Genomic DNA, 112,189 nt, shown 5'->3' with positions numbered 1-112,189 from the left:
GCATCTGGGTTACCTGGAGTTGGGTCAGGCGCCGCGGCGCCAGCGGTGATAACGGGTCAGCAGCGCCAGCAGGGTGGCGGGCTGACGGGCCCGTCGCCACTCGCCCGCCAGATACTTGTTCCCCTCCATCAGGGTGGGGTAGGCGTGAATGGTGGCGAGGATCTTGCCAAGCCCCAGACGGTGGCGCATGGCGAGCACGAACTCGGCGATCCGCTCGCCGGCGTGAGTGCCCACTATGGTGGCACCCAGGATCTGATCCTTGCCGGGCACGGTGAGCACCTCGATAAAGCCCTGACGCTCGCCGTCGGCGATGGCTCTGTCCAGCTCGGCCAGCTCGAAGCGGGTCAGCTCGAAGGGGATGCCCTGCGCCCTGGCCTCTTTCTGATTGAGGCCGACCCGGGCTATTTCTGGGGTAGTGTAGATGGCGGCCGGCATGACCCGATAGTCGGCCCGAAAGCGCTTGAACGGGCTGAACAGGGCGTTGATTGCGGCGTACCAGCCCTGATGGGCGGCGGCATGGGTGAGCTGGTAAGGGCCCGCTACGTCCCCCACCGCCAGAATGCTGGGGTAGTTGGTAGCGAGGAAGCCATCGACCGCCACCGTGCTGCGTGGCGTCAGCTCCACTCCCAGCGCTTCGAGCCCGAAGCCGCTGACGTTGGCGACCCGGCCCAGCGCCAGCAGCAGCTGATCCCCTTCCACCACCTGCATTTCTTCGCCTCGGCGCAGTTGCAGCCGGATGGAGAGCTCCCCCTCGGCCGCAGGCAGATAGTCGGCTCGTTCGGCGCGCCAACCGGTGAGCACCCGCACGCCATCGCGGGCCAGCTGCTCTGCCAGCAGCTCGGCCACTTCCCGCTCTTCGCGGGGCAGCAGCTGATCCGAGATCTCCACCAAGGTAACGGGAATGCCGAGCAGGGCAAAACTCTGGGCCAGCTCGCAGCCGATGGGGCCGCCGCCCAGCACCAGCAGCTGGCGCGGCGCAGTGCGCAGTTGCCAGAGGGTGTCGGAGGTGAGGTAAGGCACCTGCTCAAGGCCCGGCAGCGTGGGCACCAGCGGCCGGGCGCCGGTGGCGAGCACGATATGACGGCTGGCAAGGCGTTGGCCGTTCACCTCCACCTCCCAGGGGGAGACCAGCCGCGCCTCCCCTTCGATGCACTCCACTCCGAGTCCTTCATAGCGCTCTACCGAATCGTGGGGTTCGACCTCCTTGATGACGCGGGCGACCCGCTCCATCACGGCGGCGAAATCGGCGCTGGTTTGGCTTGGGCCAAAGCCCAGCTCACTGGCCCGGCGCTGCTCGGCGGCAAAGCGGGCGCTTCGGATCAGCGCCTTGGAGGGGACGCAGCCGCTGTTGAGGCAATCGCCGCCCATCTTGTGCTTCTCGATGAGCGCCACCTTGGCTTTCACCGCCGCGGCGATATAGCTGGTCACCAGGCCACCGGCCCCGGCGCCAATCACCAGCAGGTTGTAGTCATAGCGTGTCGGCTTGCGGTAGGGGGCGTGCAGCCGATGCAGGGCGAGGCGCCGCTGCAGGCCCTTGAGCAGCACCGGCATCAGCCCGAGCAGGGTCAGCGCCACCATCAGGCCGGGGGAGAGGATATTGCCGGTGCTGGTGAGGTTGGCGAGCTCGCTGCCCGCCAGCACGTAGACGAAGGTGCCGGGCAGCATGCCAAGCTGGCTCACCCAGTAGTAGGTGCTGACTCTGATAGGGGTTAGCCCCATCAGCAGGTTGACCAGAAAGAAGGGGAAGATGGGGATGAGGCGCAGGCTCAGCAGATAAAGCGCCCCTTCCTTTTTCATGCCGGCCTGCAAGCTGGCCAGCTTGTCGCCAAAGCGCCGCTCGACCCAGTCGCGCAGCAGAAAGCGGGCGCTGAGAAAGGCCAGGGTCGCGCCAATGTTGCTGGCAAAGGAGACCAGCAGCAGCCCCCAGACAACGCCGAACACGGCGCTGCCGGCCAGGGTGAGCAGGCTGGCGCCGGGCAGGGAGAGGGCGGTGCTCACCACATAGACGGCGACAAACAGCAGGGCGGCGCTGACGAAATGGCGGTCGACCAGGGCGGCCAGCTCGGCCTGACGTGCCTGCAGCTGGGGCAGGCTCAGGTAGTGACCAAGGTCGAAGGCGAAAAAGGCGCCGATGAGGCAGCCCATCACCAGCACCAGCAGCAGGCGGGAGCCGCTCATCAGGCGTCCTTGTTATCCGGTTGGGCCGGACGCACTGGCTGCACCGGCAGCTGGCAGAAGCCCTGCGGCGCGATATCGAGGGCGGCGTTGAACTTGGCCGACATGTTCTGGAAGGCGATGAGGCCGGTGAGCTCCACCATGGCGTCGTCGTCGAACCAGGGCTTGAGGCGGGCGGCCTGCTCATCGCTGACTCCATCGAGCCCGGTCATCGCCTCTGTGTAGTCGAGCACGGCCCGCTCCCGCTCGTCGAACAGCGGGCTTTCACGCCAGTTGGCGAGCGCCTCTACCTTCTCGCTGGAGCCTGCGCGCTTTATGAGGGTCATGGCGTTGATGTCGACGCAAAAGCGGCACCAGTTGAGCTGGGAGACCCGCACCGTCACCAGAGAGCGCAGCACGGGGTCGATGGGGGAGCGCTTGCGGTTGATGACGCCATAGAGGGTGGCGACGGCGGCAAACAGGCGCGGCGAGCGGCCCCAGCACTTGCCCGGAATGAGCACCTGGCCGTAGTTGCGTTTTTGCAGCCAGAAAAAGGGGCGGATGAACCAGGCATATTCCCGATCGGGCTTGACCTCGACGCGCATGGATGACCTTCTTATTGCTTCAAATTGGGTTTGTAGGCCTGACCCAGCCGCTCGTTGAGGCGGATCAGAAACTCCTCTATGCGGGCCCGGTTGGTGCCCAGGTCGCTCTGCCCCTGACGGGAGGCGGAGCGCATGTCGATGCGGGTCTCCTTGGGCCCGGCAAAGACCCGCAGCGCCACGTCATCCTGAAAACCGAACCAGCCGGTGGTGACCACCGCCTCGAGTCCTTCCTGGCTTGGCCGCACCTGCCAGCCGAGCTGCTCCATCAGGGCGTGGGCCTCGGTGATCACCTCGACCGGGGAGGCGCTGGTAAAGAGAGGACCGGGTTTCCCCTCAACTGCTTTCAAGGGGGCCGGATTAATCGGCAGATCCTGCGCCGTTCTGAGTTCGCTGGCCCAGCGCAACTGGGGCGGGTTGTTGGGGTCCGTGCTCACATCGTTGACCAGCGGGGTGCGCAGCGCCTGCACCACAAAGGCCAGGGGCAACAGCAGGGGGACGGCGCCCCAACCGTTGGCGCAGCGGCTGCGAGACCAGGGCAGGCGAACCAGCAAGGCGAGGGAGACGAGGGCCCCGAGCAGGCAGATGGCAAACCCCAGCCACCAGGGCCAGAGGTGAACACGGCTGCCGAGGGCGCCGGCGAGCGGCAGCAACCAGGCCAGAAGCGGCCACCACAAATATCTGGGCATAACGGGGATCCACTGGTTATGATGGACAAGTGCCCAGAAGGATAAACTTAATTGACTGATAACGTTAGTAAATTTATCTCAATCCTGCTGCTTTTCCCAAGCGTTCCGCTGTGGGCGGACAGTGCTGTGCTGGCGGCGGGGGACATGTGGCGCGCCGAAGCCGTCTACGAGACCCTGCCCGGGGTCAGCCGGGTGGAGCCGGGCTACGTCAGTCAGCTGGCGGCGACGGGGTCGAGCTGGCGGGAAGTGCCGCCGCGGCGCCAGGCGGTGCGCATCGACTATGACCCGGTCAAGGTGGGGTATGGCGATCTGCTCAACGTGTTTTGGCAGCTGGTGGATGGGCGCGATGGCGACGGCCAGTATTGCAACCGTGGCCTGGCATTTGCGCCGGCCCTGCTGCCAAAGGATGACTATCAGTGGCGCTTGGCCCAGGTGAGCCTGACGCGCTGGCAGGCGCTGCACGGGCGGCCGAGCCGGGTTGCGCTCTGGCCGCAGAGCCGGTTCACCCCGGCGCCGGAGATGGAGGACTGGGCGGCGCGCCATCCCTGGCGTTTTGGCTTCTATGCCCGCCGCTGCGGCGGCTGGCCGGTGGAGTTGAACCCAGAACCCTGAACCGGGCCCTGAACTCAGTTGCGGTAGAGCACCTTGATAAGGTGAAAGCCGAACTTGGTGCGCACCGGGCCGAGCACGGTCAGCAGCTCGCCCTTGAACACGGCATCGTCAAACGCCTTGACCATGTCACCCTTCGAAAACTCCCCCAGATCGCCGAAGCGCTTGCTGGAGGCGCAGGTGGAGAAGCGCTTGGCCATCTGGCCGAAGTCGGCTCCCTTGGCAATCTTCTCCTTGATCTCCAGACACTCTTTCTCGGTCTTGACCAGGATGTGCTGGGCACAGGCTTTTCTCATCGGGACGCTCCTCGGCGGTGGGCAAATCGGGGGCGCAAAGAGTACTCCAATTCCTGCCGCGCGTCAGCCGTCATGGCAAATTCAGCTGCGGGCACGGGCAGCAAGCCGGGTTCTGGGCCGTGCCTGCCAGAGGATCTCCAGCCCGAGCAGGGCATGCAGGCTCCAGATGGCCAGCGGATTGAGCCAGTTGCCCCCCAGTTGCAGGGTCGCCAGGGCGCTGCCCGCCAGCAGCAAGGTGATGCCCGGCAGGCGCCAGTGGGCCGGCAGCGGTGCCAGCATGGCCATGCCCAGCAGGATGGCGAGCCCGAACGGCAGGTTCAGCGCGGTGAAGGCCAGCGCCTGCTGGCCGTTCATGCCGGTCAGCAGGGCCAGCAGGGCGCTGCAACAGGCGAGAAAAGTGATGAATTCGAGTCGGTCGGCGATGTAGTCCGCCATCTGTTCGCTGCGTGCGTGCATGCGGTGTCTCCTCTGGTGGGATGCGAGCCTTGGTGCAATGACCCCAGTGTGGGCGAGAAGTGAGCAGGGGGGCAGCGGGATAAATCGATTGGGTTGAACGAGGCTTTGATTGGGCGATGGCAACTGTTTGATCCTGCAAGATAAAATGCACTACCTCTACGGGAGTGGGGCAAGGCGGGCGGCCCAGTGGCAAGGAGGATGCAGCTGGCGGGCCCGGTGAGAGAGGGAATTGCCGCTATCTTGACCAGTTGCCGACAGTTGATGTCGCGCCCATCGGCCAACAAGGGGTGGCGCGATACCGGGCCGGATGGGCCGCTAGGGGCCATCTGGCATGGCCGTGTTGGTCATGGATTGCCCTTTTTGGCCCGCAGTGGCATAAGTCTGCGGGGGAAAGTGTGAAAAATGCGCGGCCTGCGCGGGCAAAGGCTTCAATAATATGGCGAAATTCGGTGTCACCCCGCTCTGATGTCGGGCCGGGGATATGCTAGGATGAGGCGCGTTTGCGATCGAGTGAGCCTCATATTCGTTCTGAATATCGCATTATTTTAATCATGTTCTTCGGGGAAATTGACGTTTGACAGGATGCAATCCGCCCCTGCCTGCAGGGATCTCACCGCCCGCACGGGCCTTTCGTCGTGGGCTTCGCGCGCTGGGACTGAGCCTCTGTCTGCTGCTGTTCGTCACGCCCGCCATGGCGGCCAAACTCACCTATCAGATCAAGGGACTGAAGGGGGAGAACAAGGACAACGTCGAGGCCTACCTCAACGCCCTGCCGGTCTATCAGGAGCGCCAGTACCGTCCGGCCCGCGCCAAGATCACCGAGAGCGTGCAAAAGGCGCTGCAGGTTTATGGCTACTATCAGCCCAAGATCACCCTGAGCCGCGACAAGAAGGCGCCCGCCAAAGTGATCATCGAGGTGGAGCCGGGCAAGCCGGTCATCATCTCCCGTCTCGACATCCTGCTGGAAGGGGATGCCAGCAGCGATGAGCTCTACAGCGAGCTGTTGGACAAGCTGCCCCTGAAAGAGGGGGATCCCCTCAACCACGGCAAATACGAATCCATCAAGGCGGATCTGGGCAGCCTGGGGCTGGCCCGCGGCTACTTCGACGCCAAGATCAGCAAGAGCCAGGTCAAGGTGTTCCCGGATCAGGGCTCCGCCGAGATCTACATCCTGTTTCGCTCCGGTCCGCGCTACCACTTCGGCGAGATCCACTACGATGCCACACCGGAGGCGCTGCGCCTCATCCGCCCGCTCATCAACATCAAGAGCGGCGACCCCTATCTGGCGATCCGGCTGGCGGAGATGTCGCAGGATGTCTCCTCTACCAAGCTGTTCAAGCAGGTAGACATCAAGCCCCTCATCAGCCAGGCCGAGGGCAACCGGGTGCCGGTGCAGGTGACCCTCTCCAACCGGGTCGATCACGAGATTGAAACGGGTATCGGCTATGCCACCGACGTGGGGCCGCGCATGAGCGCCACCTGGGAGAAGCCCTGGGTCAACCGCTACGGTCACCGGCTCAACGCCACCGCCAAGGTCTCCCAGCCCGAGGCCGAGCTCAGCTTCGACTACCAGATCCCGGTGGGCAACCCGCTGCGGGACTACTACTCGCTGCAGGCCGGTTATCAATACAAGGACAACAACGATACCCGCTCCGACCTGACTACCCTCAGCGTGCACCGCTGGAAGCGGCGGCCGGAGAGCTGGGACCGGGACGTGTTCATCCGGCTGGAGAACGAGATCTATACCCAGGGCGCCGACGAGGGCAACAGCTTGCTGCTGATCCCCGGCGTCTCCTGGTCGCGGTTGCGGGTGCGCGGCGGTCTGGTGCCCGACTGGGGCGATCGCCAGCAGCTCACCCTGGAGTTTTCCGATCCCTACTGGGGCTCCGACATCAGCTTCGTGCGGGTGTGGGGGCGCAGCAAGTGGCTGCGTACCCTGGGGGAGGATCACCGCTTCCTGCTGCGGGCCGAACAGGGGGCCATCATAGGGGACAGCTTCTCGCTGGTGCCGCCTTCGCTGCGCTTCTTTACCGGTGGTGACCAGACGGTGCGCGGCTACGGCTACGAGACCATCTCACCGCGCGGCAGTGACGGCAAGTTGCTGGGGGGCCGCTACGTGAGCGTCGCCAGTGCTGAATACAACTACCGTTTCAGCGACAAGTGGCTGGGGGCCCTGTTCGTCGACAGCGGTACCGCCACGGTCGACTACAGCGAGGCCTGGAAGATAGGCACCGGGATCGGCGTGCGCTGGGTGACCCCCATCGGTCAGGTCAGGCTCGATCTGGCGGTGGGCATTTCCGAGGAGGAGAAGCCGCTGCGACTCCACTTCGCGCTGGGGCCTGAACTATGATCCGGCCGTGCTCCATTCCTCTTCTCTTCTCTTCTGTTCTCCTGACCGGCCGCTGCGGCTGCATCTTTCGCGGGGGTCTGCGCTGTGATCTGGGTAAAACGCATCTTTCTATGGCCGCTGTGGCTGCGTCTTTCGCGGGGGTCTGCACTGTGATCTGGGAAAAACGTATTTTTCTCTGGCCGCTGCGGCTGCGTCTTTCGCGGGGGTCTGCACTGTGATTTGGGTAAAACGTATTTTTCTCTGGCTGATGGGACTCATCTTCCTGCTGCTCATCGGTGTCAGCCTGCTGGGCTTCACCCATCAGGGCAACAAGTGGCTGTGGCAGCAGGCCAGGGCCGCCCTGCCTTCCCTCAAGGGGGAACTGGTGGCGGGCCAGCTCGGCTATGGCTGGACCCTGGAAGGGGTCGGCTGGCAGGACGAGCTGGTGGACGTCACGGTGGATCGCGCCGTGCTGGACTGGAATCTGGGCAAGCTGCTGCAGGGCAAGCTCTGGATCAAATCCCTTAACGTCACCCACCCGGTGGTCAAGGTGGCCGACTCCGAACCGACCCCGGAAGAACCGTCAGAGCCCTTCGTCTGGCACCCGCTGCCCCTGAAGATTCAGGTCGACAGCCTCCAGGTGGCGGATCTCGATGTGACGGTGCTCGGGGTGGGGGTGAGCCTCAAGTCCCTCGACATCGGCGCCACCCTCAGCCGCAAGGGGCTGATCGTGCAGGGGCCCGTGCTGGACGGCCTCAAGGTGACCCTGGCCGAGACGCAGGCCACCGAGGCTGCCAAACCGGCTGCCGCCAAGGCAAGCTCTCAAGACAAGGCTGCGGCCAAGTCGCCTGTCACCGCCAAGGCGAAACCGGCGGATGAGAGCAAGGCGCAGCAGGCAACCAAGGCAGCCCCCATCGCGCTGCCCGCCATCCGGCTGCCGTTCCCCATCCAGCTGGAGGGATTGCAGGTCACGGCGTTTCGCTATAAACAAGGTGAATTGATTGAAGGGCTCGACAAGCTGCTGCTGTCGGCCAGTGCCGAGGGGAGCGACATCGCGCTGCGCGAGCTCTCCCTGCGCCACGCCATGGCGGATCTGGCGCTCAAGGGCAAGATCCAGCTCAAAGACGATTACCCGCTCGCCCTGACTCTGGATGCCAAGGCCCGCAAGGGGCTGCTGGATGGCGAACTGCAGGGGCAACAGGCCAGCCTGACCCTCGGCGGTTCGGTGGGCAAGCTGGCATTGGCGCTGCAGGCCAAGGGACCGGTGGCCGCCAGCCTCAAGGGGTCCTTGGCGGCCCTCGACCCCGACTTGCCCTTTGATGCGGGGTTGGAGTGGAAGAGCCTGGGGTGGCCGCTGCACAAGCCTGCCAAAGATGAGCCCAGCTACCGGCTGGACAAGGGCAGTTTGAGTGCCAAGGGCAAGCTCTCCGGCTACCAGTTTGCCTTGAATACCGCCGGCAAGGGCACGGACGTGCCCCCCTTCAAGCTGGCGCTGACGGGCAAGGGGGATCTGACGCAGCTGAACCAGATCAACCTGCTGCTCAACGCCCTCAAGGGGGAGCTCAAGCTGGACGGCAAGCTCGCCTGGGACAAGGGGGTGCGCTGGCAGGGCACTACGGAATTCAAAGGGATCAACCCGGCCGAGCTGGTGCCCGAGCTCAAGGGGGCGCTGGCAGGCAAGATTGCCAGCCGTTTCGAGCTCGATGAGGGGGGCCACTGGCAACTGCAACTGCCCGAGCTGAAGGTGGACGGCAAGCTCAACCAGTATCCGCTGGCCATCAAGGGCAGCGCGAGCGGCAACGACAAGCTGGAGTGGACCATCCCGGCGCTGGCGCTGCAAAGCGGCCCCAACCAGCTGCAGGCCAAGGGCAGCCTGAGCCAGCAGGCGTGGAAACTGGATGCGGATCTCAATGCCCCCAACCTGGCCGGGCTCTACCCCGGGCTCAAGGGCGACATCAAGGGGCAGGTGCGCCTGACCGGCAATCAGCAAGCGCCGCGGGTCACCACAGATCTGGCTGCCAGCCGCCTCTATTATGCCGGCACCGATCTGAAGGGGATCGCCATCAAGGGCAATGCCCTGGTCGGTGACAAGCCGGCAGGGGAAGTGGCCCTGACGGTGGCCAGTCTGGTGCAGGGGGCGACCAGCCTCAGCCAGCTGGCACTCAACCTGAGCGGCGATCTCAACCAGCACGCCCTGTCGCTCACCATGAAGGGCGATCCGGTGGCGGGCAACCTCAAGCTGAGCGGCGGTCTGCGCGGGGATCGTTGGCGCGGCGCCCTCAGCGAGCTCAAGTTGAAGACGCCGCTGCGGCGCTGGGAGCTGAGCGCGCCCTGGGCCCTCGATCTCGACCTGCCGCGTCAACGGCTGACCATGGGGGATCTCTGCCTCGGCTCCCAGGGGGCCAGCCTCTGCGTCAAGGGCAGCCAGGTGTCGGCCCAGCAGGGCAGCCTGGAGTTTGCCCTCAACCAGTTTGACCTCAAGCGCCTGCGGCCCTGGCTGCCGGACAACTTCCGCTGGCAGGCGGTGCTCTCCGCCGACGGGCGGGCCAGCTGGCGCGGCAATCAGCCGACCCTGCACGCCACCGTGCGCACCACGCCGGGCATCTTTGTGGCCGACGAGCTCAAGACCGACTATCAGCGTCTCGAGCTCGGGGTGGACTTCGAGCGCCAGCAGGCGGCGATCCGGCTCGACTTTGCCTCCGAGCAGATCGGCAACATCGACACCAAGCTCTATATCCGGGATCCGTCAGGTCGTGGCAATCTCTCCGGCCAGCTCAAGTTTGACGACCTCAAGCTGACCACCTTCGCCCCGCTCATCCCCGAGGTACGCTCCCTGCAGGGGGTCATCTCGGCCGATGCCCGCTTCGACGGTACCCTGGCCTCGCCGCTGCTGTTTGGCCAGCTCAACCTGCTGGATGGGGAAGTGCAGACCCACTCCGACATGGTGACCCTCTCCAAGCTGGTGACCCGCCTCAAGATTGAAGGCAACCGGGCCGAGCTGGACGGCACCATGCTGGTGGGCAAGGGGCCGCTGGCGCTGGGGGGCTGGCTGAGCTGGGCACAGCTGCCGGTCACTGGCAGCCTCACCATCCAGGGCAAGGAGCTGGAAGCCCAGTATCCGGGCATGGGCCGGGTGCGGGTCTCTCCGGACATCGCCATCTCGCTGGGGGAGGAGACCCGGATCACCGGCCAGGTCGACATCCCCTGGGCGCGGATCCTGGTCAAGAGCCTGCCCGAGAGTGCGGTGGCGGTGTCGGACGACGTGACCGTGGTCTACGACGATCTGCCGCCGGTGCCCAAGGCGGCGCCGCTGCCGATGGCGATCAAGCTGGCCATCCGGCTGGGTGACGACGTGCGGCTGGAGGCGATGGGGCTCAAGACCAAGGTGGGGGGCGGCATCAACATCCGCCAGGATCCCTCGCGGCCGCTGGCGGGCAATGGCCAGCTGGTGCTCAACGATGGGCGTTTCAAGGCCTATGGCCAGAACCTCATCATCAAGGATGGCCGCATCCTCTTCTCCGGCCCCCTCGATCAGCCGTTCCTCAACATTGAGGCGTATCGGGATCCCGATACCATAGAGGACAAGGTGAAGGTGGGGGTGCGGGTGACCGGACCGGCCAGCAAGCCCAAGATCACCGTCTATTCGGAGCCGCAGCTGGCCCAGTCCGAGCAGCTCTCCTATCTGCTGCGCGGCAAGGGGCTGCAGACCAGCGGCGAGGATGGCGGTTTCAACGGCCTGCTGGTGGCGGGCGCGGTCAGCCAGGCCAACGGCGTGGTCTCCAGTCTGGGGGAATCCCTCGGCATGAGCGACGTGGCCCTCGACACCGCGGGCAGTGGCGACAACACCCAGGTGACCCTGTCGGCCTACCTGCTGCCGGGGCTGCAGTTCCAGTACGGGGTCGGGGTGTTCAGCCCCATCGCTGAGTTCAAGCTGCGCTACGAGCTGATGCCCAGGCTCTACCTGCAGGCCATGAGCGGGGTGGCCCAGGCGGTGGATATCTTCTATCGCTTTACCCTGTAGCGGGCAGGAAGAGACAAAAACGGGAGGCACAAGCCTCCCGTTTTTATGGGCGGCATTGATGCGGCTGACGCTGATGTTGATGTTGATGAACAGAGAGGGGATGCTGAAAAGCGAAAACCCGGCGCGAGGCCGGGTTTTCTTGAATGATGGTGGAGGGAGAAGGATTCGAACCTTCGAAGGCAGAGCCGTCAGATTTACAGTCTGATCCCTTTGGCCGCTCGGGAACCCCTCCACGGGGTATTGCCAATTTTGTTCACGACGGGCGCCGTGACTGCACTTGAAATGGTGGAGGGAGAAGGATTCGAACCTTCGAAGGCAGAGCCGTCAGATTTACAGTCTGATCCCTTTGGCCACTCGGGAACCCCTCCACAAGTGCGAGGCGCATACTAACAGATCTGCCGGGGTTGTGAACCCCTTGGCGGGATTTTTCCTGCTTAAAGGATCGTATTTGCGGCCGATAAAGGATGAAACCACCGTTTCCAAGAGTTATCTCATGCTACCCAGCGCCATTCGTGAGCAGTGGCTGGTGGACGAGGCCCAGCTGGGGCAACGTCTCAACCAGGATCTCCAGCACGGAGACAGGGCTGACTTTCGCCTGCATCTGGCCCTGCTGACCGATGCGGTGGAAGAGCAGCCCTGGTTCGATCCCAGGCAGCCAGCAAAGGGTGAAAGCCGGGTCTGGCGCAGCCGCTTTGAGCTGCCGCCAGCCACGCCCTTGCAGGGCAGTGCAAACGATGAAGAGGCCGCTCTGCTCAACGAGCGGCTGCAACAGGGGGGCTCCATGGTGGATGTGCGGCTCTGGTTGGCGCTGCGGTCACCGCCGCTGCTCGGCACCCCGCCGGCGCTGGAGCCCGCCGTCTATGACAACCTCTCGCCACTTGGACGGGAGCGCTGGCAGGGCAAGCTGGCGGATCAGCCCAGACGTGACGATCCCCTGTTGATGCTGCCGATCCTCGATACGCTCAAGGTGGGGGTGGATGCCAGGCTGCACTGGCTCAGTGGTTGCTGAAGGAGACAAACGCCGGTATTCGGGCAGCAAAAAGGCGGGGAGATCCCGCCTTTGTCGTTGTTGACTGTGCCGTGGCGCCGTTTAGGCGTCGGCTTCATCCTCTTGCGGCACTTCCTTGCCAGCCGCTGCGGCGCGACGGGCGATGGGTTTCTCGGTGTGGCGGTTGAGCTGGCGTTCCAGCTTTTGCCCCAGTTCGGTGATGGCGGCGTACAAGTCCTCATGTTCTGCCTGGGCAAACAGCTTGCCGTTGGGGATGCCAGCAGTGGCTTCAACGATGAACATCAGACGCTCTTTGGAGACAATCACATGGGGTGTGATAAGAGGCACCTGAAGACGCTCGAGCTTGTCAAAACGGGATTCAATGCGCTCGCGGATAGCCGGGGTGATGTCGATGATTTTGCTGGTAATTTCGATTTTCATATTGGCCCCCTTCGGGTCGTCTTGCTTGTGTCTTCACCTTCAGATTACTCATGGCTGAACATTAAAATGTGATCTGCGTCACGAACTGTGGCCTTGCTTCCGAGGGGAGGAATAAATTGTGATCTTTTCCCGTTCTGCACCAAAAAGCGCTTGAGCTCCACGAAACTGGCAGGCAGTATGGAGAAACTTGGATCGTTTCTGTCCCTTCGTGGCAGCGCCGCATGTCGACCTCATGTCCGGTTTTCACCGCTTAGTCTCGCATCTTTTGCACTTTCTCCCCGCACCGCCCTTGCCGACGTGCGCGCTGTGAATGTGGGCGCTGCCAAGTCGTCAAGGGCTTGAACGTGGTTGTTGTGGTGTTGGAGTAGTACATGAAACAGCAGGCCACTCAGATGATGTGGTTTTATGATCGGCAACACGCCCAGTGGAGTCTGTCCGATCATGCCTCCTACCAGCTCTGGCAAGGAGAGGGGCCTCACCCCTGGTTCGGGCAATTGGCGGCAGATGACGAGGCCGGCTTTGCCGACTTTCTCGCCAGACTTTACCACTCACTGCAACCGGCCCAGTTCATCGGTCACCTCTGCGAGGAGGGCGGCGAGGTGCGCCACGTGCTCTGGAGCGGCCAGTACGTGCCGGCCCAGCAGATGTGCTGCGGCTGGATTGCGCCGCTCGACACCACCCGCAGCACCCAGCTGCCTGCCGATCTCTCCCAGCAACTGCCGCTGCTGCAAGACCCCTTGTTGACCCAGCTGGCGCAGGCGCTCTCTGCCCGGACCGGGCTTGATTTCTTCAATACCCTGGTCAACCAGCTCGCCCACATCCTGGTGGCGGACGCGGTCTGGCTGGCGGAGCGCACCGGCAGTGGACGGCTCAAGGTGCTGGCCTGCCACGGCATCGACCTCAAGGAGTACGAACTCGACGGCATGCCCTGCCAGCAGGTCTATCTGGCGGGGGAGGCCTGCGTCATTCCGCTGGCGAACGAGCTGCCCTCCTGTGCCGGTTTCAAGGCGGGGCAGGGCTACTACGGCCTGCCGCTGTGTGATCGCAACGGCCAGATCCTGGGTCACCTGGCGCTGCTTTTCTCCGATCAGAGCGCGATCCCCAATCTGGGGTCGGTGCTGACCACCTTCTCCATGCGGATGGTGGCGGAGCTGGAGCGGCTGCAGAGCGATGCCCAGCTGCGCCTGTCTGCCGTGGCGTTTGAAACCCATGAAGGGATCATCATCACCGACCCCGATTTCAAGATTTTGCGGGTCAACCACGCCTTCAGCCAGATCACCGGCTTTGACAGCCAGCGGGTGATCGGCCTGCATCTTGGCAACGATCTCTGGTGCGGGCTGGGGGGGCTTGGCTACGAGCTCGGCACCCTGAGCCGCTGGCAGGGGGAGACCCAACGGCTGCATGCGGACGGCTACCCCTATCCGCAGTGGGAAATAGTCACTCCGGTGCAGGATGACAAGGGGGAGATCAGCCACTTCGTCATCTGTTTCGAGGATATCTCCGAGCGCAAGGAGGCCGAGCGCCGCATCCAGGATCTCGCCTACTATGACGAGCTGACCGGCCTGCCCAATCGCCGCCAGCTGCACGAAACCCTGGCCCACGCCTTTGGCGAGGCGAGTCGCGATTATCTGATCGGCGCCCTGCTGTTCATCGATCTGGATCACTTCAAGACCATCAACGACTCCCTCGGCCACGCCACCGGCGACTGGTTGCTCAAGGAGGTCGCCAGTCGGCTCAAGCGGCTGGTACGGCAGGGGGATTGTCTGGCGCGGCTCGGCGGTGACGAGTTCGTGTTGCTGCTGCCCTCGCTCTCGGCGAGCCCCCCGCAGGCGGAGATGCAGGCCGACCTTATCGCCGAGCGACTCATCAGCGAGATTGCGGCCCCCTACAACCATGCGGGTCAGGTGCTGCACATCGGCGCTAGCGTCGGCATCACCCTCTTCCCCGGCCGGGAGCAGGGGGTGGACGATCTGCTCAAGCAGGCGGACACCGCCATGTATCAGGCCAAGTCGGCCGGTCGCAAGACCCGGCGCTTCTTCGATGCCTCCATGCAGTTGCAGGCGGATCGCCGGCTGCTTATCCACAACGAGCTGCGAAGCGCCCTTAACCAGCAGGAGCTGACCCTCTACTACCAGCCCCAGCACATGGTGGAGGGGGGCGACATCATCGGCGTCGAGGCGCTGATCCGCTGGCAGCCGCCCGGCCGGGCCCTGGTGTCGCCCGCCGAGTTCATTCCCATCGCCGAGGAGACGGACCTTATCGTCGACATCGGTAACTGGGTATTGTACGAGGCCTGCGCCCAGTACGTGCGCTGGGAGGAGAACGGCATTCACATCCCTCAGCTGTCGGTCAACGTCAGTGCCAAGCAGTTTCACGCCACCGACTTCGTCGACCGGATCCACGACGTGCTGGCCTCCACCGGCATGGATCCCGCCAGCCTGAATCTGGAGATCACCGAATCCGTGGTGCTGGGTCATGCGGAAGACACCATCAGCAAGATGAGCGAGCTCAAGGCGCTCGGCATCAGCTTTGCCATCGATGACTTCGGTGCCGGTTACTCATCGCTGAGCTACCTCAAGCGGCTGCCGGCGGACGAGCTCAAGATCGACCGCTCCTTCATCCAGGACATCCCGCGCGATGGCGACAACATGGCCATCGTCGAGGCGGTGATCGCCATGGCGCGCCACATGGGCTTCAACGTGACGGCGGAAGGGGTGGAGTCGCGTCAGCAGCTGGAGTTTCTGCAGGCCCAGGGCTGCCACTTCTACCAGGGCTACCTGGCCTCCAAGCCGCTGCCGGTGCCCTATCTGGAGCGCTACGTGCAGCGCCTTGCCCGCAGCGAAAGCCCGCTGGCCGGGGGTAAAAATAGTCTCGCCGGCGAGCTGTAGCCCCTCGGGTTAACGGGTAGAATGAGGGAATATGACACCACCGCCAACGGGCGGTGGCATTGCCTCTCAATGGAGACGTCTCTCGTGAAAGCCGTGCAGGGAATCATTTTATCGGCGCTGTGCGTGCCGGGGCTGCTGACGCAGGTTGCGGCGCAGACTCTGGAACAATCTCTCTATCGCCAGGCTTATGACGCGGTGCGGGCCGACGATCAGGCCCGTTTTCAGCAAATTCGTGCCCGTTTGACCCATTATCCGCTGTTGCCCTATCTCGATTACTACCAGCTGGCCTTTCGGCCCGGGGCGGCGGAGTATGACGACGTGACCCGCTTCATCCGCGAGCACGGCGACACCCCCCAATCCAACCGGCTGGAGCGCAGCTACCTTACCTATCTGGCCCAGAGCCAGCAATGGTCCCAGTTCCTGCGCTTCTATCCGGCCAAGCCGAACTCCACCGATCTGCTCTGCATGCACTATCAGGCGCGCTACTACACCGGTCAGCAGAGCCAGGCACTGCAGGAGGCGGGCAAGCTCTGGCTGAGCGGCCAGTCCCGCCCCGATGCCTGCGATCCCCTGTTCCAGCTCTGGCAACAGGCCGGCTTGCGCACCCAGGAGAAGACCTGGACCCGCATGACCTTGGCCTTCGAGGCGGAGAACCCGAACCTCATCCGCCACCTCGGCGCCCAGCTCGGCAGCGGCATGAAGGCGTACGGGGATCAGATGATTACCCTGTTCGAGCAGCCCGCCAAGGCGATGAACACGGCCTATTTCACTACCGCCGCGCCCTCCAAAAAGTTGCTGCTGCTGGGCTTGGCCCGCTATGCCAACCAGCAGCCGGAAGCGGTGCTGGGGCAGCTCGGCTATCTGCGCTCGCGTTTTGCGCTGAGTGCGGCCGAACTCAAACCGGTGGAGCGGGCGGTAGCCAGACGGCTGCTGCTGGATCGCTCAACCGCCCAGCGCAACTGGCTGGATGCTACCGTGGTGCGCCAGGCCGACCCGGATCTGCTGGAGCTGCGGGCCCGGCTCGCCATCTGGGAGCAGGACTGGAAAGGGCTCTCCGGCTGGGTCAAGCGGATGCCCATGGCCCTGCAGAAGGAGGATCGCTGGCGCTACTGGCTGGCGCGCTCGCTGGAGGTGCAGGGCCAGCAGAAACCGGCGCGGGATCTCTATCTGGAGACCGCCAATCTGCGTGGCTTCTACGGCTTCATGGCGGCGCAGCGCAGCGGCGTGCCCTATCGGATGAAGAATCAGAGCGTGGCGAAGAAGGTGCCGGACTGGCGCACCGCCAGCAGCCGCTGGCCCTTCCTGCTGCGGGTGCGCGAGTTGCTCGACATGAACGAGATCACGGCGGCGCGGGCGGAGTGGATCCACAACATGGATCGCAATCCGGTGGCCCAGCGCCTCGAGTTCGGCCACATCGCCCTCAACCAGGGCTGGCATGAACTGGCCATTCTGGCCAGCATCCGGGCCGAGGCCTGGGATGCCCTCGATTTACGCTTCCCGCTGCCGCTCAAGCACACCTTCTCCCAGATGGCGCAGGAGCGGACCATGAACACCAGCCTGCTCTACGCCATTTCCCGGCAGGAGAGCGCGCTCTACCCGCTGGCACAGTCGCCGGTCGGGGCGAGGGGATTGATGCAGCTGATGCCGACCACCGCCAAGGAGACGGCCAGCAAGCTGGGAGTGCCCTATCGCAACGAGCAGCAGCTGTTTGATCCCGCCATGAACATCCGCCTTGGCAGCGCCTATCTCAAGCGGCTGCTGGATGTGTACGACGGCAACCGGATCCTGGCGGCGGCGGCCTACAACGCCGGCCCCGGCCGGGTCAAACGCTGGCGCGATCAGAGTGCGGACAAGCCGATGGATGTCTGGGTCGAGAGCATCCCCTACAAGGAGACGCGCAACTATGTGCAGAACGTGCTGTCGTTCGATCTCATCTATCAGCACAAGCTGCAGCAGCCGCTGCGCTTCATGTCCGATCGCGAGCTGAGTCACGCTTATTGAGACGGCTGCCGCCCTGGCGGCAGCCGGATTCCCATTCCCTCCCCAAAATGGTTATTATCCCATAAGGTTTTGTTACAAAAGGAAACCTGCCAGGTGATCGGGCGCCATCTCTTGGTCTGGCAGGTTCGTTATAATCGCCCGTTCAACACAGACAGGCTCCCCCAACAAAGGAATTGATAGTGGCAACGATTAAAGACGTTTCCCGGTTGGCTAATGTGTCCATTTCAACTGTGTCGCGAGTCATCAACAACACGGCGCAGGTGGCACCAGAAAAGCGTGAGGCCGTCATGGCGGCCATGAAGGAACTCAATTTTCGTCCCAACAGCTTTGCCCAGGCGCTGGTCAGCAAGCGCTCCAACTGCATCGGTGTGCTGGTGGGGGATCTGTGTGGTGGCCCCTTCTTCGCCCAGATGATGCGCGGCATCGAGAGCGTGGTGGACAAGGCGGACAAGTTCACCATCGTCATGTCCGGCAACCACGACGAGGTGCGCGAGCGCCACGCCATCCAGGCGCTGCTGCAGCGCCAGTGCGATGCGCTGATCCTGCACAGCAAGGCGCTGCCCGACGAGGAGCTGAGCGAGCTGGTGGCGGGCAGCACCCCGGTGGTCTTCATCAATCGCCAGGTGCCGGGCGCCGAAGATCGCTGCGTCTGGCTGGACAACCAGGCCGGCATCACCACCGCCTGCCAGCACCTGCTGGATGCGGGCCATCGCAAGATTGCCTTCGTCACCTCGGACGATGAAGAGTTCGTCGATGGCCAGCAGCGGATGGCGGGGTATCATCACGCCCTGCAGCGGGCCGGCATCGCGCTTGATCCTGCCCTCATCGGCCGCGCCTTCGCCGACGAGAACGGCGGTTACGTGGCGATGGGCGAGCTGCTGGATCGGGGGGTTGAGTTTACCGCCGTGCTCGGTTTCAACGACGCCATGGTGGCGGGGGCCATCTCCTGTCTGCTGGAGCGGGGATACAAGATCCCGCAGCAGATCTCGGTGGTGGGTTTCGATGACATTCCCTATGCCCGCTACATCTATCCCAAGCTCACCACGGTGCGCTACCCCATCGAGGAGATGGGCGGCCGGGCTGCCGAGCTGGCGCTGAGCCTGCTGGATCACAAACCGGCCGAGGGGCTGGAGCTCAAGTTCGAGGCCGAGCTGGTCAGACGGGAATCCGTCGCCTGAGTGGCCGACATTGGCCCTGAATGGGCCAATGTCGCTCCCCTGTTTTGCGGAAAAATTGAAAGCGTTTTCAGAAATCCTTTTCAACTGTGATCCGCTTCAAAGCTTTTTGGACTGCCTGCCACTAGCATAGGCCCCACGAATTAGGAGCCTGCGCTCCCGATTTTCCCGCTGTGGGAGGTAACTGGTTAATCCAGCTATTTCCTTCGTTACTTTCGACGGTCATCATGGATGGCCGTTTTTTTTTGCCAGGATTTTGTCATGACAACAGAGAGTGAATACCAGACGGGGATCGTGGGCGCTGGCTGGCTGGGGTTGCCGCTGGCCCGGGCGCTGCAGGCCGAGGGCCGCGAGGTGGCGGTGACGGTCAGCTCGGCCCAGAAAGCCGCACAGCTGACGGCAGGGGGGTTGCAGGCCTGGCCACTGCAACTGGGCACCGGGCTGACCGCCCTGCCGTTTCGCTGCAGTGAGCTGGTTATCTGCGTGCCGCCGAGCAAGGTCGAGGATTACCCGGCCGCCATCGGGCGGGTGGCCGAACTGGCGCAGACCGCCGGCGTGCAGCGGCTGCTGTTCGTGAGTGCCACTTCGGTCTGGGCGCCGGGGCAGGGGGAGGATGAACACCCCATGCCTGCCCACGAGCGCGGGATGCGGATGCTGGCCGCCGAGCAGGCGGCGATGGGGGCCGGTATTCCCTGTGCCATGGTGCTGCGCCCGGCCGGGCTGTACGGGCCACAGCGCCATCCCGGTCGCTTCCTGGCGGGCAAGACCCTGGAAGGGGGCGGTCAGGCGGTGAACCTGGTGCATCTGGATGACGTGGTAGCCGCCTGTCAGCTGTTGCTGGCACAGGGAAAGGATGGGGATGCCTACAACCTGAGTGCGCCGGTGCACCCGCGCCGGGAGCAGTTCTACCCCTTTGCCGCACGTCAGCTGGGCCTGCCAGTCCCGGTCTTTATCGAGCCGGCGGGCCGGTTTGTCCCCGTCGAGGGGCTGCTCATCTGCGAGCAGCTCGGTTTTGTCTATCGCTGGCCCGACCCGGCGCACTGGTTTGCCGAGCTGGCGGCCCGGGGTCACTGAGTATCCCGCCCGGTGCTATAGAGCGGGGAGCGAGGTGGGGTACAGGTGGCTCCAATGGTGTGGTGCGGCGGGCAATTGAGGTTTGCCAAGGGGGGGCTCGCCCCCTATCATGCCGCCATCCATACAGAGAGAGCGGTAAAGATGGTAGATACAAGACGTCACCCCGATGGGGAACTGTTGCTGAGAACCCTGGCAATGCCAGCCGATACCAACCCCAATGGCGATATCTTCGGGGGCTGGATCATGTCCCAGATGGATATAGGTGGGGGCATCATGGCCAAGGAGCTGGCAAAAGGACGTATTTGTACCGTATCCGTCGAGGGCATGACCTTTCACAGCCCGGTCAAGGTGGGCGACGTGGTGTGCTGTTACGGGCGCTGCCTGAAGATCGGTCGCAGCTCCATGCGGCTGAAGCTGGAGGTGTGGGTCAAGCCGGTGCTGCGTGAAAACGAGGCCCAGCGCTACTGCGTGACCGAAGGGATCTTCACCTATGTCGCCATCGACGAACAGGGAAAATCCCGTCCGGTACCGGTCTGATCTGGCTCAGATAAGCCGGGCGTTGATGATGGATATTTCCTGCTCAAACCCGGTTTTTTGCCGTATCATGCGTTCCAGCATCTCTTCCGAGCCGACGCACTGCTGGGTGTCGAACAGGCAGAGATCGCACTGGGGATCCCGTCTGATCTGATAGACGGTGGAAAGCTCCACTTGATGACAATTTCCTTGTTGATCATAAAATGTCACGCGGTACTGGTGCTGTCTCGCCATCGTTGAATTCCTTCTGGAGGAGCCGGGCCGGACACGAGCTATCAGCCTAGTCGGCAGCGATGACATTTGTGATGGTCAGGACACAATGCAGAGGCAGGTGGTTGTTAGCCAATGAAAAATAGTTATCGCATTCTGGGTACGTCGCTGCTGACGTTGGGACTGGTCGGCTGTTTCGAGGTGCCGGATCAGGATCACCTGGTCACGGCGCAGGGCATCATTCCCGGCGCCAACTGCCAGAAGCCGCCGCTGGTGGCACTGGCCTCCACCGCCTTGCCACGCGAGTTCGGCATTACCGTCTGGAATCTCTACAAGGGTCAGCGTAAAAACTGGCGCGAGGGGCTGGACGAGTATGCCAAATCCCAGGATCTGGTACTGCTGCAGGAGTCGGCGACCCGCCCCGACATGCTGGAATGGCTGAAGGCCGGTGATTTCCAGTGGCAGCAATTGCAAGCCTTTACCCAGGGCGGTGTCTCCTTCGGCGTGATGACGGTCGCCAAGACGCCACAGGCGTTCGTGTGCGGTGTGCGCTCCCCCGAGCCGCTGCTGCGCATCCCCAAATCCGGTCTGGTCAGCCTCTACCCCTTGCAGGGGGATCCTGACGGCGTGCTGGTGGTGAACCTGCATGCGGTGAATTTCGAGCTGGGGATGGCGACCTTTCGCGAGCAGCTCAACGATCTGACCGCCCTCATCCATCGCCATCAGGGCCCGGTCATTCTGGCCGGGGATTTCAACACCTGGAGCGACAAGCGCGAATTCTGGCTGAACAAGCTGGTGGGCGAACTGGGGCTGCAGGAGGCGATCCCGGTGCCGGATCTGCGCCGGACCGCCTTCGGCCGACCGCTCGATCACCTCTACTACCGCAACCTGGACCTGGTGGAAGTGAGCAGCCCGGCGACCGATGCCTCGGATCACAACCCCATCATGGCCCGTTTTGCGGCTCAGGCCATCACTCCCTGAATCCGTACAGGCCACCAGGGTGGCCTGTGCCAGATAAAAAAATACCCCGCTTTTGGCGGGGTATTTTTTTATGCAGTGATGAACGATCAGCTGTTGTTCTTCACGAACAGGGTCAGCTCCTGACCCGGCTTGAGGTAATCGCTCTTGCCCAGCTGGTTCCAGCGCATCACATCCATCACGGCAACCTGAAAACGGGCGGCGATGGAGGAGAGGGAATCACCGCGGCGTACCTGATAGACCATGGACTTGTTGCTGCTCTTGCCCTGCTTGGGCCAGACCACCAGCTTCATGCCAGGCTTCAAGGCCGACTTGGCATTGAGACCATTCCACTTGGCCAGCTCGTCATGGGTGACCCCGTGCGCCTGGCTGATGCTCCACAGATTGTCACCGGCACGCACCTTGTACTGGATCTTGCCGGCACTGCGGCTGGCGAGCTGCTGTGGCTTGCTCTGGGCACTCTGACTGACCGCCGGCTTGCTGCCGCTGGTCGGGATCATCAGGGTCTGGCCACGGCGCAGGTGGTTGCCACTCAGGTTGTTGGCCAGCTTGAGCTGCTGCACGCTCACCCCGTGATTCTGGGCGATGCGGGAGAGGGTGTCGCCGCTGGTGACCTGATAGGAGCGGGTGCGGATGCGCTCGCTCTGGGGCAGATCGGCCAGGGCCAGCTCCAGGGTATCGGCATACTCGACCGGTACCAGCAGGCGATAGGGCCCCTTGGGTGAGGTCGACCAGCGCGTCAGGGCCGGATTGACCTCTTTCAGCTGAGCCGGACGCAGGCCTGCCAGCTGGGCTGCCACGTTCAGATCGATCTGGCCGCCGGTGTTGACCACCCGCAGCTGAGGCTTGTTGGCCAGTACCGGCAGGGTGACATTGTACTTGTCCGCATTGCGGATCATGTCGGCCATGGCCAGGATCTTGGGCACATACATCCGGGTTTCGCGGGGCAGATCGAGTGACCAGTAGTCGGTTGGTCGGCCTGCCTTCTGATTGCGGGTGATGGCGTTGCGCACCCGTCCTTCACCGGCATTGTAAGCCGCCAGCGTCTGCAGCCAGTCGCCGTCGAAGAAACGGTTCAGGTACTCCAGATAATCCAGCGCGGCATTGGTGGAGGCCAGTACATCGCGGCGGCCGTCGTACCAGTTGTCGTGGCGCAGGCCGAAGTTCTTGCCGGTCGCAGGAACGAACTGCCACAGACCCACCGCATTGCTGCGGGAACGGGCGTGGGGATCGAACATGCTCTCGATCATGGGGATGGTAATAAGCTCCATTGGCAGCTCACGCCGTTCGATTTCCTCTACCATCAGATACAGGTAGGGCTCAGCCCGGCTGGCAATGGTCGCCAGATGCTTATCATTGCGCAACAACCAATCACGCTGCTGGCGGACACGGTCGTTCTCCTGCGGATCAAACTGCATATCATCGCTGATACGCACCCACAGGTTATCGGTGTCATCCAGTTCGTCGATCTGTTCGTCTCCGAACAGGAAGCGCGCCGAATGTTTTTTATACGCTTTTTTGTTGACTTGGGGGGACTTGATCGGCTCGATTGCCGTTAGCGCCCGGTCATCCTGATGGCTCAGGTTTTGGCAGCCGCTGAGAAACAGCGCCGCCAATAAGGCCGTTCGTACCTTCATCTCGCTCAGGTCATCTTTAGGAAAAACAGCTCGCATCATAAGGGGCAATGGCCCCCTGATCAAGGTTTGTTCAAAAAACGTCCTTCCAGGATCGCAGCACGGTGAAGGTATCCTCTGGATTTTCCAAGCATTTTAAGGCGTGTTTCTCAGCAGAAAATTTCACGGAATCCTGTTCGCATCGCAGAAAAACGTTGAACTCCCGCTCATCCCCCAGCCGTGAGGGCAGACTCGGCAGACCCTGCTGGCGCAGCTTGCTGATCAGTCCAATCCGCTGCTGGATCGCCTGGTTGTCCGGCTCGACCGCGTAGGCGAAACGCAGGTTGGAGAGGGTGTACTCATGGGCACAATAAATGAGGGTATCGTCGGGCAGGGTGGCGAGTCGCTGCAATGAGGCGTGCATCTGGGCCGGGGTACCTTCGAACAGGCGGCCGCAACCGGCACTGAAGAGGGTATCGCCACAAAACAGCATGCCATGGCCGTAATAGGCGATGTGGCCATGGGTATGGCCGGGCACATGGATCACCTCGAGACTCAGCCCATGCCAGTTGATCTGATCCCCGTCATCGAGCCACTGGCCGTGATGAGCAGGCATAGGGTCAAGTTTGGGGCCATAGAGTCTGGCGTGGGGAAAGTGGCCGAGCAGGGCGGTGACGCCTCCCACATGATCGTGGTGGTGATGGGTCAGCAGGATCGCGTCGAGCTGCAGCTCCAGTGCAGCCAGTCGCTCCAGCACGGGTTCGGCATCGCCCGGGTCGACGACCAGGCAGTGATTTTCGTGTCGGATCAACCAGATGTAGTTGTCGTTAAAGGCAGGAACTGTGATCACTGGATACATGAGTCTGCTTCTCTTTATGGAGGGTATCTTATATAACTGGATGGCGTTCGAACCCCAAGTTGAGCCCTATTATGCAGGTGGCACGTACCGAACAACAAATCGAGATCCCGACCAGCTGGTCGGCACTGCCCATGGGGGACTGGGTAGCGGCCGAGATCCAGGAACGGCTCGACAGCTGGTGTCCACATCTGTTTGGTTATCATCTGCTTAAAGTCGGGGCACTGAGCGCCGAACTCTCCTGCGGCTGCTCTTCCATTCGCCACCAGATAGGGGTCGCCCCCAGCGGCAGATTGCTGGATCTCAAGGGCGACCCACTGGCCTTGCCGGTGCGCACCGGCAGCGTGGATGCCTGCCTGCTGGCCCACTGTCTCGACTTTTCACCCGACCCGCATCAGGTGCTGCGCGAGGCGGAGCGGGTGCTGACCGACGATGGATGGCTTATCGTCAGCGGCTACAATCCGCTCAGCCTGGTCGGTATCGGCCACTGCCTGCCTTTCCTGCGTCAACATCTGCCCTGGTCGGCCCGCATGTTCACTCCGGCGCGGGTCACCGACTGGCTGCAGCTGCTCGGGTGTGAAGTGATGTTTGACGAGCGCTTTGGCTACTCGTTCATGGGCAAGCAGAGCCGAATAGGCTGGTGGCGGGAGAGTGTGGGGCGGGATTATTGCAGGCCGTTTGCGTCCGTTTACGTGATAGCGGCGCGCAAGCGGCGCTTTCCGTTGACGCCGGTACGCCGCCGCTGGCGCTTGCCCGAGTCGATTGCGACGCCGGGCATGGCGCGTCAGGGTTGGTAGCCGGTATCCTCGGCCAGCTGTTTGCCGCTGGCGGCCTCGCGGGCCAGCTCGTCACAGCGTTCGTTTTCCGGGTGACCGGAGTGCCCCTTGACCCAGAGCCATTCGATCTGATGGCGCGCCACTTCCGCATCCAATGCCTGCCAGAGATCGACGTTCTTGACCGGCTGGCGGCTGGCTGTCACCCATCCTTTCTTCTTCCAGCCGATGATCCACTGGGTGATCCCCTGGCGCACATACTGGCTGTCGGTGGTGAGTCTGACCTGGCAGGGCTCGTTCAGGGTGCGCAGCCCCATGATGGCGGCCATCAGCTCCATCCGGTTGTTGGTGGTGAGGCGAAAACCGGCGGCGAGCTCCTTGCGGTGCTTGCCATAGACCATGACGGCACCATAGCCGCCAGGGCCCGGGTTGCCGAGACAGGAACCATCCGTATACAAATCGATCTTTTTTAGCATGAGTCTTGGGGTAAACTAGCGGGTAAAGCCGAAGTTTGACATAGATTGGATCATGAACACACCCCAACTGAATCGCCAGATCATTCTGGATACTGAAACCACAGGTATGAACACCGCCGGTGGCCCCGTCTATCTGGGACACCGCATCATCGAGATCGGCTGTGTGGAGGTGATCAACCGCAAGCTGACCGGTAACCACTTCCATGTCTACATCAAGCCGGATCGGCTGGTGGACCCCGAGGCCATCCAGGTTCACGGCATCACCGACGAGTTCCTGCGTGACAAGCCGTCGTTCAGCCAGATCGCCGACGAGTTCATCGAGTTCATCCGCGGTGCCGAGCTGATTGCCCACAACGCGCCGTTTGACGTGAGCTTCATGGACTATGAGTTCGGCAAGCTCGGCCTCAATTTCAAGACTGCCGACATCTGCGGTATCACGGATACTCTGGCGATGGCGCGGGACCTGTTCCCCGGCAAGCGCAACAACCTCGACGTGCTGTGCGATCGCTACGGCATCGACAACTCGCACCGTACCCTGCACGGGGCTTTGCTCGATGCGGAGATCCTGGCGGACGTCTACCTGCTGATGACGGGTGGCCAGACCAAGTTGAATCTGGCTACCGAGAGCAGTGAGAATGAGAGCAACCAGGACACCAGCATCCGCCGGCTGGAGAGCAATCGCCCACCGCTCAAGGTGATCCGTGCCAGCGCCGAGATTGAGGCGGTGCACGAGGCGCGGCTGGATCTGGTGCAGAAAAAGGGAGGAGCCTGCCTGTGGCGGCAATGAGCAAGCTATGGGGCGGCCTGCTGTTATTGGCCTCGCTGACGGCCTCGGCCAACGAGGTGTTTGCCCCCTCCGACATTCCCCTGCTCGACAATCGCTTTCGCATTGATTACGGGGTGAAAGAGATCACCTTCATCGTGACGCGCAAGCCGGGCACCCCGTCGGTGATCCTGGTGCGTCCGGACGGCAGCAAGCTCTATGTGGGCAAGGTGACGCCCCCCGATGTGGGCTGGCTGGCGCTCAAGGATCAGGATCTCATCACCATCCGTGATCCCATGCCAGGCCCCTGGCAGGCCATCGGCGAGGTGGACCCGGACAACCGGGTGCGCCTGCTGTCGAACATCAGGCTGGAAACCGATCAACTGCCGACCCAGCTCTATCAGGGGGAAAGGGTCAAGCTCAAGTCCTGGCTGCTGATCGACGATGCACCGCCCAAGGCGGGCTATTACCTCACCGACCTTGGCATGACGGTGCGATTGCAGCGTTTCAACGACGCCAAGCAGGAGGATGAGCCCATCGTTAACGAAGTGCTCGGCCACTATCGTGACGATGGCAAGGGGCTCGACGAGGTGCCGGGTGACGGCATCATGACCGCCGAGGCGGTGCTGGATGTGGCTGCGGGAAAATACCGGGCCATGTATAGCACGGGCAATCAGGTGTTCTCCCGCGCTCGCTATCAGGACGTGCTGATCTACCCGTTGCCGGTCAACTATACCCTGGCGCCTCCCTCGCAGGAGTTTGGCGCCAAGCTCTCCTTCCTGATCGATGCCGATGAGCTGGATCCGGCCTCCGTGGTAATTGAAGGTAAGGCGACCAACACGGTGGGAGCCAGCATGGCGTTCAATGCGGTGGCGACCGAACCCCGGGTGGAAGTGGATCTCTCCGCCATCAAGGAGGTCGGCCAGTATGAGGTGAACGCCACCCTGTTTGGCACGACCCGGCTGGGCCGCGAGATCCAGGTCACGCTGCCGGTGAAATCGTTCAATATCTTCCCGGTGCTTGCGGCTGAGCCATCGGCGGCCTCTGCGGCTTCTGAAACCTCGGCGGCAGTGCCCAACCAGGTGAAATTCGAGGAAAAACAGAGCAGCGGCTGGCTGATCTGGCTGTTGGGTGGAGTCGGCATCCTGCTGGTCTTGCTGGGCGGCATCGGTTTCATCTTGCTGCAAAAGCGGCGGGCACTGAAAAAAGCGATGGCGGCGCAGAAGGCCGAGAGCGAAAGCGCCAAGCCGGAAGCCAAACTGGATCTGAACCTGCCCGAACAATAACCGGGCAACCGCATGAAAAAGCCGCCCATCACGGCGGCTTTGTTATTCATGGGCAGACGGGTTAGCTACAACCTTTCAGCATCAATGTTCCCCGACGTAGATGTCCTTGTGTTGATCGCGGATCTCGAGGAATTTGTCGAGGTTGGCCAGCATCAATTCTACCAACTGGGGATCGAAGTGCTGACCTTTCTCTTCCTGGATCAGCGCCAGTACCTTGTCCAGCGGCCAGGCCTTCTTGTAGCAGCGATCCGAGCCGAGCGCATCAAACACATCGGCCAGCGCCACCACCCGCCCTTCCAACGGAATGGCATCACCCTTGAGGCCACGGGGATAGCCGCTGCCATTCCACTTTTCATGGTGGTTGCCGGCGATGGTCGCGCCAATCTGGAACAGCGCCAGATCGCTGCCGGAGAGCATGTCTTGTCCCAGCTGGGCGTGGGTCTTCATGATCTCCCACTCCTCGGGGGTCAGCTTGCCCGGTTTGTGGAGGATGGCATCCGGGATGCCCACCTTGCCGATGTCGTGCAGCGGGGAGGCGCGTTTGATGAGCTCGCTCTGCTCCTCGCTCATGCCAAGCAGCTGGCAGAACAGTTCGGTGTAGAGGGCGACCCGTTTCACGTGCAGGCCGGACTCCTTGGAGCGGGTCTCCACCAGCTCGCCGATCCGATAGATGATCTCGCGCTGGTTGTCGGCGATGACCTCGTTGAGCCGGATGTTCTCCAGCGCCACTATGATGTTTTCGGTAAACAGGCTGAGCAGCCCCATGTCCATCTGGCTGAGCTGACGAGTGGTCTCGATATGAAACAGCAGGTGATGACGGGGGTTCTGGCAGTAGAGCACCATCTGGTTGCCATCATAGACGTTGGCACGATTGGCCATGGCCTGGCGCAGAATAGAGGGGGCATCCGCCAGTCGCAGTGACGGGTGGCCCGGCAGCAGGGGCTCCAGAATTTGATCCCGCACTTCGTAGGCGAACTGCTTCACGTCGTAGATTTGCGACTCTTCCAGGCTGAGCAGGGCCCCGAGCTGTTCCTGAGCGCCTTCGACAAACTGGCGCAGCGCCCGTTTCTCGAAGATCCCCTTGGAGGCCTCAATGACTTTTTCCAGTCCCTGGCGATTGCTCTCCAGCGTGCGAATATCGCGATATGAACGCAGGCTGGCCCGCAGCAGGGTGCGCAGCTTCTGGGAGGTGAGCTCGGTCTTGTCCTTGTAGTCGTTGATGTCGTAGTTGGTGACCACGTCATCTTCCGGGGCCTGACCGGGTTGGCCGGTGCGCAGTACGATGCGCACCATCTTGTTTTGCAGATCCTCGCGCACGAATTTGACCACATCGAGGCCGGCGTGATCGACCTCCATGACCACGTCCAGCAGCAGCAGTGCTACGTCCGGGGTCTTGGCGAGCAACTCCCTGGCCTGGGCGGCTGAATAAGCATGCAAAAATTCAATGGGTCTATTATCGAATTCAAACTTGCTCAGGGTGATCTTGGTGATGCGATGAACCTCGGGTTCATCGTCCACAATCATCACCTTCCATCCAGCCTGCTGGTCATCGAGAAGGGGCAGATCGTCATCGTCAATAATCAGGATTTGGTCATCCATCATGCAATCCTGTTTGGGATCCTGTGCTTACATTAACTGCTTCACTAAGGATAGGAAACTTATTGAGAAATAAAATTTGATCTGTGAAATCTCTTTGTCGTCATCCTGTTCCGGCCCCCTAAAAAACGCCTCCACATGGGAGGCGTTTGACTATCTATGTGTCTGTCAGGCGGCTCTGTGATAGGCCGATGGCTCGAACAGCGCTTTGTTGGCCACCAGGTCGATGGGATCAAAATCATCGACGTTGATGGTGCGCAGGCGGCTCTCTTCGGCGCGGCGCAGCAGGTCCGCTTCGGTCTGGTTGAGAACTCCCTGCGCTAGGCCGATCTCTGCCACCTTGTCCAGTTGCATAAACGGACGCTTGATGCCGTCAGCCTTGCATACTTTCTCAAACAGCGGCTCGGCAGAGAGCACGTCGTCCAGCGCCTGCTCCAGCAGGCCGAAGGGGTTGCCCTCTTCGCGGGTGAGATACTGCCCCTGGGCCAGACGGCTGCGGGCTTCACTCGGAGTTTGCAGCAGGCGGGCGACCTGGCTGTCCAGCTTGTCGCTCGGGCGCTTCAGGTCGCGACCCAGCGGCAGCACGATGACGCGCAGAGCCAAGCCAATCCAGCGATTCGGGAAGTTGCGCAGCAATTCGTCGATAGCTTCCTGCGCCTTGAACAGGGCATCTTGCAGTGCCCAGTGCAGCAGCGGCAGGTCGGCGTGCTGACGACCCTCATCCTGATAGCGCTTGAGGGCACTGGAGGCCAGATAGAGCTGGCTCAGCACGTCGCCAAGACGGGCGGAGACCCGCTCCTTGCGCTTGAGCTCGCCCCCCAGGGTGCCCATCGCCATGTCTGACAGGAAGGCCAGGTTGGCAGAGAGGCGGGAGAGCTGCTGGTAGTAGCCCTTGGTCTGATCCTTGAACGGCGCGGCGGCGAAGCGGGCTCCGGTTAACCCTAAGCAGAAGCTGCGCACCAGATTGCTGATGGCAAAGCCGACGTGGCTGAACATCGCCTTGTCGAAGTCCTTGAGGGCCTGTTCCTGATCCGGGTGGCTGGCGGCCAGCATCTCCGGCAGCACGTACGGGTGGCAGCGGATGGCGCCCTGACCGTAGATGATCATGCTGCGGGTCAGGATGTTGGCCCCTTCTACCGTGACGGCGATGGGGGCACCCTGATAGCCGCGGGCCAGATAGTTGTTGGGGCCCATGCAGATGGCCTTGCCACCGTGGATGTCCATAGCATCGATGATGCACTTCTGGGCGCGGTCGGTGAGGTGATATTTGACGATGGCAGAGATGACCGAGGGTTTCTCGCCCAGGTCGATGCCGGTCACGGTCAGGTTGGCGGCGGCCCCCATGATGTAGGCGTTGCCACCGAGACGGGCCAGCGGCTCTTCAATCCCTTCCATCTTGCCGATAGGCAGCTTGAACTGGCGACGGATACGGCTGTAGGCGCCGGTCGCCAAGGCCAGCATCTTGACGCCGCCGGTGCTGTTGGAGGGCAGAGTGATGCCGCGTCCGACCGACAGACACTCCACCAGCATGCGCCAGCCCTGGCCAGCCATGGCCGGGCCGCCGATGATGAAGTCGAGCGGGACGAACACGTCCTTGCCGCGGGTCGGGCCGTTCTGGAACGGCACGTTGAGCGGGAAGTGGCGGCGGCCGATGTCGACTCCCTTGATGTGGGTCGGAATGAGGGCGCAGGTGATGCCAAGCTCTTCTTCGTCACCCAGCAGGTGATCCGGGTCGCGCAGTTTGAAGGCCAGACCCAGCACGGTCGCGATGGGGGCGAGGGTGATGTAACGCTTGTTCCAGGTGAGGCGCATGCCGAGCACCTCTTCTCCTTCCCATTCACCCTTGGCAATGATGCCGAAGTCGGGGATGGAGCCGGCGTCTGAACCCGCTTCGGGACTGGTCAGGGCGAAGCAGGGGATCTCTTTGCCGACCGCCAGACGGGGCAGGTAGTAATTCTTCTGCTCGTCGGTGCCATAGTGTTGCAGCAGCTCACCCGGGCCCAGCGAGTTGGGCACGCCAACGGTGGAGGCGAGCACGGCGCTGGCGCCGCACAGCTTTTGCAGCACGCAGGATTGGGCATAGGCGGAGAATTCCAGCCCGCCATATTTCTTCTTGATGATCATGGCGAAGAACTTGTGGTCCTTCAGGTATTGCCACACTTCGGGAGAGAGGTCGGCTCGCTCGTGGGTCACTTCCCAGTCGTTGACCATGCGGCACACTTCTTCAACCGGACCGTCCATAAACGCCTGTTCTTCGGCAGACAGCGTGCTGACCGGAATGGCGTGCAGCTTCTTCCAGTTCGGGTTGCCGGCAAACAGGTCTGCTTCCCACCAGGTGGTGCCCGCTTCAATGGCCTCTTTCTCGGTGCGGGACATCTCCGGCATGATGGATTTGTAGAGTTTGAACAGCGGCTTGGTCAGCTGGTTGCGACGAAAATCCACCAGGTTGAGGGGGATGGCGATCACGGCAAACAGCGCCCAGACCAGCAGGGGGACGTGGCCATAGAGGGTGCCGACAATCAGGGCTGCCGCAGTGGCAAGCGTGGAGGTGAACAGAGACGCCCGGCGATAAGCCATGGCGCCGATCACCAGGATCACTCCGAGCAGAGTGAGGGTCGTCGTCATTTTTCGCTCCTTGCATGAGTTGCCGAAGTTGGGTGAATATGGTTGAACTGATCCAGAGGTCTGACCTGTTGGATATGGTCCCTGTTGTAATTCATACGCACAAACTTATCAAGCTGTTTACAAGCTTGTTACCTTGGCTCTGTGATCGGCATAACGTCCTGCAGAGGGGCGCGTGACGGGCAGGGGGCGACTCCGGGATTGGCTTGTGCGACAATGGCGCGGCCCATATTTTGGAAGAGACATCATGTACCAAGAACTGATCCGCAATGAATTGACCGAAGCTGCCAGCGTGCTCCAGGCGTTCCTGGCAGATGAGCAAAATCTCAAGGACATCGAAGCGGCCGCCAAGCTGCTCGCTGACTCCTTCAAGCAGGAAGGCAAGGTACTCTCCTGTGGCAACGGTGGTTCCCACTGCGACGCCATGCACTTTGCCGAAGAGCTGACCGGCCGTTATCGCGAGAACCGCCCCGGTTATGCCGGTATCGCCATCTCTGATCCCAGCCACCTCTCCTGTGTGTCCAACGACTTTGGCTATGACTACGTCTTCTCTCGCTACGTAGAGGCAGTCGGCCGTCGCGGTGACGTGCTGCTCGGTATCTCCACCAGCGGCAACTCCGGCAATATCCTGAAAGCCATCGAGGCTGCCCACGCCAAAGGCATGAAGGTGATTGCGCTGACCGGCAAGGACGGCGGCAAGATGGCCGGTCTGGCCGATGTCGAGATCCGGGTGCCGCACTTTGGTTACGCCGACCGCATTCAGGAAGTGCACATCAAGGTGATCCATATCCTGATCCAGCTGGTCGAAAAAGAGATGGCCAAGTAAGGCAGGGGTCTCGAGCCGGGATAGTCGTGCCTTGTCTGGCCGTGTCCCGGCGGGATCTTGCGCAAGCGGCCGGTGTCAGCGCAGGCTGAGCCGGCCGATTGGCAATGAGATGGTCAAGTAAGCAAGGAGCCCGCAGCCTATGTGCGAACTGCTCGGCATGAGTGCCAATGTGCCGACCGATATCTGCTTCAGCTTCACCGGCCTGATGCTGCGCGGCGGCAAGACCGGGCCTCACAAGGATGGCTGGGGCATCACTTTTTACGAAGGGAAAGGCTTTCGTACCTTCAAGGATCCCGAGCCCAGCGCCCAGTCGCCGATTGCCAGGCTGGTGCAGGCGCTGCCCATCAAGAGCCGCGCCGTGGTCAGCCATATTCGGCAGGCCAACCGCGGCTGCGTCTCGCTGGAGAATACCCATCCATTTACCCGCGAGCTATGGGGCCGTTACTGGACCTTTGCCCACAATGGCCAGTTGACGGGTTACAAAGGGTTGGCCACCGGCCGCCATCGACCGGTGGGCGACACCGACAGCGAGCACGCCTTCTGCTGGCTGCTCGATCGGCTGGAACAGAAATATCCCCGACGCCCTGCCAACTTCCCCGCCATGTTTCGCTACCTGGCGACCCTGTGCGACGAGCTGCGCGGCCTGGGGGTATTCAACATGTTGCTGTCGGATGGGGAGTTCGTGATGACCTACTGCAGCAACAACCTCTACTGGCTGACCCGGCGAGCCCCGTTCGGGGAGGCCCGTCTGCTGGATGAAGATGTCGCCATCGACTTTCAGAGCGAGACGACACCGGACGATGTGGTGACCCTGATTGCGACCCGGCCGCTGACCGGTAATGAAGACTGGGTAAAAATGGCGCCGGGCGAGTTCAGTCTGTTTCGGCTGGGTGAGCGGGTTGGTGCCAATCAGCTGATCCAGAGATAAAAAAATACCAGGGTAGAATCCTACCCTGGTTCTTCGCAGCAGCCATACAGGCAAAAGGGATGAGAGAGGTGTTGCTGAGTCGCATCATTCTCACGGTCGCTATTGTTATTTAATTGTTAATTTCATGGCAACATTTATGTTGCAACTCGGCCATCTATTGTCTGGTTAGGCGATCCTGATCACACTTTTCTCATTCACGTCCCGTTTGAGTTCGATTTTCTGACGGCAATGAAAGGTGACTGAGTCGTGCCGGGCATCTATAGTATGGTCTGTTTGAATACCATCAGGAGGATGACGGAATGGAGTGGCTGGATCAGAAGGTGTTGCGACAGCTGGCGGAAGACATCGGCCAGGAGATGATGCCGGTGGTGATCTCGGTCTTCATCGAAGAGGTGGGGGAACAGCTTGCCCAGCTGCGCCCGCTCTATGAACAGCAGGACTGGCCCGCACTGGCCCGGCTTGCCCACAGCATGAAGTCCTCCTGCGGCAGCTATGGTGCCCAGCTCAGTTACCAGCAGGTGGTGGCGCTGGAACAAGCCTGCAAACATGAAGACGACGAGCAAGTCTCCCGTTTGCTGGCCGAGCTGGAGCAATCCCTGCCCCAGGTGCTCTCCCACCTCGCCAACTATCACTGAGCCCCTGCAGCCGGCGCATGGGCGCCGGACTTGCCATCCTCTACCCGCCCATTAGCGTTGATTAACCAGTTGCTGGATAACCCTGTCCAGTGCCAGCTTCAATTTCAGGCGATCGTGCCGATGGGGAAGGGCGGCCTCACCCAGCTCGGCCAGGATCAATCGGCCAGCCAGCTCTGCCGGGTATTCCCCCGCGGGTGCCAGAATGGCATCGACCCGACCCGCTCCGACCCGTGATTCCAGCCAGCGCCATTGGTTGTGCAGGCTGAGCTGGCTGGCAGGACCGTTTTCGGCGACCAGATTGCAGATGAACACCAGCATGGCATCACTCTCGTTGATGGCCTGGGCCACCTCAGCCAGCAGCAGGGGCGGCATGATGGAGGTAAGAAAGCTGCCGGGGCCGAGGATGATCATGTCGGCCTGTGCCAATGCCTGCACCGCCTCGCGGGTGGCCGGTACCTCCGGACTCAGGCTGAGGGAGAGCGGCGGGGTGTCGAGCTGATCGATGGAGACTTCCCCCAGTATCTGATTGCCACAGGCCGTGTGGGCGCACAGGTCGGTGGGAAATTCAGACATGGGTAGCAATTGTGACTCTATTTTCAGCATGTCGCTGATGAGCTTGATAGCATCAAGAGGGCGTACGCAGAGGTTGTCGAGCGCCAGCAGCATCAGATTGCCGAGGTTGTGGCCCGCCAGTTCACCGCGACCGGCGAACCGATATTCGAACAGCAGGCTGCCGATACTGGGATCGGTCACCAGTTGATTAAGGCAGTTGCGCAGATCCCCCCAGGCGATACACTCCTGGCTCTTGCGCAGTCGTCCGGTAGAGCCGCCATCGTCGGTGGTGGTGACGATGCCGGTCAGGCGCGATCCCAGAAACGAGAGTGAAGAGAGCACACGGCCCATGCCGTGGCCGCCACCGATGGCGACGACCCGGTCAAAATCATTGATGTTCTTCTGCCACATGCCGTTTTCCTGTGGTTGGGCTCAATTGAATGTGATTCTAATCGATAAGACGGGATAATTGTTTGATTAAGGTATGATTTTTGCTTACCCCCAGCATCATGAACAACTAGGAGATGGTGTTGAACTTCCTGACGGCTCACTCTCTTGAAGAGACTTCCCTGCTGGCTGCCCGGCAGGTCAGTGAGCGGCTGCTCGCTCAATCACCTCATTCCCCTTCGCTGTTACTGGTCTATTTTACTCAGGCTCACGATGCCGAGGAACTGCGCCATCACTTCAAACAGCAGTTCCCGTCGTCTCGGATGATAGGTTGCAGCTCCTGTGGCGGGGTCATGACCCAGACCGGCCATCATGCCCGCCAGGGGATCGGTCTGGCAGTGGCGGCCATCTACGATGACAAGGGAGCCTACGGCGTGGCGGGCCAGGCGGGGGATGCGGTGGATGTGCGCCAGCTGCTGCGCAGTGCCATCGCCGACGGGGGGCGCCCCGGCGAGCTGCCACAACTCATCTTGCTGCATGCCAGCCCGGGCCAGGAGGAGGCGATGCTGGAGAGCATCGAAGCCGAGCTGGGCACGACGGTCCCGGTTGTCGGGGGCTCCGCCGCCGACAACAGCGTCAGCGGTGACTGGCAGCTGTGCTGGGATGAGGGCAGTACCCGCGAGGGCGTCGCACTGGCCGTGCTCTATCCCGATTGCCAGCTGGCGTTCCAGTTTCACTCCGGCTATGTCCCCACCGAATATCGCGGCACCATTACGGCCCTGTCGGGACGGGAGATCCTCACCATCGATCATGAGCCGGCGGCCGAGGTCTACGCTCGCTGGAGCGGACGGACAACCCCCTGGCCGGTGGGTCCCATCCTGCGGGAGACCACCCTGTCACCGCTGGCCAGACAGGTTGGCACCCTGGATGACATGCCCTATTACAAGCTCTCCCACCCGGAAGCCGTGACAGAAGGTGGCGGATTGCGCCTCTTTACCGATACTCAGGTCGGGGAGCGGTTGCTGCTGATGTACAGCAGTCAGGAGGGCTTGCTGCAACGCAGTCTGAATGCAACCCGCATCGAACCCGAGTACGGCATGGCCACCGAGATGCAGCCGTTTGGCGCCCTTGTGATTTTTTGTGCTGGTTGTCGCTTGGCTCTTGGTGATAGCTTATGCCAATTTGTCGATCAATTTCATACCCGGCTGGGGGATATCCCCTTCATCACCCCGTTCACCTTCGGCGAGCAGGGCCGCCTGCCCCATGGTGAGCTGGCGCACGGTAACCTGATGGTCTCGAGCGTGATCTTCCTCGACAGCTGACATTGCGCTGGAAACAAGATGATAGGTAACACGGAACTGGAAGCCCTCGGCGACAAGCTGCAGACCACCTTGGTGGAGCTGGTGCGTTGCCGGGAACGCGAGGCCAAATACCGCCAGGAGTCGCAAACCCTGTTGTGCGGGGTGGCGACGCTGGCCGATGCCCAGACGCTGGAGCAGGTGCTGGACAGCCTCATTCAGGTGCTCAAGCCCTTCATCGGCTTCGAACATGCGGATGTGGTGGCCTGGGAAGGAGAAGGCGGCATCACCCACCTCAGCACCCAGGATGGTGAAGTGGGGCGCAGCTGGCAGCTGACCCCGCTGTTCTCTCGTGCCATCGAGGGAGAGACCTTGGTCATCTATGATCCGACCCAGTTGCCGGAACTGGCGCCGCTGGCCGATGTGGCGGGCTGGGCCAGCGTCATGATGACGGGCTTGCGCGCTCCCGGTTTTTCCGGCGTGCTCATCTGCCGTCACGCCGTGATGGGGACCTTCGATCTCAAGAGCAAGGCGGCCATGCAGCGCTGCCGTCCGCTCATCTCCCAGGCGCTGGTCAACATCGCCTATCGAGCCCGCCTGCAGGAACAGGTCGAGCTGAAAACGCTGGCGCTGCAAGCGGGCGAACAGCGTTTTCGCAGCTTTGCCGGCATGGCGTCCGACTGGTTCTGGGAGACGGATACCGAGCACCGGCTGAGCTATGTATCGGCCCCCGGCCAGCAGGGGGATATGCTGGTGCATCAACCCGGCCAGAGTCTCTACGATTACGCTCATGACAGGCGCGACCCCGAATGGGGCAAGTATCGCCGGCTCATCGGTCTGCACCTGCCGGTGCGGGCGGTGCGGGCCCAGGTCAGCCTGGCCAAGGGGCCGCGCTGGATGGAGATCAACGCCGAGCCCTGTTTTGATGCGGCCGGCGTCTTCATCGGTTATCGCGGCACGGCGCGGGATGTGGGCAACCAGATCCGCCGTGAGCAAGAGCTGGCCAGGGCGCGGGACGAAGCGGAAGCGGCCAACCGTGCCAAGTCGCAGTTTCTGGCCATGATGACCCACGAGATCCGCTCTCCCATGAACGCGGTGCTGGGCATGCTGGATCTGCTGCAACACGCCCAGCTCGAACCCCAGCAACAGACGCTGCTGGGCCACGCCACCCATGCCGCGCGTCTCTTGCAGACCATCATCGACGACGTGCTCGATTTCTCGAAGATTGAATCCCATACCCTGGAGTTTCACTGCGAGACGCTGCAACCGGCCCAGCTTTGTCAGTCCCTCATCGAGCCGCTGCTGGCGCAGGCGGGCAGCAAGGGTATCGAGCTGCGTTGGCGGGTGGATGACGCCGTACCCGCCCAGCTGCAGGGGGACCCGGTGCGCCTCTCCCAGGTGATCAGCAACCTGCTCGGCAATGCGGTGAAGTTCACCAGTCGTGGCAGCGTATTGCTGCAACTGAGCTGGCATGAGCAGCAGTTGAGGGTCTCGGTGACCGACAGCGGGATCGGTATCTCGGCCGAGGATCAGGCGCTGCTGTTCGAACCCTTCTCTCAGGTCGACAGTTCGGCCACCCGCCGTTTCTCGGGCACCGGGCTGGGGCTGGCCATCAGCAAGCGGCTGGTGGAGTTGATGGGCGGCAGCATTCAGTTGCGCAGTGCCCCCGGTGAGGGGAGCTGCTTCTGGTTTGATTTGCCGGGCATGGCGCTGCCATGTGAGTGCAGCAGCCGGCCCGAGCCGGATCAGCAGCCGATTCAGGATCTGGATGTGCTGGTGGTGGAAGACAGTCCGGTCAATCAGCTGGTGGTATCGCTCATGCTGCAAAAGCTGGTGAGCCGGGTCAGAGTCGCGGCCAACGGGCTGGAGGCGCTGGCCCAGGTGGCGGAGCAACGGCCGGATCTCATCCTGATGGACATGCGGATGCCGCAGATGGATGGACTGGAGGCGACCCGGCGTCTGCGAGAACTGGGTTGTAGCGTGCCCATCGTGGCGCTGACGGCCAACGCCATGGCGGAAGACAGGGCTCGTTGCCTGGCCCAGGGGATGGATGATTTTCTGGCCAAACCGATAAGCCTGATGCGGCTGCGGGAGTGCCTGCAACGCCATTTTCAGCCCGCAGCGCCGGATCGCAGCTAAAAAAAATGGTCAACCTAGGTGGTTGACCAATTCTTCAGCAAATACTGAAGAGAGCACGGGATAAATCGGGTTGTACGATTCTATATGAAAAAGTCGTGCCAACTTTTCAGAACCAGTTTATGCGGCTTGCAGCGCTGTTATTGATTTCTATTGGGCACTTTATTTGCAAAATGCGAAATTCTTTTTTTCATTATCGGAATATTCGCATTTTGCAATACACCTCTGACTCACTGTGCGATCAGTCGGCGCAAGAATTGACGGGCCGCTTCGCTATTTTGTTTGGCAATCAACATCTGCTTTTCATAGATCGGCATCGGCAGGATTTCGAGCCAGCGTTGGCAGAGCCAAGCCGCATCGTCAAACTGCTTGTCCGGGTAAAGTTCATCCAGTTCCGGATACTGTTCAAACACTTCCCGCAGCCGGGTCACCAGCGGCTTGTCGCTGAAGTCTGAATGGGTGCTCGGCCAGTTGGGCAGGGCTTCGACTCTGGCCCGGCGCAGACCCTGCTCGTCCGTTTCCATCTCGTGGATGCAGAAACGTTCCATGCCGAGTACGGTGACGCCGAGCAGGCCGTCATTCAGGGTGTAAAAGTCGGTGACTTTGACCCGGGTGCCGACCGGCAGGATCCGCCCGGACTTGCCAGTCGTCGTCGCTTCTTCCATCACGATGCCGAAGCCCTGGTCATCGATGAATGACTCTTTGAGCATCTGCAGGTGGCGCGGTTCAAACAAACGCAGAGGAAGCTTGCCACCAGGCAGTATGTGGGAAGGCAAGGGGAACAGTGCCAAGGGTTGAAGTTTCATGTTCCATCCTCCATTGAGTAGTTGCTGAATAGGACAATGCAGCGACTGTGCCAGAGAATGAAAAAAGCCACCGGAAGGTGGCTTTTTGCTGGATGGGATGGCGTTTAGTTGCGCTGCTCCAGGTACATGACAGCAGCTTCCACGCGGCTTTGCGCCTCGAGCTTCTTGAGCAGGCTCTTGACGTGTACCTTGACCGTGCCTTCGGAAATATGGAGCACGGAGGCGACCTGTTTGTTGGAGAGGCCCTTTGCAATTTCGCGCAGGATTTGCATTTCGCGACGCGTTAAGCTCTCCAGCTTCTGCTGCAGATGATCCAGCTCGTAGATGTTCTCGAGGTAGGGACGCAGCGGCTCGCTCAGGATCTGTTTGCCGGTCATCACGTCCGCCAGCTGGGCCAGCAGCATCTCTGGCTCGGTATCCTTGAGCAGGTAGCCGTCGGCGCCGGCCTTGAGCAGCGCCACCACGTCCTGACGGGCGTCGGAAACGGTCAGGATCACCACCCGGGAGGTCACTTCCTCGGTGCGCAGCGCCTTGAGGGTGTCCAGACCGGAGAGGCCTTTCATGTTGAGGTCGAGCAGGATCAGATCCGGTTCGGACTCCTTGGCCATGGCGACGGCATCGGTACCGTTGGAAGCTTCACCGACGACTTCGATGTTCTCCTCCAGGGCCAGCAGCTGCACAATCCCTTTGCGCATGAGGGGATGGTCATCCACGACCAGAACACTATATTTCATCTCGTCCATCAGGCATCTCTTGTTAGGCTGGTGGGAAAGGTCAGATGTACGCAGGTGCCTCTGGGCGGCCTTTCGCTGATGGTCAGCAGACCATGCAGCTTGCTGGCACGCTCGTTCATGATGCTCAGGCCATAGTGGTTGACCGCCGAGCTTGCGATCCCTATTCCGACACCATCATCTGAAATCTGAACCTGGATGTTACCATCGGCGAGGGTCTCACAGCTAACATCAATCACTTGCGCACTGGCATGTTTGATGGCATTGAGCACTGCCTCACGGATCAGCTGCAAGATGTGGATGTGCTGACCGGCTTCGAGATCGGTATCGGCCAGACCGTAATGGAGCCTGATGTCGGCCTGGGTCTGCGGCTTGAGCTGCTCCAGCATCACCTTGATGGCTTCACCGAGGTTGGCGTCGCCAATGCTGAGACGGAAGGTGCCGAGCAGTTCGCGCAACTGGGTATAGGCGCTGCCAAGCCCCTCGTCGATCTGCTGCATGGCGGCTTCGGCTTTGACCGTATCCCCTTTGGCGAAGGAGCGCTTGAGCAGAGTGGACTGGATTTTGAGATAGGAGAGGGCCTGGGCCAACGAGTCGTGCAGCTCGCGGGCGATGACGGCCCGCTCTTCCATCAGCAGCAGGCGCTGGTGTTGCAGCAGGGTCTGATCCTTGTGCAGCACCTGGGCCAGCAGCATGGAGAAGTTTTTCATCAGCCGCTCGTCGATGGGGTGGCTGCTGATGACGTCGAGCCGGCCATACTCCTGCTCGTCCATCTGCAGATAGAAGCTGACCACGGCATCCAGATCGCCGGGCCAGCCCTTGCGGCCGGTGATGTAGTCCGGCATGGCATTGTGCTCGAAGCGGGTCAGCCGGATATAGTCGATGTGCTGGTGGGCCGCCGCCCGCTCCAGCAGCTTGAGCAGGGTACGCCGGCTCAGCGGCGCCGCGTGCAGCTTCTGGGCGGTGCTGTAGAGGAAGGAGAGGGTGTCGTTGGCCTGCTGCAGCTTGGCGGTCTTCTCTTCAACCTTGCTCTCCAGCTCCCGGTAGAGCTTGCCGAGTTCGTCGGCCATGGTGACGAAAGCCCCCGACAGCTCCCCCAGCTCGTTTTCACAGTGGGGGGGCAGGGTCAGGTCGAACTCCTGGCGCTGGATCTGGCGGGCGCAATAGACCAGCTGGTTGAGCGGAGCCACCACCTGCTGGCGGGTAAAGCGCACCGTGAACCAGGCGATGGTGATGATGGAGAGCAGCCCCAGCCCTTCGGCCAGCGCCAGCATGCGCACCTTGAACTCCACGTGGTACTGCATCTGGTTGACGAAGTCGTCGATGGCCGCGACGAACTGCTCGGTGTTGTCGGTGTAGCGCCGTGGGGTGGCGTTCTCGATGTGTTCGCGCATCACCTGCCACTGCTGCAGCACCTCGCCATAGGTGCGACGCAGGGAGGCGGGAGTGATCCAGCGCTGGGTCTCCTGCAGTTCGGCGGCGTGCAGGGTCTGCTCGAACTGATCGAGCCGGCTCAGCACCTGCTGGCCCTGTTCAATCTCGTAGGCCATGCGGTAGGCCTGCATCCGCAGGGAGCCGGAGAGGTTGATCGCCTTGGCGTCGGGCACCGAATAGAACAGGGTCACCATGGCTACCACGGCGATCAGGCTTGCCATGAACAGGATGAGCACCATGGAGCGTCCGATGGCGCTGCTGACCGAATGTACCTTGAACCACTTTCCCATGCCGGCTCTCTTCCTCGACTTCAGACAATAACCCCACAAAGTAGCATGGGAGTGTACTCCAACTTGTGCTAGCATCGAAAAACTAGATGAACTCCGAGCGGTTTTGCCTAAGTCCTCATGATAGGGGGAAACCGCCGTCAGCCGATGTTCGAGCTGTAAGGGTCAGGAAAGAAATGCCCTGGCCTCCCGTATTTGGAAAGGTGTTTATGTCGCCACTGCAAGATGGTTTTTCCCGTCGTTTCTACTATTTGCGCCTGTCGATCACCGACGTGTGCAATTTTCGCTGTACCTACTGCCTGCCCGATGGTTACCGCCCACCGGCCGGTGACAAGGCGGGGCGTCAGCCCTTTCTCTCTCTGGAAGAGATCCGCCGCGTCGTGTCCGGATTTGCCGCCATGGGCACCCGCAAGGTGCGCCTGACCGGCGGGGAGCCCTCCCTGCGCCGGGACTTCACCGCCATCATAGAGACGGTGGCCAATACCCCCGGCATCGAGAAGGTGGCCATGACCACCAATGGTTATCGTTTGAAAGAGCGAGCCCAGGAGTGGTTCGATGCGGGCCTGACCGCCCTCAACGTCAGTGTCGACAGCCTGGATCCACGCCAGTTTCACCAGATCACCGGTGAGAACAAGCTGGCGGAGGTGATGGATGGCATCGAAGCGGCGCTGGTCGCCGGCTTCAAGTCGGTCAAGATCAATGCCGTGCTGCTCAAGGGGCTCAACGATCATCAGCTGGATGCGTTTCTGGCCTGGATCCGGCACAAGCCCATCGAGCTGCGCTTCATCGAGCTGATGCAGACCGGCGAGATGGATACCCTGTTTCGCGATCATCACGCCAGCGGGGCGCTCATCAAGCAGCGTCTGCTCGATGCCGGTTGGCTGCAGCAGCTGCGCGGTGCCGACGATGGCCCCGCCCAGGTGTTCATGCACCCGGAGTCGATGGGTGGGGTCGGGCTCATCATGCCCTACAGCAAGGATTTCTGTGCCGGTTGCAACCGGCTGCGGGTCTCTTCCCTCGGCAAGCTGCACCTCTGTCTGTTCGGCGATCACGGGGTGGAGCTGCGGGATCTGTTGACGGCCGACGACCAGCAGGATGAATTGCAGCAGCGGATCCGCAGCGCCCTTGCCGGCAAGGCGGCGACCCATCGACTGCACGAAGGCAATGCCGGCATGACCCCGCATCTGGCCTCCATCGGCGGCTGATCCACGGCAGCCGACAAAAATAGCCATCGATTAATAAGCAATCCTCAAATGGGGGTATTTTGCCTTGCCCCCATTGTTCTTTATTGCGCCAAGGGTTTGATCCAGCGCAAGAATCCCCCCTGATTATCTCCCTGGTGGTATATCCCTGAACTTGTCAGGGCCGCAATATACACCCACTCTTATAATAGGTATTGAAAATACCTGTCATGGGACTCACTCGTGCGCCATTACCAGCAGCAAGGAGCCGTTATGCCGGATGGGGTCAACCTGTCACGTCGCAGTCTGTTTCGGGGTCGTCTGACATCGAATGAGCCTCGGGTGCAACTGCCCTGGTCCGTCGCTTGGTCCGATTTTGCCGCCGATTGCACCCGCTGCGGTGACTGCCTCACGGCTTGCCCGGAACAGATCCTGGTCAAGGGCGACGGTGGTTTTCCGAGCGTGGATTTTCTGCGTGGCGAGTGCACTTTTTGCGGGGAATGTGTCGCCGCTTGCAAAGTGCCGATATTTCGCCCGACCACGGAGGCACCCTGGCAATACATCGCCCATATTGAAGCCAACTGTCTGGCCCATGGCCAGGTATTCTGCCAGCGCTGCCAGGACAGCTGCGAGCCCCGGGCGATCCGTTTCTCCCCCGTGCTGGGCCGGGTGCCGACCCCCAGCATCGATGCTGCAGCCTGCACCGGTTGCGGTGCCTGCGTGATGGATTGTCCGGTGGGCAGCATCCGGGTGGGGGCACCCGCTGGCGAGGAGTCCAGATGAAGCAGGATCTGTGTGAAGCAGGAGTCACAATGAAACAAGAGTTCCATGTATCGAGCCTGGTGGTGCTGACCCAGCCCTCCTTGCGTCACCAGCTCGCAGACGAGATCGCGACCCTCGAGGGGGCCGAGCTCCATGCCGTCAGTGATGAGGGCAAGCTGGTGGTGACCCTGGAAGGTCCGAGCCAGCGTCCCATCATGGCGGCCATCGACGCCATCAATGCGATGCCGGGCGTCTTGTCCGCCGCCCTGATTTACCACCAGTTTGATGAGCTCGAGGCCCAGAGCAAGGAGTAGCGCCATGAGGCCGAGCCTGCGTGACTCATCGTAATGGCCGCCATGGATGCAAAGATAAAGCGATGCCGGGGTACGAGTTCGCCGCCCTGAGCCAAAACCAGTTCGATACACTCGACAACTTACGCGATAAGCAATGTGAGGATATGCCATGAAGCTGAGTCGACGCGACTTTATGAAGGCCAACGCGGTGGCGGCAGCCGCTGCCGTTGCTGGTGTCAGTGCCCCTACGCTGGCGGCCAATCTGATCACCAGTACCGACAAGACCGCCATCACCTGGGACAAGGCACCGTGCCGTTTCTGCGGTACCGGCTGTTCCGTGCTGGTGGGTTCCCAGGATGGGCGCGTCGTGGCGACCCAGGGCGATCCCGATGCACCGGTCAACCGCGGCCTTAACTGCATCAAGGGTTACTTCCTGTCCAAGATCATGTATGGCCAGGACAGGCTGACCCAGCCCATGCTGCGCATGACGGACGGCAAGTTCGACAAGAACGGCAACTTCGCCCCCATCAGCTGGGATCAGGCCTTCGACATCATGGCCGAGAAGTTCAAGGCCACCCTCAAAGAGAAGGGACCGACCGCGGTCGGCATGTTCGGCTCCGGCCAGTGGACCGTATGGGAAGGCTATGCCGCCGCCAAGCTGATGAAGGCTGGTCTGCGCACCAACAACCTGGATCCCAATGCCCGTCACTGCATGGCTTCCGCAGTGGTGGGCTTCATGCGTACCTTCGGCATGGATGAACCCATGGGCTGCTACGACGACATCGAGCAGGCCGACGCCTTCGTGTTGTGGGGCTCCAACATGGCCGAGATGCACCCCATTCTCTGGTCGCGCATCTCCGATCGCCGTCTGTCCCACCAGGATGTGCAGGTGCACGTGCTCTCCACCTTCGAGCACCGCAGCTTCGAGCTGGCGGACAACGGCATGGTGTTCACCCCGCAGACCGACTTGGCGATCCTCAACTACATCGCCAACTACATCATCCAGAACGACAAGGTGAACTGGGAGTTCGTCAACAAGCACACCCAGTTCCGAAAAGGGGTGACCGACATCGGTTACGGCCTGCGTCCCACCAACCCGCTGCAGCAGAAGGCCAAGAACCCGGACAGCGGCGATTCCACCCCGATGAGCTTCGACGACTTCGCCAAGTTCGTGGCGGATTACGATCTGGAGTCCGTCTCCAAACTCTCCGGCGTGCCGAAGGACAAGCTCGAGAAGCTGGCCCAGCTCTATGCCGATCCGAGCAAGAAGGTGGTCTCCTACTGGACCATGGGCTTCAACCAGCATACCCGCGGTGTCTGGGCCAACAACCTCTGCTACAACATCCACCTGCTGACCGGCAAGATCTCTACCCCGGGCTCGGGTCCGTTCTCCCTGACCGGTCAGCCCTCCGCCTGCGGCACTGCCCGTGAAGTGGGTACCTTCGCCCACCGTCTGCCGGCCGACATGGTGGTGACCGAACCCAAGCACCGCGCCATCGCCGAGAAGATCTGGAAGTTGCCGGAAGGCACCATCCCGGAGCAGGTGGGCTACCACGCCGTGCTGCAAAACCGCATGCTCAAGGACGGCAAGCTCAACGCCTACTGGGTGATGTGCAACAACAACATGCAAGCCGGCCCGAATATGAACGAAGAGGGGCTGCCCGGTTATCGCAACCCGGCCAACTTCATCGTGGTGTCCGACCCTTATCCGACCGTGACCGCCCAGGCGGCCGACCTCATCCTGCCGACCGCCATGTGGGTGGAGAAAGAGGGGGCCTACGGCAACGCCGAGCGCCGTACCCAGTTCTGGCACCAGCAGGTCAAGCCGCCGGAAGGGGCCAAGTCCGACCTGTGGCAGCTGATGGAGTTCTCCAAGCGCTTCAAGGTGGAAGAGGTGTGGCCGGCGGAACTCATCGCCAAGATGCCGGAAGTGAAGGGCAAGACCCTGTTCGACGTACTCTATGCCAACGGCCAGGTCAACCAGTTCCCGAAAGAGCAGAGCAAGGGGGCGCTGAACGACGAGGCCGAGCACTTTGGTTTCTATGTCCAGAAGGGGCTGTTCGAAGAGTACGCCACCTTCGGTCGCGGCCATGGCCACGATCTGGCGCCGTTCGATCAGTATCACGAAGCCCGCGGCCTGCGCTGGCCGGTGGTGGACGGCAAGGAGACCCTGTGGCGCTATCGCGAAGGGTTCGACCCTTACGTGAAAGCGGGCGAAGGGGTGCGTTTCTACGGCAAGCCGGACGGCAAGGCGGTGATCTTCGCGCTGCCCTATGAGCCGGCTGCCGAAGCTCCGGACAAAGAGTACGACATGTGGCTCTCGACCGGTCGCGTGCTGGAGCACTGGCACACCGGCACCATGACCCGCCGGGTCCCCGAGCTCTATCGCGCCTTCCCGGATGCGGTGCTGTTCATGCACCCGGAAGATGCCAAGGCCCGTGGCGTGCGCCGTGGTGAAGAGGTGATCGTCTCCTCCCGCCGGGGCGAGGTGAAGACCCGGGTCGAGACCCGCGGTCGCAACCGTCCGCCCAAGGGACTGGTGTTCATGCCCTTCTTCGACGCGAGCCAGCTGGTCAACAAGCTGACCCTGGACGCCACCGATCCGCTCTCCAAAGAGACGGATTACAAGAAGTGCGCCGTCAAGGTCGTCAAGGCATAAGGCGGGGGAGCGCGAGATGAGTCGTAGTCGGCGCCAGTTTCTGGCCGACATGGCCAAGGGGGCCTGCGGTGTGGGCCTGCTTGGCGTGGGGCTCGGCGGCATGGCGCGCCAGCAGGTGCAGGCCGTGCCTGCCCAGGCGCTGCGCCCGCCGGCTGCCCTCGACGAGGCTGAGTTTCTCGGCGCCTGCGTGCGCTGCGGGCTCTGCGTCGAGGCCTGCCCCTACGACACCCTCAAGCTCGCCCGGCTGTTTGAACCCGTGACCACCGGCACCCCCTACTTCAAGGCGCGCGCCGTCCCGTGCGAGATGTGTGAAGACATCCCCTGCGTGGTGGCCTGCCCGAGCGGGGCGCTGGATCAGACCATGACCGACATCGATCAGGCGCGGATGGGAGTGGCGGTGCTCATCGATCACGAGACTTGCCTCAACTACCTGGGGCTGCGCTGCGACGTCTGCTACCGGGTTTGTCCGCTGATCGACAAGGCAATCACCCTGGAGCTGCAGCACAACCAGCGTACCGGCAAGCACGCCATGTTCCTGCCCACGGTGCACAGCGATGTCTGCACCGGTTGCGGCAAGTGCGAGCATGCCTGCGTGCTGGAGGAGGCGGCCATCAAGGTGGTGCCTCGCCAGCTCGCCAAGGGGGAGATTGGCCACCACTACCGGCTCGGCTGGGAAGAGAAGGCGAAGGCGGGCAAATCGCTCATCGGTGACAGGCTCACCCTGCCGACCCGCAAACCGGAGGGGCTATGAGTCGTTATCCGGGAGCCGAGGCCACGGCCAGGCTGGGCTGGTGGCGGTCACACCGCTTCCTGCTGCTGCGCCGGCTCTGCCAGTTCGGTGTGCTCACGCTGTTCCTGCTGGGGCCGCTGGCGGGCATCTGGATCCTCAAGGGCAATCTCTCCAGCTCGCTGTTGGTGGAGACTGTGCCGCTCACGGATCCGCTGACCCTGCTGCAGTCGTTGGCGGCGGGCCATTGGCCCATCCCCACCCTCTGGCTGGGGGCCGTCATCGTGCTGCTGGGTTACTGGCTGGTCGGGGGACGGGTGTTTTGCTCCTGGGTCTGTCCGGTCAACCTGGTCACCGATGCCGCGGCCTGGCTCAGGGGGCGACTTGGCCTCAAGGGCAACGGTCAGTTCAGCCGCACCACCCGCTACTGGTTGCTGGCCATGGTGTTGGTGGCACCGGCCATCGCCGGTGTACTGGTGTGGGAGCTGGTCAATCCGGTGTCGCTCACCCTGCGCGGCCTGTTGTTTGGCATGGGGGCGGGCTGGGCATTGCTGGCGGTGCTGTTCCTGTTCGACCTCTTCGTGGTGGAGCGGGGCTGGTGCGGTCACCTCTGTCCGGTGGGGGCCTTCTATGCCCTGGTCAACCGGGTCGGGTTCATCAAGATTTCTGCCAAGGGGCGCGAGCGGTGCAGCAACTGCATGGATTGTTATGCAGTCTGCCCGGAACGTCCCATCCTGCGCGGCCCCGTTCACGGTGCCAAGCGTGGTCACGGGCCCTTGATTGTGGCTCAGGAGTGTACCAACTGCGGCCGTTGCATCGATGTCTGCGCGGAGCAAGTTTTTGAAATCACTGTAGGTTTTGCCGTCAAGGCAGAGAAAACGTCGGAGAACACATAATGAAGAAGCTGATTGGAGCAATGCTGGCCTGTCTGATGGCAGGTTCCTTGATGGCGGCAGTCCCCGAGATCACCAACAGCACGGGGGGCATCAAATCGGAGCGGGGGAGCACGGATCTGGTGACGGATGCCGATGCGGCCCCCATGAAGAACTTTCGCAAGGATGGTGACCTCTACGATCGCCAGTACATGCATCAGCCTCCGCTGATCCCCCACGACACCCGCAACTATGAAGTGGACAACAAGGTCAACAAGTGCCTGGCCTGTCACAGCTTCAAGAACGCCAGTGCCATGAAGGCCCCCAAGATCAGCCCGACTCACTTCGAGACCCGTGACGGCATGACCCTGGGCGAGGTCTCGCCGCGTCGCTACTTCTGCCTGCAGTGCCACGTGCCGCAAGCGGATGCCAAGCCGCTGGTGGAAAACACGTTTAAACCAGTTGAAGCGCTGAACTGAGGAGCCCATAGATGAAATTACCCGGTTTTGTGCAGCGTCTGTGGACCACCTTCAAGTCTCCCTCGAAGGCCGCCCTCTGGGTGCTGCTGTTGATGGGATTCTTCGGCGGGGTCATCTTCTGGGGCGGTTTCAACACCGCCATGGAAGCCTCCAACACCGAGAAGTTCTGTACCGGTTGCCACGAGATGAAGGACAACGTGTTCGTGGAGTACCGCGACACCATCCACTACGCCAACCGTTCCGGCGTGCGCGCCAGCTGCCCGGATTGCCACGTGCCGCATGAATGGACCTACAAGATCATTCGCAAGGTGCAGGCGTCCAAGGAGCTGTGGGGCATGCTGACCGGCAAGGTGGATACCCGCGAGAAGTTCGAATCGCACCGGCGCGAGATGGCCGAACGGGAGTGGAAGCGGATGAAGGACACGGATTCGAGGGAGTGTCGCAACTGCCATAACTTCGAATACATGGATTTCTCCCTGCAAGGCAAGCGGGGTGCCCAGATGCACTCCACCAGTCTGGCCAGCGGCGAGAGCACCTGTATCGACTGTCACAAGGGTATCGCTCACCAGCTGCCCGACATGACGGGCGTGAAGGGCTTCTAAGCCCACCTGATGCAGGCCGGGTTCGCCCGGCCTGTTCATATTCCGCCCGGTCAGGGCAAAAGCGCCGCCGTGCGCCCTTTTAATCCCCCCTCTGGCGCGAGTTTTGGTAGAATCGGCCCGCCGTGAGTCGCAGCGCGTGACCGACTGGTCAAGGTTTGGTCCTGACGGACACGAGCCTCTCCTCGCAATCGAGCGCTGCCAGCCGGGATCCTGGCCACTTTTCTTCTCTTTGCTCACGGTCCTTTGCCATCAGGAGCTGCCCATGGGACAGAAAAACAACGCATTCATTCCCCTCAAGATCGCCGTGCTGACGGTCTCCGACAGCCGTACCGCCGCCGATGACAGTGCGGGCGACTATCTGGTTTCTGCCCTGACCGATGCCGGCCACGTGCTGGCCGACCGGGCGCTCTGCCCCGACAATCTGTTTCGTATTCGCGCTCAGGTGAGCGACTGGATCGCCGATGAAGGGGTGCAGGTGGTGCTCATCAACGGCGGCACCGGCTTCAACGAACAAAACCGGGTGCCGGAGGCGGTCGGCGTGCTGTTCGAGCGCACCGTACAGGGCTTTGGCGAACTGTTCCGCCAGCTCTCCTTTGCCGAAATCAAGGGCTCCGCCATGCAGAGCCGCGCACTGGCCGGGCTGGCCAATCGCACCCTGATCTGCTGTCTGCCGGGCTCCCCCGGTGCCTGCCAGCTGGGATGGGAGAAGCTTGTCCAGGACCAGCTCGATGCCCGCACCAAGCCGTGCAACTTTGTCTCCCATCTTTGAGGGCCTTTGATGAACCCGACTGAACCCAAGCAGACTCAGCCCAACCTGACCCATCTCAACCAGAGCGGCGAAGCTCACATGGTGGATGTGACCGACAAGCAGGTGACAGAGCGTGAGGCTCGCGCCGAGGCGTTTGTCACCATGGCCCCCGCAACCCTGGCCCTGATCCTGAGCGGTCAGCACCACAAGGGGGACGTGTTCGCCACCGCCCGCATCGCCGGCATCATGGCGGCCAAGAAGACCTCGGATCTCATACCCCTCTGCCATCCGCTGGCCCTTACCCGGGTGGAGGTAGAGATAGAACCCCAGGCGGAGCAAAATAGGGTCCACATTCGCACCCTCTGCAAGCTGGCCGGCAAGACCGGGGTCGAGATGGAGGCACTGACCGCCGCCTCGGTGGCGGCGCTGACCATCTACGACATGTGCAAGGCGGTGCAAAAGGACATGGTGATCGAACAGGTGCGGCTAGTGGAGAAAAAGGGCGGCAAGTCCGGCCATTTTCAGCTGGGTGTGACTGACGGAGAGCAAGCATGATCAAGGTACTCTTTTTTGCGCAAGTAAGAGAGCTGGTGGCCTGCGACGAGCTGAGCCTGCCGTGCGACTACGCGAGTGCCGAACAGCTACGCAGCGCCTTGAGCGAGCGCGGCGACAAGTGGGCGCTGGCGCTGGAGGCTGGCAAGCTGCTGGTGGCGGTCAACCAGACCCTGGTGCCGCTGGATACGCCCCTTCATGATGGCGATGAGGTCGCCTTCTTCCCGCCGGTGACCGGAGGTTAAGGATGAGCGAGGCAACCATGACCGATCGCATTCTGGTGCAGCGGGATGACTTCTCGCTGGCCGACGAATATGCCCGCCTCGCTGCCCGGCAGGACACCGGCGCCGTGGTCAGCTTTGTCGGCAAGGTACGCGACTTCAATCAGGGGGAGCAGGTGAAGGGGCTGGCCCTCGAGCACTATCCCGGCATGACCGAGAAGGCGCTGACGGACATAGTGGCCGAGGCCCGCAGCCGCTGGCCCCTGCAGGAGTGCACCCTGATCCACCGCATCGGCGAGCTGCTGCTCGGCGATCAGATCGTGCTGGTGGTGGTAAGCAGCGCCCACCGCGAGGCGGCCTTCGAGGCCTGTCACTTCATCATGGATTTCTTGAAAACCCGGGCGCCGTTCTGGAAAAAAGAGCTGACCGCCGAAGGGGTACAACGCTGGGTCGAGGCCAAGGAGAGCGACAACACTGCCGCCGCCCGCTGGCAAGCTTGACCTGTTCAAGGGGGCTGGCTCATCGGGAGCCGCGGCCCCTGTTTTCGGGGCCGCCCCCTTGTCTGGGGATCCATAAAAGCGGCCCCAGTCAGGAGGTAAAGGAATGAAACCGCTGTTATCCGTTGTCATCGCCGGGGTCTGCACCAGTGCGCTGCAGGCAGGTGCCGTGCAGGCCGACGAGGTCAAGGTGGCCGTGGCCGCCAACTTCAAGGGCACCATAGAGCGCATCGGCAAGGAGTTCACCGCCAAGACCGGCCACACCCTGGCCATCTCCTCCGCCGCGACCGGGGTACTCTACACCCAGATCAGCCACGGCGCCCCGTTCGATCTCTTCCTCTCCGCCGACGTGAAGACCCCGCAGAAGCTGGAGCAGGAGGGCAAGGGCAGCGAGCGTTTCACCTACGCCATCGGCCAGCTGGGTCTGTGGCAGAAGGGCGGGCCGGCTCCTGATGAGGCAACCCTGCGCAGCTGGAAGGGCAATCTCGCCATCGCCAACCCGAAAACCGCTCCCTACGGCACCGCCGCCATGGCGACCCTCGACCATCTCAAGATTGATCCCAAGCAGTACCGCCTGCTGACCGGCACCAACATCGGCCAGACCTGGCAGTTTGTCGACACCGGCAACGCCGAACTGGGCTTCGTCGCCTGGGCCAACCTGGTGGAAGCGGGCAAGACCGGCGAAGCCTGGGCCGTGCCGGCCGACTTCTATCCGCCCATTGAACAGCAGGGACTGGTATTGAAGAAAGGGGCGGCGGTCGAGGCGCTGGTAGCCTGGCTCAAGGGGCCGGGTCAGGCACAGATCAAGGCGGCGGGTTATGCGCTGCCCCACTGATGGCGCAATCACACACCTGCCTGATGAGTGGCCGGCCCTCGGGTCGGCCCACTTTTGCCATAAGGATGTACACCATGCCGTTGCCTGAATTCACCCGGGAGGTGGGCGATGAGTATTGAAAGAGATCTGCTGGCGATGACTTGTCTCACTCGGGATCAGCGCTACCGGGAGTGCGGCTTATTCGCCGTGTCTGGTGCTGGATCTACCGTTGGGAGTGAGTCCGATGAGTGAAGGGGATTTGCTGGCGGTCTGGCTCACCCTGAGACTGGCAGCCAGCACCACCGCCATCCTGCTGCTGCTCTCGCCGCCGTTGGCCTGGTGGCTGTCGCGCAGCCAGCACAGGCTCAGACCCGTGGTGGAGGCCCTGGTGGCGCTGCCGCTGGTGCTGCCGCCAACGGTGCTCGGTTTCTATCTGCTGCTTGCCTTTTCCCCCTCTTATGGCCTGGGCGCCTGGTGGCGCGACACCTTCGGGGCGCCGCTGGCGTTCAGTTTTACCGGCCTGCTGCTCGCCTCCATCCTCTACTCGCTTCCCTTCGTGGTGCAGCCTCTCACCTCCGCCTTCGTCAACATGGGCAACAAGGAGCTGGAGGCCGCCGCCACCCTGGGGCTCGGGCCGGTGGAGCGCTTCTTTCACATCATCTTGCCGATGACACTGCCCAGCTTCGTGATGGCGGCGGCGCTCGGTTTTGCCCACACCCTGGGGGAGTTCGGGGTGGTGCTGATGATTGGCGGCAACATCCCCGGCGAAACCCAGGTGCTCTCCATCGCCCTGTTTGATCATGTAGAGACGATGGACTATCAAAATGCCCACCTGCTGGCGGGTGGCCTGATGGGCTTCTCGCTGGTGATGCTGGTGCTGGTGTACGGCGTGCTGCAGCGCCGGCAACGGAGGCTGTTCGGATGAGCAACACCCGCAAGGCGCAACCGCTGCTGCTCAAGGCGAAGCGGGCGTTCGGCGCCTTTACCCTCGACTGTGAACTGGCGCTGGAGCTGGGGGGCATTCTCGGTCTGTTTGGCCCCTCCGGCTGCGGCAAGAGCAGCCTGCTGCGCATCATCGCCGGGCTGGACAGGGCGCCGGGCGACAAGTTGAACTGGCAGGGTAGGGCGCTGAGCGATCTGCTGCCCGAGGCGCGCCGCATCGGGCTGGTGTTTCAGGATTCGCGCCTCTTTCCCCATCTGAGTGTGCTCGGCAACCTGCAACTGGCGGCCCGCAAGGGGCGAGGGCGCTGGCAGCCCGAGGCGCTGGCGACCCGGCTCGGCTTTGCCGAACTGCTGCCCCAGCCGGCCCACGGCCTCTCCGGCGGCCAGCGCCAGCGGGTGGCACTGGCCCGGGCTCTGTTGGCCGAGCCTGATCTGCTGCTGCTGGATGAACCTTTTTCTGCGCTGGACAGGCGCAGCCGCATTCACCAGGCCCATGTGCTCAAGGGCTTGCAGCAGGAGAGCGGCATTCCGATGATCTTTGTCAGCCACGCCATGGAGGAGGTGAGCCTGCTGTGCGATCAGCTGGTGCTGCTGGCGGAGGGCCGGGTGGAGGCGCAAGGCCGGCCGAGCGAGATCTTCGCCCGCACCGACCTGTCGCTCGCCAGTCGCGACGACGCAGGGGTGATGCTGGCGGCGACCCTCTCTCACTACGATGACGACGAGCAGATGGCGACCCTGCAGCTCGGCGAACAGCAGTTGCGGGTCACCATGACCCAGGTGCCGGATGATGGCGGCCCCTTGCAGATCAAGGTGGCCGGGCGAGACGTGGTGATCGCCACCGCCCCCATCGAACACTCCAGCCTCTCCAACTGTCTCACCACTCGATTGTTGGCCGAACGCGAAGTGCGCCCAGGTCAGACCCTGTTGCAGTTGGCGCTGGGTCAGCAGATACTGCTGGCCCGGATCACCAGCCGCTCCGCCAGACGGCTGGCACTCGCCCCGAACCAGCAGATCTACGCCTACATCAAGGCGGTGAGCCTGGTCAGCGAGGGTTGAGTGGATTGCAGAAGAGGCAGAAAATCAGGATGGTTCAGCGGATGAGTCGAGAGGCAATGAACTGATGCGCCGCAATCAGGTGATGAAATCCAACGGTCTTGCCCTGCGCAGCGCGGGGGAGGGCCCCTTGTTGTTGCTGCTGCACGGGCTGGGCTCCTCCAGCCTCGACTGGCAGGCGCAGATCGAACGCTTTTCCGAGCACTACCGGGTGGTGGCGCTGGATCTGCGCGGCCACGGACAGAGCATGCAGGAGGGGCCGTTCGATGTGACGACCCTGGCGGCGGACGTGGTGAACTGGCTGGACGAACAGCCTGAGCCCGCCTGGGTGGTGGGATTGTCATTGGGGGCCATGGTGGCGCTGGAGCTGGCACTGCAACTGCCCCACAAGGTGCAGGGGCTGGTGCTGGTCAACGGCTTCAGCGAATTTCTGCTGGAGACGCCAAAAGAGCAGGAGCGCTTTGCCCAGCGCCTCAAGTGGCTGCGCTGGTTCGGCCTGCGGCCGCTCGCCTGGTGGCTTGGCCGCGAGCTCTTTCCCGGCCCCGACCTTGCCCAGGTGCGTCACACCTTCCGGCTGCGTTTCGTGCGCAACAAGAAGAAAACCTACAAGGCGCTGCTGGAGGCACTGCCCGGCTGGTCGGTGCGCGCCCGGCTCGGCAACATCTGGCAGCCGGTGGCCATCATCTCCACCAGTCACGACTATCTGCCGCTGGCCAAGCGGGTGGAGCAGTTCGCCTCCCTGCCCAACGCCACCATCCACACCCCCAACGGCCACCACGCCTGGCCGGCGGAAGATCCCTCCGGCTTCAATCATTTGTTGCAGCGGATCCTCTCAACCCATTGAGGGGGGAGGTAGTAAAGGTGGATAAAAAAGCCGACTCAGGGGTCGGCTTTTTGTTAGTGCAAAGGCTCGCTGGGGTGATTCACCCGTGCGAGCAGACCGGGCAGTCGGGGCGTTTTGGCAGCTTCATCTCGCGAAAGGTGCCGCCAAGGCCGTCGATCATCAGCAGGCGACCACTGTAACTGCGGCCCATCCCCGCCAAGAGCTTGATGGCTTCGAGCGCCTGCAGGCTGCCCACCAGTCCCACTACGGGGGCGAGCACTCCCGCCTCGACGCAAGTCAGGGCCTGCTCGCCAAACAGGGCGCTGAGGCAGGCGTAGCAGGGTTCCCCTTCCTGCCAGGTGAAACTGCAGACTTGTCCCTCCAGCCGGATGGCGGCGCCGCTGACCAGCGGCACGCCGTGCTGGCGGGCTTTTTGGTTGAGCAGGTTGCGAATGGCCAGGTTGTCGGTGCAATCCAATACCAGCTGGTGGCGTGGCAACAGGGCATCGAGCAGCGTCTCGTCGGCCACGGCGGCGTGGGTCTCCACGTTGAGCCAGGGGTTGAGGGCGCGCAGGGACTGGGCTGCGGAGTCCACCTTGTAGTGGCCGATGCGCTCATCGGTGTGCAGCACCTGGCGCTGCAGGTTGGAGAGCTCCACCCGATCGAAATCGACCAGGGTGAGCTGGCCGACCCCGGCCACCGCCAGATACTGGCTGGCGGCGCAGCCGAGGCCGCCGGCGCCGATCACCAGCACCCTGGCCTGCTTGAGCGCCTCCTGCCCCTCGAAGTCGAAGGATTTGAGGATGATCTGGCGGTTGTAGCGCAAGAGCTCGGCATCGCTCAGGATCTCGCTCATAGCAGCAATCCCCCGAACGGTTCGACGGTGACCGTCTCGCCTGCCGCGACACGACCCCGCTCGCGCTCAAGGACGATGTAACAGTTGGCGCGCGACAGGGAGCTGAACACGGCGGAGTCCTGCGAGCCGGTGCTGCGCACCTCCAGGCCGTTTGGCCCCTGAGTCAGGATGCCGCGCTGAAAGTCGAGCCGGCCCGGCGCCTTCTTGAGCGGCTCGGCCGCGATGGCGTTGAGCTGGAGCGGGCGCTCGAAGCGTTGGCCGGCCAGCTTGGCCAGCGCCGGTTGCACCAGCTGATCGAAGGTGACCATGGCGGAGACCGGGTTGCCCGGCAGGCCGAAGAACCAGGCGTGGGGCAGGCGACCGAAGGCAAACGGCTTGCCCGGCTTGATGGCGAGCTTCCAGAAGCCTATTTCGCCGAGCTCCTCCAGCAGCTGTTTGGTGAAGTCCGCTTCCCCCACCGAGACGCCGCCGGTGGTGATGAGGGCGTCGGCCTCGCGATCGGCCTTCAGAAAGGCAGCGCGCAGCTGGGCCGGATCGTCCGGGATGATGCCAAGGTCGAGGCAATCACAGCCCATGCGATCCAGCATGGCTCGCACGCCGTAGCGGTTGGAGTCGTAGATGTCGCCGTGGGCGAGGGGAGTGCCGACCGGCTTGAGCTCGTCACCGGTACTGAAGATGGCCACTTTTAGCGGCCGACGTACCGACACGCTGGCAATGCCGAGGGAGGCCAGCAGCGGCATCTCCCGGGCGGTGAGGCGAGTACCGGCCGCGAGCACGCTGGCGCCCTCGCGGATGTCTTCGCCGCGGCGGCGAATGTTCTGGCCGGGCACCGGCGTGGTCAAAAAGGTGATCCTGTCGCCGTCGGCCTGCGTTTCTTCCTGCATCACCACCGCATCCGTCCCGGCCGGTACCGGGGCGCCGGTCATGATGCGCACGCAGTGGCCGGCGGGCCACTCACCCTGATAGGGCTGACCGGCGAAGGCTTTGCCCGCCATGATGAGGGGGGCGCCGCCAGCGAGATCCGCCAGCCGCACCGCGTAACCATCCATGGCGGAGTTGTCGAACGGAGGCACGGAGAGAGGGGAGGCGATATCCATGGCGAGTACCCGGCCAAGGGCCTCTGGCAGGGGCAGCTGTTCGCTGTCGCAGCAGCCGTCAAGCTGTGCCAGCATGCCCTGCAGGGCGTCGCTCAGGGGGAGTAGTCCGCTGGTATCAAATCCCATGTCATGACCTCATTGTGTGATGGAGGGGGAGTAGAGGGCGGATTATCCCAAAAATCCAGCTGGATGGGCAGGTTGCAGCGGGATAAAACCGACTGGCTGCACAGATAGGCTGCGACCGGAGCGAAAGGGTACCCCCGTATGGGGAGCGCCGGCGGGGTAAAATTCGCCGGATTGGCATAAAGTCAGGGAACAGGCTTGAGTTAGCTTGAATTATGACAATAATCGCCGTTTACTATTGCGCCAAAACAGAATGCCGTCATAGACAAGGCGGCCATCACAGTCCCTGAGCGTGGGAGAGGAACAAGATGACGAGCTTAAGTCGGGAAGCCCTGTTGGTCAGGGCCGCCCTCGAGGCCGAGGGCCTCGAAACACCTCTGGTGGCCAATGCACTGGACGGTCAGCAGAAGCGGGAGAAGATCGAAGGTCACATGCGCGCCATCATGGAGACGCTGGGGCTGGATCTGGCCGATGACAGTCTGGCGGAGACGCCGCACCGCATCGCCAAGATGTACGTCAACGAGATCTTCTCCGGCCTCGATTACGCCACCTTCCCCAAGGTGACGGTGATCGAGAACAAGATGAAGGTGGACGAGATGATCATGGTGCGGGACATCAGCCTCACCAGCACCTGCGAGCACCACTTCGTCACCATCGACGGGTTGGCCCACGTGGCCTACATCCCCCGTGGCAAGGTGATCGGGCTCTCCAAGATCAACCGCATCGTGCAGTTCTTTGCCCGCCGTCCCCAGGTGCAGGAGCGACTGACCCAGCAGATCTTGCTGGCGCTGCAGACCCTGCTCGGCACCAAGGATGTGGCCATCAGCATCAAGGCGACCCACTTCTGCGTGAAGGCCCGCGGCGTGATGGACTCCACCTCCTACACCACCACCACCTCCCTCGGTGGGGTGTTCAAGACCCAGCCCGATACCCGTGCCGAATTCCTGGCCGGCCTGAAGCGCTGATCTGCCCGGAGACGTGCCGCCGCGGCGGCATGTCTCCTCGCTTTTTCCCCCTTTTTTCCTTCTCCTGACTGCCCGCCGATTGCCCCGACGATTTTCCTCAAGGGATTGGCAGGCCCGGTCGATATATCGTTTCATGGCTTGGGTGCGCTCCTGGGGAGTGCACCCAAGCCAGCAAGGTGCCTGTTCCGGCGGCTCTCTCGACCGGGGTCTTGCTGCCGTTTCCCTGCCATGTGTCATTGTGGCTTGGGCTCGGCGCTTGGGCAGCTCGGCACTTTGGCAACACTGTTCGCCTCGTTCATGCAAGGACATAGATTCATCAAGGCTGGATGAGCCGCCATGGAGGCGGTGACCGCGGATCGTATCGCTACGGTCCAGACGAGCGTTATCTGTTCACTCATATCCAGGACATGCCATGAATACCAGTACCATGACCATTGGCAAGAAACTCACCGCCGGCTTTGCCGTGCTCGGCCTGATGATGGCCTTCATCGGCGGCTTCTCGTTGCTGCAGTTCGGCAACATGAACCGGGCGGCCATCGGCTTTACCGACAGCATATTGCCCGCCGTGGTGCGCACCAGCACCCTGGGTGAGACCATCAACACCCTGCGCCGCTATGAACTGGATGTGTTTCTGGTGGCGGCCGACCCGCAGCAACGGGCCCACTATCGGGATCTCAGCGAGCAGAGCCTGCAAGAGGTTGCCCGGCAGGTCAAAGCCCACGACGCCACCATCTGGGCAGAGGATGTGGAGGAGCGTCGCACCTTCGATATCGTCAAGCAGGATTGGGACAAGTACGTTGCCCTGCACCAGCGGGTGCGGTTGATGCAGGATGGCGGTCAGCTGGCCGAGGCCCAGCAGCTGTTCATGAGCGAGGGGGTCACCCTCTATACCAATCTGGCCAAGTCGGTGGCGGATCTGATCCGCATCAACCATGGCTACTCCGTCAACTCTCGTGCCCAGGTGGTGGAGGCGTTTGACAGCGCCAAGCTGAGCATCATCATCGCCCTGCTGCTGGGTCTGGGGCTGGCGGGCGTGCTCTCCACCGTGCTGACCCGCCAGATCCGCGATCCCTTGGTGATGCTGGCCCGTCAGGCGCAGCGCATCGCGAGCGGTGATCTGGGCAAGGGCGAACTGCAGGAGTGGATCCGCGGCAGTCGCTTCAAGCGTGACGAGCTGGGCCAGCTCGGCGCAGCCATCGATCGCATGCAGGGTGCGCTTGCGGATCTGGTGAGCGAGATCGCCGGCTCGGTGAGCCAGCTCAGCAGCGCGGTGGAGGAGGTGAGCGCCATCTCCGAGCAATCCGCCACCGGCATGGCTCGCCAGCAGAGCGAGGTTTCTCAGGTCGCCACCGCCATGAACGAGATGCAGTCCACCGTCAACGAGGTGGCCCGCAACACCACGGACGCCATGAGTGCGGCCAAGGATGCCTCCCGCACCTCGACCCAGGGCAACCAGGTGGTGCGCAGCGCCATCAGCAGCATCGAGGAGGTGTCGGTCAAGATTGAGCAGGCGGGTGCCGTGGTGCAGCAGCTGGAGCAGGACAGCAACAACATCAGCATGGTACTGGACGTCATTCGCGGTATCGCCGAGCAGACCAACCTGCTGGCGCTCAACGCGGCCATTGAGGCGGCCCGTGCCGGCGAGCAGGGTCGTGGCTTTGCGGTCGTTGCCGACGAGGTGCGCTCCCTGGCCCAGCGCACCCAGAACTCCACCGCCGAGATCAGCAAGATGATCGAGGTGTTGCAGGAGCGCACCGCCGAGGCGGGCAGCGCCATGCAGCTGAGTCGCCAGCAGATGCAGGAGAGCGTGGGGCTGGCCCGGGAAGCGGGCAGCAGCATCGACACCATCAACGGTGCCGTCACCCAGATCACTGACATGAACACCCTGATCGCCACCGCCACCGAGGAGCAAAACGCGGTGACGGAGGAGCTCAACCGCAGCATCGTCAATATCCACAATGCGGCCGACGAGAACGCCCTGGGGGCCCAGCAGACCGCCCAGGCCTGCGTGGAGCTGAGCAAGCTGGCCAATACGCTGCACCATATGACCCAGCGTTTTACCCTCTAAGGCTGACCCTTGGTCACAGATAACAGAAGGCCCCGCCAATCGGCGGGGCCTTGTTGTTTCTGGCAGGTTTGTTGATCGCAGGGTCGATGAGCGCAGCGCCATCGGCCGGCGCCAGACCCTTTATCCGACCATTTAGCTCAGGCCGACTATCTCGCCATCTTCATCGATATTGATATGGCGGTAACCGGTGGCAGGCTGTCGAGGCGGTGGCTTGGCCTGCAGCTGGCACTCACCATCAACCATCAGCTCAGGCCGACGATATCGCCGTTATCGTCGATATCGATATGACGGTAGGCCGGCAGGCTGCCAAGGCCCGGCATGGTCATGATGGGGCCCGCCAGGGCATAGACGAAGCCGGCACCGGCGCACAGCTTCACCTCCTCGATGGGCACCTCGAAGTCCGTCGGCACCCCCTTGAGGGCGGGGTCATGGCTGATGGAGAGCGGCGTCTTGGCCACGCAGACCGGCAAGTGATCCCATCCTTCGGCAGAGAGTTGCGCCAACTGGCGGCGCGCGCGCTCAGAGAGCTGCACGCCGCGCCCGCCATAACCGCACTCCACCAGGGTTGCCAGCTTGGCGTCCAGGCTCATCTCGTCGGGGTAGAGCAGTTTGACCTTGCCCGGTTGCTCACAGGCGGCCACCACGGCCTGGGCCAGCTCGCTGGCACCGGCCCCACCCTGGGTAAAGGCGCTGGAGATGGCGCTGCCACAAGCGCCGGCCCGCATCGCCGCGCGGGCCAGCAGGGCCAGCTCGGCCTCGCTGTCGGTGGGGAAGCGGTTGATGGCGACCACCACCGGCACCCCGTAGCGGCGGGCATTGGCGATGTGCCAGCCGAGGTTGGCGCAGCCCTGCTCAAGGGTCGGCAGATCCTCGCGCAGCAGGCTTTCCGGCAGCGGCTGACCCGGCCGAATGTCGAGCAGGCCGCTGTTGGCCTTGAGGCCGCGCACCGTCGCCACCAGCACCACGCAGGCCGGCGTGATGCCGGACTGGCGATGCTTGATGTTGAAGAACTTCTCCAGCCCCATGTCGGAGCCAAAACCCGCCTCGGTCACCACGTAATCGGTGAGGCCGAGGGCCATGCGATCGGCGATCACCGAGGAGTTGCCGTGGGCGATGTTGGCAAAGGGGCCGGCGTGCACCAGCACCGGGGTCTGCTCGGTGGTCTGCATCAGGGTCGGCTGCAGGGCCTCTTTGAGCAGCACCGTCATGGCGCCCGCCACTTCCAGCTGCTCGGCGGTGATGGGTTTGCCGTGCAGGTCGCGGGCCAGCTGGATGCGGCCGATGCGCTGGCGCAGGTCTTTCAGATCGCTCGCCAGCGCCAGAATGGCCATCAGCTCGGAGGCGGCGGTGATGACGAAGCGATCCTGGCGCTCGACGCCATCGGCGGCGCCCCCCTGTCCAATCGTGAGGTGGCGCAGGGCGCGGTCGTTCATGTCGAGGGTGCGCGGCCAGAGGATGTTGGCCGGGTCGATATCGAGGCGCTGCAGGCCGGTTCTGGTGCTGAACTGGTCACCGAGTTTGCGCTCATGGAACAGGCGGGCATCGAGGGCCGCCGCCGCCAGGTTGTGGGCGGCGGTGAGGGCGTGAAAGTCACCGGTGAGGTGCAGGTTCATCTCCTCCATCGGCACCACCTGGGCGTGACCGCCACCGGCGGCGCCCCCCTTGACCCCGAACACCGGGCCCAGGCTCGGCTGGCGGATGGTGGCGATGCTGGGCTGGCCGATATGGTTGAGCCCCATGGAGAGGCCGAGGGTGGTCACCGTCTTGCCCTCGCCAAGCGGGGTGGGAGTGATGGCGCTCACCAGCACCAGCTTGCCCGCCGGTTTGGGGAGAGACTTGAGCAGCTCGAGGCTGAGTTTGCCCTTGTAGTGACCGTAAGGATGGAGCTGGTGCGAAGGGATGGCGAGGCGTTCGGCCAGCGCGTGAATGGAGAGACGGGGGGACTGGCGGGAGATCTCGATATCGCTTAGCATCAGCACCTCGTTGGCATGTCAGGTCAAATATGCGGCGCAGTCTAGTGGAATCAACAGGGTTATCCAATGAGTAATAATATTTTGTCCGGCAATCGTGAGCTGCATCTAACGCCCATCGAGCTGGATCTCAACACCCTCTATCACCCGCCCAAACAGCCGTTGACCGCGCTGGGGGTCGTCAGCGCCTTCATCCCGCTGTTTGGTTATGGCTGGCAGGCGATGACCCAGGATCCCGAGACCCACTTTCGCCATGAACTGGGCAAGCGCATCAACAAGCACAAGACCGACGAAGCCAATCTCATCCTGACCCTGCAGCTGGCCGGCATGCTCGATTGCCACTGCCTGCACATCACCCTGCCCTATGCCTTTGACGAGGCGCAGCTGACGACCCTGCGCCAGCGCCTGCCGCGCTGGCAGCTGAGCCTGCGCGACTTGCTGCTGGTGGCCGAGCTGCCGCTGCCTGCCGATAGCGTCGCCTCATAGTTATCCCGTCACCTCGGTCGCTGCAAGTCTTAAGCCTTGCGATCCCAGTAGTGGGGGGCGAGATAGCGCTCCTGCACGAATTCGATGAAACAGCGCACCTTGGCCGAGACGAAACGGCGGTGCGGATAGAGGGCATAGAGCCCCACCTGCCCCTTCTCCCACTCCGGCAGCAGTGACACCAGGGCGCCGGAGCGCAGCGCATCGCCGACGATGAAGGTGGGCTGCAGTATGATGCCCTGATCGTCGCAGGCCGCCCGGGTCAGGGCCACCCCGTTGTTGGCCCGCAGCGGCCCCTGCGGGCGCACGCTCAGCTGCTCGCCATCCCGTTTGAACACCCAGTCCGGCTGGGTCAGGGTGTAGAGCAGGCAGTCGTGCTGCTTGAGATCCTCCGGGGTGCTCGGCGTGCCTCGGCGTGCCAGATAGGCCGGGCTGGCACATACCTCCAGCCGCATCATGGCCAGCGGCTTGGCCACCAGGGAGGAGTCCGGCAGGTTGCCGATGCGCAGCGCCAGATCGAACCCCTCTTCCACCAGCGCCACCCGTCGGTCGCTGTACTCTATCTCCAGCTTCAGATCCGGGTAGCGTTCACGAAACAGCGGCAGGGCGGGTGAGAGGTGCAGGTAGCCAAAATCCATCGGCACCGACAGCTTGAGGGTGCCCTGGGGCTGCTGGTTGTTGCGGGTCAGCTGGCTGTGGGTCTCTTCGAGTTCCGCCAGCAGCGCCTGGGAGCGCTGGTAGTAGAACTGGCCGGCCTCGGTGGGGTTCACCTGGCGGGTGGTGCGCGACAGCAGCCGGGTGGAGAGCGACTCCTCCAGCTGCTGCATCAGCTTGGAGGTCATGGCGACCGAGATGCCGAGCTGGTTGGCGGCCTTGGTAAAACTTTGACACTCCACCACCTTGATGAAGGTGCGCATGGCGGCTATCTGGTCCATCTTTCACTCTCAGTTGATAATTATTTTAATAAATCGCTGATTATCTATTCCGATATGGAGGTTAGCATCTTGGCTGTTGTTGTGAACCCCCAATATGAAGGAACGAACGGATGAAAATGACCAAGGCCCTGCTGGCCTCCTGCCTGTTTATGGCGGCTCCCCTGATGGCAGCCGATTACGACGTCGATGCGGCGCACACCACGGTGCAGTTCAAGGTGGGTCACCTCGGCTTCTCCGAACTGGTGGGCCGTTTCAATACCTTCAGCGGCACCTTCAGCATGGACGACGCCAACCCGGCGGCGGCCAAGGCGAGCTTCGAGATCGATGCCGCCAGCGTGGACTCCAACCACGAGCCGCGCGACAAACACCTGCGCAGCCCCGATTTCCTCGACGTGAAGCAGTTCCCCAAGATGACCTTCGTCAGCTCCGGCTACGAGGGCACCAAGGATAAGGGCGTACTGAAAGGCACCCTGACCCTGCACGGCGTCTCCAAGGAAGTGGCCTTCGAGCTGGTCCACATCGGTGAAGGCAAGGATCCCTGGGGTGGCTACCGCAGCGGCTTCAACGCCACCACCACCATCAAGCGCAGCGACTTTGGCGTGAACTACATGGTGCCGAACATCCCTGACGAGATGAGCATCAATCTGTTCGTCGAAGGCGTGCGCAAGTAATGGGCGCGGCACTCCTGCTGCAAACCCTGGCGGCTCCTTTGGGAGCCGCTTTGCTGTCGTGGCGCTGGCCGCGGCTGGGGTATCTGTGGGGCGCCCTGGCGCTCTGGTTGGTGGGCTGTCTGCTGGGCGGTGCCTACGGGCTGCCGGTCAAGGCGTGGCAGTGGCTGCCACTGACTCTGCTGGTGCCCGCCCTGGCGGCGCAGCTGGCTGACCAGCGGGCGGCACTTGCGCTGTTTGCCGCTCTGGGGGCGCTGGTGTGGTGGCAGGGGCTGGCCTCTGTGCTGGCGAGCGAGCCTGCCATCTGGCTGGCGTTGCTGCCTGCCATCGCCTGGCTGGGATGGACCGGGCTGCGTGGTGACAGCCGTGAGGGGCTCGGCTTTGCCCTCGGCTTCATCTGGCTGGCGCAGGTGATCGGCATCGACGGCAGCCTGCTGATTGCCCAGCTGGCCGGCGCGCTGGCGGCGTTCGCCGGTTTCCGTGCCCTGCTCGGGGCCTTTGCCGGCAGCCAGGTGGCGCCCGCGGCGCTCGGATTGGCGCTGGCCTTTGTGCAGATGCTCGCCTGGCAATACGTGGAAGTGCCGCTGCTGGTGCTGCTGCCGGTCTGGCTGCTGCCGCTGCTGGAGTGGACCTTGCGCAGCAAGCCCTGGATCCAGCGCTGGTTCGTATTGATCCTGCTGGCGGGCGTGGGGGCCGGACTCAGCCTCTGGAAGGTGTGGCCGGAAGCCTCGTTGTACTGATTTTTAGCATAAAAAACAGACAATTAACCCGAAAGTTGCCGACTTCGTCATAGTCTGCACAGATAAAGATTGAGCCCCATAGTGCTTTCAGATAAAAAGGATTTTCAATTATCTGGACACACACAGAACCCGGTCTGACCGGGTTCTGTTTGCCTGCTTGTTTGCGGCGCGCTAAGGAGGCCACAGTTGCGCAGTCAAGGATCTGAGCATCTGTTTTTTCGCCATTTCACCGAGCAGGGACGTCTCGACGGGCTCTGCATCCTGCTGGTTACCCATCTGCTTCCCGATCGCCCCCAGTTTATCCAGGCCCTCGATCAGATCGGGCGGATCGGCGCCATCCTGCCCAAACCCAAGTCGGTGCATGGACCGACCCTGACCTGGGCCCAGCAACACTACCCGGTACTGCCCCTCAATCGCCAGTGGACCAACACCCCGCAGGGGGTGATCGAGCACATAGCCCCGCTGGTGGCGCCCCATGAGCGGCTGATCATCCTCGATATCGGGGGCTATTTCGCCAAGACCCAGGTCACCCTCAGCGAGTATTTCGGCCCCCGTTTCCTCGGGGTGGTGGAGATGACCGAAAACGGCCATCAGCGCTACGAGCAGGAGGTGCTGGCCACCCCGGTCATCTCGGTGGCGCGCAGCCCCCTCAAGCAGGCCGAGGATATCCAGATTGGCCTGAGCGTGGTCTACTCCGCCGAATCCCTGGCCCGCACCCTCAACCGTACCTTCAATGTCTGCCAGGCCGCCCTGTTCGGCTACGGCAAGGTGGGCCGCAGCATCGCCCGCGAGCTCAGGTGCCGCAATCTGCACCTGGAGCTGGTGGAGACCGACGTGCTGCGCCAGGTGGAGGCGCTCTCCCACGGCTTCAAGCTGGTGGGCAAGGCCGAAGCCCTCGGTCGGGCCGAGCTAGTGATCTGCTCCACCGGCAACGGGGCGCTGGACTTGGCGGATCTGCAGCAGCTGCGCCCCGGCACCATGGTCGCCTCGGTCACCTCGGCGGACGACGAGTTTGCGTTCTGCCTCTCACAGCTACCCTGGCCGAGCGAGGAGGTGTGCCCCCACGTGCTGGCACTGACCCGCCCCGACGGCAGCACCATCTTCCTGCTAAACCGGGGCGAGGCGGTCAACTTCGTCCACGGCGCCGTCATCGGCGAATATGTCTATCTGGTGCTGGCGGAGATCATCGAAGGGGTGCGTCAGCTGGCGTTGCAGCCGCTGGCCCCCGGTCTGTTCGACCTGCCGCAGTCGACCATGCGCACCATTGCCCGCCACTGGCTGGCCGACTTCCACGGGGTCGCCCAGTGAGTGCCTTTTTCTTAGCCGCCATTGATGGAGTGACCACATGAGCGACACGACGCTGCCCTCCGCCAAACCCCGCATCGAGATCCGCTACTGCACCCTCTGTCGCTGGATGCTGCGCGCCGCCTGGCTGGCCCAGGAGCTGCTCTCCACCTTCGACAGCGATCTCGGCGAGGTGGCGCTGGTGCCGGCCAGCAAGGGGGAGTTCCGCATCCTGGTGGACGGGGTGCTGGTGTGGGATCGGGTGGCCGACGATGGCTTCCCCGAGGCCAAGGAGATCAAGCAGCGGGTGCGCGATGTCATCGCCCCCGAACGCGACCTGGGCCACGCCGATCGCAAGCCGGCCGCCGAGTAGGCCACAGCATCAATGACAAAGAGAGGGAGGCGCAGGCCTCCCTCTCTCGTTGTGGCGCCCAGTCAACGGTCGGCAGTTGTGCCCGGCTATTCCTCTGCGGGAAGGCCGATATAGCGGGCCCGCTTGTGGGGCTTGAGGCGGCTCACATCCACCCACACCAGGCCGTCGATGCAGTGGTTGAAGTCGGGGTCGATGCCAAAATCCATGAACTGCACGCCGCCCGGCTCGCACAGCTCGGAGTACTGCTTGTAGAGGGTGGGAATGGCGCAACCCAGGTTGTCGAGGCGGGCCTTGAGCTCCTTGAGATCGGCGCCGTAATCCAGCCCGGTAAACAGCGGCGGCGTGGCGGGGTAGGGGCGGCGCGAGGGGGCGAGCGCGAGCTCGGGGGCAAAGTGCTGGCGATAGAAGCTCACCAGCAGATCCTTGGCCGCCGCTGGCAGGCTGCCGGAGAGCGACACCGGGCCAAACAGGTAGCGATAGCGGGGATAGCGCGCCAGATAGGCGCCGATGCCGAACCAGAGATAATCGAGCCCCCGCTTGCCCCAGTAGGCGGGCTGGATGAAGCTGCGGCCAAGCTCGATGGCAAGCGCCAGCCTGGGCAGCAATTTCTCTTCAAAGCCGAACAGGGTGTGGCTGTAGAGGCCGCCAAGCCCCTTGCTGGCCAGCAGTTCGGCCACCGGCGCGAAACGGTAGGCACCGATGATCTCGAGCCGGGCTGGATCCCAGAGAATGAGGTGGTGGTAGTCATCGTCGAAGGCGTCGAGATCCCGCCGCCTGCCGGAGCCTTCCCCCACCGCCCGAAAGGCGATTTCCCGCAGGCGCCCCAGTTCGCGCAGGATCACCGAATGGCTCAGCTCGTGGCGCCGGTAGAGGTAGATCCCCTGGCCATCCGGGGTATGGCCGAGCGCCTCGCAGGCGTCGATGGCCTGCTTGAGCTGACGGCGTTCCTCCGGCAGGGCGATGGGGGCCTCGGTGGCCAGCAAACCCCGCTTGCCGCGTCCGATCCGGTAGAGGTGGCTGCGCACCAGCCGGGCCGCGCTCTTGGCGGGCAGCTCCTGCACTCCGCTCACCGGAATGCGGGCGCCGATGGTGACGCCGAGGCGTTTCCCTTGCTGGCGAAACAGCTGCTTGACCAGCAACAGCCCCGCCCAGTCGTTGTGGAGCCAGGCGGCGAGATAGAAGGAGAGGCCATTGCGCCCGTCCAGGTGGATGGGCACCAGCGGGGTGCGGGTGCGCTGGGCCAGCTTGATGAAGCCTGCCTGCCAGGGGCCGTCCTTGACCCCCTTGGGGCCGAGGCGCGACACCTCGCCGGCGGGAAAGATCACCAGCGCCCCTTCGCTCGCCAGGTGTTCCCCCATCGCCAGAATGGCGCGCCGGTCGGTCTTGCCGCTCAGGTTGTCCACCGGCAGCAGCAGGGGGCGCAGCGGTGTCAGCTGGGCCAGCAGCTGATTGGCCACTATCTTGACGTCCGGCCGGATGCGGCCGAGCAGGCGCAGCAGGGCCAGCCCGTCGAGGGAGCCGATGGGGTGGTTGGCGACGATGATGACCCGGCCGCTGGCCGGAATGTGCTCGAGCTGGGCCTCGCTCACCCGGTAGTCGAAGTCGAGCTCGGTCAGCGCCTGCTCGACGAAGTCGAGTCCGCGCAGGTGAGGATGACTCGTGGCAAAGCGTTGAAATGCCTGCTCGTGCAGCAGCCAGCGCAGCCCCTGCCGGAGCAGGGGGCGCAGCAGGCCGTGGGCCGAGAGACGGGGCAGGTGTTGTTGTAGCAGGGCATCGACACTGAACATGGGCTGGGCTCCGATGAGTCGTTGCCCTAGCCTGACGCCCTTCTGTTCCCGCCCCATGGCAGCGGGATGACAGTTTGATGGCAAAGAGGGGCGCCGGTTAACCGGCTCCCCTCTTGGGTCATGGCGGTGACGATGGCCGGTTTAGCCGCGCCAGGCCGAAGTCAGGCGCACCAGCTCCACCAGGGTGGTGACGGCTTTCTCCATGGATTGCAGCGGGATGAACTCGTGCTTGCCGTGGAAGTTGTGGCCGCCGGTAAACAGGTTGGGGCAGGGCAACCCCATAAAGGAGAGCCGCGCCCCGTCGGTACCGCCACGAATGGGTTTGATCCTCGGGGTGACGTCGGCGGCCTGCATGGCGGCCTTGGCCAGCTCGACGATGTGCATGTGTGGCTCGATCTGGCTGCGCATGTTGCGATAGCTGTCGGTCAGGGTGAGCTCGATGCGCGCCCTGGGGGCCTCCAGCTGCAGCGAGGCGACCCGCTCCTTGAGCTGGGCCTTGCGGGCGGCGAAGCCCTCGTCGTCGAAGTCGCGGATGATGTAGTGCAGGCTGGTCTCTTCCACTGTGCCGTTCATCTGGGCCAGGTGGAAGAAGCCCTGATAGCCGTCGGTCGCCTCCGGGGTTTGCTCGGCGGGCATGGCGGCGTGGAAGCGGGCGGCCAGGGTCTGGCTGTTGATCATGCTGCCCTTGGCGGTGCCGGGGTGCACGTTGTTGCCGATAAAGCGCACGGTGGCGCTGGCGGCGTTGAAGTTCTCGTATTCGAGCTCACCCAGCTCGCCGCCGTCTACCGTATAGGCCCATTTGGCCGGGAAGCGGTCCAGCGGGAAGCGGTCGGCGCCGCGCCCTATCTCCTCGTCCGGGGTAAAACCGACCCAGACATCGCCACGGGGGATCTCGGGGTGGGCCAGCAGGTGGTCGATGGCGGTGAGGATCTCGGCGATGCCCGCCTTGTCGTCGGCTCCCAGCAGGGTGCTGCCGTCGGTGGTGATGAGATCCTGCCCCAGGTAGTTTTTCAGGAAGCGGTAGTCGCGAATGGCCAGCACCTCGTCCCCCTTGCCCAGACAGATGTCGCCGCCCTGATAGTTTTCGATGATCTGGGGCACCACGTGCGCCGCCTCGTAGTCGGCGGTATCCATGTGGGCGATGAGGCCGATGGCCGGCGCGTCCGGCTGGTTGCCCGGCAGGCAGGCGGTGAGGTAGCCGTATTGGTCCAGGGTGACCCGGCTCAGCCCCATCTGCTCCATCTCGTCGCACAGGGCGCGGGCGAAGACGAGCTGTCCCTCGCTGCTGGGACAGGCGGGATTGGTCGCATCGGAGCGGGTATGAAAAGTCACGTAACGCAGAAAACGCTCAAGCAAGGTATCCATTGGCAAGCCTCGTACCGGTGGGGAGGGGCCATTGTGGCCAATCTGGCGGCGCGGCTTTTTGCGTCAGCGCAGTTTTTGCCGCATTTTTTGGCGAAGATCTGGCTGTAAACGTGTAAGGTGGTTCAGGCTCTGGTTGTTGATATCAAGCGCAGCATAAAATATCCAATTGCTGACATTTTTAAGCGGCTTGTGATGTGGCTCGGCAGGCGCTCAGTACTGAGGGTGTCGGGGGCGACAACGGATGGCGCAAACCGGCGTTATTTTCAGGGTGGAAAAGAGGGGGTGGACGGACTTGTTCCCCCGCATGCCAGGCCTGCTGGCAGCAAGATTTGATCGCCTTATTAAAAGCAGTTTTTGAACACTATTTTTTATTGTCACCGCTGGCGGTAAGTGTGTACACTCCGCGCCGATCCAAGGGTAACCCTGAGCAGGCAGAGGCCGCCAGACTCCCGGAAGATCAGACGCCTATAGGGCGAGGCACGCAGCAACGACAGACACTGCTAGGGTATGGTTTCTTTAATACCGGTTAGGCTCCGGTATCAGGGAGAACAACGGACACTCAATGTCCAGCTGACCGAGTGAGCCAACGGCTCATCATCTTCCCTTGTCATGGGCGGTCACTGGTGCTGAGCTGGCTGTGGTTGTTGTCGTCTATCAACACGCACGCGTGCTGACGCCTTCGCTTCTCTTCCTTGGAACCTTCCCTTGCTGTCGTGATGGCTGCCGAATGATGAACGGACCGCGTGGCTGATGCTGTCCGTCATCAAAGTACCGCGGCGCTGTTAGTGCAGCACCGCATACCGTTGAGCTTGATGTAAAGCCACCAGCCCCACATCAAGACTCGTTACTTCCCCAAGATCCACCAGGCAGCCTAGGCTTGCCGCGATGTGCAAGGGATGTGACGGAAGGGCCCGAGTCAACCCGCCGCGTAGTGCACGCAGGTTGCAGGAGTCGCCCTTCCCGAGCCGGCAGGCCGCCTCGGCGCGCCGCACCTTGTCATCGATGGTCTGGATGTGATTGAGGGTAACGAAGGCGGCCACCGGCCGCTCATTTGCGAGGCATAGCCCATGACTAACTGGTCCAGCAAGGACTCCTTGAAGGTCTACAACGTTCCCTACTGGGGTGCGGGTTTTTTCAACATCAATGACGCCGGTCATGTGACCGTCGCTCCCGACAAATCACGCCCTGATGCACAGATCGTGCTCTCCGACGCCATCGAACAGTTGCGTCAATCCGGGCTGACCACTCCGGTACTGCTGCGTTTCCCTGACATCCTCAAGAGTCGGGTCGATGCGCTGTTCAACGCCTTCGGTCAGGCCATCGAGAAGTCAGGCTATGAAGGGGACTACCTGTGCGTTTACCCGATCAAGGTAAACCAGCAGCGTCGCGTCATCGAGACCATCAGCCAGTCCTACAGCGACAAGCCCCGGCTTGGCCTGGAAGCTGGTTCCAAACCGGAACTGCTGGCCGTGCTGTCCCATCACCATGAGCAAGGCTCGGTGATCGTCTGCAACGGTTACAAAGACCGCGAATATATCCGCCACGCCCTGCTGGGCAACCTGATGGGCCACAAGGTCTACATCGTGGTGGAGAAGCCCTCCGAGCTGGAAATGGTGCTGGACGAGTCAGCTCGTCTCAACATCAAACCCAACATCGGGGTGCGTGCCAAGCTCGCTTCCACCGGCTCCGGTATGTGGGAATCGAGCGGCGGCTCCATGTCCAAATTCGGTCTCTCCGCCTCCCAGATCCTGGCGCTGATCGAGCGTCTGCGCGGGCTGGGTAAGCTGGACTGCCTGCAACTGCTGCACTTCCACCTGGGTTCCCAGATCGCCAACATCCGCGACATCCAGGGCGGCATCCGCGAGTGCGGCCGTTTCTACGCCGAACTGCGTCGCCTCGGTGCCAACATCGAAGTGGTTGACGTCGGTGGCGGCCTGGGGGTGGACTACGAGGGAACCCGTTCCCAGAGCCACTGCTCCGCCAACTACAGCCTCTCCGAGTACGCCAACAACGTGGTGTGGGGCATCGGCGATGTCTGCCGCGAGTTCGACCTGCCGCACCCGACCATCATCAGCGAGTCTGGCCGTGCCCTGACCGCTCACCACGCCGTGCTGGTTACCAACATCATTGGTGCCGAAGGGGTGGAGATGAACGACATTAGCGCACCGGACGACGATGCGCCCACCATTCTGCAGAACATGTGGAAAGGCTGGCTGGACCTGCGCAGCGAAGATCCCTCTCTGCTGGAGATCTTCCACGACTCGGTGGCAGACCTGGGTGACGTCAATACCCAGTACACCATGGGCCTGTTGAACCTGGAGCAACGCGCCTGGGCCGAGATGCTGCACCAGAACACCTGTCTGGCGCTCAAAGAGCTGCTCAACCCGGTCAACCGCAACCACCGCGCGCTGGCTGACGAGCTCTCCGAGAAACTGGCTGACAAGTGCTTTGCCAACTTCTCCCTGTTCCAGTCCCTGCCGGATGCCTGGGGTATCGGTCAGGTGTTCCCGGTGATGCCGCTGGCCGGTCTCGAGCGTCCGCTCACCCGCCGCGGCATCCTGATGGACATCACCTGTGACTCCGACGGTCAGGTCGAGCACTATGTCGACGGTCTGGGGGTCGAGAGCACCCTGCCGATGCCAGTGTATGGCGAGAACGAAGAGTGTCACGTCGGCTTCTTCCTGGTGGGTGCCTACCAGGAGATCCTGGGGGATCTGCACAACCTGTTCGGTGACACCCACTGCGCGGAAGTGTGGCTCGATGACGAAGGCAAGATGGACATTCGCAACGTGGTGCGCGGCGACACCGTCGACCAGCTGCTGCGTTACGTCAACATCGACCCGTCCGTCATCCGCGAGAACTACCAGCGCATCGTCTCCCACCCGGCGCTGGACGACGCGACCCGCAAGGCCCTGCTCGACGAGCTGGAGCTGGGTCTGCAAGGCTACGCCTACCTGGAAGACGAATAAGCCTGAGGCTTGTTCCCCCGCACCGCGAGACCACGTGGCGCGGAGATAAAAAACGGCGCCTGCGGGCGCCGTTTTTGTTGCGCACGATCTGCCGCAGCAGGCGCTGGTGCGGCGAGCCTTGGGCTGAATGCGGCTGATAGATGTCGGTGTTGGGCCCCATGGCCCGCAGATCCGGCAGATATCCGCGTCGGCCGTCGCTTCCCTTGATCTGCATCAAGTTTGCAGCGGCCGGGTTATCTTACGGTCAGAGTGATGTTGAGGGGATGTAACAAAAGGATGTGCGTATGGAACTTGAAAGGGACCCGAGATGCTATACCGACGTCTGTATCGACGGTAAGTGGTATCACTACGATCACTGCAGCACCCACGTCTACATGTTGATGGGGGGCGCTGCGCCCTGCCTGCAGCTCGCTTATGAGCCCAGCAGCGAAGAGGAGCTGATCGAGATGCTCCGCCAGCTCGCCCGCTGCTGAACTACATTGCCAGCATTGCCTGCGGCCATCGGCAGCTTGCCGCTGGCCGCGCTTCATTTATCTGCTCAATTGCCCTGCTTCTGCCCCAGCAGTCCCTTGCCGAGCGCCTGCACGGCAATGGCCGCGGCGTAACCGGCGTCCGACTTGCCTATCTCATCGGCCACGTAGAGGAAGTTGGAGCGATACTTCTCCACCGCCTCGCGCGGGTTGGCCGCGTCGATGAAATCCTCTTCCACCTCGAACCCCTGCGCCAGCAGCGCCTCTTTCTCGGGCAGGAAGGTGGGGGAGGCCATGTCGATAAAGGTGTACTGCTGCCGGTTGGAGGTCGGGATAGAGAAAAACTGGTACTTCGCCATTTGCGATACCTCGCCTGAACGGTTGTGTCGTGATGCGAGCTTCCTCTCGCCGGACTTTCGTCGAACTGTTTCTCGGGCGTCGAACTGATCCCCGGGCCTGTGGTAGGCAAAAAGGTAACGTTCGAATCTTGTTGTGGCTGAAGATTACCCCGCTTTCTCCTCATCGCACAATGGGTAGTCGATACTTTTTTCGCCAAGAAAAACAATGCTGCCCGATCGTCTGAATTGGCAAAAAAAACCAGCCCCGGCAGGGGGCTGGCGTAGGTGACGGGCGCCGGCTCAGAGCACGAAGCTTTGCACCATGGCACGCAGCTGCTCAGTGAGCTGGTGGATCTGGCGGGCGGCGTCGCGGGCGGCGTTGGCCACCTGCAGCGCCTCGTCGCTGCCATCGGAGATGCGCACCACGTTGCGCTCTATTTCGTTGACCACGGCCCCTTGCTGCTCGATGGCGCTGGCGATGACCGAGTTGGTGTCGACCATGCTGCCCACCCGCTCGGTGATGGCGCCAAAGGCCTGCTGGGCCTCTTGGGCCAGACCGACCCCCTCCTGCGCCTCACGGCTGGCCGCCGACATGGCGCTGACCGAGGCGCGGGCGCCGGTTTGCAGCTGCTCGATCATCTGCTGGATCTCGACCGTGGCCCCCTGGGTGCGGTTGGCCAGCGAGCGCACCTCGTCGGCCACCACCGCGAAGCCGCGTCCCTGCTCGCCGGCACGGGCCGCCTCGATGGCGGCGTTGAGCGCCAGCAGGTTGGTCTGCTCGGCGATGCCGCGGATCACCACGATCACGCCACCAATCTGGCTGCACTGCTGCTCCAGCTGGCCGATGGTCTCGGCGGTGCGCAGTACCTCGCGGTTGATGTGGTCGATGGCCTTGATGGTACGTTCAACCACCGCCTCGCCCTGACCCACCACGGCCTGCGCCTCCTGGGTCATGCGGGCGGCCTGCTGGGCGTTGCCCGCCATGTCGTGGGAGGTGGCGGCCAGCTCCTTGATGGCGGTGGCCACCTGATGGGTCTCCCCTTGCTGATCGGCGATCACCTCCTGGGAACGGCAGGTCCGCACTTCGATTTCGGTGGCGCTCTCCACCACGCTGACGCCGTTCTCCCGCACCCGCAGCATCAGGGTGCGCAGGGTCTGCAGGGTCACGTTGTAATCCCGGCTGATGGCGGCCAGCTCATCCTGGCCGACGATCTCGATCTGCTGGCTGAGATCCTGGGCGTTGACCCGGGCAGCGATCTCCCGCACCCGGCCCACGGTACCGCGCAAGGAGAGGTAGGCGCCGATCATCAGGTAGAGATAGACCAGCAGGATGGCGGTCAGCGGCCCGGTCACCCACCAGAAGTGGCGCTGGTTGGCGGTCATGCGCTGGTGCAGATCCGCCTCCAGCCGTTGACGCACCTGACCCGCCAGCGCCGTGATGGCGGCATCCAGCCCATCCCCCAGCGCCAGCACCTCCTTGCTGGAGAGCTGCACCTGCTGATCCTTCATCATCTTGTTTTCCAGAGTGTCGACCCCCTGATGGGCCTGTTGCAGCAGGGTGTCGGTCTGCTGGCCCAGCTCGCTGCGATAGGTGGGGGCCATCTCATAGAGCAGGGTCAGGTCGGCCTCCAGCTCCTGCAGGGTGGCGTTGATGAGGTCGAGGCGAAAGCGCAGGGCGCTATACCCTTGGGCCTGAAACAGGCCGAAGTCGGCGATGGTGGCGGCCCGATCCCGCACCTGGGCCAGCAGATCGCGCAGCTGCGGCAGCCGCTCGCTGGCGAGCACCACCATGTAGTAGGTGCCGAGCGCGGGATCCTGCACCAGGCTGCTGGCGGCGGTGATGCTCTTGTAGAGGTGGCGTACCTCGGTCAGCAGCTTGTCGTGGCGCAGGTTGCTCTGATCCACCTCGAGCCCGAGCGCCTCGTTTTGCAGGCTGGACCACTCCTGGGCGAGGGTATCGAACACGGGGTTTTGCTGTTTGGTGGCGGCAAAGGCGGCCAGGCTCGCATCGACGGCCCGGGCTGCGGCCTTGACCTCCTCTTCGCCGACCGGGTTCTGTTCATAGCTGTGCCGGGTGACCAGGTTACGATGGGTCAGCAGGGCCTGCTCGATGGCGGGCAGCGGCGCCAGCTTGACCACGCCGGCCAGCTCCTTGCGGGCCTGAGCGTTGTCGTCCTGCAGCCGACCCAGCAGGTTGGTCATGCTGTAGGCGAGCGGCAGCAGCATCAGGCAGGACCAGAGCAAAAACTTGTACTTGAAGGAGAGCTGATTGCCGAGCCGGATGGCGGGCGTGAATATCCATTTCATATGAAGCCTCGGGCCCCGACGGGGCGTGTAGCGGGATGGCTGGATATTACTCCTCGCCGGGGGGCTCGGCTGGGGGCGGGATGGAAGTTGTGATCCCCTTGGCTTTTTCCCGTGGCGAGGGGGGCTGAATGGGTCAGAAAAACGGGCCACCCTGAGGGTGGCCCGTTGCCGATGGGAGAAGGTCGCGGCTCAGTTGAACGCCAGGAAGGGCGAGACGCAGAGCAGCAGGCCGGTGACGATGATGATGTAGAGGGAGACCCCCTTGTACTTGTGCAGCGCTGGCACCTGATAGACCAGATAGGCCGGGATGAGGCACCCCACCATGCCGAAGATGGGGCTGCAGATGGAGGTGAAGCTCAGCACCGGGGCGTTGAGCACGATGGCCCCCCAGGAGAGCAGCACGGTGAACAGCATGATGCCCTTGCCCACCAGCCCCTTGTTGATGCGCTCTTCCGGCATCACCCGGCGCAGCAGGTTCATCGCCAGCCCCTGGCAGGCTTCACGAAAGCCGAGATAGACGCCGAAGTAGGCGGTCATCACCGCGAAGATGTTGAGGGTGAGGCTGAGCAGCTTGAGGGTCTGGCCCGGCATGCCCTGGGCTACCATGGCCAGCGCCGAGATGTTCTCCTCGGAGGCCTTGACCGCCTGCTCGTGGCCCATGGCCAGGGTGAAGGAGACGGCGTAGAAGAACACCACCACGAACAGGATGCCGAAGGCGATGTTCATGGCGCGCATCGCCTTGAAGCGGGCCACTTCCAGGGATTTTTCCCGCGAGCGGTAGGAGATCACCATGGGGCTCAGGCTCTGGATGAAGAGAATGGAGGTGAGGGTGAAGGGGAGCATGACGATGGCATCCTTCAGCCAGTCACCGCTGGCCGGTATGGCGGTGATGTTGGCGGCATCCCACTTGCTCACCATCATCAGGCCGAGCACTGCCACCACGCTGATCTTGGTCAGCACCATGAAGGTGGAGATCTTGAACAAGAGGTTCTCGCCGCGCGACGCCAGTGCCACCAGGGCGCAGATCAGCACCAGGCCGTAGAAGGGATTCTCGGAGAGCAGTTGCTGGGTGACCCCGAAGCTTTGCAGGAAGGAGGCGCTGTCATTGGTGATGGCGGTGGAGTAGACGAACACCCAGATCACCAGCATCACGAAGTAGAGGGCGCCAAGCAGCACGCCCCAGTTCTTGCCGAGGTAGCCGCTGATGACGCTGGGGTAGTCCTTGCACTCGGGCGAGGTGGCCAGGGTATTGATGAAGAGGCGCTGGAACATGTACATGGCCGGGTAGCCGATCACCGCCGACAGCAGAAACACCCACAGCCCCATCAGTCCCACCTGCACCGGCAGGAAGACGATCCCCGCCCCGATGGCCATGCCGATGCTCATGATGACCCAGCCCCAGTCGGTGCTGTCAAAACGAACCGCTTCTTTCCATTCCAGCGTGCCCATCACGGGCCGGGTGAGTGTCGTACTGTGCGCGTCCATAAAATACCTTGTTTTTGTAGGGGTAAAAATCAGGCGCAAATATAGTTGAATAAAAAGCGGCAAAACAATGCTTTTTATCGCTCTTCTACCTAAAGAGGGAGACAGATCACGCTTTCAATTTGCGCCTGCTACCGAATTTATCGCTGTTTTTGCAGGTTTTAGTTGAATGGAATGCCTAATAAGCAAATAATGTTGAACAAGACGAGACTATTGATTGCAAAAATAATTGCATTTTAAGGAGTGGCGATATGAAAAAGATCATCGTGGCGGATGCCGCACCCGATGCCATCGGTCCCTACAGCCATGGCACTGCCTATGGCGACCTCATCTTTACCTCCGGCCAGCTGCCGGTGTGCAAACAGCAGGGCGGCGTGGTGGAAGGGGGTATCGAAGCCCAGAGCCGTCAGGCGCTGGAGAATCTCAAGCATGTCTTGGAGGCCGCCGGCGGCAACCTGGATACCGTGCTCAAGACCACCTGCTATCTCGCCGAGATCAGTGATTTTGCCGCGTTCAACGAGGTTTATAAACGCTATTTCCTGAAAGATTGCCCGGCCCGCAGCTGCTTTGCGGTGAAGGATCTGCCGATGGGTGTCAGGGTGGAAGTGGAAGCGATCGCTCACATCGCTGGTTAATGTTGATAGAAAGGGTGTTCTGATGAAGCAAGCGTGGCAGCAGTATCTGCAGATTATTCAACAGGTTGTCAAACCGGCGCTGGGTTGTACCGAGCCCATCGCCGCCGCTTATGCCGCCGCCGTCGCCGCCCGGCAACTGGACTGCAAGCCCGTCCGGCTGGAGGTGGTGGTCTCGGACAACCTCTACAAGAACTCCATGGGGGTCTATGTACCGGGCACCGGCAAGATTGGGCTGGCCATTGCCGCTGCCGCCGGTGCCATCGGCGGTAACGCCGAGGCCGGGCTGGAGGTGCTGGCCGCCATCACGCCGGCCCAGGTCGCAAAGGCGCAGGAGCTGATCGATGCAGGCCAGGTGCAGGTGAGCCGCACCTCGACCCCCGAGTTCATCTATTGCCGGGTCCGCTTGTTGGGCCTTGATGCAGAGGGCACCGAGCACAGCGCCGAGGTGACCCTGTGCGGTGGCCATACTCGCATCGTCGAGCAGCGCCGCAATGATGAAGTAACCTTCACGGCCGAGCAGGGCCAGGGCGGCGCCACCGGCGCCATCTGCGACGGTGTCGACATCAGCATCGCCGCCATTCATGAGTTCGCCACCCAGGTGGAGTTCGAGCCGATCCGCTTTATCCTGCAGGCCTCCGAGCTCAACGGCAAACTCTCCGACGAGGGGATGAACAACCCCTACGGCCTCGAGATCGGCCGCACCATGCAGCAGAACATCCAGGCCGGTCTCATCGGTGGGGACGTGATGAACCGCATCGTGATGCGCACCGCGGCGGCCTCCGATGCCCGCATGGGGGGCGCCAGCCTGCCGGCCATGAGCAACTTTGGCAGCGGCAACCAGGGCATCGCCGCCACCATCCCGGTGGTGGTCATCGCCGAGCGCTTCGGTGCCAGCGAAGAGCAGCTGGCCCGCGCCCTCATCATGAGCCACCTGGGGGCTATCTACATCAAGTCCCACTATCCGCCGTTGTCGGCCTTTTGCGGCAACACGGTCACCAGCGCGGCGGCCGCCATGGCCATGGTCTACCTGGCGGGCGGCAGTTTCGAGCAATCCTGCCACGCCATCCAGAACGTGCTGAGCGACAGCGCCGGCATGGTGTGCGATGGCGCCAAGGCCTCCTGCGCCATGAAGGTGAGCACCTCCTCCGGGGCGGCGGTGCGCGGCTTCCTGATGGCGCTCAACAGCCACGGGGTGTCGGGGCAGGGGATCGTGGCGGGCAACGTGGAGCAGACCATTCGCAACGTGGGCCAGATGGTCAAAGACGGCATGTCTGCCACAGACAGCACCATTATTGATATCATGTCCGCCTGAGTGTCCCTGTCGGCTGCCGCCCTTGCCCGGGTCGGCGGCCCTTTTATAAGGTTTCAATGTGAAGCTGCAAGAGCTGAGTCAGACCGATTTCGAGATCCTCAAGGCGATGGAGATCATCGTGGACGGCATCGCCGCCATGTATGGTCAGCACACCGAGGTGCTGCTGCACAGCCTGGATGCGCGCAATCCGTCGATCATCAAGATTGCCAACGGTCATATCACGGGGCGCAGCGTCGGTGCCCCCATCACCAACCTGGCGATGATGAAACTCAAGAGTGGGCAGGATATCTCCAGCCCCTACATGACCAAGTGCGCCACCGGCAAGACGCTGCGCTCCCTCACCACCGTCATTCGCAATGGCGAGGGGCAGGCCATCGGCTTGCTCTGCATCAACACCGACATGGATGCCCCGCTGCAATCCGTGCTGCGCACCATGATGCCGGAGTGCCTGCACGGCCACGATGGTCATGCCACCCCTGAGGTGTTTGCCCGCAACATCGACGAGGCCCTCAACAGCACCATCGACACCGTCAGTGCCGAGGTGCGCGGCAACGAGGCGGTGCCCCCGTCCCAGAAGACCCGGGTCATGGTCAACCAGCTGCACGAGCTCGGCATCTTCGAGCTCAAAGACAGCGCCCAGATAGCGGCCCGCCAGCTCGGCATCTCGGTTCACTCCATCTACCGCTATCTGCGGGAGATCAAGAAGGGCTGAGCACGGCGCCAGCCAGCATTAACGGGTCAGCATTGACCCGTTTTGTTTTTTCCGCCCCCCGCCTGCGCCTTGGCTGCCCCGGCGCATCTGTTATCATGCCTCTTCTGTTGTTGTTATCTCATTGAACCTGCTGGAGAAACCATGTCCCGTACCCTCTATCTGCTGCGCCACGGCCAGACCCGTTACAACGCCGAACTGCGGCTGCAGGGGCGCTGCAACTCCGAACTGACCGCCAAGGGTGAAGCCCAGGCCCTCGCCATGGGGGCCCGTCTGGCCAAGCTCCTGGCCGAGCCTGCCGACTGGACGATTTACGCCAGCCCCCTCGGTCGGGCGCGCCAGACCGCGGAGCGGGTGTGCCAGCAACTTGGCTTGGACCAAGAGCGTATCGTCTGGGACGAGCGGCTGGTGGAGCTGGGGATGGGGGAGTGGGAGAGTCGCCGGGTGCCCGAGCTGCTGGCGGCCCACCCCGAGCTGGATCTGGAACAGTCAGACTGGTATCTGCAAGCCCCCGCGGGGGAGAGTTTTCAGAGCATTCAAGGCCGGGCCCTGAACTGGCTGCAGGATGAGCAGATCGCCGAGCGCGCCATCGTGGTCTCCCACGGCCTGTTCGGCGCCATGCTGCGCGGCGCCTATGCGGAACTGGACTACACCACCACCTGGCTGCAAGAGTTGCCGCAGGATGCCTTCTTCAAACTGAGCGGCGGCCGTATCGAGCGGATCCCCTGTTGATCCCGACCAAAACGGCTCGCCATTGGCGAGCCGTTTGTTTATGAGTGCAGAAGGCGCGTTATTCTCGTACCAGCCTGGGCAGCACCTGGTAAAGAGCTTCACGCTTTTGTGCCTGGTTGACGCCATAGTGCAGCTCACGGTGGCAATTAGGGCAGAGCGCCACCGTGTTGCTGATGGTATCCGAACCCCCTTCGGCGAGTGTGCGCAGATGATGCACCTCTAAGAAGGCGTCCCCCGTGGTGGCATGAAAAGGGGCCGGTTGTGCGCAGCTTTCGCAGTGGCCCGCCGCCGTCATCAATACCCAAGCCTTCACCTTTGGATCTCGCCCATAGCTTGTGTTGGTAGCATAACGCTGCTGTGGTTCTTGGATGCCGATGGGCGTGGGGAGTACAGGCTTGGTCTGGTAGCGGCTCACTTGATGCTCAAAGGCAGCCTTGCCGGTATAGGGTTGGCCATCGAGTTCACAGAGCAGGCGCTCTATGATGGGGGCATTGTGGGGGCCCACGTTTTTAGCCGGCTTGAGACCTGATACCCAGGTCCGCCCTAGCAGGGCGCAGATATAGGAGATGTTCTGCATTCGATACTCGAATGCCTTCTCGGTGCGGCCAAACTGGTTAGCGAGTTCGGTGTAATAGCGCTTTTTGACGAAGGGGACGCCATTTTGTTCCATGGTGCGCATCGCCAGGTAGGCGCTGACCGTAGCCCTTAATTCCTCTTCTGTCCATGTCCCGCGCAAAACTGGCTCCTCAGCCCTGTTTCTCGGTCGCCTCAAGCCCCGATTTGATCGGGATGGCCCCATCCGAGTTACCTGATATGGCGTGCATCTTAATCCAATCGACACCTTATTTCAGCTGTATCGGTACAATAATGTGTTCATCATCAAGCAATTAGCTGATAGTAAGCGGTAGGCTAGAGTGGGTCCTTTCATTAGGGGCTTAGCGCAGGGGGAGTCACAAGCGTCAGTTGACCCAGGTCATCCACAAGGAGGTGGTGATGGATCCGGTTTCTTATCTTTTCTCGGCTTATCTCAATCTGGTACAGCAGCAGGTATCGGATATTTATGGCACTGAGCTCAAGTCGCTGGTGGTGGAGTATGAGGGGGAACAAATCCCCTTTGCCTTCCAGTTTTGGCAGTTGCAGCCGAAAAGCGTCTGCCGCAGTTACGAGCAGGATGCAAGGCGCTTCAGCCAATGCACCGTCAAGGCGGCAGCGCTATTTAGCAAGCTGTGCGATCAGTTATCGCGCCAGGATGACAGCCACTTGCAGCAGCCTCAGTATCGCGCCATGTATTGCGCAGCTTCAGTTAACTACCGCCCCATGATCGCCGATATTCGCGAGAGTAAACCGGATGCGGTCCGGCAGGCCGAACGCGCCTGCAATCAAGCCATTCTGGCCGCGATGGACAGTGATGATGAAGCCCTGCTGGCCCAGCGTGACCAGGCGTGTGGTAACCAACAGTGAAGGCCAATGCTGCCTTCACTCAGCTAGCGGCTTTGCGCCATTCAGCACAGATGCTGGGTGTGCACTTGGGTATGATGAGGGCGCCCACAGGTCAGTCTGTCGGGCCAGCGCTATCGACACACATAGACCAGGAGGGGACATGATCAGCCATATCGACCATCTGGTATTGACGGTCAGTGATATCGAGCGGGCCGTCGCGTTTTACAGCTCAGTGCTCAACATGGAAGCCATCACCTTCGGGGCGGGGCGCCGGGCCCTGCGCTTTGGCAACCAGAAGATCAATCTGCAACTGCTGGGACAGGAGTCGCGCAACCGGGCGCAGGTGGGCTCGGGAGATCTCTGCCTCATCACCCGCTGGCCGCTGGAACAGGTCATCGCCCAGCTCCATTGCCATGGGGTGGAGATAGTGGAGGGGCCGGTGACCAAGAGCGGAGCCTGCGGCACCATCGAGTCGGTCTACTGCCTGGATCCGGATCAGAACCTGATTGAGATCAGCCGTTATCCCTGATGGCGCTTGGCATCGGGTGACTGCCGGTGGATGCCGTCCTGCCGGGGCGATCGGGGCAAGTGGTGAGAGGCTCCGTGCTAACCCCATCCTGACAGACAGCCGCCACGGGTCCTGGCCAGGGCCCCTAGAAGGGAGCCTCGCTCTCCTGCGCATCCTGTAGAAACTGTTCCCGCTCCGCCTGATAGGCGGCCTCGTCTTCGCTGTCCCAGACCGGGGTTGGCTGTTTGCCGGCCGGCGGTTGGGTTGGCGCCGTCAGCGTTTCTATCACCTTCTCCTGCAGATAGGGGAAGAAGGGGTTGGAGGAGGTACGGGTGAGGGCGCCGGAGTTGACGATCAGCACCCCGCGCTCACCGCGCAGGGCCAACCCCCCCAGGTTGATGCCGTATTGCTCGCGCTGCTCGGGCCGTGGCGCCATGCCGTAGAGGGGGTCATCCATCGGGAAGGGCAGGGCCACGTGGGAGAGGGAGTAGATCTCCCTGGGGTAGTCGATGTCGAGGGGCTGGATCTGCTCAGGTCCGCCGCCGGCCGGCAGACTGCTGGCCTGGGTGCGGGTGCTGGCGGGAGCCTGGTTGCCCACCACCGTCAGCCGGTAGGAGAGCGGCGGGCGCGGCAACAGGTGGCTCAGCGCCAGCTCGGAGGCGCTGCTTAGCAGCGGGCCGAACAGGGTGCCGCGGTTGATGTCGAACAGCACCAGCTCGCTGCCGTTGGCAGGCAGGAAATGGTAGAGATCGGCGATGATGGAGCGGGTACTGACGGTGTAGTCCATCACCGACTGGAAAGTGAGGGTGGGCGGGAAGGCCGCCAACTCGCCACTGACGGCCTGCTCACGCACCTGCTGCTGGATGGCGTGAGTCAGCCGGTAGGACTGGCGCGCGCCGTTGACCGGAAACGAGTTGTACTTGAAGGGGTTGAACTCCGGCATGGTGTCGAGCCAGGCGGCGCTGGCAAAGGCGGGCAGCAGGGCGGGCACCGCCTTGAGACCGGCGAAACGGGCAAAGCGGGTCACCCCTATCATGGGGGAGATGAGCACCAGCCGATCGGGCCTTGCCAGTGCCCCCGTCTTGTCACCTTCCGCATCGAGCGCATATTTCACCGCCAGCGCGCCGCCGTTGGAAAACCCCACCAGATGCAGCGGCAGCGGGCTTGGCGCCAGCACTCTGGCCTCGCGCACCGCCAGCCGGGTGGCGGCCAGCCAGGTCTCCCAGTCGATGTCGACCAGCCCGGCCGGCACGGTGCCGTGGCCCGGGATGCGCAGCCCCAGGGCGATGAAGCCCTGCTCACGGTAGCGCTGGGCCAGGTGGCGCAGGCTGTAGGGGGAGTCGGTCAGACCGTGCAGGAACACCGCCACCCCTTTCACCTCGCCGCTCGGGCGCAGCAGATAGGAGCGGTTCCAGTCGGTTGCAAAATGAGCCGGATTGATGGGGGCATCCTGATAGTAGCGATTGCTGTCGAGCTGCTGCTCCGGCGGCGTTCTGGCGATCACCTCCTTGGTCACCAGCTCGAACAGCTGCTGCTCGTGGGCCAGATAGGCCTGCCAGTCGCTGTTATCGAGCTGCTCGGCGCTGAGCTCGGGCGGCACCAGGGTGTGCCAGGGCTGCAGCGGCGCCGCCTGCCAGGCGAAGTAGGCGATCAGGGTCCAGCCGAGCAGCAGCAAGCCCAGCAGGCTGAGAAGAAGGCGGCGAACGAGGCGGCGGGTGCGAGCCAGCATGGGAGAGTCCTTGGCACTGATAAAAGAGGGGCAGCCCCGCGTCCACGGCGGCCGTACTAAGGGTCGAAAGCTGGCTTAAAGCCTAAGGGAAACAAGGTGATAAGTACAGACAGTGAGCAGTTCATCCAATGAAACAGAGGGCAGCCCCGGGGCTGCCCTCTGTGGTAATGCTGTCCGTCTTCGTGGTCGCTGGCGGCGTCAGCAGACCCCTTGAGCCAGCATGGCGTCGGCCACCTTGACGAAACCGGCGATATTGGCGCCGCTTTCGTAGTTCACGTGACCCGTCTCATCCTGGCCATAGTGCACACAGGTGGCGTGGATGCTGGTCATGATCCCCTTGAGGCGGGCATCTACCTCTTCCCGACTCCAGCAGAGGCGCTGGGCGTTCTGGCTCATCTCGAGGCCCGAGGTGGCGACCCCGCCGGCGTTGGCGGCCTTGCCCGGGGCAAACAGCACCTTGGTCTCGTGCAGGCGGCGGATGGCGGCGGCGCTGCTCGGCATGTTGGCCCCCTCGGCCACCAGTTGCACGCCATTGGCAATCAAGGTGACGGCGTCCGACTCATCCAGCTCGTTCTGGGTGGCGCAGGGCAGGGCGACGTCCGTCGGCAGGTGCCAGGGAGTGCGGCCGCTGAAAAACTCCAGTCCCTCCTCGTGGGCGTAATCGGCGATGCGTTTGCGCTGCTCGTTCTTGAGTGCCATCAGCCGCGCCAGTTTCTCGGGGGTAAAGCCCGCCGGATCGTAGACGGTGCCGCCGGAGTCGGAGGCGGTGATGACCCGGGCGCCGAGGGCCATCGCCTTCTCGATGGCGTACTGGGCCACGTTGCCTGAGCCCGACACAGAGACCGTCTTGCCGTCCAGGGATTGCCCCCGGTTGGCCAGCATGGCCTCGACGAAATAGAGCAGGCCGTAACCGGTGGCCTCCGAGCGGATCAGGCTGCCGCCAAAAGAGAGCCCCTTGCCGGTAAAGACGCACTCGGCGCTGTTGGTGAGCTTCTTCATCATGCCTGCCATGTAGCTCACCTCGCGCCCGCCTACCCCGATGTCGCCGGCCGGTACGTCGGTATCGGCGCCGAGGTGGCGATGCAGCTCCAGCATCAGCGCCTGGCAAAAGCGCATCACCTCTCCCTCGCTCTTGCCCTTGGGATCAAAATCGCTGCCCCCCTTGCCACCGCCCATGGGCAAGGTGGTGAGGGCATTCTTGAAGGTCTGCTCGAAGGCGAGGAACTTGAGCACCGAGGTATCCACCGAGGGGTGAAAGCGCATCCCCCCCTTGAAGGGACCGATGGCAGAGCTGTGCTGCACCCGGTAGCCCCGGTTCACCTGCACTTGGCCTCGATCATCCACCCAGCTCACCCGAAACTGGATCAGCCGCTCCGGCTCCACCAGCCGCTCCAGCAGGCCGTGCTGCAGGTAGCGGGGGTGGCGCGCCACATAAGGCCAGATGGAGGCGATCACCTCGCTCACGGCCTGAATGAACTCCGGTTGGTGGGGATTGCGGCTGGCGACCTGGGCCAGAAAATCCGCCTGGGAGAGGGAATGACTCATCTGTAACTCCTGTAGTGAAGGGTAAAAGTGGCCTCTTGCCAGAGAAAAGTGCACACCCTGCAGCCAAATTTATGGTTTTTGTCAGGCCTGGATGCAGGTGAATATTTGGTGTTTTTCGCAATTGGGCGAAAATTGTTGTGTGAATCGCCGAAAACAGCAGAAAAGAGCGTTGATAGGGGCAGATAATTCGCGCGAATCAAAATCTTTTTATGCATTTTTGATTAATAAATAGCAAGTAAATGTTGCTGTCATTTGGCTTGGATTATCGTTAATTGCATATTTCATGCATCTTTATGGCGTAGCGACAGAACCCCGTACAACGGCGGAAGTGGCCATTGCCATGCTGACTTCGGCGGTGCTGGCGGCAATCGAATGGTCATGCAATTCTGGGGGTTGGCCGCGTGACAGGGGGCGCATTTTGCGAGAAGGGGACGGGCCGAGTGCAACTATCCGGCGTGTGTCAGGGGGCAATATGTTAATGTGTCGGCGCTTTTTGCCGGACAGGTCGGTAGCGGCCTTTTTTGAAGATGGAATGATATGCACAATTTTGAGTTAGTGAACCGGCAGCGTGCCGCCCTGATGACCCGGATCCAGGCCGCAGGCCAGTGGCAGGTGACCCATGCTGGCTGATGAATCCATGCGCCTGAACAAATACATCAGCGAGAGCGGCATCTGCTCGCGCCGCGAGGCCGACCGCTTTATCGAGCAGGGCAACGTCTTCATCAACGGCAAGCGGGCCGGGGTGGGGGATCAGGTGTTTGCCGGGGATCTGGTCAAGGTCAACGGCCAGGTGATCGAGCCGCGCGAGGCGGACAGCCTGGTCTTCATCGTTCTGAACAAGCCGGTGGGCATCGTCTCCACCACCGAGGCGGGCGAGAAGGACAACATCGTCGACTTCGTCAACCACAGTACCCGCATTTTCCCCATCGGCCGGCTCGACAAAGACTCCCAGGGGCTCATCTTCCTGACCAACCACGGCGATCTGGTCAACAAGATCCTGCGGGCGGGCAACGATCACGAGAAAGAGTATCTGGTGACCGTCGACAAGCCGGTCACCGACGAGTTTATTCGGGGCATGGGCGCCGGGGTGCCGATCCTGGGTGCCGTCACCAAGAAGTGCAAGGTGAAGAAAGAGGCGCCGTTCGTGTTTCGCATCACGCTGGTGCAGGGGCTGAACCGCCAGATCCGCCGCATGTGCGAGCATTTCGGCTTCGAGGTGACCAAGCTCGAGCGTATCCGCATCATGAACGTCAGCCTCAAGGGGCTGCCGGTGGGCGAGTGGCGCGATCTCACCGACGACGAGCTGATCGAGCTGTTCAAGCTGATTGAAGACTCCTCCTCCGAGGTGAAACCGGCCAAAGGCGGGCAAGCTGCCGCCGGGCAGGGCGGTAAACCCAAGGCATCCGCCGCGCAAGCCGGCAAGCCGGCACCGGGCAAAAAACCGCGCCGGGATGATGACCACGAGATTGGCGGGCGTCCCAACGTGCCGGGGCCGTCGGCATTCGAAAGCAAGAGCCCGGCCGGCAAGGGGGTTGCCGGTAAAGGCGGCGCAGCCAAAGGGAGCGCAGGCAAAGGTGCCCCGAGCAAGGGGGCCAAACCGGCCGCCGGCAAACCGCGCGCCGGTCAAGGTGGGCGGCAGAAGAAAGGGCGCTAAGCCCCCTCTCACTCCCCGCGTTGACAGTAAAAAACACCGGCCACAGGCCGGTGTTTTTGTATCGATGAACCGCAATTCAGAGTTCGTCGCGGGGCTGGGTGGCGTAATCAGGCAAGGTGCTGATGGCACTCTCTTCCTGAGGCACGCTGGCAGGATCCAGATCGCCGCCGACGTTGCGCGGATCCGTCGGTATGGTGGATGGGATCACCACTGCCTGCTCTGCCTGCTCTGCCAGCCGCCAACCCAGAATGGTTTCCAGGCGTCCGCCTTCCTCTTCCGGTCCTGTGATGGCTTCCAGCTGCAGCGGCAGGGGGTGACCAATCAGGCGGCCGACCTCATCGACGGCGCCGGGATCGGCCAGTGTCTGCTGGGTCGCGTAGAGGTGGGGCAGTGCGTCGCGCGGCACATATACCCGCAGCAGCACTCCATTGCGGATGCGGCCACGGGCATCCGCTTCCTGATCCTGGGCGTAACCATAGGCGAGAGCCGGATCGCCGGCGACATAGAAGCCTTGCCAGGGGGCGATGGAGGATTGATCCCGTTCATGCACCCCCTCAAACACTATGCTGTGGGCGGCTTCGAGGAAGGTGCCGTGATAACCGACGAAGAGATAACCGCGCGCCAGCAGCTGGCGATGGGCTTGCTCCAGGCGGGGCTCCGACCAGTTGCGAGTACCGGCCGTGCTGAAGCTGACCTCGTCCCCGTCACCCAGGAAGCTGGCACCGTTTGGATAGTCCCGCTCCTGCAGGGCATCGGCACTGTCGGCCGGCGCCAGGCAGTTGAGATCGGCGGCGGGGCAGGTGAGATTGACCACGTCGGCGCTGGCGGCCTGCTCTTGGCTATTGGCCGCCTGCTGGTGGCTGAAGGCATCGCTCTGTGCGGCTGCCATGCTCAGGGCCAGCCGTGCCTGGGCCGGGTTTTCCCGAATGGCTTGTGCCAGCTGCCCCCGGGGTGTTGAGCCCTCCTCTGGCGTGGTGTTGGCCAGCGCCTGGGTGATCACGGTATCAAGCTGGGACCATGGCAGGCGGGTCAGCAGATAGAGGGTGATGAGATTGTGGACCGGATAGCCGCACTGGCTGAGCTCTTCCCAGCCTCTGGGTTGACGGCTTCTGGCCAGGGATTCAAGCGGTATGGCGCAAACCTGATGAGTGGTGAGGGCCGCCAGACCGTCCCCCTTGGCAAAGTGCAGACGATGACTGATGGCGGTCGGCACGATATGGGTATCGTGGGAGGCGGGTGCGCCGGCCAATACCCGGTAGACCTTGCCTTCCCAGGTATCACCCAGGTTGCAGGTGCGCTGCGACAGGTAGTTGTAGACCGCATCCAGCGGATCCAGCAGGCACAACACCTTGCCGGTATGCCACTCGCTCCAGCGCTTCTGACGGCTGTGCTGGGTGGGCGCCGCCACGAAGCCGACACCGGCCGCACTGAGGGTGAGGTTGCGATTGACCTGATTGTTCTCCACGTGCCTGACGAAGAACGTCGAGTTGCTGGCCATGGTGCGCAGCAGGTCGTCGCTCACTTCGATGCTGTAGATGGGGGAGATATGGCTCACCTCGGATCCTGCATCCAGCTCGTGGAAGAAGACCTTGATGCTGGCGGGCGCATCGTCGCCGACGGGAACCAGCCAGTGCAACGACCAGTTGCCGCGTCCCTGGCGGGTATAGCTGTAGGTGCGCGGGCCCTTGCCCGCGGTGGCGCTGGTCAGGGTGATGGTGGTGCCATCCGTGCGCAGGGTCAGCGCATTGCCGAGGGCCAGTTTGAGGCTGTCTCCCCCTTCTTCCAATACCATGGAGTAGTGCAGTACCCCTGCTCCGGCCTGTTCACCCAGCAGGCCGGCGACATCGAGCTGGCTGGCGCGCACCCCTTGGGCCAGATCCAGAGTGCAGCGGGTGGCGCACTCCTGCCACAGGTTGAATGACTCGTCGGCCATGACCGGTGAGATGGCACCGCCTAGCATGGCCAAGCCACCGAGTAGAGAAGCCCATTTTGTGTTTGTCTGCATGTGATTTCCTTTGAGTAATGGCAAAGCCACTAACGCGTGGCGTTCTCCTCCTTGATGAATACAGCCTCTTCCCTGTCAGACGAAACGAGATTAATTCTCGTCTGAGTGCCTTACCTTAATGGGCTCATATGGCGGCGCAACCCACCATATGGGAAGGTTTAATATGTTACAAATCAAATGGATATGAAGTTTTTGCTGATGATTTGCTCAGCAGGCCCGATACCGGAAAGCGAGCAAGGAATGGGGAGAGGCTGGAGGGTGGTGAGCTTGCCTCCTCATTCGGGAAAGAGGAGGCAAGCACAGATCAGCTGATGGGAGTGGGGGCGGGAGACGGTGTGGCCAGCTTCATGGCGCTGGGGTAGCGGCGCGGATCCAGGCGCAGAACCAGCAGGCTCATCAGCACTAGACCGGCCAGCTGCCACTGCCAGGCGGCGGCGAAGTCACCGCTCAGGTGATGCAGGCGGGCCGCTACCCAGGGGCCGGTGGCCGCCAGCATGAAGCCGAATCCCTGCATCAGGGCGCTGAGGGTGCCGGCACGGCGCGGATCCGGCAGGTGATCGAGCGCGATGACCATGATGAGGGAGAAGCTGCCGCCAAGCCCGGCGCCGCACAACATGCACCAGAGGATGGGGGCGGCAGTCGGCGCCAGCCAGAGGCCGCCAAAGCCCGCCAGTTGCATGGCGATGGCCAAGCCCATCCAGGGCCGCCGGTCGAGCCGGCGGGCGGCCAGCAGCGGCAGGCCGAGGCCGCTCACGGTCTGGGCCAGCGCCAGCCAGGCCACCAGCTCGCCTCCCTGCTGGGGGCTCCAGCCCTGCGCCATGTAGGCCGGTGCCAGCCAGGCCACGACGATGCCGTAACCGCTGTTGATGATGCCAAAGCAGCTTATCAGCAGCCAGCTGCGGGGCAGGCTGATGAGGCGCTGCTCGCCGCCACCGGACACTACCACCGGTGTCGCGGGCAGTCGTACTCGCCAGCCGAGCCAGCCCATGGCCAGCAGCACCGGCAGGCTCCACAGCGCTAGCGCCTGGGACCAGTCGAGCCGGGCGGCGAGCTGTGGGGTGAGGCTGGCACCCAGCGCCCCGCCCCCCATCATACAGGCCGAGAAGATGCCCATCACCAGCGGCACCTTCTGCGCAAACGCCTGCTTGATGAGGCCGGGCAGTACCCCCTGCACCAGGGCCGAACCCAGCCCGCAGAGGGCGGCGCTGGCGATGAGCAGGGCGCCGCTGGCCGCCTCGAAGCGGATGGCGCTGCCCATGCCCAGCAGCAGCAGGGCCGCCCCCAGCAGCTGACGCGGCCCGGTGCGACTGCGCAGGGCCGGGGTGAGCAGCACGCCGCCGCCGATGAGCCAGAGCGGCAGCAGGGTCAGCCAGGCCAGGGTATCCATGCCAAGCCCGAGCGCCTCGGCAATGTCGCGGCTCAAGGGGCCGATGGCGGTGAGAAACGGCCGCAGGTTGAGCCCAATCAGGATCACCAGCACCAGCAGGGCCTGCTGCTGGTGCGCATCGATGCGGGCCTTAAGCATGGTCTGGTGCACCATAGAGCTCGGCGGCGGCCAGCGGGCTCGGCAGCTTGATAAGCGGCAGGGGGGCTGGCGCGAGGGGCAGGCCCAGTTTCTGGTAGGCGGCCGTGCTGTCAAAGCCGAACGGGGCTGCATCTTCGTTATCGAAGGCGTAATAGACGGCGGCAATGCCGTTCATCACCAGGGCGCTCAAGCACATGGGGCAGGGGTGACCGCTGGCGTAGACGATGGCGCCCGCCAGCGGCCCGACCTGGCTGGCCTGGCGCAGGGCTTCCAGCTCGGCGTGGCGGGTGGGGTCGCCATCCTGGTGCATGCCGTTGACGGCGCTGGTCACCAGCTGGTTGCCTTGCACCAGCAGGGCGGCAAAGGGGCGGCCTCCCTGCTGGCGGTTATGGAGTGCCAGTTGCAGTGCCTGCTCCAGCCACTCCTGATGGCTGGGGTTGGCGGTCAGCGACGCGATCAGGCGTGAGCCGGCGGGTTCGGCAAGGGAGTGGGGCATGACGGATCCTCGAGGCAAGGGGATGGGAGGAGACCAGCCTAGCGGGGGAATCAGTCATGGGGAAATTAAATGATAGAATGACATCCAGTGGTTTTGTAAATGGAGTCGCCATGCTGGATCCCCTCTTGCTGCGCAGCTTTGTCGCCATCGTCGACAGCGGCAGTTTTACCCGTGCCGGTGAACGGGTGCACCTCACCCAATCCACCATCAGCCAGCAGATGCGGCGGCTCGAGCAGCAGCTCGGCTGCCCGCTGCTGGACCGCTCCGGTCGCCAGGTGGTGACCACGGCAGAGGGGGAGAAGCTGCTGGGGCTGGCCCGCAGTATCCTGGCCTTGCTGGTCCGGGCCGAGGAGCAGGTGGCCGAGGCCAGCCTGCAGCTGAGCCTGGGGGTACCGGAGGATTTTGCCGCCGGCGCCATCGCCCCAGTGCTGGCTGCCTTTGCCCGCGATTACCCGCAGGTGCGGCTGGAGGTGCACAGCGGCCTCAGCCACGAGATCTGGCAGCGCTTCGAGGCCGGCGAGCTGGACTTGGCGCTGGTCAAACAGGCGCGGGGACAGGGGGCGCCGCGCGCCTGCTGGCGCGAGCCGCTGGCCTGGGTCGACAGCCGTGCCTGGCCCGCCAGCGAGCGGGATCCCTTGCCGCTGGTGGTGTTCCCGAGCGAAGGGCTCTATCGGCGGCAGGTGACCGAGGCACTCGACGGGATGGGGCGGCGCTGGCGCATCGCCTACGTCAGCGCCAGCCTGGCCAGCCTGCAGGGGGCGGTGAGCGCCGGGATCGGGGTCAGCCTGTTGCCCCGGCGCTTGCTGCAGCCGGATCAGCGGGAGCTGACCCACTGGCCGGCGGTGGCGCCGGTGGAGCTGGCGCTGCACCTGGGGGCGGAGCGCGGCGAGCCGCTCACTCGGCTCTGCGAGGCCCTCATCAGTCTGTGTGAGCGGGTGATGGGGCCCGCTGAGCGGTGAGGGGACACAGGCAGATGCCTGCTTAGCGCACCCTGGTGCGCACGATAAGCAGAGTGATAAGCGCCAGGGTGAAGACGAGCGGGGCCCAGGCACCGTGATGGCTCACCAGGGTGGCGCCGGCGGCAGCCACCCCGGCCACTCCCTGCTGCAGGAAGCCGCACAGGGCCATGGCGTAGGCGCCGTGCTCGCGGCCATCGCTCACCGCCAGCGCCATGCTGTTGGGAAAGAGCACCGCCTGCCCGAAGATGATGAGGCAGTAGCAGGTCATCATGGCCACCAATCCGCCGCTGCCCTGCAGGGCGCCCAGCGCCCAGAGCAGCAGCATGCCGCTGGCCGCCAGCAGTATGAGTGCGGCCCCCTGGCGCATCAGCTGGCGGCCTCCCACCCGGGCGACCCGCCGGTTGACCGTCATGGCGCCGGCGAAGTAGGCGATACCGATCAGCAACCCCAGGCTGCCGAAGGTGGTGACCTCGAGGGCAAACCCCTGCTGCAGCACGAAGGGGCTCACCTCCTGCAGGGTCACCGTGATGGCAAAGCCGATGCCGCCGGCGCAGGCCGGCCAGAAAAAGCCGGGGCGGCGCAGCAGGCTGGCGTAACGGGCCCACATGCCACCGCTCGCCGCCGCCGGATTGGGCCCCTGCAGCGGCAGGCTGCTCATCAAGAGCAGCGCCAGCACACCGACCCCGGCCATCAGCACGAATCCCAGCTGCCAATGGGCATAACGGCTGATGAGGCCGCCTATCCATTGACCGCCGCCGAGGGCGGTGATGAAGGCGATGGAGAGCACCGAGAGGCGGCGCGCCAGCTCATCCCCGTGCCAGTGATCCCGCACCAGGATGCGGGCGATGATAGCCGCCCCGCCGGCCGCCACCCCTTGCAGGGTGCGCAGGATCAGCAGCAGCGGCCCCTGGCTGGTGGTGGCCAGCAGCAGGCTGAGGCCGACAAACAGCAAGAGTGACAGGGCGAGGGGCAGCCGGCGGCCGTAGCGATCGGCGGCGGCGCCCCAGAACAGCACCGGCAGGGCGGCGCCGATGACGAACAACGAGATGGAGAGCTCGGCCCCTTGCCGGGTCATGGCGAGATCCGTCATCACCACGGGCAGGGAGGGGAGGTAAACGGTGGTGGCCATCTGGGCCATGAAGACGATGAGGCAGGCCAGCGTCATGATGCGGGCGGAGCGGCTCCAGAGACCGGCCTGGTCGAGACATTCCTGGTTATCCATAACAACTCTCGGGCAGTAAGGGAGCCATATCCTTGCACTGCCCGTGCGCCGAGTCAGCCCCTCGTCTGGGTTAAACCTTGCCGGTTTATCAGGACAGAGAGCGCGGAATGCTCAGGCGATGGCCTGGCGCGGCAGCACGGCGAGCCAGAGTTCGACCTCGCCGCTGCCGGTCTCCGGGTCAAAGGCGGCGCCATAGCGCTCGAAATCGGGCTTGTGGGCCGACTGGTAAGCGGACTGCGCCAGCCAGTCCAGCGCCTGCTGCCAGGTGTGCGGCATGGTCGAGACATGTCCCTGATGCAGGAAGACGGCATAGGTCTGGGGCTCGATGCGCATCCGCCCCAGTGTCTTGGGCAGCACCTCCAGCGCGGCGACCTCCACCGCACACATGTATTCGCACTCGGTGGAGGTCACGCCGCAGATGACACCATAGGCATGCTCGCCCAGCTGGCCCGGCAGCGGGCCGAGGGCGCTGAAATCGCGCCATTGGCCGCCGAAGTCGGCGTGGGCGAAGGCATGGTGACGACGCAGGCCGCCAAGCAGCATGGGGCGGCCGGTTTCAATACGGATGGGATCTGTCATGACACCTCCTGGGCAGGATGGGGTGGCAGCGCTGCGCGCTCAGCACTCCTTGCCTTCGTTGAGCTTGCGCTGATAGTCCGCGGAGACGATAGCCAGCGCCGCCAGGGCGAGGGCCGGCTCAATCCGGTTGGTCTCCAGCAGTTCGATGAGATCCACCGCGAGCTGAACCTCGGGCGGGGCAGTTTCCAATGACATGACAGACTCCGTAAAGGGGAAAACGCCATTATACAGGGCCGCTCCCGGATGGGGACCTGTCTGGTGTTGCGGGCGACCCGGCTAGAGGTGCTGGCGCATCTCCTGCTCGATCTGCTCGCGCAGGGCCATCAATTTGAGGGCGTACTGCTGCAACTGCCGATCGCTCTCGTTTTGCGGTTGCCACTGGGGCACCGGGGTCGGTTTGCCGCTCTCGTCCATGGCCACGAAGATGATGATGCAGTGGGTGGTCTTGTGGCGCTCCCGGCTGGCCGGATGGCGGCTGTAGACATCCACCGCCAGGTGCATGCTGGTGGTGCCTGTGTGGATCACCTGGGCGTGCACCTCCACCAGCTGGCCTATCTGGATGGGGCGCAAAAAGCGGATCCCCCCCACGTAGACGGTCACCGCGTAGCCGCCGCACCAGCCGGCGGCGCAGGCGTAGCCCGCCTGATCGATCCACTTCATCACCATGCCGCCGTGTACCTTGCCACCGAAGTTGACGTCGGCGGGCTCGGCCAGAAACTGCAGGGTCAGCTCGCGGGGTGGGGTCATGGGTGCTCCTTGATTGAGGGTCATTGTCGGTAGCTCTTGCGATAGGCGTCAGCCTGCTGGCAGGGTGCCAGGTTGTTGAGGTCGGGCCGCTTGTTGCCCTCGCGCTGACCAAAACTGGCGAACTCCTGCTGGCATTTGGCGGCCTTGCCGCCCGCCTTGATGCAGGCGTCGATCCGCTGTTGCTTGCCCTGCTCGACCAGCTGCTGCTGGGCCTGCTGGCAGGCGGCATCCAGCTTGGCTTGCTGGGCGGGGCGATCGAGCTCGCTGGCGGCATGGGCGGGGCCGCACAGCAGGGCCAGGCCGAGGGGGATCCATGGGGTGAGGGTGCGCATCCGGTTGCTCCTTGTTGACCTGTTTCAGGTATACCGCGAATGGCGACGGGATGCACAGGCTGTGCTGCGATAATGGGGCCTCATTCACTCTTGGTTCATCGGCCCGGCGCAAGCATGGGAGAGTCAATTGCGAGGAGTCATGATGAAACAGATGCTTGATCAGTTGTTGGGCGCTGGCAAAGGCTGGCTCAACGAAGGCGGCGACAGCCGCAAGGCGCAGATGAAGGGGATGGCGCAAGGGGGCCTCGCGGCCGGCGCCATGGCCCTGCTGCTTGGCAACAAGAAGATGCGCAAATATGGCGGCAAGGTGGCGGCGGTGGGGGGCGCGGCGGCGCTCGGCGGGCTGGCCTACAAGCTCTATCAGGATTGGCAGGCCCAGCAGTCAAGCCCGGCCCAGCCGACCCAGCCGCTCGATACCCTGCAAGGCAACGCGCTGGATGCCAGAGCAGCCCTTCTGGTGCGCGCCATGGTGGCGGCAGCCCGGGCCGACGGTCATATCGACGGCGACGAGCGCCAGAAGATCCAGCAGTACCTGACCGAGCAGGGGCAGAGCGATGCGGCCCGCTGGATTGATGCCGAGCTGGCCCGCCCGCTCGACCCCCACGCCCTGGCGCGGGAAGTGACCGACATGGAGCTGGCGACCGAGGTCTACCTCGCCTCCCTGCTCGCCATCGAGGTAGATCACTTTATGGAGCACGGTTATCTGGACGAGCTGGCGCGCGCCCTCAAGCTTGATGACAACCTCAAAGGCAGCATAGAGCGGCAGGTGGCCCAGTTGGCGCAGCCGGCCTGAACCCCACCAGGGACAAGGATTGTCGATGAGGCCCCGTTACGGGGCCTTGTTGTGTCTGGTCACTAGTCACTGCACTTCTTATTAGCGCGGGCAGCCACTATGATGGCTCTTCGGCCAAAAGGGAGCAGATGAGACCGTCTCATCGCTCAGGCACATCATCGCCAGGACACAGAGGCAAGGAGCATTCATTGGAAATACGCAAGGCACAAGAGCAGGACATCGACGCCATCCTCGAGCTGAACCGGCAGATAGGAGAGATCCACTTCGAGCAGGCCCCGCAGGTCTTTTGCCCTCCATCCCCCGAGGAGCGGACTTTCTTGCTGGCGGCCATCGCTGCCGAAGGGCGGTTGTTTTGTGTTGCCGAGCAGGAGGGGGCCGTGGTGGGCTTTTTGACCGCCCGCATCGATATCAACGAGACCATCCCGTTTCTCAGCAAAGAGCCCATCTGCCGCATCGGCACCGTGGTGGTCGATGAGGGGCGCCGCTCCCAAGGCATCGGCAAGGCGCTGATCGCCCATTGCGACGAGTGGGGCAAGGCGCACGGTGCCCACCAGATCCGGCTGGAGGTGATGTCGTTCAACGAACGGGCCAAGGCACTCTACGAGGCGTTGGGGTTCAAGATGTTGTCACAGACTATGGCCAGATAAGCCCGTTTCAATCAGATAATTTCGCAAGGAACAGGCCCCGTCATGGGGCCTTTTGGTCTTTGGCGGGAGCTGAGTCCAGCTGTTGGTGAATGAGCTCGGCCAACCGGGTGAGGGCCGCCTCCAGCTGCTCGCTCCAGGGATGGGAGCTGTTGAGGCGCAGACAGTGGTTGTGCAGCCCCTTGCTGGAGAAGAGGGCGCCGGGGGCCAGTGAGAAACCGCTGGCCAGCGCCTGGGCGTGCAGGGCGCGGCTGTCGAGGCGCGGGTCAAATTCGAGCCAGAGAAAGTAGCCGCCATCGGGGGAGGAGATGCTCACTTCCCCCGGCAGCAGGCGCAGCAGGGCCGCCCGCATCTGCTGCTGGCGCTGGGCCAGGGTGTGGCGCAGCCGGCGAAAGTGGGCATCGACGCCGCCGTTGAGCAGCATGTCGGCCAGCGCCAGCTGGCTTGGCACATTGGTGGAGAGGGTCGACATCAGCTGCAGTCGCTGCACCCGCTCGGCGTGGCGGCCGGCCACCACCCAGCCAACCCGAAAGCCGGGCGCCAGGCACTTGGAAAAGGAGCTGCACAGCAGGCTGTCGCCACTGGCATCCCAATACTTGATGGGCCTTGGCCGCTCGCGGCCGAAGTAGACCTCGGCATAGACGTCGTCCTCCACCAGTGCCACCCCGCGCCGGTTGAGCAGCGTCATCAGCGCCTGCTTGTGGCCATCCGGCATGGTGTGACCGAGCGGATGCTGGACATTGCCCATCAACCAGCACGCCTTGATGGGGCGCTGGGCCAGCGCCTCCTCCAGCAGGGCGAGATCGATGCCCACCCCCGGGATCACCGGGATCTCCACCGCATTGAGCTTGAGTCGCTCGATGGCCTGCAGGGCGCCGTAGAAGGTGGGGGACTCCACCACCACCCAGTCGCCGGGCTCGGTCAGCACCTGCAGGCTGAGGGAGAGCGCCTCCATGGCGCCGGTGGTGATGATGATCTGCTGGGGGTCGACCGCCAGCCCCTCGCCGGCGTAGCGCTGGGCGATGGCCCGGCGCAGCGCCTCGTTGCCGGGGGGCAGATCTGCCACCGTGCTGAAGGGGTCGAGCCGGCGCATGCAGCCGGCCAGCGCCCGCCCGAGCTGGGGATGAGGGAACAGGGTGGGGTCGGCCACCGACATGCCGAGCGGCACCAGTTCCCGCGACTTGCTCGCCTGCAACACCTCGAACACCAGATCGTTGATGTCCACCGAGCCGCTGTAGTGGGCCTGTTGGGGCAGGCTGACGGCCGGGCGGGAGGGGGCGGCCTTGACGTAGTAGCCGGACTGGGGACGGGCGAGGATCCGCCCCTGGCTCTCCAGCAACTGATAAGCCTGCAACACAGTCATGGGGCTGAGGCCATGTGTCTTGCAGCTCTGGCGGATGGAGGGGATGCGCTCGCCGGGTTGCCATACCCCGGCTTCAATCTGCTGTTGCAGGCGGTCGGCCAACTGACGGTAAAGTGACATGCGATAGGACAACTGTTATAGGTGTAATTCAATATAACTGCATCTGTTATAGGTGTCATGCTCTGTGGTGTACTTGTCACGCACAAAACGTGCAAGGTAAATACAACAAAAGAGAGTGACGCATGATCAATCCGGATGACGTGGTCAGCCTGTCGCGCCTGCAATTTGGCGCCACGGCCATGTTCCACTTCCTGTTTGTGCCCCTCACGCTGGGGCTGTCCTGGATCCTGGTGATCGCCGAGTCGGCCTATGTGATGACCGGCAAGGTGATCTATCAGGACATCACCCGTTTCTGGGGCAAGCTGTTTGGCATCAACTTCGTGATGGGGGTGACCACAGGCATCACCCTGGAGTTCCAGTTCGGCACCAACTGGGCCTACTACTCCCAGTATGTGGGGGACATCTTCGGCACCCCGCTGGCGGTGGAGGGGCTGATGGCCTTCTTCCTCGAGTCGACTCTGGTGGGTCTGTTCTTCTTCGGCTGGGACAAGCTCTCCCGTGGTCAACACCTGCTGGTGACCATGCTGGTGGCGCTCGGCTCCAACCTCTCCGCACTCTGGATCCTCATCGGCAACGGCTGGATGCAGAATCCTGTGGGGGCCGAGTTCAATCTGGTGACCCAGCGCATGGAGCTGGTGGACATAGCCGCGGTGATCTTCAACCCGGTGGCCCAGGTCAAGTTCGTGCATACGGTGGCGGCGGGTTATGTGGCGGCGTCCCTGTTCGTGATGGGGGTGAGCAGCTGGTATCTGCTGCGCCGAATGGAGGTGCGCTTTGCCCTGCGCTCCTTCGCCATCGCCTCCGGTTTCGGCCTTGCCGCCATCCTTTCGGTGATCGTGCTGGGAGACGAGTCCGGTTATCGCACCGGTGAGGTGCAGAAGGTCAAGCTCGCCGCCATCGAGGCGGAGTGGGAGACAGAGCCTGCACCTGCGTCATTCACCCTGTTCGGCTTCCCGGATCAGGGCGCCGAGACCACCCATGCCGCGGTCAAGATCCCCTATCTGATGGGCATCATAGCCACCCGCTCCCTCGATGAGGCGGTGACCGGCATCAAGGATCTCAAGGTGCAGCACGAGACCCGCATTCGCAGCGGCATGGTGGCCGCCGGGGCGCTCGAGCAGATCCGCGCCGGCAACGACTCGGCCGAGAATCGCGCGCTGTTCGATCGGCACGGTCAGGATCTCGGCTACGGGCTGCTGCTCACCCCCTATGCCAGCAACATCGCCAAGGCCGGTGAGGCCGAGATCGCCAGGGCGGTGGAAGATTCGGTGCCGCAGGTCGCGCCGCTGTTCTGGGGCTTCCGGATCATGGTCGGGTTGGGCGTCGTGATGCTCGGGCTGTTCGTGGCAGGCTTCGTCCAGCTGTGCCGCAACCGGCTGCTCGCCTCGCCCCGCCTGCTCAAGGCGCTGTTGTGGAGCATTCCGTTGCCCTGGATTGCTATCGAGGCCGGCTGGTTCGTGGCCGAGTTCGGTCGCCAGCCTTGGACCATCAGCGACGTGCTGCCGGTGTCGGCCTCGGTCTCCTTGCTGCAGCCGGGCCAGCTTTGGTTCAGCCTGATCGCCATCTGTCTCATTTACTCCTGCCTGCTGGTGGTGGAGCTGTTCCTGCTGCGCCGCGTGATCCACCAGGGGCCAGCCGTTCTGCATACCGGCCGCTACAACGGTGAACAACCTGAACTTGCGAGGATCGCCTGATGGATTATGAAACCCTGAAACTCATCTGGTGGGGGCTGGTGCTGTTCATGCTGGTCGGCTTCATCGTGATGGATGGCTTCGACCTCGGCATCGCCATGCTACTGCCGGTGGTATCGAAAGAGGATGAAGACCGGCGGCTGGTGATCAACAGCGTGGGGCCGGTGTGGGAGGGCAACCAGGTGTGGCTCATTGCCGGCGCCGGCGCCTTGTTCGCCGCCTGGCCGCTGGTCTACGCCGCCGCCTTCTCGGCGCTCTATGTGCCGATGATAGTGCTGCTGCTCGGCCTCTTCCTGCGTCCGGTCGGTTTTGACTATCGCAGCAAGCTCGCCGATCCCGTGTGGCGCCGCTGGTGGGACCGGGCCCTGGTGGCCGGTGGTCTGGTGCCGACCCTGGTGCTCTCTGCCGCCATCGCGCTGGTGATGCAGGGTCTGCCGTTTCGCTTCGACAGCGCACTGCGCCTGCATTACGGGGCCTTCGACTTCCACTGGGGCTGGCTTGTCAGCGTGGTGGCGACGGGGGTGAGCCTGCTGCTGCTGCACGGCGCCGGCTTCCTGCAAGCCAAGGTGGAGGGGACTCCGGCACTGCGCGCCCGTGGCCTCGCCATCCTGCTGGCACCTCTGGTGACCCTCTGCTATCTGCTGGCCGGCTGGCATCTCTTGGGGTTGCCGGGTTATCAGCTGACCGGCCTGGCGGGCCAGCCCTTTGACCCCAATGTCGCCATCAGTCCGCTGATGAAGGGGGTTATCCCCCACGCCAGCGGCTGGCTTGGCAACTACTTCGACTACCCGTTGCTGTGGTTGGTGCCGCTCACTGGCGCCCTGGCACCGCTGGCCAGCGGCATCGCTGCCTGGCTGGAGAAGGGCCGGCTGGCGCTGCTGGCCAGCGGCCTGGCCTGCGCCGCCATGCTCTGCTCGGTGGCCATCGCCCTGTTCCCCTTCGTGCTGCCCTCGTCGTTGGATCCGGTGAGCAGCCTGACCCTGTGGGACGGCACTTCCAGCTTCAAGACCCTGGCCATCATGTTCGGGATCGTGCTGGTGCTGATGCCCATCAACCTCGGCTATACCGGCTGGGTCTACCGGGTGGTGCGCGGCAAGCTGGATCGTGCCGGCATCAAGCGCAATAGCCATCAACTCTACTGACCCCAAGGGAGCCGCTATGTGGTACTTCACCTGGATTTTGGGCCTGGGCTTCGCCCTGCTGCTGGGCCTGTGCAACCTGCTCTGGCTGGAAGCGCGCTGGGCAGCCGATGAACGGGACGACGCTCAGTCCCGCTCCTGATCCCCCTCGGCCGGGGGGAGGCACGTACTGCCTCGCCCCGGCCCCTTTCTCTTGTCATCCAACCGACAGGTAATCCGATATGAAACAGACACTGAAAGCGGTCACGCTGGCCATCGGCTGCGCGCTTGCCACCGCGCCGGCCTGGGCCGAGCCCGTACAACTGACGCCATTGGACAAGGCATTCACCCTGCAAGTACTCGGCAGCGGCGGCCCCATCTCCGACGATCTGCGCGCCTCCTCGAGCGAGGTGATCTGGTGGAAAGGCAAATCGCGCATCCTGATCGATGCTGGTGGCGGCGTCTATCTGCGCTTCGGCCAGGCGGGCGCCAAGCTCGAGGAGGTCGATTTCATCGGCATCACCCACTTTCACACCGACCATGTGACCGATTTGCCGGCTCTGCTCAAGGGGGCCTACTTCTTCAAGCGCAGCGATCCGCTCGACTTGGCGGGGCCGCAAGCCGGCTCGGCCTTTCCCAGCATGAGCGGCTACTTTGACGCCCTGTTCAACCCGGACAAGGGCGCCTATGCCTACCTGAGCGGCTTCAAGGATGGCAGCGATGGCCTCTTCCCCATCACATTGCACGATGTGCCCTACCAGACACCCCAGCCCCATCAGGTCTATCAGCAGGACGGCTTGACCATCACGGCGCTTGGCATCCCCCACGGAGATGTGCCCTGTCTGGCCTATCGCATCGAGAGCGCCGAGGGGACCATCGTCATTTCGGCGGATCAGAACGGCAGCAACCCGGCCTTTGTGCCGTTTGCCAAGGGGGCCGACATCCTGGTGATGCCGCTCGCCATCCACGAAGGGGCCGACCCGGTTTCCGCCTCGCTCCATGCCAAGCCATCTGTGGTGGCCAGGATTGCCGCTGAGGTGAACCCCAGGCTGCTGGTACTGAACCACTGGATGGGGGTCGGCCTTCATCACAAGAAGGAGGCGATGGCCATCGTCAAGCAGCAGTTCCACGGCCAGGTGGTGGCCGCCCGCGATCTCTCCAGCTACCCCGTCTCATCCGTCAAGGAGTCCAACCATGAGTAATGCAAGCAACAACAAGAGCACCGGCAAACTGACTCTCTCCATCGCCATGACCGGCCTGATCGCCCTGACCCCCGGGCTGGCGCTGGCGGCCACCCCGAGCGAGGCGCCGGTGAAGGCGGCGCCGAGCGAACAGCATGGCGGCAAGTGTGCGGCCGGCAAGTGCGGCACCGAGAAGCGCTTCGAAAAGCAGGCTTTAGACAGCGATCCGCAGGGTCGGCTGGTGCGTGCCCGTGATGGCAAGTGCGGCGTGGCAGAACAGGGGATCGATGGCGATACCTCGCGCAAGGGCAGCAAGATGACGGAGGGGGTATGCGGCCAATAAGCTCCCGCAGTCGGGGGATAGGGCTGCGTCAGGAGCATCTGGATGCGCTCTGCTCCGGCCCCATCCGCCCCGGCATCGACTTTCTCGAGCTGGCGCCGGAGAACTGGATGGCCATCGGCGGCGCCAAGCGGGCGCAGCTGCATCAGCTGGCCGAGCGTTACCCGCTGGTGGCCCACGGCCTCAGCCTCTCGCTCGGCGATTGCCAGCCGCTCAATCGCACTTTGCTTGGCCAGATCCGCACCTTTCTGGACGAGTTCGGTGTCGACATCTACAGCGAGCACCTGAGCTTTTCCCGCGACCAGCAGGGCTATCTCTACGAGCTGCTGCCGGTGCCGCGCCAGTGGGAGAACATCCCTTATCTGGCAGCGCGGATCGAGCAGGTGCAGGAGGCGCTGGCGCGCCCGCTGGTGCTGGAGAATATCTCCTACTACCACGGCTATGAGCACGAGATGCCGGAGGAGGATTTTCTCGCCGAGCTGGTGGCGCGCAGCGGTTGCGAGCTGCTGCTCGATATCAACAACGTTTTTGTGAACAGCCGCAATCACGGCTACTGCCCCAAGCGGATGATCGCCGGATTGCCGGGCAGTGCGATCCGCTACTTCCATATCGCTGGCCATCTGGAAGAGGCGGACGGCACCTTGCTCGACACGCATGGTCGCCCGGTGTGCGAGGCGGTGGTGGCGCTGGCCCGTTATACGGTGCAGACCCACGGCCTGCGCCCCCTGCTGCTGGAGCGGGATCACCATCTGCCGCCGTTGCCTGAGCTGGAGGCAGAGTTGGCGCGGGTGCATGGCGCCTGTTGCGAGGCGCTCGACAGTCAGGTGCGGGAGGTGCGGTATGGATAGGCGGTTATCACTGATCACCGCGCCCAAAGTGGTCCCACAGCGGATGCAGCAGCAGACTGCCTGGCTGGCGAGCCGGGTGCGGCTGCCGCAGGATGGCATCGCCAGCCAGTATGCCCGCAGCGTGCGCGCCAATGTGGAGTCGGTGCTGGAGAGCGTGTTTCCACTCACCCACGGCCACTGGGAGCCGGTGGACAGATGGCAGCTGGTGGAGGGCTTTGTCGCCCACCACGGCGCCGATGCCCCCGAGTTTCACCATATTGCCACCGAGTTTGTCCGCTATGTGCAGCATCGCCACGGCGAGGGCTCCCTCAACTGGCCAAAGCAGTGGCTGGCGCTGCTGGAGTATGAGTGGGCCTGCCTGTGTGTCGAGATTGACGAAGGGGTGGTACCACAAGCGGTGCCGGGGGAGGATATGACGGCGAAGAGTCCACTTCGGCTCAATCCCACCCTGCAGCTGCTTGAGCTCCCCTTTGCCATTAGCCGCAGCGGTGTGGTGCCGACTAGGCAGAGCAACCACTTCTATGGCCTGTTTCGCAGTCCGGATCATCAGGTGGTGACCCAGCGGTTGCGTGAATGGGACGTGGCACTGATCCAGCTGTTGCAACCGCAGCAGGGGATCATCCAAGCCGCGTTCCAGCAACAAGTGCAACAGGTTCGCAGCGACTTTGATCTGGCCGAGTGGGCGCGCCATTTTCACCAGCTGGGTCTGCTGACGCTGCCTGTGGGTGAGCGCCAGCCCGCTACCCCCTTGCCCTCATTTAGCAAACACCAAGGAGAATTCCCATGAACAACACCCTGATTTCGTGGTACGAGCGGGCAGTCGCCCAGTGCAAGCGGCTCGATTTTCTGGCTCTGCTGGCCATTCGCCTCTACCTCATTCCGGTCATCTATGTGGGGGCCCACTCCAAGGTGATGGGTTTTGCCGGTACCGTTGCCTGGTTTGGCGCGCCGGCCTCGGAAGGGGGGCTCAACCTGCCGTTCCCGACCCTGCTCGCCTTTCTGGCAGCGGGCACCGAGGTGCTGGGCTGCATCTGCATCGCCCTTGGCCTCTTTACCCGTATCATGGCCATTCCTACCATCTTCCTGATGAGCGTGGCGAGCGCCATGGTGCACTGGAAGCATGGCTGGGATGCCATCGCTACCGGCAGCATGGAGGCGACATTGCGCCTCAACGGCTTTATCGAGTGGCTGGCCGCCAACTTCCCCGGTCGTTACAACTACATCACCGAGCTTGGGGATCCTGTGATGCTCAACAACGGGATGGAGTTTGCTGCTACCTACTTCGTGATGCTGCTGGTGCTGCTGGTGTACGGCGGCGGGCGCTATGTCAGCCTCGATTACTGGCTAAAGCGCGCCGTGACCGGCAACGCTGGGCAGCAAGCTGCATAACAAAAAACAGAGTGAACAGAACGTGAAAGAGAGACGAGCGGCATCAGCCGCTCGTTTTTATTGTGAAGAAGGAAGACCTGCCGCAGGTTGGTGGCTTCAGTACTGGGGGCAGACTGGTGCCATCCGAGCGGCCTGCCGCTCGCTGACATGGGTGAGGCCGTAGGCCAGCAGCACGATCAGTGCCCCGATCCAGGGGGTGTGCATCAGACCCAGGTGTTCCACCACCAGGCCGCCGACGACGGAACCCAGTGCGATGCCGACGTTGAAGGCGGCGATATTGAGGCCCGATGCCACGTCCACCGCCCTAGGGGTGTGTTGCTCGGCCTGCTTCACTACCAGTACCTGCAGACCCGGCACGTTGCCAAAGGCAAAGGCGCCCCACACCAGCACGGTCAGTACCGCCAGCACCGGATGGGGCGCGGTGAAGGTGAGCACCAGCAGCACCAATGCGAGACCGGCAAACAGCAGCTTCAGCGCAGGCAGCGGGCCCATCTTGTCGGCCAGCTTGCCACCCCAGATATTGCCGACGGCGACCGATACCCCGTACACCAGCAGAATGAGGCTCACCGCGCCGGCGCTAAAGCCGCTCACCTGCTGCAGGATGGGGGCGAGGAAGGTGAACGCCGTGAAGGCGCCGCCGTAACCGAGCGCCGTCTTGGCGTAGACCAGCAGCAGCGGCTTTTTGGTCAGTACCGAGAGCTGCTCGCGAATAGTCGAGGCCGCCCCCTTGGGCAGGTTGCTCGGGATCAGCAGCAGGCTGCCCACCATGGCGACCAGCCCCAGCAGGCTCACTACCAGAAAGGTTTCGCGCCAGCCGAAGACCTGACCAATCCAGGTACCGAGCGGTACACCGGTCACCAGCGCTATGGTGAGGCCGCTGAACATGATGGCGATGGCGCTGGCCGCTTTTTCCTTGGCCACCAAGCCGGTGGCGATGGTGCTGCCCACCGAGAAGAAGACCCCGTGCGCCAGCCCGGTCAGGATGCGGGCCACGATCAGGCTCTCGTAACCGGGGGCCTGCCAGGCCAGCAGGTTGCCGGCGGTGAAGAGCGCCATCAACCCCACCAGCAGCCACTTGCGCGGCACCTTGCCGGTGAGCGCCGTCAGCACGGGAGCGCCGATGGCCACGCCAAGGGCATAGAGGCTGACCAAGAGACCTGCAGAGGGGAGCGAGACATTCAGCTGTTCGGCGATGGTGGGGATGAGCCCCACGATCACGAATTCGGTGGTGCCGATCGCAAAGGCACTCAGGGTAAGGGCAAATAACGCCAGTGGCATAACAACTCCTTGGATAGGGACTCCCGACGGGAGAATGGCGCCAGTATGCCGAGGGCGTTTGTTGGTAAAAATGACGGTGACATCAAATTACTTTTGCCAAATTAGCATCAATGGTGCCTTGGAAGGAGGAGTGGCTGAGGCAACGCGGCAAGAACAGGTCGTAGCGTGCGAGGTGGGTGCGGAGATAACGTGTACGGCAGCAATCAGTACATAGCGAACCGGGACAAAGAGGAAAGAGGTAAGAAGTAAAGGGTTGAGAGAAGGCTCTGGGGGGGGCTGCGCGGGCTGCCGTGGTGCGGTGTTGGAGACAAAAAAGCGGGAGGCACAACGCCTCCCGCTAGGGGTTGGATAAATATCCCGGATCGTTATTGCCTCCCTTCTCCTCTGGCGGGAGAAGGGGCGGGGATGAGGGGGCATTCTGTATATGCAGCAAAACTAGCCTAGGGTAGCCTGCTATACCCTCACCCTAGCCCTCTCCCATGGGGAGAGGGAACAATCCAGTTGAACCTGCTTATTAGTCCCAATCTGGCGCAAAATCCGGGTTGGCGCAGCGCTCACCGCGATCCAGGGTAGCGATGGCGGCCATCTCCTCGGCAGTGAGCGTGACCTTCAGCGCGGCAAGGTTGGCGGCCAGATTTTCCCGCTTGGTGGAGCTCGGGATCACCGCCATATTCTGAGCCAGCAGCCAGGCCAGCGACACCTGGGCCGCCGAGACGCCGTGGCGCTTGCCGATCTCCATCAGCAGCGGCTCGGTGAGCACCTTGCCATAGGCGAGCGGCATATAGGCGGTGATGGCGATGCCGTGGGCCTGGCAGAATTCGACCACCTTGCGGTTTTGCAGCAGCGGGTGGATCTCCACCTGCTGGTGGGCGATGACGCCCGGCCCCAGAATATCGATGGCTTCTTTAAGCTGGGCCACGGTGAAGTTGGAGACCCCGATCTCGCAGGTCAGACCCTGGGCTTTGGCCTCGACCAGCTGCTCCAGATAGACCGCCATCGGCACCTCATCCTTGGGGGAGGGCCAGTGGATCAGCGCCAGATCCAGATAGTCGGTGCCTAGCTTTTCCAGACTCACCTCCAGGCTCGGGATCAGCTTGCCCGGCCCGAACTCGCTGGTCCACACCTTGGTGGTCAGATAGATATCCTGGCGGGACACGCCGCTCTCGCTCATCAGCTGGCCCACTTCGGCCTCGTTGGCGTAGATCTGGGCGGTGTCGATGTGGCGGTAGCCAAGCTCGAGCCCTTGCAGCAGGGAGTCACGCAGGGGTTGGCCGGTCAGGCGAAAGGTTCCAAGACCCAGGTTGGGCATCTTCATCATGTTGTTCCTCAAATAGGTGGCAAAAGGGCGCTCAGCGGCGCGGAAAATCAGGCGTCCAGCGGCTGATAGCGGCGAATGGTGCTGCCGGCAAACCAGGGCTCGGCCTTGGCGACAAAGTCGGTAAAGTGGGGCTGGCCCTGATGGGCGCGAAGGGCAGCCTCGCTCTCCCACACCTCGTAGAGCATCCAGCTGTGAGGATTGTCCAAATCCTGATGCAGCTGGTAGCGCAGACAGCCGGCCTCCTGCAAGGTGGCGGCGATCAGTGGGCCTAAGGCTGCACGAAACTGGGTGGCAAATTCGGGTTTGGCTTCAAGCTGGGCAATCACAATCACGGGGGATGACATCTGAACCTCCTCGTTAAGACGGGAGTCAGTATGCCCACCGTGACTTGCCCGAAACAGGGCCGCAGTCGCAAAACACTATTGAGATAAGAGCAGCAATGAAGGGACCGGGGCGAGGTGGTGGTGAGGAAGTCAGGGCGGTAAAAGGAGCAGGGAGCGCCGGGGCGCCCCCTTGTCATCAGGCATTGGTCGGTTCGGACCAGACCGCAAACTCATTGCCGCTGGGCTCGACAAAGTGAAAGCGGCGGCCACCGGGAAAATCGAACAAGGGGCGAACAATGGTGCCCCCGGCGCCGGCTACCTTGCTCTGGGTCGCCTCAATATCGGCGCTGTAGAACACCAGTAGGGCGCCGCCTTGTGCGCTCTGGCTGCAGAGATCGGCGCGATAGAAGCCGCCATCCAGCCCTTCTCCCTCGAAGGCGCAATAATCGGGGCCATAATCGGCAAATTGCCAGCCGAAAGCGGCCTGAAAGAAGGCCTTGGTAGCGGCAAGATCCCTGGCCGCAAACTCCACATAGTTCAGTTTTTCATGGGCCTTGGTCATAAGGATCTCCTTGTCGGTGATTATTTCGGTTGCCAGCGTTTTTGCGTGCGGATCGTGGAGTGGGGCAAAGCGTCCCAAGGGGTCAGCTTGAGCTGCTTGCGACGAAACCAGAGCCAGGTCGCCATCAGCAGGCCGAGCCCTAAGCCGAACAGCAGACTCTGGCGCAGGGCGAATGCTGGTGTTACCTCATGTTGCCAGCCGAAGAACCACATCAACACCCCCCAGATAGCGCCAGTGGGCAGCCCCAGAGCAAGGACATTGACCAGAAAGCGTTCGTAGTGGGGCGGCCTGATGGTGAGCCCAGCCTTTCGCAGCAGCCAGGTGATCGGCGGGTTGTAGTTGAGCGTCTGCACGCCCTTCTCTGCCAGCTCCCTGTGGGCGGCGGCCAGCCTGTTGTCGAATATCATAGGTCGTCCTTGTTATGGTGTGGCGCCATACGATGCCGTTTTGGCCGCATTGTACCGGCAAAGGGCGAACCTGGTATGCGCTGGTCATCACGTTATTTATCCGTGGAAATACAGAATGCTGCGCCATACGCCCTTGCCAACTCAAGGACAATACGCCTATAAAGGCCTATTACTCTTGTCTGGATTGCAGCAATGAAGACCCATTCTGATGAACTGACCCTGTTTGTGGCGGTGGTGGAGGCGGGCAGTTTTCGCCAGGCGGCGGAGAACCTCGGCATGGACAACTCGGTGGTGAGCCGCGGCATCAAGCGCCTCGAAGAGAAGCTCTCCACCGTGCTGCTCAACCGTACCACGAGGCGGGTCAGCCTGACCGAGGAGGGGAGCTGGTTCTATCAGCGGGCGGTGAAAATCCTGACCGAGATGAGCGAGGCGGAGGGGCTGCTGCTGATGCGCCGCGAGCAGCCGGAGGGGGTATTGCGGGTCGATGCTGCTACCCCCTTTATCCTGCACCGGCTGGTGCCCATCATCGGCGAGTTTCGCCGCAGCTACCCCGCCATTGAGCTGCAACTGCACAGCTCCGAGGGCTTTATCAACCTGATGGAGCGGCGGGTGGACATGGCCATTCGCATCGGCGAGCTGACCGACTCCTCCCTGCGGGCGCTGCCGCTGGGCCGCTCACGGCTGCGGCTGCTGGCGTCCCCCGACTATTTGCGCGAGCGCGGTACCCCGCGCCAGCCGATGGATCTGCTGAGTGGGCACGAGCTGCTCGGTTTTTTGCACCCCGATCACCTCAACCACTGGCCGCTGCTGAGCCAGGAGCAGGGGGATCGCTTTCCCATCACCCCGACCCTGCGCGCCAGCAGCGGTGAGACCCTGCGCCAGCTGGCGCTGCGGGGGCAGGGAATCGTCTGTCTGTCGGATTTCATGACCGGGCAGGATCGGATGAGCGGCGCGCTGGTGGAGGTGCTGGCCCGCAGCAACAGCGGTGCCTCGCGCCCCATCAATGCGGTGTTCTACTCCGATGCCCAGCGCGACATCCGGCTGCGGGTCTGGCTCGATTTCCTCAAAGAGCAGCTCGGCAGCGAGATGCTGTAGCCCCGCGCTCTGACCGGGCTGCCCGGCAGAAGGGGCTCGCTGTGCTTGGGGTGCCTGCCGAGGGAGGATAGGGGGCGTCATCATCGGGGCTGCGCTAAAAAAAGAGAGGCCGACATCGCTGTCGGCCTCTCACATTTTTCAGCTCAGAGCTGTGTCGGTTGCCCGATCACTCCTCTTCTGCCCAGCGGCGTGAACGTTCCACCGCCTTCTTCCAGCCGTTGTAGCGCTTGGCGCGATCGTCGCGGTCCATCTGTGGGATGAACTCACGGTCCACGCTGAACTTGTCTTCCAGCTCGTCGGAGCTCTTCCAGAAGCCGACGGCAAGGCCGGCCAGGAAGGCGGCGCCCATGGCGGTGGTCTCGATACGGGTCGGACGCACCACCGGGGTGTGCATCATGTCGGCCTGGAACTGCATCAGGAAGTCGTTGGCTACCGCGCCACCGTCGACCTTGAGGGCGGCCAGCTTGATGCCGGAGTCCTGCTGCATCGCATCCAGCACATCGCGGCTTTGATAGGCGATGGATTCCAGCGCGGCACGGATGATGTGGTTGCGGTTGGCGCCGCGGGTCAGGCCGACCATGGTGCCGCGAGCATACGGATCCCAGTAGGGGGCGCCCAGACCGACGAAGGCCGGTACCAGGTAGACGCCGTTGGTGTCGCCAACCTTGGAAGCGAAATAGTCGGTGTCGCGGGCATCGTGAATGATCTTCAGCTCGTCACGCAGCCACTGGATGGTGGCGCCACCCATAAATACCGCACCCTCGAGGGCATAATTCACTTCCCCTTTCGGGCCGATGGCGACCGTGGTCAGCAGGCCGTTGCTGGAGCGAACCGGCTCGGTGCCGGTGTTCATCAGCATGAAGCAGCCGGTGCCGTAGGTGTTCTTGGCCATCCCTTTCTCGAAGCAGAGCTGGCCGAACAGGGCAGACTGCTGGTCACCGGCGATACCGGCGATGGGGATGCGGGAGCCGCCGCCACGGGTGGTGTAGCCATAGACCTCGGAGGAGGGCTTCACTTCCGGCAGCATGGACATGGGGATGCCCAGCTCGTCCAGCATGCGCTGATCCCACTTCAGGTCGCGGATGTTATAGAGCATGGTACGGGAGGCGTTGGTCGGGTCGGTGACGTGCACTTCGCCGTTGGTCATCTTCCACACCAGCCAGGTGTCGATGGTGCCGAACAGCAGCTCGCCGTTCATCGCCTTCTCGCGGGCCCCTTCCACGTTGTCGAGGATCCACTTCACCTTGGTGCCGGAGAAGTAGGCATCCAGCACCAGGCCGGTGTTTTCACGCACGTACTCTTCCAGGCCGCGAGCTTTCAGTTCTTCACAGATGGCGGCGGTGCGGCGGCACTGCCAGACGATGGCGTTGTAGATGGGCTTGCCGGTGGCCTTTTCCCATACCACTGTGGTTTCACGCTGGTTGGTGATGCCGATGGCGGCGATCTCTTCGCTGCGAAGGCCAGTCTTGGCCAGCACTTCGGTGAAGACGGAGGACTGGGTCGCCCAGATCTCCATCGGGTCGTGCTCTACCCAGCCCGCTTTCGGGTAGTGCTGGGTGAATTCGCGCTGGGAGGTACCGACTATGTTGGCGTCCTGGTCAAACACGATGGCACGGGAAGAGGTAGTACCCTGGTCCAGAGCGACGACATATTTCTTTTCAGCAGACATGATGTTCTCCACGTTTTTATTTTCCACGTTGTTACACGTTGGGGAGGGCCGCTCTTAGGCGGCGGCCTCTTCTTTGTTAGACAGCTTGGCGGCTTCTTCGGTGGCGACGCGGTTGCCCGGCACACAGGGAGCCAACACTTTTACATAGAGGGCAGTACCGATCTGGGCACCGACGATGGGGCCGAGGATGGGAACCCAGAAGTAGGGGTTGTCACGACCACCGGTCATGGCTACGTCACCCCAGCCGGCCAGGAAGGCGAACAGTTTGGGGCCGAAATCACGGGCCGGGTTCATGGCAAAGCCGGTTAACGGGCCAAGGGAGGCGCCGATCACCGCGATCAGGATACCGATCAGCAGGGCGGCGGCGAAGCCTTTGGGGGCACCGTTGTTGTTGTCACCCAGTGCCATGATGCCCAGCATCAGCACGGCGGTGATCACCATCTCGACTGCGAAGGCCTGCATGTTGGAGAGCAGGGCGTTCGGGTAGGTAGAGAAGATGCCGGCGCTGCCGAGGCTCTCGACGCTGCCGCGCACCACGTTGTGGGTCACTTCCCACTGGGTGAAAAGGTTACCATAGAGGAAGTAGACCAGCGCCGCGAAGCAGAAGGCGCCGGCAACCTGGGCGATGATGTAGGGCACCACTTTGCGCTTGTCGAACCCGCAGAAGGTCATCAGCGCCAGGGTCACGGCCGGGTTGAGGTGGGCACCGGAGATACCGCCGGTGACATAGATGGCGATGGCGACGCCCAGACCCCAGGTAATGGAAATTTCCCATTGCCCGAAGTTGGCTCCTGCCAGCACCAGTGCGGCCACGCAGCCGACACCGAAGAAGATCAGCAGGCCGGTTCCGATAAACTCGGCAATGCATTCGCCAAGCAGGGTATTGGGTCTTTGTATGCTCATACCGTTATTCCTTATATCCACCCAGAGTAGGTTTGATGTTCCGTTTTGTTGTTTTTCATTCCC

The 112,189-nt window shown here is 62.9% G+C and carries 108 protein-coding genes, 2 tRNA genes and 1 riboswitch (1 of these 111 running past the window's edge); of the genes, 62 read left to right on the top strand and 48 right to left on the bottom strand.

Going from position 1 to position 112,189, the window contains the following annotated elements; translation table 11 throughout:
* The 4 genes in view from PG900_RS06295 to PG900_RS06280 are tightly spaced (at most 20 nt apart) and all read right to left on the bottom strand, a layout consistent with a single transcriptional unit that may run on beyond the window.
* On the bottom strand, nt 1-4 hold the start of the coding sequence (locus PG900_RS06295) for an ABC transporter substrate-binding protein (protein ID WP_270831097.1). 1,193 nt of this gene lie to the left of the window's left edge; the window shows 4 of its 1,197 coding nt (coding positions 1-4); its start codon is at nt 2-4; the stop codon falls past the left edge of the window.
* 20 nt (nt 5-24) lie between these two features.
* Nucleotides 25-2,178 carry an FAD-dependent oxidoreductase gene (locus tag PG900_RS06290; RefSeq protein WP_270831096.1) on the bottom strand — a complete coding sequence of 718 codons (2,154 nt, stop codon included), beginning with the start codon at nt 2,176-2,178 and terminating at the stop codon, nt 25-27.
* Nucleotides 2,178-2,759: a carboxymuconolactone decarboxylase family protein gene (locus PG900_RS06285; protein ID WP_101148761.1), complete on the bottom strand. Its 582-nt coding sequence runs from the start codon at nt 2,757-2,759 to the stop codon at nt 2,178-2,180. The genes PG900_RS06290 and PG900_RS06285 overlap by 1 nt, the downstream gene beginning before the upstream one ends.
* A gap of 11 nt (nt 2,760-2,770) precedes the next feature.
* Nucleotides 2,771-3,445, bottom strand: a complete 675-nt coding sequence (locus PG900_RS06280) for a DUF1499 domain-containing protein (RefSeq protein WP_270831095.1) — start codon at nt 3,443-3,445, stop codon at nt 2,771-2,773.
* A gap of 51 nt (nt 3,446-3,496) precedes the next feature.
* Here PG900_RS06280 and PG900_RS06275 point away from each other — a divergent pair, with 51 nt between their 5' ends.
* The gene (locus PG900_RS06275; RefSeq protein ID WP_029303450.1) at nt 3,497-4,057 is read left to right on the top strand and encodes a peptide-methionine (S)-S-oxide reductase; all 561 of its coding nucleotides are present in this window, start codon (nt 3,497-3,499) and stop codon (nt 4,055-4,057) included.
* Between the two features lie 14 nt (nt 4,058-4,071).
* Here PG900_RS06275 and PG900_RS06270 read toward each other — a convergent pair whose 3' ends face one another.
* Nucleotides 4,072-4,350, bottom strand: a complete 279-nt coding sequence (locus PG900_RS06270; protein ID WP_011705448.1) for a peptidylprolyl isomerase — start codon at nt 4,348-4,350, stop codon at nt 4,072-4,074.
* Nucleotides 4,351-4,431: 81 nt separating this feature from the next.
* On the bottom strand, nt 4,432-4,806 hold the full coding sequence (locus PG900_RS06265; protein WP_029301378.1) for a hypothetical protein: 375 nt from the start codon (nt 4,804-4,806) through the stop codon (nt 4,432-4,434).
* Between the two features lie 574 nt (nt 4,807-5,380).
* Between PG900_RS06265 and tamA the strand changes: the two genes are divergently transcribed.
* Together tamA and tamB are read left to right on the top strand one after the other, a co-directional pair.
* Nucleotides 5,381-7,156: an autotransporter assembly complex protein TamA gene (gene tamA / locus PG900_RS06260; RefSeq protein ID WP_411608336.1), complete on the top strand. Its 1,776-nt coding sequence runs from the start codon at nt 5,381-5,383 to the stop codon at nt 7,154-7,156.
* A gap of 214 nt (nt 7,157-7,370) precedes the next feature.
* Nucleotides 7,371-11,156, top strand: coding sequence for an autotransporter assembly complex protein TamB (gene tamB, locus PG900_RS06255; protein ID WP_270831094.1), 3,786 nt, complete (start codon nt 7,371-7,373; stop codon nt 11,154-11,156).
* A gap of 147 nt (nt 11,157-11,303) precedes the next feature.
* Here tamB and PG900_RS06250 read toward each other — a convergent pair.
* Both PG900_RS06250 and PG900_RS06245 read right to left on the bottom strand, forming a co-directional pair.
* Nucleotides 11,304-11,388: transfer RNA gene (locus PG900_RS06250), tRNA-Tyr, on the bottom strand.
* Between the two features lie 51 nt (nt 11,389-11,439).
* Nucleotides 11,440-11,524 (bottom strand) — tRNA-Tyr (locus tag PG900_RS06245).
* A gap of 125 nt (nt 11,525-11,649) precedes the next feature.
* On the opposite strand from PG900_RS06245, the gene PG900_RS06240 reads away from it, so the two are divergent.
* A complete protein-coding gene (locus tag PG900_RS06240) occupies nt 11,650-12,165 on the top strand; it encodes a VC2046/SO_2500 family protein (protein ID WP_270831093.1) in 516 nt (171 codons plus the stop codon).
* Nucleotides 12,166-12,246: 81 nt separating this feature from the next.
* On the opposite strand, the gene hpf is transcribed toward PG900_RS06240, so the two are convergent.
* On the bottom strand, nt 12,247-12,585 hold the full coding sequence (hpf, locus tag PG900_RS06235; protein ID WP_011705453.1) for a ribosome hibernation-promoting factor, HPF/YfiA family: 339 nt from the start codon (nt 12,583-12,585) through the stop codon (nt 12,247-12,249).
* Between the two features lie 371 nt (nt 12,586-12,956).
* On the opposite strand from hpf, the gene PG900_RS06230 reads away from it, so the two are divergent.
* The 5 genes from PG900_RS06230 (at nt 12,957) to yciA (ending at nt 20,260) form a co-directional block, all read left to right on the top strand.
* On the top strand, nt 12,957-15,473 hold the full coding sequence (locus tag PG900_RS06230) for a putative bifunctional diguanylate cyclase/phosphodiesterase (RefSeq protein WP_270831092.1): 2,517 nt from the start codon (nt 12,957-12,959) through the stop codon (nt 15,471-15,473).
* Nucleotides 15,474-15,557: 84 nt separating this feature from the next.
* Nucleotides 15,558-17,474, top strand: a complete 1,917-nt coding sequence (locus PG900_RS06225; protein WP_270831091.1) for a transglycosylase SLT domain-containing protein — start codon at nt 15,558-15,560, stop codon at nt 17,472-17,474.
* 179 nt (nt 17,475-17,653) lie between these two features.
* Nucleotides 17,654-18,652, top strand: a complete 999-nt coding sequence (locus PG900_RS06220) for a LacI family DNA-binding transcriptional regulator (RefSeq protein ID WP_024943788.1) — start codon at nt 17,654-17,656, stop codon at nt 18,650-18,652.
* A gap of 258 nt (nt 18,653-18,910) precedes the next feature.
* Complete coding sequence (locus PG900_RS06215) at nt 18,911-19,723, top strand: NAD-dependent epimerase/dehydratase family protein (protein ID WP_270798517.1); 813 nt, start codon at nt 18,911-18,913, stop codon at nt 19,721-19,723.
* A 141-nt stretch (nt 19,724-19,864) separates the two neighbouring features.
* On the top strand, nt 19,865-20,260 hold the full coding sequence (gene yciA / locus PG900_RS06210; RefSeq protein WP_005299258.1) for an acyl-CoA thioester hydrolase YciA: 396 nt from the start codon (nt 19,865-19,867) through the stop codon (nt 20,258-20,260).
* 6 nt (nt 20,261-20,266) lie between these two features.
* Here yciA and PG900_RS06205 read toward each other — a convergent pair whose 3' ends face one another.
* Nucleotides 20,267-20,491, bottom strand: a complete 225-nt coding sequence (locus tag PG900_RS06205; protein WP_005299261.1) for a hypothetical protein — start codon at nt 20,489-20,491, stop codon at nt 20,267-20,269.
* Nucleotides 20,492-20,602: 111 nt separating this feature from the next.
* Between PG900_RS06205 and PG900_RS06200 the strand changes: the two genes are divergently transcribed.
* A complete protein-coding gene (locus PG900_RS06200) occupies nt 20,603-21,448 on the top strand; it encodes an endonuclease/exonuclease/phosphatase family protein (RefSeq protein ID WP_016350239.1) in 846 nt (281 codons plus the stop codon).
* An 86-nt stretch (nt 21,449-21,534) separates the two neighbouring features.
* Here PG900_RS06200 and PG900_RS06195 read toward each other — a convergent pair whose 3' ends face one another.
* Nucleotides 21,535-23,082: a LysM peptidoglycan-binding domain-containing protein gene (locus PG900_RS06195; protein ID WP_029303443.1), complete on the bottom strand. Its 1,548-nt coding sequence runs from the start codon at nt 23,080-23,082 to the stop codon at nt 21,535-21,537.
* 70 nt (nt 23,083-23,152) lie between these two features.
* A complete protein-coding gene (gene gloB, locus PG900_RS06190; protein ID WP_029303442.1) occupies nt 23,153-23,917 on the bottom strand; it encodes a hydroxyacylglutathione hydrolase in 765 nt (254 codons plus the stop codon).
* 71 nt (nt 23,918-23,988) lie between these two features.
* Between gloB and PG900_RS06185 the strand changes: the two genes are divergently transcribed.
* The gene (locus tag PG900_RS06185) at nt 23,989-24,711 is read left to right on the top strand and encodes a class I SAM-dependent methyltransferase (protein ID WP_016350242.1); all 723 of its coding nucleotides are present in this window, start codon (nt 23,989-23,991) and stop codon (nt 24,709-24,711) included.
* Here PG900_RS06185 and rnhA read toward each other — a convergent pair.
* Complete coding sequence (gene rnhA / locus PG900_RS06180; RefSeq protein ID WP_017409841.1) at nt 24,699-25,163, bottom strand: ribonuclease HI; 465 nt, start codon at nt 25,161-25,163, stop codon at nt 24,699-24,701. The two genes, PG900_RS06185 and rnhA, sit on opposite strands and share 13 nt — an antisense overlap.
* Before the next feature lie 52 nt (nt 25,164-25,215).
* On the opposite strand from rnhA, the gene dnaQ reads away from it, so the two are divergent.
* Together dnaQ and PG900_RS06170 are read left to right on the top strand one after the other, a co-directional pair.
* A complete protein-coding gene (gene dnaQ / locus PG900_RS06175; protein WP_011705465.1) occupies nt 25,216-25,950 on the top strand; it encodes a DNA polymerase III subunit epsilon in 735 nt (244 codons plus the stop codon).
* The gene (locus tag PG900_RS06170) at nt 25,947-27,212 is read left to right on the top strand and encodes a TIGR03503 family protein (RefSeq protein ID WP_270798511.1); all 1,266 of its coding nucleotides are present in this window, start codon (nt 25,947-25,949) and stop codon (nt 27,210-27,212) included. The genes dnaQ and PG900_RS06170 overlap by 4 nt, the downstream gene beginning before the upstream one ends.
* Nucleotides 27,213-27,293: 81 nt before the next feature.
* Here PG900_RS06170 and PG900_RS06165 read toward each other — a convergent pair whose 3' ends face one another.
* Nucleotides 27,294-28,811, bottom strand: coding sequence for an HD domain-containing phosphohydrolase (locus tag PG900_RS06165; RefSeq protein ID WP_011705467.1), 1,518 nt, complete (start codon nt 28,809-28,811; stop codon nt 27,294-27,296).
* Between the two features lie 165 nt (nt 28,812-28,976).
* Complete coding sequence (gene fadE / locus PG900_RS06160) at nt 28,977-31,433, bottom strand: acyl-CoA dehydrogenase FadE (protein WP_270798508.1); 2,457 nt, start codon at nt 31,431-31,433, stop codon at nt 28,977-28,979.
* Between the two features lie 244 nt (nt 31,434-31,677).
* On the opposite strand from fadE, the gene lpcA reads away from it, so the two are divergent.
* The 3 genes from lpcA to PG900_RS06145 all read left to right on the top strand — a co-directional run bounded on the left by lpcA (nt 31,678) and on the right by PG900_RS06145 (nt 33,819).
* On the top strand, nt 31,678-32,256 hold the full coding sequence (lpcA, locus tag PG900_RS06155) for a D-sedoheptulose 7-phosphate isomerase (RefSeq protein ID WP_011705469.1): 579 nt from the start codon (nt 31,678-31,680) through the stop codon (nt 32,254-32,256).
* A gap of 139 nt (nt 32,257-32,395) precedes the next feature.
* Nucleotides 32,396-33,184 (top strand): class II glutamine amidotransferase, encoded by a 789-nt coding sequence (locus tag PG900_RS06150; RefSeq protein ID WP_270798506.1) that lies wholly within the window; start codon nt 32,396-32,398, stop codon nt 33,182-33,184.
* A gap of 299 nt (nt 33,185-33,483) precedes the next feature.
* Nucleotides 33,484-33,819, top strand: a complete 336-nt coding sequence (locus tag PG900_RS06145; RefSeq protein WP_270831090.1) for an Hpt domain-containing protein — start codon at nt 33,484-33,486, stop codon at nt 33,817-33,819.
* 51 nt (nt 33,820-33,870) lie between these two features.
* Here PG900_RS06145 and PG900_RS06140 read toward each other — a convergent pair whose 3' ends face one another.
* A complete protein-coding gene (locus tag PG900_RS06140; RefSeq protein WP_039213739.1) occupies nt 33,871-34,782 on the bottom strand; it encodes a gluconeogenesis factor YvcK family protein in 912 nt (303 codons plus the stop codon).
* 113 nt (nt 34,783-34,895) lie between these two features.
* Here PG900_RS06140 and PG900_RS06135 point away from each other — a divergent pair, with 113 nt between their 5' ends.
* Together PG900_RS06135 and PG900_RS06130 are read left to right on the top strand one after the other, a co-directional pair.
* Nucleotides 34,896-36,080, top strand: coding sequence for an FIST signal transduction protein (locus tag PG900_RS06135; RefSeq protein ID WP_029303435.1), 1,185 nt, complete (start codon nt 34,896-34,898; stop codon nt 36,078-36,080).
* Nucleotides 36,081-36,098: 18 nt separating this feature from the next.
* Complete coding sequence (locus PG900_RS06130; RefSeq protein WP_270831089.1) at nt 36,099-38,195, top strand: ATP-binding protein; 2,097 nt, start codon at nt 36,099-36,101, stop codon at nt 38,193-38,195.
* Between the two features lie 227 nt (nt 38,196-38,422).
* On the opposite strand, the gene PG900_RS06125 is transcribed toward PG900_RS06130, so the two are convergent.
* The 3 genes from PG900_RS06125 to narQ form a co-directional block, all read right to left on the bottom strand.
* Nucleotides 38,423-38,998, bottom strand: coding sequence for an LON peptidase substrate-binding domain-containing protein (locus tag PG900_RS06125; protein WP_270831088.1), 576 nt, complete (start codon nt 38,996-38,998; stop codon nt 38,423-38,425).
* Between the two features lie 104 nt (nt 38,999-39,102).
* On the bottom strand, nt 39,103-39,741 hold the full coding sequence (gene narL, locus PG900_RS06120) for a two-component system response regulator NarL (RefSeq protein WP_011705476.1): 639 nt from the start codon (nt 39,739-39,741) through the stop codon (nt 39,103-39,105).
* Nucleotides 39,741-41,453: a nitrate/nitrite two-component system sensor histidine kinase NarQ gene (gene narQ, locus PG900_RS06115; protein ID WP_016350249.1), complete on the bottom strand. Its 1,713-nt coding sequence runs from the start codon at nt 41,451-41,453 to the stop codon at nt 39,741-39,743. Before narQ ends, narL begins: the two co-directional genes overlap by 1 nt.
* Before the next feature lie 79 nt (nt 41,454-41,532).
* Nucleotides 41,533-41,672: riboswitch (molybdenum cofactor riboswitch) on the top strand.
* Between narQ and moaA the strand changes: the two genes are divergently transcribed.
* The 16 genes from moaA to PG900_RS06035 all read left to right on the top strand — a co-directional run bounded on the left by moaA (nt 41,660) and on the right by PG900_RS06035 (nt 54,696).
* On the top strand, nt 41,660-42,655 hold the full coding sequence (moaA, locus tag PG900_RS06110) for a GTP 3',8-cyclase MoaA (RefSeq protein WP_041213764.1): 996 nt from the start codon (nt 41,660-41,662) through the stop codon (nt 42,653-42,655). (Overlaps the previous riboswitch by 13 nt.)
* 249 nt (nt 42,656-42,904) lie before the next feature.
* Nucleotides 42,905-43,414, top strand: coding sequence for a ferredoxin-type protein NapF (napF, locus tag PG900_RS06105; protein WP_011705479.1), 510 nt, complete (start codon nt 42,905-42,907; stop codon nt 43,412-43,414).
* Nucleotides 43,415-43,443: 29 nt separating this feature from the next.
* Nucleotides 43,444-43,707, top strand: a complete 264-nt coding sequence (locus PG900_RS06100) for a chaperone NapD (RefSeq protein WP_270831087.1) — start codon at nt 43,444-43,446, stop codon at nt 43,705-43,707.
* 148 nt (nt 43,708-43,855) lie between these two features.
* Nucleotides 43,856-46,345 (top strand): nitrate reductase catalytic subunit NapA, encoded by a 2,490-nt coding sequence (napA, locus tag PG900_RS06095; protein WP_016350252.1) that lies wholly within the window; start codon nt 43,856-43,858, stop codon nt 46,343-46,345.
* A 16-nt stretch (nt 46,346-46,361) separates the two neighbouring features.
* Nucleotides 46,362-47,096 carry a ferredoxin-type protein NapG gene (gene napG / locus PG900_RS06090; protein ID WP_029303430.1) on the top strand — a complete coding sequence of 245 codons (735 nt, stop codon included), beginning with the start codon at nt 46,362-46,364 and terminating at the stop codon, nt 47,094-47,096.
* Nucleotides 47,093-47,968, top strand: coding sequence for a quinol dehydrogenase ferredoxin subunit NapH (napH, locus tag PG900_RS06085; protein WP_270831086.1), 876 nt, complete (start codon nt 47,093-47,095; stop codon nt 47,966-47,968). Before napG ends, napH begins: the two co-directional genes overlap by 4 nt.
* The gene (locus tag PG900_RS06080; protein WP_005299342.1) at nt 47,968-48,423 is read left to right on the top strand and encodes a nitrate reductase cytochrome c-type subunit; all 456 of its coding nucleotides are present in this window, start codon (nt 47,968-47,970) and stop codon (nt 48,421-48,423) included. Before napH ends, PG900_RS06080 begins: the two co-directional genes overlap by 1 nt.
* Before the next feature lie 11 nt (nt 48,424-48,434).
* Nucleotides 48,435-49,025, top strand: a complete 591-nt coding sequence (locus PG900_RS06075) for a cytochrome c3 family protein (RefSeq protein ID WP_011705485.1) — start codon at nt 48,435-48,437, stop codon at nt 49,023-49,025.
* Nucleotides 49,026-49,287: 262 nt separating this feature from the next.
* On the top strand, nt 49,288-49,794 hold the full coding sequence (gene moaB / locus PG900_RS06070; protein WP_011705486.1) for a molybdenum cofactor biosynthesis protein B: 507 nt from the start codon (nt 49,288-49,290) through the stop codon (nt 49,792-49,794).
* A gap of 9 nt (nt 49,795-49,803) precedes the next feature.
* Nucleotides 49,804-50,328 (top strand): cyclic pyranopterin monophosphate synthase MoaC, encoded by a 525-nt coding sequence (moaC, locus tag PG900_RS06065; RefSeq protein WP_011705487.1) that lies wholly within the window; start codon nt 49,804-49,806, stop codon nt 50,326-50,328.
* On the top strand, nt 50,325-50,570 hold the full coding sequence (gene moaD, locus PG900_RS06060; protein ID WP_024943771.1) for a molybdopterin synthase sulfur carrier subunit: 246 nt from the start codon (nt 50,325-50,327) through the stop codon (nt 50,568-50,570). The genes moaC and moaD overlap by 4 nt, the downstream gene beginning before the upstream one ends.
* A 2-nt stretch (nt 50,571-50,572) precedes the next feature.
* Nucleotides 50,573-51,046 carry a molybdopterin synthase catalytic subunit MoaE gene (gene moaE / locus PG900_RS06055; RefSeq protein ID WP_011705489.1) on the top strand — a complete coding sequence of 158 codons (474 nt, stop codon included), beginning with the start codon at nt 50,573-50,575 and terminating at the stop codon, nt 51,044-51,046.
* Between the two features lie 103 nt (nt 51,047-51,149).
* Nucleotides 51,150-51,878 (top strand): molybdate ABC transporter substrate-binding protein, encoded by a 729-nt coding sequence (gene modA / locus PG900_RS06050; protein ID WP_270831085.1) that lies wholly within the window; start codon nt 51,150-51,152, stop codon nt 51,876-51,878.
* Nucleotides 51,879-52,101: 223 nt separating this feature from the next.
* Complete coding sequence (modB, locus tag PG900_RS06045; RefSeq protein WP_016350259.1) at nt 52,102-52,782, top strand: molybdate ABC transporter permease subunit; 681 nt, start codon at nt 52,102-52,104, stop codon at nt 52,780-52,782.
* Complete coding sequence (gene modC / locus PG900_RS06040) at nt 52,779-53,855, top strand: molybdenum ABC transporter ATP-binding protein (RefSeq protein WP_270831084.1); 1,077 nt, start codon at nt 52,779-52,781, stop codon at nt 53,853-53,855. The genes modB and modC overlap by 4 nt, the downstream gene beginning before the upstream one ends.
* Before the next feature lie 64 nt (nt 53,856-53,919).
* Nucleotides 53,920-54,696 carry an alpha/beta fold hydrolase gene (locus tag PG900_RS06035; protein WP_162901982.1) on the top strand — a complete coding sequence of 259 codons (777 nt, stop codon included), beginning with the start codon at nt 53,920-53,922 and terminating at the stop codon, nt 54,694-54,696.
* Nucleotides 54,697-54,775: 79 nt separating this feature from the next.
* Here PG900_RS06035 and moeB read toward each other — a convergent pair whose 3' ends face one another.
* Nucleotides 54,776-55,531: a molybdopterin-synthase adenylyltransferase MoeB gene (gene moeB, locus PG900_RS06030; RefSeq protein ID WP_270798475.1), complete on the bottom strand. Its 756-nt coding sequence runs from the start codon at nt 55,529-55,531 to the stop codon at nt 54,776-54,778.
* Nucleotides 55,528-56,754: a molybdopterin molybdotransferase MoeA gene (moeA, locus tag PG900_RS06025; protein WP_270798473.1), complete on the bottom strand. Its 1,227-nt coding sequence runs from the start codon at nt 56,752-56,754 to the stop codon at nt 55,528-55,530. Before moeA ends, moeB begins: the two co-directional genes overlap by 4 nt.
* 305 nt (nt 56,755-57,059) lie before the next feature.
* Here moeA and folE point away from each other — a divergent pair, with 305 nt between their 5' ends.
* Together folE and PG900_RS06015 are read left to right on the top strand one after the other, a co-directional pair.
* Nucleotides 57,060-57,716, top strand: coding sequence for a GTP cyclohydrolase I FolE (gene folE, locus PG900_RS06020; RefSeq protein ID WP_011705496.1), 657 nt, complete (start codon nt 57,060-57,062; stop codon nt 57,714-57,716).
* A 412-nt stretch (nt 57,717-58,128) separates the two neighbouring features.
* Nucleotides 58,129-59,784: a methyl-accepting chemotaxis protein gene (locus PG900_RS06015; protein WP_076359907.1), complete on the top strand. Its 1,656-nt coding sequence runs from the start codon at nt 58,129-58,131 to the stop codon at nt 59,782-59,784.
* A 242-nt stretch (nt 59,785-60,026) separates the two neighbouring features.
* Here PG900_RS06015 and PG900_RS06010 read toward each other — a convergent pair whose 3' ends face one another.
* Nucleotides 60,027-61,757 carry a formate--tetrahydrofolate ligase gene (locus PG900_RS06010; RefSeq protein ID WP_270798469.1) on the bottom strand — a complete coding sequence of 577 codons (1,731 nt, stop codon included), beginning with the start codon at nt 61,755-61,757 and terminating at the stop codon, nt 60,027-60,029.
* A 66-nt stretch (nt 61,758-61,823) separates the two neighbouring features.
* Between PG900_RS06010 and PG900_RS06005 the strand changes: the two genes are divergently transcribed.
* Complete coding sequence (locus PG900_RS06005) at nt 61,824-62,240, top strand: hypothetical protein (RefSeq protein ID WP_270798467.1); 417 nt, start codon at nt 61,824-61,826, stop codon at nt 62,238-62,240.
* 29 nt (nt 62,241-62,269) lie between these two features.
* On the opposite strand, the gene PG900_RS06000 is transcribed toward PG900_RS06005, so the two are convergent.
* Complete coding sequence (locus PG900_RS06000; protein ID WP_017409884.1) at nt 62,270-63,172, bottom strand: LysR family transcriptional regulator; 903 nt, start codon at nt 63,170-63,172, stop codon at nt 62,270-62,272.
* A 110-nt stretch (nt 63,173-63,282) separates the two neighbouring features.
* Here PG900_RS06000 and PG900_RS05995 point away from each other — a divergent pair, with 110 nt between their 5' ends.
* The 4 genes from PG900_RS05995 (at nt 63,283) to PG900_RS05980 (ending at nt 66,237) form a co-directional block, all read left to right on the top strand.
* Nucleotides 63,283-63,843 (top strand): YceI family protein, encoded by a 561-nt coding sequence (locus PG900_RS05995; protein WP_029303418.1) that lies wholly within the window; start codon nt 63,283-63,285, stop codon nt 63,841-63,843.
* Nucleotides 63,843-64,580 (top strand): hypothetical protein, encoded by a 738-nt coding sequence (locus PG900_RS05990; protein WP_270831083.1) that lies wholly within the window; start codon nt 63,843-63,845, stop codon nt 64,578-64,580. The genes PG900_RS05995 and PG900_RS05990 overlap by 1 nt, the downstream gene beginning before the upstream one ends.
* Before the next feature lie 186 nt (nt 64,581-64,766).
* Nucleotides 64,767-65,888 carry an adenosylhomocysteinase gene (locus tag PG900_RS05985; protein ID WP_226033293.1) on the top strand — a complete coding sequence of 374 codons (1,122 nt, stop codon included), beginning with the start codon at nt 64,767-64,769 and terminating at the stop codon, nt 65,886-65,888.
* A gap of 37 nt (nt 65,889-65,925) precedes the next feature.
* Complete coding sequence (locus PG900_RS05980) at nt 65,926-66,237, top strand: SelT/SelW/SelH family protein (protein ID WP_270798455.1); 312 nt, start codon at nt 65,926-65,928, stop codon at nt 66,235-66,237.
* An 86-nt stretch (nt 66,238-66,323) separates the two neighbouring features.
* Here PG900_RS05980 and PG900_RS05975 read toward each other — a convergent pair whose 3' ends face one another.
* The 3 genes from PG900_RS05975 to PG900_RS05965 form a co-directional block, all read right to left on the bottom strand.
* Nucleotides 66,324-68,024: a lysophospholipid acyltransferase family protein gene (locus PG900_RS05975; RefSeq protein WP_270798453.1), complete on the bottom strand. Its 1,701-nt coding sequence runs from the start codon at nt 68,022-68,024 to the stop codon at nt 66,324-66,326.
* Nucleotides 68,025-68,165: 141 nt separating this feature from the next.
* On the bottom strand, nt 68,166-69,389 hold the full coding sequence (pepT, locus tag PG900_RS05970; protein WP_270798451.1) for a peptidase T: 1,224 nt from the start codon (nt 69,387-69,389) through the stop codon (nt 68,166-68,168).
* A gap of 782 nt (nt 69,390-70,171) precedes the next feature.
* On the bottom strand, nt 70,172-70,429 hold the full coding sequence (locus PG900_RS05965) for a hypothetical protein (RefSeq protein ID WP_270798449.1): 258 nt from the start codon (nt 70,427-70,429) through the stop codon (nt 70,172-70,174).
* A gap of 27 nt (nt 70,430-70,456) precedes the next feature.
* Between PG900_RS05965 and speA the strand changes: the two genes are divergently transcribed.
* Together speA and PG900_RS05955 are read left to right on the top strand one after the other, a co-directional pair.
* Nucleotides 70,457-72,358 (top strand): biosynthetic arginine decarboxylase, encoded by a 1,902-nt coding sequence (gene speA, locus PG900_RS05960; RefSeq protein WP_024943754.1) that lies wholly within the window; start codon nt 70,457-70,459, stop codon nt 72,356-72,358.
* A gap of 284 nt (nt 72,359-72,642) precedes the next feature.
* Nucleotides 72,643-72,831, top strand: coding sequence for a hypothetical protein (locus PG900_RS05955; protein WP_042065358.1), 189 nt, complete (start codon nt 72,643-72,645; stop codon nt 72,829-72,831).
* A 65-nt stretch (nt 72,832-72,896) separates the two neighbouring features.
* Here PG900_RS05955 and PG900_RS05950 read toward each other — a convergent pair whose 3' ends face one another.
* The 3 genes from PG900_RS05950 to PG900_RS05940 form a co-directional block, all read right to left on the bottom strand.
* Nucleotides 72,897-73,187 carry a hypothetical protein gene (locus PG900_RS05950; protein ID WP_270831082.1) on the bottom strand — a complete coding sequence of 97 codons (291 nt, stop codon included), beginning with the start codon at nt 73,185-73,187 and terminating at the stop codon, nt 72,897-72,899.
* A 279-nt stretch (nt 73,188-73,466) separates the two neighbouring features.
* The gene (locus PG900_RS05945) at nt 73,467-75,473 is read right to left on the bottom strand and encodes a methyl-accepting chemotaxis protein (RefSeq protein WP_270831081.1); all 2,007 of its coding nucleotides are present in this window, start codon (nt 75,471-75,473) and stop codon (nt 73,467-73,469) included.
* 189 nt (nt 75,474-75,662) lie between these two features.
* Entirely contained in the window at nt 75,663-76,958 is a 1,296-nt protein-coding gene (locus PG900_RS05940; protein WP_270831080.1) for an aromatic amino acid transport family protein, read from the bottom strand.
* A 248-nt stretch (nt 76,959-77,206) separates the two neighbouring features.
* On the opposite strand from PG900_RS05940, the gene PG900_RS05935 reads away from it, so the two are divergent.
* From PG900_RS05935 to PG900_RS05920, 4 genes are all read left to right on the top strand, one after another.
* On the top strand, nt 77,207-77,590 hold the full coding sequence (locus PG900_RS05935; protein ID WP_005299455.1) for a Rid family detoxifying hydrolase: 384 nt from the start codon (nt 77,207-77,209) through the stop codon (nt 77,588-77,590).
* 22 nt (nt 77,591-77,612) lie between these two features.
* Nucleotides 77,613-78,902 (top strand): L-cysteine desulfidase family protein, encoded by a 1,290-nt coding sequence (locus PG900_RS05930; protein WP_270831079.1) that lies wholly within the window; start codon nt 77,613-77,615, stop codon nt 78,900-78,902.
* Nucleotides 78,903-78,960: 58 nt separating this feature from the next.
* Complete coding sequence (locus PG900_RS05925; protein WP_005299461.1) at nt 78,961-79,614, top strand: helix-turn-helix transcriptional regulator; 654 nt, start codon at nt 78,961-78,963, stop codon at nt 79,612-79,614.
* A 141-nt stretch (nt 79,615-79,755) separates the two neighbouring features.
* Nucleotides 79,756-80,343: a histidine phosphatase family protein gene (locus PG900_RS05920; RefSeq protein WP_270831078.1), complete on the top strand. Its 588-nt coding sequence runs from the start codon at nt 79,756-79,758 to the stop codon at nt 80,341-80,343.
* Nucleotides 80,344-80,401: 58 nt separating this feature from the next.
* Here PG900_RS05920 and PG900_RS05915 read toward each other — a convergent pair whose 3' ends face one another.
* Nucleotides 80,402-81,079, bottom strand: a complete 678-nt coding sequence (locus tag PG900_RS05915; protein WP_270831077.1) for an HNH endonuclease — start codon at nt 81,077-81,079, stop codon at nt 80,402-80,404.
* Nucleotides 81,080-81,336: 257 nt separating this feature from the next.
* Here PG900_RS05915 and PG900_RS05910 point away from each other — a divergent pair, with 257 nt between their 5' ends.
* Nucleotides 81,337-81,804, top strand: coding sequence for a hypothetical protein (locus PG900_RS05910; protein WP_270831076.1), 468 nt, complete (start codon nt 81,337-81,339; stop codon nt 81,802-81,804).
* A 139-nt stretch (nt 81,805-81,943) separates the two neighbouring features.
* Complete coding sequence (locus PG900_RS05905; protein ID WP_124252002.1) at nt 81,944-82,312, top strand: VOC family protein; 369 nt, start codon at nt 81,944-81,946, stop codon at nt 82,310-82,312.
* Nucleotides 82,313-82,436: 124 nt separating this feature from the next.
* Here PG900_RS05905 and PG900_RS05900 read toward each other — a convergent pair whose 3' ends face one another.
* Together PG900_RS05900 and gdhA are read right to left on the bottom strand one after the other, a co-directional pair.
* Nucleotides 82,437-84,020 (bottom strand): alpha/beta hydrolase, encoded by a 1,584-nt coding sequence (locus PG900_RS05900; protein ID WP_270831075.1) that lies wholly within the window; start codon nt 84,018-84,020, stop codon nt 82,437-82,439.
* A gap of 198 nt (nt 84,021-84,218) precedes the next feature.
* A complete protein-coding gene (gdhA, locus tag PG900_RS05895; RefSeq protein WP_270831074.1) occupies nt 84,219-85,565 on the bottom strand; it encodes an NADP-specific glutamate dehydrogenase in 1,347 nt (448 codons plus the stop codon).
* A 619-nt stretch (nt 85,566-86,184) separates the two neighbouring features.
* Between gdhA and rluF the strand changes: the two genes are divergently transcribed.
* Complete coding sequence (gene rluF, locus PG900_RS05890) at nt 86,185-87,219, top strand: 23S rRNA pseudouridine(2604) synthase RluF (RefSeq protein WP_270831073.1); 1,035 nt, start codon at nt 86,185-86,187, stop codon at nt 87,217-87,219.
* Between the two features lie 76 nt (nt 87,220-87,295).
* Here rluF and PG900_RS05885 read toward each other — a convergent pair whose 3' ends face one another.
* The 3 genes from PG900_RS05885 to PG900_RS05875 form a co-directional block, all read right to left on the bottom strand.
* Nucleotides 87,296-89,185 carry an exotoxin A binding domain-containing protein gene (locus tag PG900_RS05885; RefSeq protein ID WP_333563438.1) on the bottom strand — a complete coding sequence of 630 codons (1,890 nt, stop codon included), beginning with the start codon at nt 89,183-89,185 and terminating at the stop codon, nt 87,296-87,298.
* A 343-nt stretch (nt 89,186-89,528) separates the two neighbouring features.
* Entirely contained in the window at nt 89,529-90,749 is a 1,221-nt protein-coding gene (locus PG900_RS05880) for a cyanate transporter (protein ID WP_270831071.1), read from the bottom strand.
* The gene (locus PG900_RS05875; protein ID WP_270831070.1) at nt 90,742-91,245 is read right to left on the bottom strand and encodes a nucleoside deaminase; all 504 of its coding nucleotides are present in this window, start codon (nt 91,243-91,245) and stop codon (nt 90,742-90,744) included. Before PG900_RS05875 ends, PG900_RS05880 begins: the two co-directional genes overlap by 8 nt.
* A gap of 110 nt (nt 91,246-91,355) precedes the next feature.
* Between PG900_RS05875 and PG900_RS05870 the strand changes: the two genes are divergently transcribed.
* The gene (locus PG900_RS05870; protein ID WP_270831069.1) at nt 91,356-92,204 is read left to right on the top strand and encodes a LysR family transcriptional regulator; all 849 of its coding nucleotides are present in this window, start codon (nt 91,356-91,358) and stop codon (nt 92,202-92,204) included.
* A 22-nt stretch (nt 92,205-92,226) separates the two neighbouring features.
* On the opposite strand, the gene PG900_RS05865 is transcribed toward PG900_RS05870, so the two are convergent.
* The 5 genes from PG900_RS05865 to PG900_RS05845 form a co-directional block, all read right to left on the bottom strand.
* On the bottom strand, nt 92,227-93,426 hold the full coding sequence (locus PG900_RS05865; protein ID WP_158197595.1) for an MFS transporter: 1,200 nt from the start codon (nt 93,424-93,426) through the stop codon (nt 92,227-92,229).
* 111 nt (nt 93,427-93,537) lie between these two features.
* A complete protein-coding gene (locus tag PG900_RS05860; RefSeq protein WP_257688996.1) occupies nt 93,538-94,005 on the bottom strand; it encodes a GyrI-like domain-containing protein in 468 nt (155 codons plus the stop codon).
* Nucleotides 94,006-94,044: 39 nt separating this feature from the next.
* Complete coding sequence (gene rsmS, locus PG900_RS05855) at nt 94,045-94,200, bottom strand: pleiotropic regulatory protein RsmS (RefSeq protein WP_005299504.1); 156 nt, start codon at nt 94,198-94,200, stop codon at nt 94,045-94,047.
* Between the two features lie 81 nt (nt 94,201-94,281).
* Entirely contained in the window at nt 94,282-94,752 is a 471-nt protein-coding gene (locus PG900_RS05850) for an acyl-CoA thioesterase (protein WP_011705527.1), read from the bottom strand.
* 20 nt (nt 94,753-94,772) lie between these two features.
* Nucleotides 94,773-95,084, bottom strand: a complete 312-nt coding sequence (locus tag PG900_RS05845; RefSeq protein WP_016350291.1) for a hypothetical protein — start codon at nt 95,082-95,084, stop codon at nt 94,773-94,775.
* Between the two features lie 142 nt (nt 95,085-95,226).
* Here PG900_RS05845 and PG900_RS05840 point away from each other — a divergent pair, with 142 nt between their 5' ends.
* Nucleotides 95,227-95,877, top strand: a complete 651-nt coding sequence (locus PG900_RS05840) for a tellurite resistance TerB family protein (protein ID WP_270798401.1) — start codon at nt 95,227-95,229, stop codon at nt 95,875-95,877.
* Between the two features lie 128 nt (nt 95,878-96,005).
* A complete protein-coding gene (locus tag PG900_RS05835) occupies nt 96,006-96,524 on the top strand; it encodes a GNAT family N-acetyltransferase (protein ID WP_080938376.1) in 519 nt (172 codons plus the stop codon).
* Between the two features lie 40 nt (nt 96,525-96,564).
* Here the strand turns inward: PG900_RS05835 and PG900_RS05830 are convergent, their stop codons facing one another.
* Nucleotides 96,565-98,004: an aminotransferase-like domain-containing protein gene (locus tag PG900_RS05830; RefSeq protein ID WP_270798395.1), complete on the bottom strand. Its 1,440-nt coding sequence runs from the start codon at nt 98,002-98,004 to the stop codon at nt 96,565-96,567.
* A 122-nt stretch (nt 98,005-98,126) separates the two neighbouring features.
* Here PG900_RS05830 and PG900_RS05825 point away from each other — a divergent pair, with 122 nt between their 5' ends.
* The 8 genes from PG900_RS05825 to PG900_RS05790 all read left to right on the top strand — a co-directional run bounded on the left by PG900_RS05825 (nt 98,127) and on the right by PG900_RS05790 (nt 104,571).
* Nucleotides 98,127-99,698, top strand: coding sequence for a cytochrome ubiquinol oxidase subunit I (locus PG900_RS05825; protein ID WP_270798392.1), 1,572 nt, complete (start codon nt 98,127-98,129; stop codon nt 99,696-99,698).
* On the top strand, nt 99,698-100,837 hold the full coding sequence (gene cydB, locus PG900_RS05820) for a cytochrome d ubiquinol oxidase subunit II (protein WP_257684453.1): 1,140 nt from the start codon (nt 99,698-99,700) through the stop codon (nt 100,835-100,837). Before PG900_RS05825 ends, cydB begins: the two co-directional genes overlap by 1 nt.
* A 16-nt stretch (nt 100,838-100,853) precedes the next feature.
* Nucleotides 100,854-100,976 carry a cytochrome bd oxidase small subunit, CydX/CbdX family gene (locus PG900_RS05815; protein WP_242795434.1) on the top strand — a complete coding sequence of 41 codons (123 nt, stop codon included), beginning with the start codon at nt 100,854-100,856 and terminating at the stop codon, nt 100,974-100,976.
* Between the two features lie 79 nt (nt 100,977-101,055).
* Nucleotides 101,056-102,015, top strand: coding sequence for an MBL fold metallo-hydrolase (locus PG900_RS05810; RefSeq protein WP_257684452.1), 960 nt, complete (start codon nt 101,056-101,058; stop codon nt 102,013-102,015).
* Nucleotides 102,008-102,337 (top strand): hypothetical protein, encoded by a 330-nt coding sequence (locus PG900_RS05805; protein ID WP_098984440.1) that lies wholly within the window; start codon nt 102,008-102,010, stop codon nt 102,335-102,337. Before PG900_RS05810 ends, PG900_RS05805 begins: the two co-directional genes overlap by 8 nt.
* The gene (locus PG900_RS05800) at nt 102,325-103,182 is read left to right on the top strand and encodes a DUF692 domain-containing protein (protein ID WP_257684451.1); all 858 of its coding nucleotides are present in this window, start codon (nt 102,325-102,327) and stop codon (nt 103,180-103,182) included. Before PG900_RS05805 ends, PG900_RS05800 begins: the two co-directional genes overlap by 13 nt.
* A complete protein-coding gene (locus PG900_RS05795; RefSeq protein ID WP_270798379.1) occupies nt 103,175-103,969 on the top strand; it encodes an HvfC/BufC family peptide modification chaperone in 795 nt (264 codons plus the stop codon). The genes PG900_RS05800 and PG900_RS05795 overlap by 8 nt, the downstream gene beginning before the upstream one ends.
* Nucleotides 103,966-104,571 carry an HvfX family Cu-binding RiPP maturation protein gene (locus PG900_RS05790; protein ID WP_270798377.1) on the top strand — a complete coding sequence of 202 codons (606 nt, stop codon included), beginning with the start codon at nt 103,966-103,968 and terminating at the stop codon, nt 104,569-104,571. The genes PG900_RS05795 and PG900_RS05790 overlap by 4 nt, the downstream gene beginning before the upstream one ends.
* A gap of 96 nt (nt 104,572-104,667) precedes the next feature.
* Here the strand turns inward: PG900_RS05790 and PG900_RS05785 are convergent, their stop codons facing one another.
* The 5 genes from PG900_RS05785 to PG900_RS05765 all read right to left on the bottom strand — a co-directional run bounded on the left by PG900_RS05785 (nt 104,668) and on the right by PG900_RS05765 (nt 108,459).
* Entirely contained in the window at nt 104,668-105,849 is a 1,182-nt protein-coding gene (locus tag PG900_RS05785) for an MFS transporter (RefSeq protein WP_242795424.1), read from the bottom strand.
* A 514-nt stretch (nt 105,850-106,363) separates the two neighbouring features.
* Nucleotides 106,364-107,167, bottom strand: a complete 804-nt coding sequence (gene dkgB / locus PG900_RS05780; RefSeq protein ID WP_106552227.1) for a 2,5-didehydrogluconate reductase DkgB — start codon at nt 107,165-107,167, stop codon at nt 106,364-106,366.
* A gap of 47 nt (nt 107,168-107,214) precedes the next feature.
* Nucleotides 107,215-107,511, bottom strand: a complete 297-nt coding sequence (locus PG900_RS05775; RefSeq protein ID WP_270831068.1) for a putative quinol monooxygenase — start codon at nt 107,509-107,511, stop codon at nt 107,215-107,217.
* A 175-nt stretch (nt 107,512-107,686) separates the two neighbouring features.
* The gene (locus tag PG900_RS05770; RefSeq protein ID WP_076359841.1) at nt 107,687-108,052 is read right to left on the bottom strand and encodes a VOC family protein; all 366 of its coding nucleotides are present in this window, start codon (nt 108,050-108,052) and stop codon (nt 107,687-107,689) included.
* 20 nt (nt 108,053-108,072) lie between these two features.
* Nucleotides 108,073-108,459, bottom strand: coding sequence for a DUF6404 family protein (locus tag PG900_RS05765; protein ID WP_270831067.1), 387 nt, complete (start codon nt 108,457-108,459; stop codon nt 108,073-108,075).
* A 192-nt stretch (nt 108,460-108,651) separates the two neighbouring features.
* On the opposite strand from PG900_RS05765, the gene PG900_RS05760 reads away from it, so the two are divergent.
* Nucleotides 108,652-109,554, top strand: coding sequence for a LysR substrate-binding domain-containing protein (locus PG900_RS05760; RefSeq protein ID WP_270831066.1), 903 nt, complete (start codon nt 108,652-108,654; stop codon nt 109,552-109,554).
* Nucleotides 109,555-109,720: 166 nt separating this feature from the next.
* On the opposite strand, the gene glpK is transcribed toward PG900_RS05760, so the two are convergent.
* Both glpK and PG900_RS05750 read right to left on the bottom strand, forming a co-directional pair.
* A complete protein-coding gene (glpK, locus tag PG900_RS05755; RefSeq protein ID WP_076359831.1) occupies nt 109,721-111,223 on the bottom strand; it encodes a glycerol kinase GlpK in 1,503 nt (500 codons plus the stop codon).
* 54 nt (nt 111,224-111,277) lie between these two features.
* A complete protein-coding gene (locus PG900_RS05750; protein ID WP_011705540.1) occupies nt 111,278-112,126 on the bottom strand; it encodes an MIP/aquaporin family protein in 849 nt (282 codons plus the stop codon).
* Between the last annotated feature and the right edge of the window lie 63 nt (nt 112,127-112,189).

This window comes from Aeromonas sp. QDB03 (genome assembly GCF_027707985.1).
Lineage (GTDB): Bacteria > Pseudomonadota > Gammaproteobacteria > Enterobacterales > Aeromonadaceae > Aeromonas > Aeromonas hydrophila.
The sequence above is the reverse complement of the archived record's forward strand: the minus strand, read 5'-3'. Positions and strand labels throughout refer to the sequence as shown.

Coding starts and splice junctions, on each gene's coding strand:
- PG900_RS06290 (WP_270831096.1), bottom strand. CDS start 2,178: ATGAGCGGCTCCCGCCTGCTGCTGGTGCTGGTGATGGGCTGCCTCATC.
- PG900_RS06285 (WP_101148761.1), bottom strand. CDS start 2,759: ATGCGCGTCGAGGTCAAGCCCGATCGGGAATATGCCTGGTTCATCCGC.
- PG900_RS06280 (WP_270831095.1), bottom strand. CDS start 3,445: ATGCCCAGATATTTGTGGTGGCCGCTTCTGGCCTGGTTGCTGCCGCTC.
- PG900_RS06270 (WP_011705448.1), bottom strand. CDS start 4,350: ATGAGAAAAGCCTGTGCCCAGCACATCCTGGTCAAGACCGAGAAAGAG.
- PG900_RS06265 (WP_029301378.1), bottom strand. CDS start 4,806: ATGCACGCACGCAGCGAACAGATGGCGGACTACATCGCCGACCGACTC.
- PG900_RS06240 (WP_270831093.1), top strand. CDS start 11,650: ATGCTACCCAGCGCCATTCGTGAGCAGTGGCTGGTGGACGAGGCCCAG.
- hpf (WP_011705453.1), bottom strand. CDS start 12,585: ATGAAAATCGAAATTACCAGCAAAATCATCGACATCACCCCGGCTATC.
- PG900_RS06230 (WP_270831092.1), top strand. CDS start 12,957: ATGAAACAGCAGGCCACTCAGATGATGTGGTTTTATGATCGGCAACAC.
- PG900_RS06215 (WP_270798517.1), top strand. CDS start 18,911: ATGACAACAGAGAGTGAATACCAGACGGGGATCGTGGGCGCTGGCTGG.
- yciA (WP_005299258.1), top strand. CDS start 19,865: ATGGTAGATACAAGACGTCACCCCGATGGGGAACTGTTGCTGAGAACC.
- PG900_RS06205 (WP_005299261.1), bottom strand. CDS start 20,491: ATGGCGAGACAGCACCAGTACCGCGTGACATTTTATGATCAACAAGGA.
- PG900_RS06200 (WP_016350239.1), top strand. CDS start 20,603: ATGAAAAATAGTTATCGCATTCTGGGTACGTCGCTGCTGACGTTGGGA.
- PG900_RS06195 (WP_029303443.1), bottom strand. CDS start 23,082: ATGAAGGTACGAACGGCCTTATTGGCGGCGCTGTTTCTCAGCGGCTGC.
- gloB (WP_029303442.1), bottom strand. CDS start 23,917: ATGTATCCAGTGATCACAGTTCCTGCCTTTAACGACAACTACATCTGG.
- PG900_RS06185 (WP_016350242.1), top strand. CDS start 23,989: ATGCAGGTGGCACGTACCGAACAACAAATCGAGATCCCGACCAGCTGG.
- rnhA (WP_017409841.1), bottom strand. CDS start 25,163: ATGCTAAAAAAGATCGATTTGTATACGGATGGTTCCTGTCTCGGCAAC.
- dnaQ (WP_011705465.1), top strand. CDS start 25,216: ATGAACACACCCCAACTGAATCGCCAGATCATTCTGGATACTGAAACC.
- PG900_RS06170 (WP_270798511.1), top strand. CDS start 25,947: ATGAGCAAGCTATGGGGCGGCCTGCTGTTATTGGCCTCGCTGACGGCC.
- PG900_RS06165 (WP_011705467.1), bottom strand. CDS start 28,811: ATGGATGACCAAATCCTGATTATTGACGATGACGATCTGCCCCTTCTC.
- fadE (WP_270798508.1), bottom strand. CDS start 31,433: ATGACGACGACCCTCACTCTGCTCGGAGTGATCCTGGTGATCGGCGCC.
- lpcA (WP_011705469.1), top strand. CDS start 31,678: ATGTACCAAGAACTGATCCGCAATGAATTGACCGAAGCTGCCAGCGTG.
- PG900_RS06150 (WP_270798506.1), top strand. CDS start 32,396: ATGTGCGAACTGCTCGGCATGAGTGCCAATGTGCCGACCGATATCTGC.
- PG900_RS06145 (WP_270831090.1), top strand. CDS start 33,484: ATGGAGTGGCTGGATCAGAAGGTGTTGCGACAGCTGGCGGAAGACATC.
- PG900_RS06140 (WP_039213739.1), bottom strand. CDS start 34,782: ATGTGGCAGAAGAACATCAATGATTTTGACCGGGTCGTCGCCATCGGT.
- PG900_RS06135 (WP_029303435.1), top strand. CDS start 34,896: ATGGTGTTGAACTTCCTGACGGCTCACTCTCTTGAAGAGACTTCCCTG.
- PG900_RS06130 (WP_270831089.1), top strand. CDS start 36,099: ATGATAGGTAACACGGAACTGGAAGCCCTCGGCGACAAGCTGCAGACC.
- PG900_RS06125 (WP_270831088.1), bottom strand. CDS start 38,998: ATGAAACTTCAACCCTTGGCACTGTTCCCCTTGCCTTCCCACATACTG.
- narL (WP_011705476.1), bottom strand. CDS start 39,741: ATGGACGAGATGAAATATAGTGTTCTGGTCGTGGATGACCATCCCCTC.
- narQ (WP_016350249.1), bottom strand. CDS start 41,453: ATGGGAAAGTGGTTCAAGGTACATTCGGTCAGCAGCGCCATCGGACGC.
- moaA (WP_041213764.1), top strand. CDS start 41,660: ATGTCGCCACTGCAAGATGGTTTTTCCCGTCGTTTCTACTATTTGCGC.
- napF (WP_011705479.1), top strand. CDS start 42,905: ATGCCGGATGGGGTCAACCTGTCACGTCGCAGTCTGTTTCGGGGTCGT.
- PG900_RS06100 (WP_270831087.1), top strand. CDS start 43,444: ATGAAACAAGAGTTCCATGTATCGAGCCTGGTGGTGCTGACCCAGCCC.
- napA (WP_016350252.1), top strand. CDS start 43,856: ATGAAGCTGAGTCGACGCGACTTTATGAAGGCCAACGCGGTGGCGGCA.
- napG (WP_029303430.1), top strand. CDS start 46,362: ATGAGTCGTAGTCGGCGCCAGTTTCTGGCCGACATGGCCAAGGGGGCC.
- napH (WP_270831086.1), top strand. CDS start 47,093: ATGAGTCGTTATCCGGGAGCCGAGGCCACGGCCAGGCTGGGCTGGTGG.
- PG900_RS06080 (WP_005299342.1), top strand. CDS start 47,968: ATGAAGAAGCTGATTGGAGCAATGCTGGCCTGTCTGATGGCAGGTTCC.
- PG900_RS06075 (WP_011705485.1), top strand. CDS start 48,435: ATGAAATTACCCGGTTTTGTGCAGCGTCTGTGGACCACCTTCAAGTCT.
- moaB (WP_011705486.1), top strand. CDS start 49,288: ATGGGACAGAAAAACAACGCATTCATTCCCCTCAAGATCGCCGTGCTG.
- moaC (WP_011705487.1), top strand. CDS start 49,804: ATGAACCCGACTGAACCCAAGCAGACTCAGCCCAACCTGACCCATCTC.
- moaD (WP_024943771.1), top strand. CDS start 50,325: ATGATCAAGGTACTCTTTTTTGCGCAAGTAAGAGAGCTGGTGGCCTGC.
- moaE (WP_011705489.1), top strand. CDS start 50,573: ATGAGCGAGGCAACCATGACCGATCGCATTCTGGTGCAGCGGGATGAC.
- modA (WP_270831085.1), top strand. CDS start 51,150: ATGAAACCGCTGTTATCCGTTGTCATCGCCGGGGTCTGCACCAGTGCG.
- modB (WP_016350259.1), top strand. CDS start 52,102: ATGAGTGAAGGGGATTTGCTGGCGGTCTGGCTCACCCTGAGACTGGCA.
- modC (WP_270831084.1), top strand. CDS start 52,779: ATGAGCAACACCCGCAAGGCGCAACCGCTGCTGCTCAAGGCGAAGCGG.
- PG900_RS06035 (WP_162901982.1), top strand. CDS start 53,920: ATGCGCCGCAATCAGGTGATGAAATCCAACGGTCTTGCCCTGCGCAGC.
- moeB (WP_270798475.1), bottom strand. CDS start 55,531: ATGAGCGAGATCCTGAGCGATGCCGAGCTCTTGCGCTACAACCGCCAG.
- moeA (WP_270798473.1), bottom strand. CDS start 56,754: ATGGGATTTGATACCAGCGGACTACTCCCCCTGAGCGACGCCCTGCAG.
- folE (WP_011705496.1), top strand. CDS start 57,060: ATGACGAGCTTAAGTCGGGAAGCCCTGTTGGTCAGGGCCGCCCTCGAG.
- PG900_RS06015 (WP_076359907.1), top strand. CDS start 58,129: ATGAATACCAGTACCATGACCATTGGCAAGAAACTCACCGCCGGCTTT.
- PG900_RS06010 (WP_270798469.1), bottom strand. CDS start 61,757: ATGCTAAGCGATATCGAGATCTCCCGCCAGTCCCCCCGTCTCTCCATT.
- PG900_RS06005 (WP_270798467.1), top strand. CDS start 61,824: ATGAGTAATAATATTTTGTCCGGCAATCGTGAGCTGCATCTAACGCCC.
- PG900_RS06000 (WP_017409884.1), bottom strand. CDS start 63,172: ATGGACCAGATAGCCGCCATGCGCACCTTCATCAAGGTGGTGGAGTGT.
- PG900_RS05995 (WP_029303418.1), top strand. CDS start 63,283: ATGAAAATGACCAAGGCCCTGCTGGCCTCCTGCCTGTTTATGGCGGCT.
- PG900_RS05990 (WP_270831083.1), top strand. CDS start 63,843: ATGGGCGCGGCACTCCTGCTGCAAACCCTGGCGGCTCCTTTGGGAGCC.
- PG900_RS05980 (WP_270798455.1), top strand. CDS start 65,926: ATGAGCGACACGACGCTGCCCTCCGCCAAACCCCGCATCGAGATCCGC.
- PG900_RS05975 (WP_270798453.1), bottom strand. CDS start 68,024: ATGTTCAGTGTCGATGCCCTGCTACAACAACACCTGCCCCGTCTCTCG.
- pepT (WP_270798451.1), bottom strand. CDS start 69,389: ATGGATACCTTGCTTGAGCGTTTTCTGCGTTACGTGACTTTTCATACC.
- speA (WP_024943754.1), top strand. CDS start 70,457: ATGACTAACTGGTCCAGCAAGGACTCCTTGAAGGTCTACAACGTTCCC.
- PG900_RS05955 (WP_042065358.1), top strand. CDS start 72,643: ATGGAACTTGAAAGGGACCCGAGATGCTATACCGACGTCTGTATCGAC.
- PG900_RS05950 (WP_270831082.1), bottom strand. CDS start 73,187: ATGGCGAAGTACCAGTTTTTCTCTATCCCGACCTCCAACCGGCAGCAG.
- PG900_RS05945 (WP_270831081.1), bottom strand. CDS start 75,473: ATGAAATGGATATTCACGCCCGCCATCCGGCTCGGCAATCAGCTCTCC.
- PG900_RS05940 (WP_270831080.1), bottom strand. CDS start 76,958: ATGGACGCGCACAGTACGACACTCACCCGGCCCGTGATGGGCACGCTG.
- PG900_RS05935 (WP_005299455.1), top strand. CDS start 77,207: ATGAAAAAGATCATCGTGGCGGATGCCGCACCCGATGCCATCGGTCCC.
- PG900_RS05930 (WP_270831079.1), top strand. CDS start 77,613: ATGAAGCAAGCGTGGCAGCAGTATCTGCAGATTATTCAACAGGTTGTC.
- PG900_RS05920 (WP_270831078.1), top strand. CDS start 79,756: ATGTCCCGTACCCTCTATCTGCTGCGCCACGGCCAGACCCGTTACAAC.
- PG900_RS05910 (WP_270831076.1), top strand. CDS start 81,337: ATGGATCCGGTTTCTTATCTTTTCTCGGCTTATCTCAATCTGGTACAG.
- PG900_RS05905 (WP_124252002.1), top strand. CDS start 81,944: ATGATCAGCCATATCGACCATCTGGTATTGACGGTCAGTGATATCGAG.
- PG900_RS05900 (WP_270831075.1), bottom strand. CDS start 84,020: ATGCTGGCTCGCACCCGCCGCCTCGTTCGCCGCCTTCTTCTCAGCCTG.
- gdhA (WP_270831074.1), bottom strand. CDS start 85,565: ATGAGTCATTCCCTCTCCCAGGCGGATTTTCTGGCCCAGGTCGCCAGC.
- rluF (WP_270831073.1), top strand. CDS start 86,185: ATGCTGGCTGATGAATCCATGCGCCTGAACAAATACATCAGCGAGAGC.
- PG900_RS05880 (WP_270831071.1), bottom strand. CDS start 90,749: ATGCTTAAGGCCCGCATCGATGCGCACCAGCAGCAGGCCCTGCTGGTG.
- PG900_RS05875 (WP_270831070.1), bottom strand. CDS start 91,245: ATGCCCCACTCCCTTGCCGAACCCGCCGGCTCACGCCTGATCGCGTCG.
- PG900_RS05870 (WP_270831069.1), top strand. CDS start 91,356: ATGCTGGATCCCCTCTTGCTGCGCAGCTTTGTCGCCATCGTCGACAGC.
- PG900_RS05865 (WP_158197595.1), bottom strand. CDS start 93,426: ATGGATAACCAGGAATGTCTCGACCAGGCCGGTCTCTGGAGCCGCTCC.
- PG900_RS05860 (WP_257688996.1), bottom strand. CDS start 94,005: ATGACAGATCCCATCCGTATTGAAACCGGCCGCCCCATGCTGCTTGGC.
- rsmS (WP_005299504.1), bottom strand. CDS start 94,200: ATGTCATTGGAAACTGCCCCGCCCGAGGTTCAGCTCGCGGTGGATCTC.
- PG900_RS05850 (WP_011705527.1), bottom strand. CDS start 94,752: ATGACCCCACCCCGCGAGCTGACCCTGCAGTTTCTGGCCGAGCCCGCC.
- PG900_RS05845 (WP_016350291.1), bottom strand. CDS start 95,084: ATGCGCACCCTCACCCCATGGATCCCCCTCGGCCTGGCCCTGCTGTGC.
- PG900_RS05840 (WP_270798401.1), top strand. CDS start 95,227: ATGAAACAGATGCTTGATCAGTTGTTGGGCGCTGGCAAAGGCTGGCTC.
- PG900_RS05835 (WP_080938376.1), top strand. CDS start 96,006: ATGAGACCGTCTCATCGCTCAGGCACATCATCGCCAGGACACAGAGGC.
- PG900_RS05830 (WP_270798395.1), bottom strand. CDS start 98,004: ATGTCACTTTACCGTCAGTTGGCCGACCGCCTGCAACAGCAGATTGAA.
- PG900_RS05825 (WP_270798392.1), top strand. CDS start 98,127: ATGATCAATCCGGATGACGTGGTCAGCCTGTCGCGCCTGCAATTTGGC.
- cydB (WP_257684453.1), top strand. CDS start 99,698: ATGGATTATGAAACCCTGAAACTCATCTGGTGGGGGCTGGTGCTGTTC.
- PG900_RS05815 (WP_242795434.1), top strand. CDS start 100,854: ATGTGGTACTTCACCTGGATTTTGGGCCTGGGCTTCGCCCTGCTGCTG.
- PG900_RS05810 (WP_257684452.1), top strand. CDS start 101,056: ATGAAACAGACACTGAAAGCGGTCACGCTGGCCATCGGCTGCGCGCTT.
- PG900_RS05805 (WP_098984440.1), top strand. CDS start 102,008: ATGAGTAATGCAAGCAACAACAAGAGCACCGGCAAACTGACTCTCTCC.
- PG900_RS05800 (WP_257684451.1), top strand. CDS start 102,325: ATGCGGCCAATAAGCTCCCGCAGTCGGGGGATAGGGCTGCGTCAGGAG.
- PG900_RS05795 (WP_270798379.1), top strand. CDS start 103,175: ATGGATAGGCGGTTATCACTGATCACCGCGCCCAAAGTGGTCCCACAG.
- PG900_RS05790 (WP_270798377.1), top strand. CDS start 103,966: ATGAACAACACCCTGATTTCGTGGTACGAGCGGGCAGTCGCCCAGTGC.
- PG900_RS05785 (WP_242795424.1), bottom strand. CDS start 105,849: ATGCCACTGGCGTTATTTGCCCTTACCCTGAGTGCCTTTGCGATCGGC.
- dkgB (WP_106552227.1), bottom strand. CDS start 107,167: ATGATGAAGATGCCCAACCTGGGTCTTGGAACCTTTCGCCTGACCGGC.
- PG900_RS05775 (WP_270831068.1), bottom strand. CDS start 107,511: ATGTCATCCCCCGTGATTGTGATTGCCCAGCTTGAAGCCAAACCCGAA.
- PG900_RS05770 (WP_076359841.1), bottom strand. CDS start 108,052: ATGACCAAGGCCCATGAAAAACTGAACTATGTGGAGTTTGCGGCCAGG.
- PG900_RS05765 (WP_270831067.1), bottom strand. CDS start 108,459: ATGATATTCGACAACAGGCTGGCCGCCGCCCACAGGGAGCTGGCAGAG.
- PG900_RS05760 (WP_270831066.1), top strand. CDS start 108,652: ATGAAGACCCATTCTGATGAACTGACCCTGTTTGTGGCGGTGGTGGAG.
- glpK (WP_076359831.1), bottom strand. CDS start 111,223: ATGTCTGCTGAAAAGAAATATGTCGTCGCTCTGGACCAGGGTACTACC.
- PG900_RS05750 (WP_011705540.1), bottom strand. CDS start 112,126: ATGAGCATACAAAGACCCAATACCCTGCTTGGCGAATGCATTGCCGAG.